General features: G+C 68.5%; 99 protein-coding genes, 3 tRNA genes and 5 pseudogenes (1 of these 107 cut by a window edge). 61 read left to right on the top strand and 46 right to left on the bottom strand.

Going from position 1 to position 113,209, the window contains the following annotated elements; translation table 11 throughout:
• Positions 1-491 carry the 5' portion of a PAS domain-containing protein gene (locus tag BLQ49_RS12835; protein WP_091716307.1) on the bottom strand. The gene continues 61 nt to the left of window position 1, outside the view, so the window shows 491 of its 552 coding nt (coding positions 1-491); it begins with the start codon at positions 489-491; its stop codon lies beyond the left edge, outside the window.
• A 462-nt stretch (positions 492-953) separates the two neighbouring features.
• Between BLQ49_RS12835 and BLQ49_RS12830 the strand changes: the two genes are divergently transcribed.
• Together BLQ49_RS12830 and BLQ49_RS12825 are read left to right on the top strand one after the other, a co-directional pair.
• Positions 954-1,247, top strand: a complete 294-nt coding sequence (locus BLQ49_RS12830; RefSeq protein WP_091716306.1) for a hypothetical protein — start codon at positions 954-956, stop codon at positions 1,245-1,247.
• 101 nt (positions 1,248-1,348) lie between these two features.
• Complete coding sequence (locus BLQ49_RS12825; RefSeq protein ID WP_091716475.1) at positions 1,349-1,804, top strand: SRPBCC domain-containing protein; 456 nt, start codon at positions 1,349-1,351, stop codon at positions 1,802-1,804.
• Positions 1,805-1,814: 10 nt separating this feature from the next.
• On the opposite strand, the gene BLQ49_RS12820 is transcribed toward BLQ49_RS12825, so the two are convergent.
• Positions 1,815-2,066: a hypothetical protein gene (locus tag BLQ49_RS12820; RefSeq protein ID WP_091716305.1), complete on the bottom strand. Its 252-nt coding sequence runs from the start codon at positions 2,064-2,066 to the stop codon at positions 1,815-1,817.
• 131 nt (positions 2,067-2,197) lie between these two features.
• Between BLQ49_RS12820 and BLQ49_RS12815 the strand changes: the two genes are divergently transcribed.
• The 7 genes from BLQ49_RS12815 to BLQ49_RS12785 all read left to right on the top strand — a co-directional run bounded on the left by BLQ49_RS12815 (position 2,198) and on the right by BLQ49_RS12785 (position 11,028).
• A complete protein-coding gene (locus tag BLQ49_RS12815) occupies positions 2,198-2,893 on the top strand; it encodes a spermidine synthase (protein ID WP_091716304.1) in 696 nt (231 codons plus the stop codon).
• Positions 2,894-3,123: 230 nt separating this feature from the next.
• On the top strand, positions 3,124-5,595 hold the full coding sequence (locus tag BLQ49_RS12810) for a bifunctional diguanylate cyclase/phosphodiesterase (RefSeq protein ID WP_091716303.1): 2,472 nt from the start codon (positions 3,124-3,126) through the stop codon (positions 5,593-5,595).
• Positions 5,596-5,767: 172 nt separating this feature from the next.
• On the top strand, positions 5,768-5,965 hold the full coding sequence (locus BLQ49_RS12805) for a hypothetical protein (protein WP_091716302.1): 198 nt from the start codon (positions 5,768-5,770) through the stop codon (positions 5,963-5,965).
• Positions 5,966-6,240: 275 nt separating this feature from the next.
• On the top strand, positions 6,241-6,801 hold the full coding sequence (gene paoA, locus BLQ49_RS12800) for an aldehyde dehydrogenase iron-sulfur subunit PaoA (protein WP_091716301.1): 561 nt from the start codon (positions 6,241-6,243) through the stop codon (positions 6,799-6,801).
• Positions 6,798-7,748, top strand: a complete 951-nt coding sequence (locus BLQ49_RS12795) for an FAD binding domain-containing protein (protein ID WP_091716300.1) — start codon at positions 6,798-6,800, stop codon at positions 7,746-7,748. Before paoA ends, BLQ49_RS12795 begins: the two co-directional genes overlap by 4 nt.
• Before the next feature lie 3 nt (positions 7,749-7,751).
• Positions 7,752-9,971 (top strand): aldehyde oxidoreductase molybdenum-binding subunit PaoC, encoded by a 2,220-nt coding sequence (gene paoC, locus BLQ49_RS12790; RefSeq protein ID WP_091716299.1) that lies wholly within the window; start codon positions 7,752-7,754, stop codon positions 9,969-9,971.
• A 673-nt stretch (positions 9,972-10,644) separates the two neighbouring features.
• A complete protein-coding gene (locus BLQ49_RS12785; RefSeq protein WP_091716298.1) occupies positions 10,645-11,028 on the top strand; it encodes a hypothetical protein in 384 nt (127 codons plus the stop codon).
• 37 nt (positions 11,029-11,065) lie between these two features.
• Here the strand turns inward: BLQ49_RS12785 and BLQ49_RS12780 are convergent, their stop codons facing one another.
• The gene (locus BLQ49_RS12780; RefSeq protein WP_091716297.1) at positions 11,066-11,779 is read right to left on the bottom strand and encodes a hypothetical protein; all 714 of its coding nucleotides are present in this window, start codon (positions 11,777-11,779) and stop codon (positions 11,066-11,068) included.
• A 253-nt stretch (positions 11,780-12,032) separates the two neighbouring features.
• Between BLQ49_RS12780 and BLQ49_RS12775 the strand changes: the two genes are divergently transcribed.
• Positions 12,033-12,431: a response regulator gene (locus BLQ49_RS12775; RefSeq protein WP_091716296.1), complete on the top strand. Its 399-nt coding sequence runs from the start codon at positions 12,033-12,035 to the stop codon at positions 12,429-12,431.
• 12 nt (positions 12,432-12,443) lie between these two features.
• On the opposite strand, the gene BLQ49_RS12770 is transcribed toward BLQ49_RS12775, so the two are convergent.
• Positions 12,444-12,656 carry a hypothetical protein gene (locus BLQ49_RS12770; protein WP_091716295.1) on the bottom strand — a complete coding sequence of 71 codons (213 nt, stop codon included), beginning with the start codon at positions 12,654-12,656 and terminating at the stop codon, positions 12,444-12,446.
• Positions 12,657-13,069: 413 nt separating this feature from the next.
• Between BLQ49_RS12770 and BLQ49_RS12765 the strand changes: the two genes are divergently transcribed.
• The gene (locus BLQ49_RS12765; RefSeq protein WP_091716294.1) at positions 13,070-13,363 is read left to right on the top strand and encodes a hypothetical protein; all 294 of its coding nucleotides are present in this window, start codon (positions 13,070-13,072) and stop codon (positions 13,361-13,363) included.
• 21 nt (positions 13,364-13,384) lie between these two features.
• Here the strand turns inward: BLQ49_RS12765 and BLQ49_RS12760 are convergent, their stop codons facing one another.
• Positions 13,385-14,062 carry a hypothetical protein gene (locus BLQ49_RS12760; RefSeq protein ID WP_091716293.1) on the bottom strand — a complete coding sequence of 226 codons (678 nt, stop codon included), beginning with the start codon at positions 14,060-14,062 and terminating at the stop codon, positions 13,385-13,387.
• A gap of 465 nt (positions 14,063-14,527) precedes the next feature.
• Here BLQ49_RS12760 and BLQ49_RS12755 point away from each other — a divergent pair, with 465 nt between their 5' ends.
• From BLQ49_RS12755 to BLQ49_RS12740, 4 genes are all read left to right on the top strand, one after another.
• A complete protein-coding gene (locus BLQ49_RS12755; protein ID WP_244507568.1) occupies positions 14,528-15,985 on the top strand; it encodes a chromosome partitioning protein ParA in 1,458 nt (485 codons plus the stop codon).
• Positions 15,986-16,015: 30 nt separating this feature from the next.
• Complete coding sequence (locus BLQ49_RS12750; protein ID WP_091716291.1) at positions 16,016-16,516, top strand: hypothetical protein; 501 nt, start codon at positions 16,016-16,018, stop codon at positions 16,514-16,516.
• Positions 16,517-16,588: 72 nt separating this feature from the next.
• Positions 16,589-16,993, top strand: coding sequence for a hypothetical protein (locus BLQ49_RS12745; protein WP_143012251.1), 405 nt, complete (start codon positions 16,589-16,591; stop codon positions 16,991-16,993).
• An 87-nt stretch (positions 16,994-17,080) separates the two neighbouring features.
• On the top strand, positions 17,081-17,491 hold the full coding sequence (locus tag BLQ49_RS12740; protein WP_091716289.1) for a response regulator: 411 nt from the start codon (positions 17,081-17,083) through the stop codon (positions 17,489-17,491).
• 158 nt (positions 17,492-17,649) lie between these two features.
• On the opposite strand, the gene BLQ49_RS12735 is transcribed toward BLQ49_RS12740, so the two are convergent.
• Positions 17,650-19,812 (bottom strand): molybdopterin-containing oxidoreductase family protein, encoded by a 2,163-nt coding sequence (locus tag BLQ49_RS12735; protein WP_091716288.1) that lies wholly within the window; start codon positions 19,810-19,812, stop codon positions 17,650-17,652.
• Between the two features lie 376 nt (positions 19,813-20,188).
• On the opposite strand from BLQ49_RS12735, the gene BLQ49_RS12730 reads away from it, so the two are divergent.
• Positions 20,189-21,523: an LLM class flavin-dependent oxidoreductase gene (locus tag BLQ49_RS12730; RefSeq protein ID WP_091716287.1), complete on the top strand. Its 1,335-nt coding sequence runs from the start codon at positions 20,189-20,191 to the stop codon at positions 21,521-21,523.
• A 216-nt stretch (positions 21,524-21,739) separates the two neighbouring features.
• Here BLQ49_RS12730 and BLQ49_RS12725 read toward each other — a convergent pair whose 3' ends face one another.
• The 6 genes from BLQ49_RS12725 to BLQ49_RS12695 form a co-directional block, all read right to left on the bottom strand.
• Positions 21,740-23,116: an NAD(P)H-dependent oxidoreductase gene (locus BLQ49_RS12725; protein ID WP_091716286.1), complete on the bottom strand. Its 1,377-nt coding sequence runs from the start codon at positions 23,114-23,116 to the stop codon at positions 21,740-21,742.
• A 490-nt stretch (positions 23,117-23,606) separates the two neighbouring features.
• Positions 23,607-24,689, bottom strand: a complete 1,083-nt coding sequence (locus tag BLQ49_RS12715; RefSeq protein WP_091716284.1) for a methyltransferase domain-containing protein — start codon at positions 24,687-24,689, stop codon at positions 23,607-23,609.
• A 697-nt stretch (positions 24,690-25,386) separates the two neighbouring features.
• Entirely contained in the window at positions 25,387-27,234 is a 1,848-nt protein-coding gene (locus BLQ49_RS12710) for an ABC transporter ATP-binding protein (protein ID WP_091716474.1), read from the bottom strand.
• Positions 27,235-27,248: 14 nt separating this feature from the next.
• A complete protein-coding gene (locus BLQ49_RS12705) occupies positions 27,249-28,181 on the bottom strand; it encodes an ABC transporter permease (protein WP_091716283.1) in 933 nt (310 codons plus the stop codon).
• A complete protein-coding gene (locus BLQ49_RS12700; RefSeq protein WP_091716282.1) occupies positions 28,147-29,106 on the bottom strand; it encodes an ABC transporter permease in 960 nt (319 codons plus the stop codon). Before BLQ49_RS12700 ends, BLQ49_RS12705 begins: the two co-directional genes overlap by 35 nt.
• Positions 29,107-29,122: 16 nt before the next feature.
• Positions 29,123-30,913 carry a peptide ABC transporter substrate-binding protein gene (locus BLQ49_RS12695; protein ID WP_091716281.1) on the bottom strand — a complete coding sequence of 597 codons (1,791 nt, stop codon included), beginning with the start codon at positions 30,911-30,913 and terminating at the stop codon, positions 29,123-29,125.
• Between the two features lie 329 nt (positions 30,914-31,242).
• Here BLQ49_RS12695 and BLQ49_RS12690 point away from each other — a divergent pair, with 329 nt between their 5' ends.
• Together BLQ49_RS12690 and BLQ49_RS12685 are read left to right on the top strand one after the other, a co-directional pair.
• The gene (locus tag BLQ49_RS12690) at positions 31,243-32,661 is read left to right on the top strand and encodes a M20 family metallopeptidase (RefSeq protein ID WP_091716280.1); all 1,419 of its coding nucleotides are present in this window, start codon (positions 31,243-31,245) and stop codon (positions 32,659-32,661) included.
• Positions 32,662-32,804: 143 nt separating this feature from the next.
• On the top strand, positions 32,805-33,578 hold the full coding sequence (locus BLQ49_RS12685) for a YfdX family protein (RefSeq protein ID WP_091716279.1): 774 nt from the start codon (positions 32,805-32,807) through the stop codon (positions 33,576-33,578).
• A 191-nt stretch (positions 33,579-33,769) separates the two neighbouring features.
• Here BLQ49_RS12685 and BLQ49_RS12680 read toward each other — a convergent pair whose 3' ends face one another.
• Positions 33,770-33,931, bottom strand: coding sequence for a YqaE/Pmp3 family membrane protein (locus tag BLQ49_RS12680; protein WP_091716278.1), 162 nt, complete (start codon positions 33,929-33,931; stop codon positions 33,770-33,772).
• A 655-nt stretch (positions 33,932-34,586) separates the two neighbouring features.
• Here BLQ49_RS12680 and BLQ49_RS12675 point away from each other — a divergent pair.
• The 7 genes from BLQ49_RS12675 to BLQ49_RS12645 all read left to right on the top strand — a co-directional run bounded on the left by BLQ49_RS12675 (position 34,587) and on the right by BLQ49_RS12645 (position 41,604).
• Positions 34,587-34,823, top strand: a complete 237-nt coding sequence (locus BLQ49_RS12675) for a hypothetical protein (RefSeq protein WP_091716277.1) — start codon at positions 34,587-34,589, stop codon at positions 34,821-34,823.
• Between the two features lie 257 nt (positions 34,824-35,080).
• Entirely contained in the window at positions 35,081-35,332 is a 252-nt protein-coding gene (locus tag BLQ49_RS12670) for a hypothetical protein (protein ID WP_091716276.1), read from the top strand.
• 74 nt (positions 35,333-35,406) lie between these two features.
• Positions 35,407-35,664, top strand: coding sequence for a hypothetical protein (locus tag BLQ49_RS12665; protein ID WP_091716275.1), 258 nt, complete (start codon positions 35,407-35,409; stop codon positions 35,662-35,664).
• Positions 35,665-36,008: 344 nt separating this feature from the next.
• The gene (locus BLQ49_RS12660) at positions 36,009-36,443 is read left to right on the top strand and encodes a hypothetical protein (RefSeq protein ID WP_091716274.1); all 435 of its coding nucleotides are present in this window, start codon (positions 36,009-36,011) and stop codon (positions 36,441-36,443) included.
• Between the two features lie 81 nt (positions 36,444-36,524).
• A complete protein-coding gene (locus BLQ49_RS12655; protein ID WP_091716273.1) occupies positions 36,525-36,935 on the top strand; it encodes a FixH family protein in 411 nt (136 codons plus the stop codon).
• On the top strand, positions 36,932-38,422 hold the full coding sequence (locus BLQ49_RS12650) for an efflux RND transporter periplasmic adaptor subunit (RefSeq protein ID WP_091716272.1): 1,491 nt from the start codon (positions 36,932-36,934) through the stop codon (positions 38,420-38,422). Before BLQ49_RS12655 ends, BLQ49_RS12650 begins: the two co-directional genes overlap by 4 nt.
• On the top strand, positions 38,419-41,604 hold the full coding sequence (locus BLQ49_RS12645; RefSeq protein WP_244507567.1) for an efflux RND transporter permease subunit: 3,186 nt from the start codon (positions 38,419-38,421) through the stop codon (positions 41,602-41,604). Before BLQ49_RS12650 ends, BLQ49_RS12645 begins: the two co-directional genes overlap by 4 nt.
• A 248-nt stretch (positions 41,605-41,852) precedes the next feature.
• Here the strand turns inward: BLQ49_RS12645 and BLQ49_RS12640 are convergent, their stop codons facing one another.
• The 3 genes from BLQ49_RS12640 to BLQ49_RS12630 are packed head-to-tail and all read right to left on the bottom strand — an operon-like array spanning position 41,853 to position 44,342.
• A complete protein-coding gene (locus BLQ49_RS12640) occupies positions 41,853-43,184 on the bottom strand; it encodes a TadE/TadG family type IV pilus assembly protein (RefSeq protein ID WP_091716271.1) in 1,332 nt (443 codons plus the stop codon).
• 43 nt (positions 43,185-43,227) lie between these two features.
• A complete protein-coding gene (locus tag BLQ49_RS12635) occupies positions 43,228-43,776 on the bottom strand; it encodes a TadE/TadG family type IV pilus assembly protein (RefSeq protein WP_091716270.1) in 549 nt (182 codons plus the stop codon).
• On the bottom strand, positions 43,773-44,342 hold the full coding sequence (locus BLQ49_RS12630) for a TadE/TadG family type IV pilus assembly protein (protein ID WP_091716269.1): 570 nt from the start codon (positions 44,340-44,342) through the stop codon (positions 43,773-43,775). Before BLQ49_RS12630 ends, BLQ49_RS12635 begins: the two co-directional genes overlap by 4 nt.
• Positions 44,343-45,596: 1,254 nt before the next feature.
• Between BLQ49_RS12630 and BLQ49_RS30265 the strand changes: the two are divergent.
• Positions 45,597-46,009, top strand: a pseudogene (locus BLQ49_RS30265) (VOC family protein).
• A 216-nt stretch (positions 46,010-46,225) separates the two neighbouring features.
• Positions 46,226-47,536, top strand: a complete 1,311-nt coding sequence (locus BLQ49_RS12620) for an MFS transporter (RefSeq protein ID WP_091716268.1) — start codon at positions 46,226-46,228, stop codon at positions 47,534-47,536.
• Between the two features lie 266 nt (positions 47,537-47,802).
• Here the strand turns inward: BLQ49_RS12620 and BLQ49_RS12615 are convergent.
• The 7 genes from BLQ49_RS12615 to BLQ49_RS12585 all read right to left on the bottom strand — a co-directional run bounded on the left by BLQ49_RS12615 (position 47,803) and on the right by BLQ49_RS12585 (position 52,481).
• A tRNA-Ser gene (locus BLQ49_RS12615) sits at positions 47,803-47,894 on the bottom strand.
• A gap of 12 nt (positions 47,895-47,906) precedes the next feature.
• Complete coding sequence (locus BLQ49_RS12610) at positions 47,907-48,734, bottom strand: glycosyltransferase family 2 protein (RefSeq protein WP_091716267.1); 828 nt, start codon at positions 48,732-48,734, stop codon at positions 47,907-47,909.
• A gap of 17 nt (positions 48,735-48,751) precedes the next feature.
• Positions 48,752-50,020, bottom strand: coding sequence for a diaminopimelate decarboxylase (gene lysA / locus BLQ49_RS12605; protein ID WP_091716266.1), 1,269 nt, complete (start codon positions 50,018-50,020; stop codon positions 48,752-48,754).
• 128 nt (positions 50,021-50,148) lie between these two features.
• Positions 50,149-50,502 carry an LPS translocon maturation chaperone LptM gene (lptM, locus tag BLQ49_RS12600; protein ID WP_091716265.1) on the bottom strand — a complete coding sequence of 118 codons (354 nt, stop codon included), beginning with the start codon at positions 50,500-50,502 and terminating at the stop codon, positions 50,149-50,151.
• Between the two features lie 117 nt (positions 50,503-50,619).
• Positions 50,620-50,922 (bottom strand): 3',5'-cyclic-nucleotide phosphodiesterase, encoded by a 303-nt coding sequence (locus BLQ49_RS12595; RefSeq protein WP_091716264.1) that lies wholly within the window; start codon positions 50,920-50,922, stop codon positions 50,620-50,622.
• Positions 50,923-51,049: 127 nt separating this feature from the next.
• Positions 51,050-51,772, bottom strand: coding sequence for a hypothetical protein (locus BLQ49_RS12590; RefSeq protein WP_167627697.1), 723 nt, complete (start codon positions 51,770-51,772; stop codon positions 51,050-51,052).
• Positions 51,773-51,869: 97 nt separating this feature from the next.
• A complete protein-coding gene (locus tag BLQ49_RS12585) occupies positions 51,870-52,481 on the bottom strand; it encodes a DUF1134 domain-containing protein (protein WP_091716263.1) in 612 nt (203 codons plus the stop codon).
• A gap of 169 nt (positions 52,482-52,650) precedes the next feature.
• Here BLQ49_RS12585 and BLQ49_RS12580 point away from each other — a divergent pair, with 169 nt between their 5' ends.
• On the top strand, positions 52,651-53,184 hold the full coding sequence (locus tag BLQ49_RS12580; protein WP_091716262.1) for a YHS domain-containing (seleno)protein: 534 nt from the start codon (positions 52,651-52,653) through the stop codon (positions 53,182-53,184).
• On the opposite strand, the gene BLQ49_RS12575 is transcribed toward BLQ49_RS12580, so the two are convergent.
• Positions 53,168-54,058, bottom strand: a complete 891-nt coding sequence (locus BLQ49_RS12575) for a 3'(2'),5'-bisphosphate nucleotidase CysQ family protein (protein ID WP_091716261.1) — start codon at positions 54,056-54,058, stop codon at positions 53,168-53,170. The genes BLQ49_RS12580 and BLQ49_RS12575 overlap by 17 nt on opposite strands.
• 155 nt (positions 54,059-54,213) lie before the next feature.
• A complete protein-coding gene (locus BLQ49_RS12570) occupies positions 54,214-57,144 on the bottom strand; it encodes a bifunctional [glutamine synthetase] adenylyltransferase/[glutamine synthetase]-adenylyl-L-tyrosine phosphorylase (RefSeq protein WP_091716260.1) in 2,931 nt (976 codons plus the stop codon).
• A gap of 348 nt (positions 57,145-57,492) precedes the next feature.
• Between BLQ49_RS12570 and chpT the strand changes: the two genes are divergently transcribed.
• From chpT to BLQ49_RS12525, 9 genes are all read left to right on the top strand, one after another.
• Positions 57,493-58,203 carry a histidine phosphotransferase ChpT gene (chpT, locus tag BLQ49_RS12565; protein ID WP_091716259.1) on the top strand — a complete coding sequence of 237 codons (711 nt, stop codon included), beginning with the start codon at positions 57,493-57,495 and terminating at the stop codon, positions 58,201-58,203.
• A gap of 103 nt (positions 58,204-58,306) precedes the next feature.
• On the top strand, positions 58,307-61,015 hold the full coding sequence (locus BLQ49_RS12560) for a hybrid sensor histidine kinase/response regulator (protein WP_091716258.1): 2,709 nt from the start codon (positions 58,307-58,309) through the stop codon (positions 61,013-61,015).
• A gap of 57 nt (positions 61,016-61,072) precedes the next feature.
• On the top strand, positions 61,073-61,570 hold the full coding sequence (locus tag BLQ49_RS12555; protein WP_091716257.1) for a chemotaxis protein CheW: 498 nt from the start codon (positions 61,073-61,075) through the stop codon (positions 61,568-61,570).
• Positions 61,571-61,581: 11 nt separating this feature from the next.
• On the top strand, positions 61,582-61,974 hold the full coding sequence (locus tag BLQ49_RS12550; RefSeq protein ID WP_091716256.1) for a response regulator: 393 nt from the start codon (positions 61,582-61,584) through the stop codon (positions 61,972-61,974).
• 52 nt (positions 61,975-62,026) lie between these two features.
• On the top strand, positions 62,027-63,229 hold the full coding sequence (locus BLQ49_RS12545) for a protein-glutamate methylesterase/protein-glutamine glutaminase (RefSeq protein ID WP_091716255.1): 1,203 nt from the start codon (positions 62,027-62,029) through the stop codon (positions 63,227-63,229).
• Entirely contained in the window at positions 63,226-64,098 is an 873-nt protein-coding gene (locus tag BLQ49_RS12540; protein WP_091716254.1) for a CheR family methyltransferase, read from the top strand. The genes BLQ49_RS12545 and BLQ49_RS12540 overlap by 4 nt, the downstream gene beginning before the upstream one ends.
• A 360-nt stretch (positions 64,099-64,458) precedes the next feature.
• Positions 64,459-64,998: a hypothetical protein gene (locus BLQ49_RS12535; RefSeq protein ID WP_244507565.1), complete on the top strand. Its 540-nt coding sequence runs from the start codon at positions 64,459-64,461 to the stop codon at positions 64,996-64,998.
• A gap of 130 nt (positions 64,999-65,128) precedes the next feature.
• Positions 65,129-66,154, top strand: a complete 1,026-nt coding sequence (locus BLQ49_RS12530; protein ID WP_244507564.1) for an asparaginase — start codon at positions 65,129-65,131, stop codon at positions 66,152-66,154.
• A 179-nt stretch (positions 66,155-66,333) separates the two neighbouring features.
• Positions 66,334-66,867, top strand: a complete 534-nt coding sequence (locus BLQ49_RS12525) for an isochorismatase family protein (RefSeq protein WP_091716252.1) — start codon at positions 66,334-66,336, stop codon at positions 66,865-66,867.
• Between the two features lie 10 nt (positions 66,868-66,877).
• Here the strand turns inward: BLQ49_RS12525 and BLQ49_RS12520 are convergent, their stop codons facing one another.
• The 7 genes from BLQ49_RS12520 to BLQ49_RS12485 form a co-directional block, all read right to left on the bottom strand.
• Positions 66,878-67,474: a sigma-70 family RNA polymerase sigma factor gene (locus tag BLQ49_RS12520; RefSeq protein ID WP_208859050.1), complete on the bottom strand. Its 597-nt coding sequence runs from the start codon at positions 67,472-67,474 to the stop codon at positions 66,878-66,880.
• On the bottom strand, positions 67,471-67,701 hold the full coding sequence (locus tag BLQ49_RS12515; protein ID WP_091716251.1) for a NepR family anti-sigma factor: 231 nt from the start codon (positions 67,699-67,701) through the stop codon (positions 67,471-67,473). Before BLQ49_RS12515 ends, BLQ49_RS12520 begins: the two co-directional genes overlap by 4 nt.
• A gap of 297 nt (positions 67,702-67,998) precedes the next feature.
• The gene (locus BLQ49_RS12510) at positions 67,999-68,940 is read right to left on the bottom strand and encodes a hydroxyacid dehydrogenase (RefSeq protein ID WP_091716250.1); all 942 of its coding nucleotides are present in this window, start codon (positions 68,938-68,940) and stop codon (positions 67,999-68,001) included.
• 225 nt (positions 68,941-69,165) lie between these two features.
• Positions 69,166-69,240, bottom strand: a tRNA-Thr gene (locus BLQ49_RS12500).
• Positions 69,241-69,530: 290 nt separating this feature from the next.
• Complete coding sequence (locus BLQ49_RS12495; RefSeq protein ID WP_007567202.1) at positions 69,531-69,896, bottom strand: response regulator; 366 nt, start codon at positions 69,894-69,896, stop codon at positions 69,531-69,533.
• 221 nt (positions 69,897-70,117) lie between these two features.
• On the bottom strand, positions 70,118-70,684 hold the full coding sequence (gene hpt, locus BLQ49_RS12490; RefSeq protein ID WP_091716248.1) for a hypoxanthine phosphoribosyltransferase: 567 nt from the start codon (positions 70,682-70,684) through the stop codon (positions 70,118-70,120).
• Between the two features lie 190 nt (positions 70,685-70,874).
• Positions 70,875-70,951, bottom strand: a tRNA-His gene (locus BLQ49_RS12485).
• Between the two features lie 287 nt (positions 70,952-71,238).
• Here BLQ49_RS12485 and BLQ49_RS12480 point away from each other — a divergent pair.
• The 5 genes from BLQ49_RS12480 to BLQ49_RS12460 all read left to right on the top strand — a co-directional run bounded on the left by BLQ49_RS12480 (position 71,239) and on the right by BLQ49_RS12460 (position 78,926).
• Positions 71,239-73,092, top strand: coding sequence for a chloride channel protein (locus BLQ49_RS12480; RefSeq protein ID WP_091716470.1), 1,854 nt, complete (start codon positions 71,239-71,241; stop codon positions 73,090-73,092).
• Between the two features lie 104 nt (positions 73,093-73,196).
• Complete coding sequence (locus BLQ49_RS12475; RefSeq protein ID WP_091716247.1) at positions 73,197-74,288, top strand: tartrate dehydrogenase; 1,092 nt, start codon at positions 73,197-73,199, stop codon at positions 74,286-74,288.
• A gap of 121 nt (positions 74,289-74,409) precedes the next feature.
• Entirely contained in the window at positions 74,410-74,670 is a 261-nt protein-coding gene (locus BLQ49_RS12470; protein ID WP_091716246.1) for a hypothetical protein, read from the top strand.
• 50 nt (positions 74,671-74,720) lie between these two features.
• Positions 74,721-75,737 (top strand): efflux RND transporter periplasmic adaptor subunit, encoded by a 1,017-nt coding sequence (locus BLQ49_RS12465; protein WP_244507563.1) that lies wholly within the window; start codon positions 74,721-74,723, stop codon positions 75,735-75,737.
• A gap of 18 nt (positions 75,738-75,755) precedes the next feature.
• Positions 75,756-78,926 carry an efflux RND transporter permease subunit gene (locus BLQ49_RS12460; protein ID WP_425283996.1) on the top strand — a complete coding sequence of 1,057 codons (3,171 nt, stop codon included), beginning with the start codon at positions 75,756-75,758 and terminating at the stop codon, positions 78,924-78,926.
• Here BLQ49_RS12460 and BLQ49_RS12455 read toward each other — a convergent pair.
• A pseudogene (locus BLQ49_RS12455) lies at positions 78,926-79,169 on the bottom strand (arsenical resistance protein ArsH); the annotation flags it as partial. The gene BLQ49_RS12460 and the pseudogene BLQ49_RS12455 overlap by 1 nt on opposite strands.
• 496 nt (positions 79,170-79,665) lie before the next feature.
• Here BLQ49_RS12455 and BLQ49_RS28960 point away from each other — a divergent pair.
• Positions 79,666-79,767: pseudogene (locus tag BLQ49_RS28960) on the top strand (IS630 family transposase); the annotation flags it as partial.
• A gap of 346 nt (positions 79,768-80,113) precedes the next feature.
• Here the strand turns inward: BLQ49_RS28960 and BLQ49_RS29675 are convergent.
• Positions 80,114-80,353 carry a hypothetical protein gene (locus tag BLQ49_RS29675; RefSeq protein WP_167627696.1) on the bottom strand — a complete coding sequence of 80 codons (240 nt, stop codon included), beginning with the start codon at positions 80,351-80,353 and terminating at the stop codon, positions 80,114-80,116.
• Positions 80,354-80,498: 145 nt separating this feature from the next.
• On the opposite strand from BLQ49_RS29675, the gene BLQ49_RS12450 reads away from it, so the two are divergent.
• The 3 genes from BLQ49_RS12450 (at position 80,499) to BLQ49_RS12440 (ending at position 83,268) form a co-directional block, all read left to right on the top strand.
• Complete coding sequence (locus tag BLQ49_RS12450) at positions 80,499-81,860, top strand: MFS transporter (protein WP_244507562.1); 1,362 nt, start codon at positions 80,499-80,501, stop codon at positions 81,858-81,860.
• A 92-nt stretch (positions 81,861-81,952) separates the two neighbouring features.
• Positions 81,953-82,210, top strand: coding sequence for a hypothetical protein (locus tag BLQ49_RS12445; protein ID WP_091716244.1), 258 nt, complete (start codon positions 81,953-81,955; stop codon positions 82,208-82,210).
• 92 nt (positions 82,211-82,302) lie between these two features.
• A complete protein-coding gene (locus tag BLQ49_RS12440) occupies positions 82,303-83,268 on the top strand; it encodes a helix-turn-helix domain-containing protein (protein WP_091716243.1) in 966 nt (321 codons plus the stop codon).
• A 79-nt stretch (positions 83,269-83,347) separates the two neighbouring features.
• Here the strand turns inward: BLQ49_RS12440 and BLQ49_RS12435 are convergent, their stop codons facing one another.
• The gene (locus BLQ49_RS12435; protein WP_143012249.1) at positions 83,348-83,656 is read right to left on the bottom strand and encodes a hypothetical protein; all 309 of its coding nucleotides are present in this window, start codon (positions 83,654-83,656) and stop codon (positions 83,348-83,350) included.
• A gap of 602 nt (positions 83,657-84,258) precedes the next feature.
• Between BLQ49_RS12435 and BLQ49_RS12430 the strand changes: the two genes are divergently transcribed.
• The 5 genes from BLQ49_RS12430 to BLQ49_RS12410 all read left to right on the top strand — a co-directional run bounded on the left by BLQ49_RS12430 (position 84,259) and on the right by BLQ49_RS12410 (position 91,704).
• Complete coding sequence (locus BLQ49_RS12430) at positions 84,259-85,074, top strand: FAD binding domain-containing protein (protein ID WP_091716241.1); 816 nt, start codon at positions 84,259-84,261, stop codon at positions 85,072-85,074.
• Positions 85,071-87,779, top strand: a complete 2,709-nt coding sequence (locus BLQ49_RS12425) for a molybdopterin-dependent oxidoreductase (protein WP_091716240.1) — start codon at positions 85,071-85,073, stop codon at positions 87,777-87,779. Before BLQ49_RS12430 ends, BLQ49_RS12425 begins: the two co-directional genes overlap by 4 nt.
• Positions 87,776-88,732, top strand: a complete 957-nt coding sequence (locus BLQ49_RS12420) for an antibiotic biosynthesis monooxygenase (RefSeq protein WP_091716239.1) — start codon at positions 87,776-87,778, stop codon at positions 88,730-88,732. The genes BLQ49_RS12425 and BLQ49_RS12420 overlap by 4 nt, the downstream gene beginning before the upstream one ends.
• A gap of 59 nt (positions 88,733-88,791) precedes the next feature.
• Positions 88,792-89,913, top strand: coding sequence for a hypothetical protein (locus BLQ49_RS12415; protein ID WP_091716238.1), 1,122 nt, complete (start codon positions 88,792-88,794; stop codon positions 89,911-89,913).
• Positions 89,914-90,120: 207 nt separating this feature from the next.
• Positions 90,121-91,704 (top strand): HdeD family acid-resistance protein, encoded by a 1,584-nt coding sequence (locus tag BLQ49_RS12410; protein ID WP_244507561.1) that lies wholly within the window; start codon positions 90,121-90,123, stop codon positions 91,702-91,704.
• Positions 91,705-92,069: 365 nt separating this feature from the next.
• Here the strand turns inward: BLQ49_RS12410 and BLQ49_RS12405 are convergent, their stop codons facing one another.
• Positions 92,070-92,369, bottom strand: coding sequence for a PilZ domain-containing protein (locus BLQ49_RS12405; RefSeq protein ID WP_091716237.1), 300 nt, complete (start codon positions 92,367-92,369; stop codon positions 92,070-92,072).
• A 128-nt stretch (positions 92,370-92,497) separates the two neighbouring features.
• A complete protein-coding gene (locus BLQ49_RS12400) occupies positions 92,498-92,875 on the bottom strand; it encodes a hypothetical protein (protein ID WP_091716236.1) in 378 nt (125 codons plus the stop codon).
• Positions 92,876-93,715: 840 nt separating this feature from the next.
• On the opposite strand from BLQ49_RS12400, the gene BLQ49_RS12395 reads away from it, so the two are divergent.
• Entirely contained in the window at positions 93,716-94,894 is a 1,179-nt protein-coding gene (locus BLQ49_RS12395; RefSeq protein WP_091716468.1) for a glutathionylspermidine synthase family protein, read from the top strand.
• A 326-nt stretch (positions 94,895-95,220) separates the two neighbouring features.
• Here BLQ49_RS12395 and BLQ49_RS12390 read toward each other — a convergent pair whose 3' ends face one another.
• The gene (locus BLQ49_RS12390) at positions 95,221-96,627 is read right to left on the bottom strand and encodes an amidase (protein WP_091716235.1); all 1,407 of its coding nucleotides are present in this window, start codon (positions 96,625-96,627) and stop codon (positions 95,221-95,223) included.
• A 111-nt stretch (positions 96,628-96,738) separates the two neighbouring features.
• On the opposite strand from BLQ49_RS12390, the gene BLQ49_RS12385 reads away from it, so the two are divergent.
• Positions 96,739-97,302: a TetR/AcrR family transcriptional regulator gene (locus tag BLQ49_RS12385; RefSeq protein WP_091716234.1), complete on the top strand. Its 564-nt coding sequence runs from the start codon at positions 96,739-96,741 to the stop codon at positions 97,300-97,302.
• A gap of 255 nt (positions 97,303-97,557) precedes the next feature.
• On the opposite strand, the gene BLQ49_RS12380 is transcribed toward BLQ49_RS12385, so the two are convergent.
• Positions 97,558-98,256 carry a glutathione S-transferase family protein gene (locus BLQ49_RS12380; protein ID WP_091716233.1) on the bottom strand — a complete coding sequence of 233 codons (699 nt, stop codon included), beginning with the start codon at positions 98,254-98,256 and terminating at the stop codon, positions 97,558-97,560.
• A gap of 111 nt (positions 98,257-98,367) precedes the next feature.
• On the opposite strand from BLQ49_RS12380, the gene BLQ49_RS12375 reads away from it, so the two are divergent.
• A complete protein-coding gene (locus tag BLQ49_RS12375) occupies positions 98,368-98,946 on the top strand; it encodes a TetR/AcrR family transcriptional regulator (protein WP_091716232.1) in 579 nt (192 codons plus the stop codon).
• 185 nt (positions 98,947-99,131) lie between these two features.
• Entirely contained in the window at positions 99,132-99,665 is a 534-nt protein-coding gene (locus tag BLQ49_RS12370; protein ID WP_244507560.1) for a helix-turn-helix transcriptional regulator, read from the top strand.
• Here the strand turns inward: BLQ49_RS12370 and BLQ49_RS12365 are convergent.
• From BLQ49_RS12365 to BLQ49_RS12355, 3 genes are all read right to left on the bottom strand, one after another.
• Positions 99,569-100,252: a type 1 glutamine amidotransferase domain-containing protein gene (locus tag BLQ49_RS12365; RefSeq protein WP_091716231.1), complete on the bottom strand. Its 684-nt coding sequence runs from the start codon at positions 100,250-100,252 to the stop codon at positions 99,569-99,571. The genes BLQ49_RS12370 and BLQ49_RS12365 overlap by 97 nt on opposite strands.
• A gap of 53 nt (positions 100,253-100,305) precedes the next feature.
• Entirely contained in the window at positions 100,306-100,554 is a 249-nt protein-coding gene (locus BLQ49_RS12360; RefSeq protein WP_091716230.1) for a hypothetical protein, read from the bottom strand.
• An 86-nt stretch (positions 100,555-100,640) separates the two neighbouring features.
• On the bottom strand, positions 100,641-101,243 hold the full coding sequence (locus BLQ49_RS12355; RefSeq protein WP_091716229.1) for a TetR/AcrR family transcriptional regulator: 603 nt from the start codon (positions 101,241-101,243) through the stop codon (positions 100,641-100,643).
• A 258-nt stretch (positions 101,244-101,501) separates the two neighbouring features.
• On the opposite strand from BLQ49_RS12355, the gene BLQ49_RS12350 reads away from it, so the two are divergent.
• The 3 genes from BLQ49_RS12350 (at position 101,502) to BLQ49_RS12340 (ending at position 103,761) form a co-directional block, all read left to right on the top strand.
• Positions 101,502-101,939: a response regulator gene (locus tag BLQ49_RS12350; RefSeq protein ID WP_091716228.1), complete on the top strand. Its 438-nt coding sequence runs from the start codon at positions 101,502-101,504 to the stop codon at positions 101,937-101,939.
• Positions 101,940-102,162: 223 nt separating this feature from the next.
• The gene (locus BLQ49_RS12345) at positions 102,163-103,395 is read left to right on the top strand and encodes a molybdopterin-dependent oxidoreductase (protein ID WP_425283994.1); all 1,233 of its coding nucleotides are present in this window, start codon (positions 102,163-102,165) and stop codon (positions 103,393-103,395) included.
• A 30-nt stretch (positions 103,396-103,425) separates the two neighbouring features.
• Entirely contained in the window at positions 103,426-103,761 is a 336-nt protein-coding gene (locus tag BLQ49_RS12340) for a sulfite:cytochrome C oxidoreductase subunit b precursor (protein ID WP_091716227.1), read from the top strand.
• On the opposite strand, the gene BLQ49_RS12335 is transcribed toward BLQ49_RS12340, so the two are convergent.
• From BLQ49_RS12335 to BLQ49_RS12325, 3 genes are all read right to left on the bottom strand, one after another.
• A complete protein-coding gene (locus BLQ49_RS12335) occupies positions 103,745-105,127 on the bottom strand; it encodes a histidine kinase dimerization/phospho-acceptor domain-containing protein (protein WP_091716226.1) in 1,383 nt (460 codons plus the stop codon). The genes BLQ49_RS12340 and BLQ49_RS12335 overlap by 17 nt on opposite strands.
• Complete coding sequence (locus BLQ49_RS12330; RefSeq protein ID WP_091716225.1) at positions 105,124-105,789, bottom strand: winged helix-turn-helix domain-containing protein; 666 nt, start codon at positions 105,787-105,789, stop codon at positions 105,124-105,126. The genes BLQ49_RS12335 and BLQ49_RS12330 overlap by 4 nt, the downstream gene beginning before the upstream one ends.
• A gap of 172 nt (positions 105,790-105,961) precedes the next feature.
• Entirely contained in the window at positions 105,962-108,622 is a 2,661-nt protein-coding gene (locus tag BLQ49_RS12325) for an MHYT domain-containing protein (protein ID WP_091716224.1), read from the bottom strand.
• An 897-nt stretch (positions 108,623-109,519) separates the two neighbouring features.
• Here BLQ49_RS12325 and BLQ49_RS12320 point away from each other — a divergent pair.
• The 3 genes and pseudogenes from BLQ49_RS12320 to BLQ49_RS30775 form a co-directional block, all read left to right on the top strand.
• Positions 109,520-110,050, top strand: a pseudogene (locus BLQ49_RS12320) (IS630 family transposase); the annotation flags it as partial.
• A gap of 1,231 nt (positions 110,051-111,281) precedes the next feature.
• Complete coding sequence (locus BLQ49_RS12310; RefSeq protein ID WP_091716222.1) at positions 111,282-112,196, top strand: manganese catalase family protein; 915 nt, start codon at positions 111,282-111,284, stop codon at positions 112,194-112,196.
• 176 nt (positions 112,197-112,372) lie between these two features.
• A complete protein-coding gene (locus BLQ49_RS30775) occupies positions 112,373-112,498 on the top strand; it encodes a hypothetical protein (RefSeq protein ID WP_342028178.1) in 126 nt (41 codons plus the stop codon).
• Positions 112,499-112,960: 462 nt separating this feature from the next.
• Here the strand turns inward: BLQ49_RS30775 and BLQ49_RS12300 are convergent.
• Positions 112,961-113,209 (bottom strand): annotated as a pseudogene (locus tag BLQ49_RS12300) (porin family protein); the annotation flags it as partial.

Genomic DNA, 113,209 nt, shown 5'->3' with positions numbered 1-113,209 from the left:
CGCAGAGCGGCGTCGCCGTGGCGCTCCAGGGCGGTGTGAAGCTGGACGCAGTGGTCGGCCGCGGCGTCCAGATGCTCCGTCGACGCCGGGCCGCTATCCCGCCGCGGGACCGACCGGCCGGACAGGTTCGTGATGTCGATATAGGCGCCCCGCCCGTGCAGGCCGCCGGTCTCGGTGGGCGCCAAGAGGCCTTGGTTGAGGATCCAACGGGTCTCCCCCGTCCTGGTCAGGATGCGGAACTCGATGGCGACCGGTCCACCCGTCTGCCGGAGATCCCGGATCGTGCCGAAGACCCAGTCGCGATCCTCCGGATGGATCTGCGCCAGCGCGACGTCGAGGGGGACGGGCTTGCCCACAAGGCCGGGATTTCCCGCAAGCACGGAGGCGGCGCCCAAGTCCAGGACGGATTGGCCGGCTGAGACATCCGTATCCCAGGTGCCGATAAAGCCCGCGGCCTGCAAGGCCGACGCTGTCGTGGAAGCCAGCAGCATCAGGGTCCCCAACCGGCTTTGGCCGGCAAGCGTTTCAGGGCCGGATGGACCATCCGATAGACAGTTTTCGTCGCCGGTATCTCGATCACGCCGACGCCCCAGATTTTACAGGATCGAATCATGTTGTCACACAATATTTTGCTGAGCAATATTCTGCTCGAATTATAGGTGTCGAGAGGACTGTATGACTTTAGACTGAGGCGTTGAGACCGGGCGTTGCTGTCGATTGCAGCGGATCTCGCCGTTGATGCGTGTCCGTTCCGGACCTGTGGGTATTTGGTCCTGACGTCCGGGTGCCACTGGCGCCGCTGCGGATCGGGGCCCACTCTCCCGCACCCGGCACGGGGCCGACATAGGGCGGAGGCTTCCGCCTTTCGGAACAGGATGGTGCCGGTCGAGGATATCGAAGATCGTGCCGGGTTCGGTGTCCGGCCTGATGCTGCAGGGAGGAACGGTTCCGCCATGTCCGACGACAACGTCATCCGCCCAGCCTTCGGAACTCCGCGCCGGCCCACGCCGGAGGCTCCCCGGGCGCCCCTGCGCGTCCTCGGCACCGGGGCCGGCCACCGGGTCGGCCTGATCCGGGATCCCGAGGCCAAAGAGGGCGACGTCTTCCGGATCGTGGTCGGACCAGAGGACGAGCCGGGCGTCGAGACCGTGGCGCTGCTGCCGGCCACCGCCGACGCGGAGGCCGAGGCCGAGCGGATCGGCTTCGCGATCCTGCGGACCCTGGAGATGGTCGAGGGTGCGTTCTGAGCCTCAGAGCATCGTCCCGGAAGGGGGCGTCCGGCTTTTGGGTGGAGACGATGCACAAGCTCCGGCGGCGGGTGTTCTCCCTGGGAGGCGCGGAGGGACGCATGAGGATCGGCAGGGTCAGCAGCACGGAGATCGCGATCCCGGCGCGGGCCGGACTGGTCTGGTCGGTGCTGACCGACCTTGAATCCTACCCGGCCTGGAACCCGTTCATCCGCCGGGCGGAGGGCCCGCGGCGTCTCGGAGCGCGCTGGCGCCTGGAGCTGACCCTGTATGGCCGCGCCTACCGGACATTGCGGGTGCAGGTCACCTGCTGGGAGCCCGGCCGGCGCCTGACGTGGCGCGGCGGAATCCCGAGGCCGCCCCTGCTCATCCGCACGCACGATGTCCGGATCACCGAGACTCGGCAAGGCGTCGACCTCGTCCAGGCGCAGACCTTCACGGGCCTGCTCGCCCCCGTCCTGTTCCCGTGGCTGCGCACCCATACGCAGGCCCGGCTCGCCGAGATGAACGCGGCCCTGCGGGACGAGATCGCCCGCCGGACGGCGGAGACGGCCTGACCGGCGCGGGTCAGTCGACCGGCTTTGGCTTGATCACCGGCGAGCGGGTCAGACTCTGGATCTCGCGGCCGGGCCGCCCCGCCTTGAGGGCGATCTCCGCTTCCTGCTCAAGGATGAGCTGGCGGGCCGGCTCGTCGCCGTCCAGGCCGCCCAGGATCTCCATCGGCACCCGCCGGTTCGAGGCCCGGGAGCCGTCGGCATAGACGACATCGAACATCACAAAGCCCCGCTCTTGCGGTCTCGACTTGATACGCTTGGCCATAGGTGCTGATACGCCGGCTGAATTGGTTGCGGCAAGCCGTTGTGGCGGGCTTGGGCTGTGCGGCGCGCATAGGCCGCGCCCGGCGCCGCCGCGGGGTCGCCGCAGCCCCGCACCGAGCGAGGACGCCACGCGTGATACCCTGGGTTCATCTCGACACCGGCTCCGTGCCCGGTGGCGGCACCGACCTGCGCCTGATGCGGCGCGGCGACGAGTTCGCGATCCTGGCCGACACGATCGAGCTGATGAACAACCGCCGCAGCGGCTCCGAGGTGGCGCTGGCGGCGCTGACCTGCGCACGGCTGGCGGACCGGCCCCGGGCCCGGATCCTGATCGGCGGCCTCGGCATGGGTTTCACCCTGCGGGCGGCGCTGGCGAATCTCGGCCCCGAGGCGCGGGTGGTGGTGGCCGAGCTGGTGCCGGCGGTGATCGCCTGGGCCAGGGGCCCGCTGGCGCATGTTTTTGCCGGTTGCCTGGACGATCCGCGCGTCGATCTGCAGGAGGCCGACGTGAACCGCCTGATCCAGGTGGCGCCGGAGCGCTATGACGCGATCCTGCTCGACGTCGACAACGGCCCGGAGGGCCTGATGCGGCGCGCGAACGACCGGCTCTACGACAATTGGGGCCTCAAGCGGGCCCACTGGGCCCTGCGGCCGGGCGGCATCCTGGGCGTCTGGTCGGGGGCTCCGGATCGGAAGTTCAAGAGCCGGATGCAGCGCTCCGGCTTCGCGGTGGACGAGCAGCGCGTCCATGCCAGTGGCCGCGGCAGCGGGCCCAAGCACGTTGTGTGGCTCGGGACGCGGGTGGATGGGCCGCGGCAGGATCGCTGAGCGGGGTCGGCGCAGTCATGGAGACAGCGCGGCGCGTCGAGGGGGATGCGCGGCTGGCCTTCGGCCCGATCCGCGGTTGGCAGGCGCGTCTGCGGCGAAGGAGCATCTGCAGGAGCGCGAAATCCTTTATTCGTTGGCAGATCTACCGCGTGTCTCGCCGCATATATGCAACTTATGATTAGTAATCCCTCGGTAATTTGCCGGACAGTCCAGCTGGCCGGGTTACCATCATGTATCGCGCCTTCGCTTGTCTGACCGAAGCGCACACCACCTGGGTGGTGGTGCTGGCAGCATGCGTGTGCTGGATCACCTGCTCGGTCGCGCTCAAGCTCGAACAGCGGGTCAGGACCGGCAGCGACCGACGCCGGCTGGTCTGGCCGCTGGCGGCCGGGTTCTCGATCGGCTCCGGCATCTGGAGCACCCACTTCATCGGCATGCTCGGCTACGATCCCGGCGTGGTACTCGGTTACGAGCCACGGACCACGCTTTTGTCGCTCGTCGTCGCCATCGCGGCGGCCTCGGTTGCGTTCCTGTTCGCCCGGTCGGCGCCATCGTCGGGCTGGACCGGCGCGGCAGCGGGCCTCATCCTCGGGCTCGGCATCGCCTGCATGCACTTCCTCGGCATCGCGGGGGTGCGGCTGCCCGGCTCTTTCACGTGGAACATCCCGCTTGCCGGCGCGGCCATCGGAGCCGGCGGCCTGCTGGCGGCCGCCGGAATGGCGCTGCACGTCCGCAGCACCGATAGCCACGGCACTGACGGGCGCAGCCGCGCGGTGGCGGCCACTGTCCTGACCCTTGCCATCGCGGTGCTCCACTTCTTGGCGATGGCGGCGGCTCAGGTGGTGCCGGATCCGACCCTGTCAGTCCCGCAACTCGGCCTCGACCGCGGCGTGCTGGCCGGGGGCATCGCGGTCGTGATGGCGGTGATCCTGGCCTTCGGCGCCCTGACGCTGATGCTGGACCGCCTGCATGGCATGAACGTCGCGCTGGCCCAGCAGGGCCGCATGCTCCGGGAGAAGACCCTGCTGCTCGACACCACCCTCGACAGCATGGACCAGGGCCTCATCAAGGTCGATGCCGGCGGCGTGGTGCGTGTGTGCAACGAGCGGGCGCTGGCGCTGCTCGACCTGCCGCGGGCGATGATGCAGGCCCAGCCGAGCTACCGGGCGGTGCTGCGCTACCAAGCTCGCCATCGCGAGCGCAACCGCACCGACCGCGCCTTCCGCGCCTGGGTCGCGCGCGGCGAAGCGGGGCGCGCCCATGTTTACGAGCGGGCGCGGCCGAACGGGCTCGTGCTCGAGGTCCGCACCGTCCCGCTGGCCGAGGGCGGCTTCGTACGGACCTTCACCGATATCACCAAGCGCAAGGCCGCCGAGGCCGAGGTGGCGCGCCTCGCCCGCCACGACGTTCTCACCGGCCTGCCGAACCGGGCGCTGTTCCACGAGACCGTGGCACGGAGCCTCGCCGATATCGCCCAGCGCGGCGGGGCCTGCGCGGTTCTGTACCTCGATCTCGACGGGTTCAAGAGCGTGAACGACAGCCTCGGCCACCAGGCCGGGGACGAGCTGCTGCGGCACGTCGCCGGCGGCCTCGTGGGCGTGGCGGGCGCCGGGGCGGTGGCCCGGCTGGGGGGCGACGAATTCGCGGTGCTGGGTCCCGGCGGGACCGCGGCGGCGGGCGCCCTGGCCGAGCGCCTCATCGCGCTGTTCGACACCCCGCTCAGCGTGGGCGAGCACCGAATCGCCGTCGGCCTTAGCGTCGGCATCGCGCTCGCCCCCGAGCACGGAACAATGGCGGAGTGCCTGTACCGGCGTGCCGATCTCGCGCTCTACCGCGCCAAGGCCGAGGGGCGCGGCACGTTCCGTATCTTCACCCCCGCCATGGACGAGGAGGCCGAGGCGCGCCGGGTGCTTGAGCGCGACCTACGCCAGGCCATGGATGACGGGGGGCTCAGCCTCCACTACCAGCCGCAGGTCGAGGGCCGGACCGGCGTCCTCGTGGGGTTCGAGGCGCTGCTGCGCTGGGTCCATCCGGTGCGCGGCACCATCGGACCCGACATCTTCGTGCCGCTGGCCGAGGAGACCGGGCTGATCGTCGCCCTCGGCGAATGGGTGCTGCGTGCGGCCTGCCGTGAGGCGGCGGGTTGGGCGCAGCCCCTGAAGGTTGCCGTCAACCTCTCGCCTCGGCAGTTCCAGAGGCCAGACCTGCCCGACCGGATCCTGGCCATCCTGGCGCAGACCGGCCTGTCGCCCGACCGCCTGGAACTCGAAGTCACCGAGAGCATCATCATCAACGACATGGCCCGGGCCGTGGGCATCCTCCGGCGCCTGCGGAGCTACGGGATCCGGATCAGCATGGACGATTTCGGGACCGGCTACGCATCGCTGGCCACCCTCCAGGCCTTTCCGTTCGACAAGCTGAAGATCGACCGCTCCTTCGTGGCGCAGCTCGGCTCGGAACCGCAGGCGGCGGTGATCGTGCGCGCGGTGCTCGGCCTCGGCCGCAGCCTCGGCATGGGCGTGGTCGCGGAGGGCGTCGAGACCCAGGCGCAGCGGGACTTCCTGGCCGAGGAGGCCTGCGGCGAGATGCAGGGCTACCTGTTCGGCAAGCCGCGCCCGATCGCCGACTACGCCGCGGCCCTCGAACACCCCGCCGACGTCGCTGCCCGCGCGGCGGGACCGCGCCTCGCATTGGCCGGTTGAGGCTGTCGTCGCCGGTCCGTTGCGGCCATCCGATTTTTCGGAACGTCCGGCCCGACGGGAACCCAAGCAGCACCCCGTCGTTGGTTCACCAGATTGGATCGTTTCTAATTCTAAACGACCTCCGCAACCCAGTTTAGGCGGCTCCAGCCGCCCGCCCCACGGGAGCCTGATCATGAACGCCAAGTGCGAGACCTGCCGGTTCTTCGACGAGCACAAGGGCAACGGTGCCATCGCCCCGAACGATGCCGGCCTGTGCCGCTTCAACCCGCCCGTCAGCCAGCCCGCGCCTGAGTCGAAGGGCCTCTGGCCCGTGGTCGCCTCGAAGGATTGGTGCGGCCACTACACCCCCGAGATGACCGCGGCCGAGTAAGCGTCCCGCGCGAAAAGAGATTGGGGCCGGCCTTCGGGTCGGCCCTTTCGTTTGGGCGGGGCCTCCCGTCATGGCCGCGACGGATGGGCTCAGCCACGCGCCGCCCCCTGATCGTGGCGCGCTTGCCGCCTACCTTGGAGCGGATCTAGCCTGTCGGTGCTTCTCTGCGGGCATCCCGCTGCGGGGGCCGATTCGTGTCGATCCGCATGCCTGTCCCCAGCGGGGAAACCGGGAAGCACCGCCCGCACAGTTTTGACTCGAACCGGAGAAGCTTGATGGTGGGAGCTATCGCACCGGCGGCTGCTGCACGAACCGACGAGCCGGTCCTCGTGAAGGTGACCTTCACGGTGAACGGCCAGCGCCGCGACCTCGAACTCGACACCCGCACCAGCCTGCTCGACGCCACGCGCGAGCACCTGCACCTGACGGGTTCCAAGAAGGGCTGCGACCACGGTCAGTGCGGCGCCTGCACGATGATCGTCGACGGCCGGCGCATCAACGCCTGCCTGACGCTCGCCATCATGCACCAGGGGGCCGAGATCACCACGATCGAGGGGTTGGGCGGCCCGGACAATCTGCACCCGATGCAGGCTGCCTTTGTGAAACACGACGGCTACCAGTGCGGCTACTGCACGCCGGGCCAGATCTGCTCGGGCGTGGCTGTCTTGGAGGAGATCAAGGCCGGCATCCCGAGCCACGTGACCGCCAACCTCGAAGCCACACCGCAGATCACCGAGGCCGAGATCCGCGAGCGCATGAGCGGCAACATCTGCCGCTGCGGCGCCTATTCCAACATCGTCGAGGCGATGACCGAGGTGGCAGGAGCGCGGGCATGAAGTCCTTCACGTACGAGCGCCCGAGCACGCCCGCCGAGGCCGCCGCCGCTGTCGGCCGCACGCCGGAGGCGAAGTTCATCGCCGGCGGCACCAACCTGCTCGACCTGATGAAATTGCAGATCGAGACCCCGCGCCACCTTGTGGACGTCAACGGCCTCGGCCTCGATACGGTGGAGCCGACGGACGACGGCGGCCTGCGCATCGGCGCCCTGGTGCGCAACACAGACCTCGCTGCCCATCCGCGGGTGCGCAAGGATTACGGAGTGCTCGCCCGGGCGCTCCTTGCCGGTGCCTCCGGCCAGCTGCGCAACAAGGCGACCACCGCCGGCAACCTGCTCCAGCGGACGCGCTGCCCGTATTTTTATGATACCGCCCAGGCCTGCAACAAGCGCCAGCCGGGCTCCGGCTGCTCGGCGCTGGACGGGGTGAGCCGCCAGCTCGCGGTGATCGGCGGCAGCGACGCCTGCATCGCCACGCATCCGGGCGACATGGCGGTGGCCATGCGGGTGCTCGATGCCACCGTGGAAACGGTCGACGGCGTGGGCGCCGCGCGAACAATCCCGATCGCCGAGTTCCACCGCCTGCCCGGCGACGATCCGGCGCGCGACACGAACCTCCAACCCGGCGAGCTGATCACCGCGGTGACGCTGCCCAAGCCCGTTGCCGGCACGCATATCTACCGGAAGGTCCGTGACCGGGCCTCCTACGCCTACGCGCTGGTCTCGGTGGCGGCGATCCTCAGCAAGGACGGCAGCGGCCACGTCGCCTTCGGGGGCGTCGCCCACAAGCCCTGGCGGGTGGAGGCGGCCGAGGCCGATTTGCCGAAGGGCGCCAAGGCGGTGACCCAACAGGTCTTCGCCGACGCCAAGCCGACCCACGAGAACGCCTACAAGCTGACGCTCGCCGAGCGGACCCTCGGCGCGGCACTCAACCAAGCGAGGGTCTGAGCCATGAAGTTCGACACCGCCGCCGGCCCGAACCCGATCGATCGTCTCAAGGTCGTGGGCAAGCCCACCGACCGGATCGATGGCAAGTTCAAAACCACCGGCACCGCGCCCTACGCCTACGAGCGCCACGACGTGGCGCCGGACGCCGCCTACGGCTACGTGCTCGGCTCGTCCATCGCCAAGGGCCGGGTGCGCAGCATCGACACGGCTCTCGCCCGGCAGGCCCCCGGGGTGATCGGCGTGGTCACCACCCTCGACACGCCCCGGATCGAGCGCGGCGTGATGAACGTCGCCTACCTGTTCGGCGGCGACGTGATCCAGCACTACCATCAGGCGATCGCCGTGGTGGTGGCCGAGACCTTCGAGCAGGCGCGCGCTGCCTCCTTCCTGGTGAAGGTCGATTACGCCCCGGAAGACGGCAAGTTCGACCTCGCCACGGAGGCGAAGACCGCCGAGCCCGTCCCGGCCGACAGCGGCGAGGGCAGCGGCGGCAACGGCGAGGAGCGGATCGGCGATTTCGAGGGCGCCTTCGCGCAGGCCCCGGTGACGCTCGACGCGACCTACCGGACCGCCGACGAGAGCCACGCCATGATGGAGCCGCACGCCACCGTGGCGGCCTGGGCGGGCGACAGGGTCACGCTCTGGACGTCCAACCAGATGATCGGCTGGGGCCATGGCAGCCTCGCCAAGATGCTGGACCTGCCGAAGGAGAAGGTCCGGCTCGACGCGCCCTATGTCGGCGGCGGCTTCGGCGGCAAGCTGTTCGTGCGCGCCGACGCGGTGCTGGCGGCGCTCGCCGCCAAGGCCACGGGGCGGCCCGTGAAGGTGGCACTGACGCGCCCATTGATCGCCAACAACACCACGCACCGGCCGGCCACGATCCAGCGGGTCCGCATCGGCGCGACCCAGGACGGCACCATCACGGCGATTGCGCACGAGAGCACGTCCGGCAACCTGCCGGACGGTGGTCCCGAGACGGCGGTGAACCAGACCAAGTACCTCTATGCGGGCCAGAACCGCCTGACCGCCATGAAGCTCGCCCGGCTCGACCTGCCGGAGGGCAACGCCATGCGCGCCCCCGGCGAGGCTCCGGGGCTGGCGGTGCTCGAAGTCGCCATGGACGAGATGGCAGAGAAGCTCGGCCTCGATCCGGTGGCGTTCCGCATCCGCAACGACACCCAGGTCGTCCCGACCGAGCCGGACCTGCGCTTCTCCCACCGCGATCTCGTCGGCTGCCTCAAGCTCGGCGCAGAAAAATTCGGCTGGGCCAAGCGCAACCCGAAGCCTGGTCAGGTCCGGGACGGGCAATGGCTCGTCGGCCTCGGCATGGCGGCGGCCTTCCGCGACAACATGGTGATGAAGTCGGGCGCCCGGGTGCGGCTCGGCGGCGACGGCACGGTCACGGTCGAGACCGACATGACCGATATCGGCACTGGCAGCTACACGATCATCGCGCAGACCGCGGCCGAGATGATGGGCGTGCCCCTCGAGAAGGTCGTGGTGCGGCTGGGCGATTCCGACTTCCCGGTTTCTTCCGGATCCGGGGGGCAGTTCGGTGCCAATTCCTCGACCGCGGGCGTCTACGCGGCCTGCGTGAAGCTGCGCGAGTCGATCGCGCAGAAGCTCGGCTTCAACGCGACCGACGCGGTGTTCGAGGATGGTGAGGTCCGGGCGGGCAACCGCGCCATCCCGCTGGCCCAGGCCGCGTCCGACGGGGAACTGGTCGCCGAGGATTCGATCGAGTTCGGCAAGTTCTCGAAGACGCAGCAGGTCTCGACCTTCGGGGCCCACTTCGTCGAGGTCGGCGTCGATGTTGACACCGCCGAGGTGCGGGTGCGGCGGATGCTGGCGGTCTGCGCGGCCGGGCGGATCCTCAACCCGAAATCGGCCCGCAGCCAGGTGATCGGCGGGATGGTGATGGGCACGGGCGCGGCCCTGATGGAGGAGCTGGCGGTCGACACGAAGCGCGGCTTCTTCGCCAACCACGATCTCGCCGGCTACGAGGTGCCGGTCCATGCCGACATCCCGCACCAGGAGGTGATCTTCCTCGACGAGACCGATCCGATGTCCTCGCCCATGAAGGCGAAGGGCGTGGGTGAGCTCGGCATCTCGGGGATCGCCGCCGCGGTGGCGAATGCGGTCTACAACGCCACCGGCATCCGGGTTCGGGAGTACCCGATCACCCTCGACAAGCTGATCGACCGCATGCCGGATGCGGCCTGATCGCGGGGGGCGCCTCTTCCTGCGGGGTACGTTGTTCACACTTCGAGCCTGAAGCCCGCGGCGCCTCCCTCTCCCCGCACGCGGGGAGAGGCCCGCACGGACCTCGTCGTCCGTGCGGGAAGCGGAGGCGCAGCCGGAGCGGCGGTGAGGGGGCGGCCCCGGAGAGGCTCCTCCTGAGCCGCCCCCTCACCCTCGGCTGCCGCCTCGCTGCGCCGACGAGGTCGTCGCGCCCTCTCTCCGCAAGCGGGGCGAGGGGGCTCCGCGGCCACTGTCTGCGCAGCGGGCGAAACGCGAGTTCGATCGTCCGCTTGGAAATGGAAACCCGCGCCCCTTCAAGCGGGCGGCCCTCCGGGACCACAAACCTGTCTCGCTCGTCGTCCTACGGGGTGGACGAGTGTGGATGCCGATATCGCTCAAATCCGCACCACCTGCGCAAGCTAAAGGCGCCAATGCGGCTCCGGAAATGAGCGACTTAATTTTATGTCACAAAAGATGATCGCCACCAGATTGTGATCGGGCGGCGGCCAATATCTCCGCTTCTGCCGGGAATGTGAAGGTGGTGAGCCCTTCGACGGCCGCTGAACTGGAACGCTTTCGGCGGGTACAGGGTTTCCGGCCGCGCGCGACTTGCGGTCCCCGTGACCGGTGCGCTGTTCCTCCAGGGAGCCCGTCAATGGACAAGACAGTCGCTGGCCTCGTCGGGGCCGTCACCCTTCTGGCCGCCGTCGATCCGGCCCAGGCCGCCATGCCGGCTCCGGTCCGGCTGCAGGCCGCGATGCAGGCCGAGAGCTATGCCGACCTCCTGAAGCCGATCCCCGATGCCGTGGCGCTCCTCAAGGAGTCCGACGCGGCGGCGTCGCAGGCCCAGCCCCTCTCGGCCGCCTCAGACGGTGATGCGACAGTCCAGCAGGCCCAGTATTACTACCACCATCATCATCACCACCACCGGTTCTACGGACCGTACTACCACCACCATCATCACCATCACCGGTACTTCCGGCGGTACCACCACCATCATCACCATCATCACGGGTACTACGTCCCGTACGGGTACTGAGCAGCCCCGGCGGGGGCGCGTCCCCCGCCGCCTTCCGTCAGCTTTGGCTTTTGGCCGCCCCCAGGATGCGCCGGTAGGTCCCGTCGAACACCGTGTTGGTCGCCGAGGTCCATTGCGAATCCGCCGCCAGCGTCTGCCGGCTCGCGTAGATGCGCCGGGACTGCAATTCGCGCTCGGCGGCCTCGTCCTCGGGCATCGGCACGAGGTCGAACTCTGCATCCACCGGCACGACGGTGACCTGCATGAACGGCTCGCCCTGGCGGAACACATGGGTCCGGCCCTCGTCGGGGGCCTTGAACACCATGAAGTACATCATCGGCCACCAGTGACGCAGGAGCGCCGGGACGGCGATCGGCACGGTCCCGCTCCGATCGGTGTAGAAGCGCGGGTGCGGCTCGGTCCGAATCGCCCAGCCCTCCTCCACCTTCAGGTCGAGGAGGATCTGATAGGTGTAGTAGGCGTCCCCGAAACTGCGGAACGGTGGCCATTGGAGGCCTGGCTCGAGCGGTGGCCCGAAATCGCCCTCGAAGACCAGTTGGCCCTCCCGCGTGCTGACGCGCAGCTCGGCCGCGTAGGGATAGAACAGCTCGATTCCCGCCTTGGCCGCCTCCGAGAAGGGAATGCAGTGCCAGGCATATTCCTGCGCGCCATCGACCCGCGGCTCCGGATTGCCGGCCCAGCCCGGGATCTCGAGCCGCGTGCGCCGCGGGCGCAGGCCCGGCTCGTTCAGCCTGTATTTCACCTGCCGCATCTGATCTCCCCGGCGATCGGGCCCTCTCGGAGCCGCTCCACGAATCCCGCGGCACCGCCGCTTGCAGGAGAGGCCTCCGTCGGCCGGGCGATTCGCGAGGTTCCCTAACTCGCGATCCCCCGTTCTGGTTCGCCGCCGTGGAGCTGCGCTCCGGGACTGCCACAGCAACGTGACTGCCGGCGAAGCGACACAATCGGCCCCGGCCGCGTTGACACGGCATGGGTCGCTTGGAGACCCCCCTTTGGAGACCCCGATGGCGGACGCGCTTGCGCCGCAGCCTGCCGTGCTGCTGGTCGAGGACAATCCCGTACAGCTCCTGGCGGCGGCCGCTTCCCTGCGCGAGGCTGGCTACGACGTGGCCGAGGCTTCGACCGTCGAGGCCGCGCAGAACCATCTGGCCGCCCGGCCCGACCTCGTCGCCATGGTGGCGGACGTGGACCTTGCCGGCGAGCCACTGACTGGCTTCACCCTCGCCAAGGCGGTGGCGGCGCGCTGGCCCGAACGCGCCATCCTGATCATGTCGGGGATGGTCTGGCCGACCGAGGGGGAGATGCCGATGGGCGCCGGCTTCCTGCGCAAGCCGTTCACGCCGGAGGCGCTCGCGACGGCTTTGCGGGCCGTGCTGACGGCGCGGGGCCTGGACGGCGCCTGAGGCCGGGCCCGATCAGTCGCCGCTCTCGTCCGAATCCGCCACGTCGTCATCGGACAGAAGCCAGTCGGGCAGCCCTGGGATGACTTCGCCGGCCACCGCGCCAGCGCTTTCCAGCGCCCGTCCCGCCTTGGCCTCCGGGTCCTCGGCGCGGACCTCCGCAAACAGCTTGCGCGCCAGTCGGTCGAGTTCCTCGTCGGAGAGCTGCTGTTCGTTCGGATCGGACATCGGATGCCTCCTCGACGCGTTCGGCCGGCCCGATCCGAATAACCGGCCTGTGCCGTCCTGCGAAGCGACGAAGCAGGCACGATGATGCGCGGTGGTTAGCCTGTCGTGTCCGAGTTTGCGGTTGCGTTGTCCCAAGACGGGATCGCGCAGGCTGCGCCGGCCTTCAAGCCTCATCGGGCATCACGTATTATTCTTACGGGATCAATGACAAGATTTCGGCAATGGCGATCAAAATCTGAAGCGATAACAAGTTCGTGATATCAATAAAGAAACGATGTGTCTGAAAGTAAGTGGCGTGTGGTGGCGCACGTTATGTATGCCATTGCATGCAAATAACGGATCCCGGCTGTGCTGCTCGTGTTGGTCGACGTACCCGGACCTTTCCGGACTGTCCGACGCATCAGGAGATTGGCATGACACGTTTGACCCTTGCCGCGGCCGTCATGGCGGCGCTGGCGACCCCCGCCCTTGCGCAGGTCGTCGAGACCCCAACCAGCACACAGGTCGTCATCCCGCCCGGAGCCCCGGGCGTCATCACACGGCAGAGCAACTCCACGGGCGATCAGGAAGCCTTCACGTACTCGCCCACCGGCCGCGCCGCCGACGGGGTCGAGACGGACTCGGCGGCCGCCGGCAACGAGGATCAGCCGTCGCGGGTCGGCTCCACGGGGAGCGGCGGCGCCGGCGGCAACGGCGGTGGCGGTTGAGGCAGCCGCGACCGCCGCGCCTCATCCGGTGCGGCGGTTGCAGCGGATGTAGGCGGATGTGCCCCAGGCGCTGGTCCAGGTCAGGCGGTCACCCTCGACGACAAGTCGGACATGGGACGACCAGCGCCGATCGCGGTCCGCGCAATCGGCCGCCATGGACCAGACGTTGCCGGCGCGGTGCGGATCGCGAAAGCTGCAGGTGGTGTCTCCGGCCCTGGCCCGCTCGAGCGTGATCGTGGCTGGCAGGTAGCCGTGACGGCGCGACGGCGTGGCGCAAGCCTCGGCGGTCGGACCCCAGGTTCCGACATAATCGGGACCGGTCGAGGCCGAACGCGGCACCGGGGTCGGCGCGGCGGACTGCGCCGGCAGAGCCGTGTAGGTCGGTGCGGAAGCCGTTTCGATTGCGGCCGAGGATGCGGGGACTGCGACACGCGCAGCGGTATCCGTCGCCTCCTCCGGCTTGTTTTCCGGCTTGGCCATCGCGAGTTCGCGGCGCGGCAGGTCCTCCGGCTGGTCGAAGGCCGGTTCTTCGACCGCCTGGGGCGCCGATGTCCGGAACGGCATATCCTCGGTCAGGTAGGCGGCGCAGTAGGCGAACAGTCCGACCCAGCCCAGGGCCAGGAGGATCTGCGGCGCGCACGAGCGCCTGCCCTCTCGAAGAGGCTCGACAGCCGGCGCAACCAGAACGATCGCCGTCACCTCAACTCTCCCCCCGTCCCATCATCAGACGGCCCGCGACCGTGGACTCCGTTCCCGCCGCCCGGTGTCTGAACTGGGCAACTGTAGCCGGGGATTCGTCAGTATCGGGCCATGGACTGATTTATTAACGTCCGGTAAATCGTTAACGACACGTTAATGGGGCGATGCGGCCTTGGCTCCGGCTCGCGCGGTGCGCCCCGCGGGGCGGCCTCGAAAAGGCGCGGCGCGAAACTGCTATCCGGGTCTCCCGCTTCGGGCGCGTTCCATTTAGGCACGCTCTAGACTTGACCTGTGGCGTACGAAGTAAAATGTAAAATATCTCTCGACAGTCTAGTTAGATTAAGATTTAGTAAATTTGCCCGGATTGTGGGCGGGGAGAGTTCGTTAATGGCGTGGACGTCTTTCCGGAACATGCTTTCCTCATCCGAGGGGACGTCCGAATCGCATCCGGCGGCCGAGCCGGCGATGCCACAGGCGATGCCGCAGGCGCGCTCGCGCCAGGCCCCCGAGGCGCCAAACCAGCGGGCCGCCCTGGCCGAGCGCAATCATTCCTCCCTCGACGCGATCGGGAAGCGCGACGAGATGCTGCGGCAGCGCATCGACGCGATGGTCGACCGCCTGGAGGATATCCGCTCGCTGCAGGACGACTTCGTGGCGATCCTCGAGCCGATCGTCAGCATCAGCGACGAGCTCCCGCGGGCCAGCATGCGCATCGCTGAGCTGGAGACCTCGCTGGCCCAGGAATTCCAGACCGGCAAGGCTGTCCGGCTGGAGGCCGCCGAGCTTTCGGCCCGCATCTCTATCCTGACGAACGAGTTCTCCGAGGCCTCGGCACGGGTGGCCCGGGCAGAGGAGCAGCTGCAGGCCCGGGAGACCGCCCTGGCCGCCCAGGCGATCGAGCTCCGGGACAGGGTTCTGGCCTTCGAGAACCTGGAGCGTCGCCTCGCCGCCGAGATCGAGCAGGGCAAGGCGCTGGTCTCCGAGGGTAAGGCGCTGCGGGCCGAGGCTCAGGCCGCCGACAGTGCGCTGACGCGGACGGAGCATGACCTGCTGGAGGCCCGCGAGACCCTGGCGGCCCTCGAACAGGACAGCCGCCGCCTCCGGATCCAGAACGAGGAGCAGACCCTGCGCCTCGATGAGTTGGAGGCCCGTTATCGGGCCGTCGAGGGCACGGTCGAGGCCGAGCGCCAGAAGGCCCGCGTGGCCGAGGGTCAGCTCGCCGCCGAGACTGCGAACCGGGTCCGCCTGGAGGCCCAGTTCGAAACGGATGCGGCCACCCTGCGCGCCGAGCGCTCGGCGCTGGCGATGAAGCTGGAGGCGGCCGTCAACCGGGCGGACACGAACGAGCAGCTGCTCGCCCAAGCCCGCGTGCAGCTGCGCGATCGGGACGAGGCCCACCGGCTCGCCGAGCGCAACTTCAAGGAGACCAACATCGCCCGCGTCACGGCGGAGCGGCGCCTGGAGACCGTCCAGGAGGACCTCGCCCGGCAGACCGAGCGCTTCGTGGAGATGCAGCGCGCCCGCAGCGACCTCGATGCGCGCTGCGACATGCTCGCCAAGGCGCTGGCCGCCAAGGACGCCGCCCTGGAGCAGGCCGGGTCCCGCAACGCCGCCCTGACCGAGCGGATCGAGCAGCTGACTCACCGGCAGGAGGCCGCGCGCATCGAGTACGAAGCCGCCAACCGGCGCCTCGCCGAGGATCTGCAGAACGAGCGCTCGGAGCGGGCCCTCGTCCAGGGTGCCCTCGACATCGCCCGCGAGACACGAACGACGCTTCAGAAGCAGTACGAGGCGCTCAAACGCTCCGGCCGCGGATGGCGCAAGCCGGGCGGAGCGGCCGAGGGCCAGGACCTGGCCCCGCAGCCCGAGCGCGAAGAGGCGAGCAACGTCCATCCATTCGCGTCTCCCGGCACGGCCGGCTGATCCGATGCTGTCCTGCGAGAGGTTCCAACGATGAGCGATAGGGCTTCGATCGACGCGGCCTATAACGGCAGCCCGAACGTGATGATGCGCGCGTGGCAGGCGAAGGCGGATGCGACCCCCGAGAAGGTGGTCAGCTTCCTGGGCCTCGAAAGCCGGAACGGGGCCGTCGCCACGATCGACGGCCCGGCTGAAGGCGTCGCCCCCGCCCCCACCCGGGAATGGGCCTCGGCCGTCGACCTCATCCGGGAGGCCAGCGAGGCCATCCGGGTCGGCGAGGAGCGGGCGTCCGAACTGGAGGCGCAGCTGGCCCAGGTCGTCGCGCAGGCCGATCTCGAGATCCGGCGCCTGGAGCAGGAGGTCGCCACAGGCGCCCAGAACCTTGCCCGGTCGGAGGAGCGCGTCCGGCTGGCGGAGGCACGGGCCGCGGAGGCCGAGGATTGGCTCGTGCGCCTTCACGACGCCGCGGTCGAGGCCTTCGGCGCCCGCGCCAAGCCCATCCCCGCGCCCAGCACCCCCGAAGAGGCCGAGTAGTTCCGGTTTCCTGCGGCGATGGCGCACCCGACGACCAGAGAGCCCGACGCGATCGCCGGGGTGATTCCGCCGATGCGGGATCCGAGCCTCGCGTTCGTCGTCGATCCGCGTCGGACGCTCGCGCTGATCCGTCAGGCCGGGGATCAGATCCAGGGGTTCCAGGCGTGGCGCGCCGTCATCCAGCAGCGGGCGAGCGGCCTTTTCAGGCGGGTCTACGAGGACCGTACCCTCAAGGACGCGGCGATCCGCGAACTCGAATCCCATCTGTCGCGGATGGATCGCCGGAACGCCAACCTGGAGCGCACGCTCTCGGAACTCGTCTCGGATTACGAGCGCGTCGTCACGCGCTGCATGGAAGCCGAGTTCCGCGCCATCCATGCCGAGCACCGGGCGTCGCGCGCCGAGATGGCTGCTGTCCGCCTGGAGGATCTGCTCACCCGGTTCGGCGACGGACCCGGGCTCGCGTACAAAGAATGAATCCACTTGGCGGGACGCCAGGCGGCCGGCCGCTGGCGATTCGACGTGCGCCGCGAACCTTTGACATGGGTTAAGACTTGATATGGGATGAGCGATCCAGTCCCATCACAGGTGCCCTACGCGCTCGTCGTCGATGACGACGGCCTCATTCGCATGGATGCGATGGACATCTTGGCGGATGCCGGGTTTCGCACGCTCGAGGCCAGCGACGGGGACCGGGCCATCGCGCTGCTCGGTCGGGAACACGCCGCGATCGCGCTGCTGTTCACCGACGTGCAGATGCCCGGCTCGCGGGACGGTTTCGCGGTGGCACGCGAGACCGCCAGCCGCTGGCCGCACATCGCCATCGTGGTGGCGTCCGGGCAGGTGCAGCCTGCACCGGGCGACATGCCGGAGGGCGCGCGCTTCATCGGCAAGCCCTTCACCGCCGACATGGTGCACGATCACCTGCGGGAGATCCTGCCGGACGGGCAGAAGCCGGAGTCGCTGCGGCAATAGGGACTTGGCCGCGCTGGGCTTCTGTCCTTCCCCTCGTGGGGCGGCGTTGGAGGTGGGGATGGTGCAGAAGGCACGGACGCGCCTCATCCTGATGCACCCCCACCCCTGGTCCCTCCCCACAAGGGGGAGGGGGACGGCCCGTCCGCCCGAGCCGAGCCTCAATTCGCCCGGGCGACCTCGACAAGATTGTCCGAGAACGAGGGCGCGTGGCCCATGTCGGTGAAGGCCGACGAGGAGATGCTGTTGACCGTGCCCTCGTTGAGCTGGCGCCAGTAGCCGAGCGTCGCCACCACGATGCCGGCCTTCACGTCGTCGGTGATCCGCGCCACGCCCTTGAAGGCGCCGCGGTCGTTGCCGACCTTCACCCGGTCGCCCTCTCGGATGCCGCGGGCATCGGCATCGGCTTGGTTGATCAGTACGAACTGCTCGCCCTGGCCCTTCTGCTTGTCCTCCATGTTGGCGTAGCAGGAGTTCAGGAAGTAGTGGCTCTTGGGCGAGACGATGTTGAGCGGGTAGCGCTTGGCCAGCTCGGGATCGTTCGTGTGCGACTCGCGCGGGCTGAGGTAGTCGGGCAGCGGATCGAGCGCCTCGCCGGGCTGAAAACCCTCGTACATTTGCCGGAACGGCGGCGCGACGAAGTTGGTGGCGCCCTCGACCTTCAGCATGCACTTGCCGGTCGGCGTCGGGAAGTTGCCGTCCTTGTGCGGCGCGCGGTCGTCCGGCGTGCCGACCTTCAGCCGGGCGAAGCCGTGCTCGCGCATGTAGGCGAGGTCGATGCCCGCGCAGGCCGGGGCGGACCAGTCGACGTAGTGCTCAAGGCACTCGCTGTCGCTCCACTTGAAGTTCTCCTCCTCGAAGCCGAGCCGGGCCGCCAGCTGTCGGAAGATCTCGTTGTTGGGGATCGCCTCGCCCGGCGCCTCGGCGCACTTGGTGTTGTAGGTCAGGTAGAGGTGCCCCCAGGACAGGATCATGTCCTCCATCTCGGCACCCATCGCGGCGGGCAGCAGGATGTCGGCGTAGGAGGCCGTGTCCGAGATGAAGTGCTCGGCCGAGACCAGGAACAGGTCTTCCCGCATCAGCCCGGCGACGATCTTGTCGGTCTCGGGCGCCTGCGTGACCGGGTTCGAGTTCCAGCACATCATGGACATGATCGGCGGGTCGAGCTGCATCTCGCCGGTCAGCGCGCGGCCGATCTGCAGGTTCGAGACGACACGGGTGCCCTCCGGGATCAGGTCGGGGCGGCACATCACATCGAACTTGTACGGGTGCTCCCAGACGCCGAACTGCGTGACGCCGCCGCCGACATGGCGCCACGCGCCGGTGAGCGCCGGGATGCAGGTCACCGCCCGGATGGTCTGGCCGCCGCCATAGTGCCGCTCCAGCGCCACGCCCATGCGGATGCCCACCGGCTGCTCGGTCGCCATCGCGTAGGCGAGCTTGCGGATGTCCTCGGCGGGCACGCCGGTGATCTCCGCGGCCCATTCCGGCGTGCGGGTGCTGGCCCGCTCCTTCAGCTCCGCGAAGCCGATCGTGTGGTTGTCGACGTAATCCTGATCGACGAGGCCCTGCGCGATGATCGAATTGATCAGCGCCATGGCGAGCGCGCCGTCGGTGCCGGGCTTCGGGGCGATGTGCCAGTCGGCTGCCTTGGCGGTGCGGGACGCGTAGGCGTCGATCACCACGACCTTGGCACCCTGCTTCTGGGCATCCTTCACGATCGCCCAATGGTGCAGGTTGGTGCTGACCGAGTTGCAGGCCCAGATCACGATGTACTTGGAGTGGATGTAGCTGTCGGGGTCGAGGCCCGCGGTCGGGCCGACCGTGAGCAGCCAGGCCGTGCACGAACCTTCGCCGCAGAAGGTCCGCTCGGTCACGGTGGCGCCCATGCGGTTGAAGAAGGCATCGCCGCCGTTCAGCCCGTGCACCAGCCCCTGGTTGCCGAGATAGCTGTAGGGCGCAATGGCCTGCGGGCCGTGCTGGTCGATGATCGCCTTCCAGCGCGACACGATGGTGTCCAGCGCCTCGTCCCAGGTGATCCGCTCGAACTGCTTCGACCCCTTCGGGCCGACCCGCTTCATCGGGTAGAGTAGCCGGTCCGGGTGGTAGTGGCGCTTCTCGTAATCCTTCAGCTTCACGCAGAGACCGCCGCGGGTCATCGGATGATCCGGGTTGCCGCGCACGCCCTGGAGCTGGCCGTCCTTGACGTCGAACAGCATGGAGCAGGTGTCGGGGCAATCGTGCGGGCAGCCCCCGAAGAAGGTCTCGGTCAGGCTCTCGGCCTCGGCCACGATCAGGGAGTCCGGCTTGACGATCTCGTTCATGGTTCCTCCGCGCACGAGCGTCCAGCCTTCTTGTCGTGCGGGGCGGCTCTCTGCAGGCCCAAGACTGCACTAAGTTGCAAACAATTCCAAATCACGCCTTGGTAGAACGTCGCGAGTATCGCTATCGCACGGGAGACTCGGCACTATTCATGTCCGGCGATCGCGTCCGGCCGCGAAGGCCGGGTGACGGGACAGACACGCGATCGCGCGGGCCTCCCGCATCGCAGCGTCGCGACCCTCTGCCCGGGCCAATCCGGAGAAGACGCCTCTCGATCGCGGACCCGGAGCCGACCCGCGGTTGCATCCCGCCCGCCGGCCTGATTCACATGGGCGAACCCGCCGGTCCCCGCCGTCTTGCCACGAGACCCATCGGTTCATGCGCCACGACACGCTGCGCCTCGGCGCCTTCTTCTACGCCACCGGACACCATGTCGCCGGCTGGCGCCACCCGTCGAGCGAGGCGGATGGCGGCCTCGTCCTCGAACGCTACGTCGGCTGGGCGCAGAAGGCCGAGGCGGCGCTGTTCGACCTCGTGTTCCTGGAGGACGGGAGCGGCATCCGCGACGGCAACCTGCGCTCCAGCGAGCGGACGGCGCGCTCGACCCATTTCGAGCCGGTGACGCTGCTCTCGGCGCTGGCGGCGGTGACCAGCCGGATCGGGCTGGTGGCCACCACCTCGACGAGCTTCAACGAGCCCTACAACGTCGCCCGCCGGTTCGCCTCCCTGGACCATCTCAGCGGCGGCCGCGCCGGCTGGAACCTCGTGACCTCGACCACGGATGCCGAGGCCGCCAATTTCGGCGCCGACCGGATCGCGCAGCATGGCGACCGCTACGAGCGCGCGGAGGAGTTCGTCGACGTCGTCCTCGGCCTGTGGAACACCTGGGACGACGGGGCGGTGATCATCGACAAGGAATCCGGCCAGTTCTCGAAACCGGACGGTTTTCACCCCCTGAACCACCGCGGCACGCATTTCGAGGTGCGGGGGCCGCTCAACATCTCGCGCACGCCGCAAGGCCAGCCGGTCCTGGTGCAGGCGGGCGCGTCGGGCCCCGGCAAGGATCTCGCGGCACGCACCGCCGAGATCGTGTTCACCGCCAACCAGACGCTCGACGAGGCGACCGAGTTCTACGGCGACCTGAAGGGCAGGATGGGCCGCTTCGGCCGGGATCGCGACGACCTGAAGGTGATGCCGGGCCTGTTCCCCGTGGTGGGCCGCAGCGAGGCGGAGGCGCGGGCGAAGTTCGAGGCGCTCCAGGACCTGATCGACCCCGTGGTCGGCCTCGCGCTCCTGGAGCGGATGGTCGGGAGCTTCGACCTGTCGGGCTACGATCCGGACGGGCCGGTGCCGGAACTGCCGGAGGCCAACGGCGCCAAATCGCGCCAGCAGTTGATGTTCGACCTCGCCCGCCGGGAGGGGCTGACCCTGCGCCAACTCTACCTGCGGATCGCGGGCGCGCGCGGCCATTCGCAGATCATCGGGACACCGGCCCAGATCGTGGACGAGATGGAGGAGCGCTTCCAAAAGCACGGCGCCGACGGCTTCAACATCATGCCGGCGACCCTGCCCGGGGGGCTCGACGACTTCATCGAACTGGTGCTGCCGGAACTGCGCCGCCGGGGCCTCGTCCGCACGGAATATGAGGGCCGGACCCTGCGCGGGCATCTCGGCACGCGCCCGCCTGCGGCTCATGCGCCGCGGCAGGGGTGAGCGGGCGCAGAGAAGCAAGCGCGTTTCCCCTCCCCCTTGCCGGGAGGGGTTAGGGGTGGGGGTGGTTCAGGATGAGGCGCAGCGTTGCCTCCTGCACCACCCCCACCTCCAACGCCTCCCCGCAAGCTCGAGCGATCCCGGGCAAGCCCGGGGAGGAGAGAGTGCCTCGGCCGGCGAGGCGTCAAGATCGTAGCGGCAGAGGAAGATGCGTCGCGCTCAGCCGACCGGCCGCGCCGCTCCACCGAGTCCCAACTCCCCACGAAAGACATCCTCCATCGCGCGCCGGATGCGGATCGCCTCCTGGCCATCATCGAAGGCGACATCGTTCCAGCGCACCGCTTGGCCGGCGGGCACGTCGGTCTTGAGCACCATGTCGTGCGCGAGCCCGATCGGCAGCGCGTCCTGGGCCAGAGAATCGGCCGCCGGAACCAGCTTGCCGTAGACCGTGAAGCCGCCCTCGCCGTCGAGCCGCTCGCCGGCCCGCAGCGCCCGCTTGGCGGTGGCCACCACGTCGCCGCGCCAGTCGCCGGTGGCCCCCGTGGCCTCGCCGCGGACCGCGATGGAGGCCACCGAGATCCCGAGTTCCAGCCCGATCAGGTGATAGGGCTTGTAGGTGGCCGCGTACCGGCCGGATTCGTCGGTCTTCAGGCCGTACTGGGCGAAGCAGTCGCGCACGTAAGGACTCGGCGCCTCGAACACCGCGTAGACGCCCCAGCGCAGGTCCCGGAAGACCGGCCGCCCGTCCCGCTCCAGCGAGGAGACCACTTCCACCGTGCCGCGCTCGGTGAGGCAGCCGCCATCCGCCGCCGGCCGCAGGACGCTCGGCAGGTCGTCGACCCCGCAGGGCGGGAAGGCGAGGCCGTCGCGCGGGGGGGTGAGCCCGCAGGCATTGGCCACAGCGGCCATCTCCAGGGCCGACTTGGTGCCGTCGAGGAAGGAATTGAACATCTGCGGGTTGAAGTCGCCCCCGGCCACCTGTTCGGCGCTGAAGCCGTAATGGCCCCAGACCGTGTCGGGCGTGGAGGCGTGGTAGGCCGGCAGGTACTTGGTGCCCTTGCCGGCGCAGATCACCTCCAGCCCGATGGTCCGCGCCCAGTCGACCAATTCGGCGATCAGCGCCGGCTGGTCGCCCGAGGCCATGGAGTAGATCACCCCGGCCTCGGCAGCCTTGCGCGCGAGCAGCGGCCCGGCGAGCACGTCGGCCTCGACGTTGACCATCACGATGTGCTTGGCGTGCGCGATGGCCTTGAGCGCGTGGCGGATCCCGGCCGCCGGGCTGCCGGTGGCGTCGATCACGATGTCCACGAAGGGACTGGCGATCATCGCGTCGGCGTCGTCGGTGACGTAGGTGGTGCCGGCCTGCGCGGCCTCCTCCAGGCCGCGCGCCGCGAAGCGGGCCTCGTCCCAGCCCACCCGCTGCAGGGACCGGCGAGCCCGGTCCGGCGAGAGGTCGGCGAGGCCGGTCAGGTGGATGCCCGGCGTGCGGGGCGCCTGCGACAGGTACATCGAGCCGAACTTGCCGGCCCCGATCAGGCCTACCCGGACGGGCCGGCTCTCCTGCGCGCGCCTCTGCAGCTTGGCGAATAGGGACATGGCGGATCCTCCCGGGCTGTCTGCGGTCGGTCGGGATCGGAGGCCCGTGCCCGCCGCGTTTGGTCTCGGTTGCGGGACCGGGATTACCATTCGCGCCCGCCCGCGCCTACGCGACGGAGCGCGGCGCCGGTCAGGCCGATGCCGGCCGGGCTCGCCGCCTCCGCGTTGAGCAGCCAGCGGTGGAAGGTCTGGATCTTCGCCAGCGCCCGATCCCGCTCGCGGTAGCAGATGAAAGGGAGGTCGCGGGTCAGGCTCGCGAACCCGACCGATGTTCGGGGGCGGCCCTGGGGCTCACGATCTCGAATGCGGTGATCGTTGGCCCGCGCGAAGGGTACGTCGTCGCGCGGGGCCTGCGACCGACCGGGACGATCCCGGTCACCGTTCCGGGCCAGCCCTGTCCAAGGCTGCGCCGGAGGTCCGCGGCCTCGTTCACACCCGGTCGGGCTTCCGTCGGTCCCGGAACCCCTGCGGGTGCGGGGTATCGCGGATCCTACTGCGCCGTCATCCAATCGGGATTCCGAACCGCCGTGAGGCGCTCACCCTCTGCGGTGGTCATCGTCACCAGCTTGGAGCGATAGGTGATGGTGGCGTTGTCGTGCAGCCGTACGGACCAAGGCAGGTCGACGGTCGGCCCAGTCGACGTCAGGGGTTTGGCACCGGGGGCGCCGCGGCTGGCCTTCGCGATCATCGCCTCCAGAGTATCCGGGCGCTCGATCCAGGCGGTGGACGGGGTGATGTGGGGAGCCCAATCGAGGGGCGTCGCGAAGGCGACGTCGCCGGCCGGCCGCAGGATCCGGCTGACCTCCGCGACGAGGCGCGCCGGGTCCGGCACGCAGTCGAGTACGTTCAGCGCCAGGATGCGCTGAAACGTGTCGTCTGCGAAGGGGAGAGACTGGGCATCGGCGATCCAGAAATCCACCGCGTCGGCCCCGGGCGGGAAGAGATAGGTCTCACGGCGTTCGTAGCGGTTGCCGAGGCGCCGGAGCGGGTAGCGCAGCAGACCCTGATCGAGGATGCCGCGGCCGACGCGCAGTAACGGCCAGTTCACGTCCACGCCGAGCACGGGCTGGTCGCAACTGGTGGCCAAGTCGAAGGTGGTCCGTCCGGCGGCGCAGCCGAGATCGAGCCCCGGTCCGCTTCCCGGTCCGAGGCGCTGGAGCGCCTGCTCCTGGCCACGCCGGACGCTGCCGGGCAGCTGTCCCGTGGCGCTCGCCTCGCGGTCGAACAGGTCACCGTAATGGTCGTGGGCGTAGCGCGATTGCTGCTGCCGGGCGAGGTTGAAGGCGGATTCCGGTCCGACCACCGCTCCGACCACCGCCTCCACCGCCGCGTTCTCGATGTCGCTCGCCAGGACGTGGTGGAGATTTGCCGACAGCCATCCGGTGAGATCCGGGACCAGCACCGGTACGCCCGCGATGATCGGAAAGCGCTGGCCGCACGCCGCGTCGCGGCAGCGCAGGACTCCGGACACGACCGCGTTGCTTGTCGTCTCCGCGCCCGGCTCCAGCGTCAGGGCCCCCCGGCGGCAGGCAGGGCAGACGGGTTTGAGGGCGTCGAAATGCAGGCGGCGCATCGCGTTACCTGCCGACGATCGCGGCAGGGTCGCCCAGCGACAGGCCCCGGTCCGCAACCGAACCTGGGCGGATGACGAGCTGGAGACATTCGTGTTCGATGTTGACGGTGCCGTGCATCCGGGTTGGCCCGACGGCGGGTGCCCTCTGAAGCGTCTTCCAGCGCATGGTGCTCAGCCGCCGAACCGGCGGACGTGAATTAACCCACACCATCCTATCGCTTCCTTCAGTCGGCTGACTGTCTCCTTATAGGATAAATCGTACACCGTGGCCAGTCAGGACTGTTGATTTGCATTAGAGTTTCATATGATGTGGCGCAATAGGCATAAGATCGACCGAATAATGCTATTACGATATTGAATTCGAGGATATCTCGGAAAGAAACGGCAAATTTATATTTCCAATCAATCCGCAAGGAAGAACTTACCTGCGGCGTTATTTATAACCTGGATCATAAACCTGAAGATGATTTCGAGCGGTGCCAGACCGGGTCGCGATACGATCCGCGACAGGCGGCGACGGGCGTTCGACCCGCCCTCCATCCCTCAGCGGCGGAGCGTGAGGGACGCTCCACGGAAGGAGGCGCGACTGGGCTGGCACGCGACGACGGATTCGGCCTTCCCGGAGCCGACTTCAATCCACCCGACGCGCCGGTCACGCGGATCCCAGCCACAAACGAAGCCGAGATCCGCCCCTGCCTCAGGCCGCCGCCCACTCCGGCGTGGCGTCCGCCCAGGCGGCATCCCAATCCTGCACGCTGTGACCGGGCGAGACCTCCCGGTACAGCCGTACCGGCGGATCGTAGTCCGGAGTTCGGATTGGACTCCGGATCTCGGCGTCCGGCAGGGCGTGCCGCGCCCGGCGCCGGGCCGGATCGGGAATCGGGACGGCGCCCAGCAGCGTCTTCGTATAGGGGTGCTGCGGGTTCCCGAACACGGCGGCCCGCGGGCCGATCTCCACGATCTCGCCGAGATACATCACGGCGACCCGGTGGCTCACCCGCTCCACCACCGCCATGTCGTGCGAGATGAACAGGTAGGCGAGGCCGAACTCCGCCTGGAGATCGAGCATCAGGTTCACGACCTGTGCCTTCACCGAGACATCGAGTGCCGAGACCGCCTCGTCGGCGACGATGAGGCGGGGGTTCAAGGCGAGCGCTCGGGCGATGCAGATGCGCTGCCGCTGGCCGCCGGAGAACTCATGCGGGAAGCGTCCGGCGGATTCGGGGGGAAGGCCGACCCGCGCCAGCAGATCCTCGGCGCGCCGCCTTGCCACCTGGGGCGTCGCGAGGCGGTTGATCAGCAGCGGCTCCGCCACCGCCGCGCCGACGCTCAGGCGCGGATCGAGGCTGGCGAACGGGTCCTGGAAGATCATCTGCATGCGCTGGCGGCGGGTGCGCAGGGTCTTCGGGTCGAGACCGGTGATGTCCTCGCCGTCGAGCAGGACCGAGCCCGACAGCGGCTCGACGAGGCGGAGGATGGAGCGGCCTGTGGTGGACTTGCCGCAGCCGGATTCGCCGACCAGCGCCAGGGTCTCGCCGGCCGCGAGGCTGAACGAGACCCGCTCCACCGCGTGGACACGACCCGACACGCGGCCGAGCAGCCCGGAGCGGATCTCGAACCGGGTGGTCAGGTCGCGCACCTCCAGCACCGGGCGCGCGGTGGCCTGGACGGTGTCGGGGGTCTCGGGCGTCGCCGCCGCCAGGCCGGTGGCCCGGTCGACCACCGGGAAGCGCATCGGGCGGGCGCGGCCCGCCATCGTCCCAAGGCGTGGAACCGCGGCCAGCAGCGCCCGCGTGTACGGCTCGGCGGGGGCGTCGAAGATCCGCGCGGTCGGGCCGGCCTCCACGGCGCGGCCCTGGTACATTACCACGGTACGGTCGGCGATCTCGGCGACCACGCCCATGTCGTGGGTGATGAACAGGACCGACATGCCCTCCTCGTCCTGCAAACCCTTGATGAGGTCGAGGATCTGGGCCTGAATCGTGACGTCGAGCGCTGTGGTCGGCTCGTCGGCGATCAGGAGCTTGGGCCGGCAGGCCAGCGCCATGGCGATCATCACCCGCTGGCGCATGCCGCCGGAGAAGCGGTGCGGGTAGTCGTGCAGGCGCGACCGGGCGGCCGGGATCCGGACCTTGTCGAGGAGGCGGAGCGCCTCCGCCTCGGCGGCGGACCGCGACAGGCCCCGGTGCCGGATCAGCGCCTCGGCGATCTGGAAGCCGGTGGTCAGGACCGGGTTCAGGGATGTCATCGGCTCCTGGAAGATCATGGCGATGGAATCGCCGCGCACCCGCCGCATCTCGGCCTCGGAGGCGGCGAGGAGGTCCCGGCCCGCGAAGCGCACGCTGCCGCCGATGCGGCTTGCATCCCGCGGCAGGAGGCGCAGGACCGACAGGGCGCTGACGCTCTTGCCGGAGCCGGATTCGCCCACGAGCGCCACGGTCTCGCGGGGGCCGACATCAAAGGAGACGCCGTGCACCACCTCCCGCCAGCGCCCGTCCGAGCGGAAGGAGACGGTGAGGTCGCAGACGGAGAGGAGCGGGTCCATCGGATCTGCCATCGCTAGAGAACCCGCCGCGGATCGAGGGCGTCGCGCAGGCCGTCGCCGATGAAGTTGATCGACAGCACGGTCAGGAAGATCGCGCCCCCCGGGAACAGCGCCCAATGTGGGGCGACGTCGAGATGGTCCTTGGCGTCGAAGAGGAGCCGCCCCCAGGTCGGGATGTCGGGCGGGAAGCCGAGACCCAGGAAGGACAGGGTCGATTCCGCGATGATCGCGGACGAGACCTCGATCGAGGCCGCCACGATCACCGGCCCCAAGGCGTTCGGCAGGATGTGGCGGCGCACGAGGTGCCCGGTCGTGGCGCCCTGCGAGCGGGCCGCCTCCACGAACTCCTTCTCGCGCAACGTCAGGAACTGCGCCCGCACCAGCCGGGCGACCGGCATCCAGCGTAAGCCCCCGATCACCGCGACGATCATCAGGAACACGCCGCCCTGGCTGCCGAACACGGCCTTCAGGCTGTCGCGGAACAGGTAGATGACGAGGAGCAGCAATGGCAGCTGTGGCAGCGACAGGAACAGGTCGGTCAGCCACATCAGCACCGGGTCGAGGAACCGGCGCGACATGCCGGCGAGCGCGCCGACCAGCACGCCGATCAGGCTCGCCACCGCCATGGCGGCGAAGCCGACCGCGAGCGAGATCCGCCCGCCGTAGATCATCCGGGCGAGCAGATCCTGGCCGAGATCGTCGGTGCCGAACGGGTGATCCCAGGACGGGCCCTGGAGCTGGGCCGCGAAGTCGATGTCGTCGATGGCGACCGGCCAGAGCAGGCCGCCGAACACCACCCCGGCCACAAGCACGGCGAGGACGCCGACGCTCGCCAGCGCCAGCCGGTGCCGCCGGAAGCGCCGCCACGTCTCTCGCCCCGGCGAGGCCGGTGCACGGGCGATCGGCACCGCCTCATCGGAGGGCGATGCGAGGGTCGAGCCAGCCATAGAGCAGGTCCGCGACGAGGTTGAACAGGATGACGAGGCCGGCGAACACGAAGGTCACGGCCATCACCACCGGCGTGTCATTGGACAGCATCGCGTCGATCAGCAGCGAGCCGATGCCGGGAATCCGGAAGATCTGCTCGGTGACGATGGCGCCGCCGAACACCGCCGGGATCTGGAGGGCGACCAGCGTCACCACCGGAATCAGTGCGTTGCGGGCGATGTGCCGGCGGGTCACCGTGCCCTCGCTCAGGCCCTTGGCCCGGGCCGTAGTGACGTAGTCGAGCCGGGCGACGTCCAGCGCCGAGGCGCGCACGTACCGGGTGTAGGAGGCGGCCTGGAAGAAGCCCAAAACCGCCACCGGCATGATCGCCTGCCGGACATTCGCCCAGACCCAGGGCAGCCCGGAGCCCGGCAGATCGGCCTGGTAGACGAAGGGCAGCCAGCCGAGCTTGATCGAGAACAGCAGGATGAACAGCAGGCCGGTGAAGAAGGTCGGCAGCGAGAAGCCCACGAAGGCCAGCGTGTTGGCGATCTGGTCGGCGAGCGAGTAGGGCCGGCGCGCCGCGTAGAGACCCACGGGCACCGCGATCAGCAGCGCCAGTACCTGGGAGGAGCCGACGACGAACAGGGTCGTCGGCAGCCGCTGCAGGATCAGCGTATCGACATTCACCCGGCTCGCGAAGGAGAAGCCCCAGTCGCCGTGCAGCATGGCGGTGAGCCAACTCAGGTAGCGGGTGAAGATCGGGTCATCGAGACCGAACTTGACGCGCAGCGCCGCCCGCACCTCCGGGGGCACGTTCGGATTCGCGGCGAGTTCGCCGAACGGATCGCCCGGCGCGAGCGCCAGGACGACGAACAGGATCAGGCTGATGCCGAGCAGGCTCGGGATCGCGATCAGGAGGCGTCGCAGGATGTAGGCGCCCATGGCGCGGCGCTCCCGCTCAGGCCTCCCGGTACCAGTCGGGCAGGAACGACAGGTCGTTGTCCCAGCCGCTGCGGGGCGCCGTGAGCGTGGCGCCCACCGCCGAGACCTCGGCCCGGTGGATCAGCGGCAGCACGTTCTCGGAGACCGCGAGATCGTTGCACTTGATGAGGAGGGCCGCCCGCTTGACCGGGTCGAGCTCACCCTGGGCGGCGTTGTAGGCCTTGTCGTAGGCATCGTTGCGCCAGCGCACGACGTTGCGGCCCTGCCACTTGTTGGCCTTCTGGGCCACTTCCCACGACGCGTACATGAGCAGCCAGATCGCCGGATCGGCCTGCGTCATGCTGTAGGCATACATCTCCATGTCGGCGTAGAAATGCGTGCAGGTGTCAGGGTTGGCCGGGTCCGAGGAGAAGAACACCGAGCCGGTCACCGATTTCAGCTCGATCTCGATGCCCGCCTTGGCGGCCGCCTGCTTGATGATCGCCTGGGTCTTCTGGCGCGGGGCGTTGATCGAGGTCTGGAAGACGAGCTTGAGCTTCTTGCCGTCCTTGGCGCGGATGCCGTCCGAGCCCTTGGTCCAGCCGGCCTCGTCGAGGAGCGCGTTGGCCTTCGCCGGGTCGAAGGCGAACTTCGTGTCCTTCGAGACGAAGCGTTCCGGCCCGTTGACCGTGTTGGCGGTGGCCTTGCCGGTGCGGCCGTAGATGTAGGTCTGGATCGACTTGCGGTCGACCAGCAGGTTCATGGCCTGGCACACCTTCGGGTCGGAGAAGGCCGGGTGCTTGGTGGTGATCGAGGATCGCTCGCCGTCGACCTCGACGTTCGGATCGGTGGCGTTGAGGAGCAGGAATTCGAGCTTGCCGCCGTACACCACGTCGACCCGGCCCTTGCCGCCGGTCTCCAGGCGCTTGAGCACCTCGTCCTCGATCAGCATGTTCCAGGCGTAGTCGTACTCGCCGGTCTGGAGCACCGCGCGGGCCGCCGAAACCGCGTCGCCGCCGCCCTTCATCTCGATCGTGTCGAAGTAGGGCCGGTTCGGTAGGTGATAAGTGGGGTTACGCTCCCCGCGGACGATGTCGCCGGGCCGGAACTCCACGAAGCGGTACGGGCCGGTGCCCACCGGGGCGAGGTTCTGGGGCGCGTCGCGCGATTTCGCGCCGCTATAGGGGCCGAACAGGTGCTTCGGCAGCACCATGCCGACGATGCCCACGAAGGCGTCGCACCAGAACGGTGTCGGCTTGTCGAACAGGACCCGGACGCTGAGATCGTCGATCTTCTCGACCTTGCAATCCTTGTAGGAGCCGATCGTCACCGCCGCGGTGGCGGGGTCGCGGGCGTAGTCCCAGGTGAAGACGAGGTCGTCGGCGGTGAGCGGCTTGCCGTCGTGCCAGGTCACGCCGGGCTTGAGCGTCCAGACCACCGAGCGGCCATCGGCGGCGAGCGCCCCGTTCTCCCGGGACGGGATGGAGGCGGCGAGCACCGGAGCCAGGTTGCCGTCCGGGTCCCAGGCGGCGAGCGGCTCGTAGAAGATCCGCGAGGCGTCCTGGTCCTTGGTGCCGACCGCGAAATGCGGGTTGATCAGCGTCGGCGCCTGCCACCAGAGCAGCTTGAGCGCGCCGCCGCCGCCGGCCTTGGTCGGCTTGTAGCCGGCCCGGATATCGGCCGCCATCGCGACGCCGTTCCCGGCGAGCATCAGCCCGGCCATCGGCGCGGTGAGGCCCAACGCCACCAAGCGCTGCACGAAGGCGCGCCGCGACAGGCGGCCGTCCTTCACGCGTCCGATGAGGCCGTGCAGATCCCGCTCGTCCATAATCATTCCTGGTTGCCGCCGTGATGGGCACAGCATCATTCTGGCTGTGGCCTTGGCAAGGGGCGGGCCAGTGACGCTTCGATCGAAACGTGTCGCGAACGCCCGTTCCGCACAGCCGCATGGCCTGGGCGGTGCATGCGGGTGCCGGATACGGCTCGTGGTTGAAACCGCGGCGCCAGCGTCTTTGCGAGGGGAGCGAAGCAATCCAGTGGCGCCACGTCGACCGAGGCCGCGCCACCCTGGGTCGCTTCGCTGCGCTCGCGATGACGGCGCAGTGCCCGCTCGGGTGCCGCAGACTGGATCAGCCCAAAATTTCCGGAGACGACACGATGGATAACCGCAACGCCGTGTGGCGCCACGTCGACACGCAGAAGGAGCGGCTGATCGCCTTGTCCGAGCGGGTCTGGGGCATGCCGGAGGTCTGCTACACGGAAGAGCGCTCCTGCGCCGAGCACGTCGCCGAATTGCGCCACCAGGGCTTCCGGATCACCGAGCGGGTCGCCGGCATCCCCACCGCCGTGATGGGCGAGGCGGGGGAGGGCGGGCCGGTCATCGCCTTCCTCGGCGAGTACGACGCCCTGCCCGGCCTGTCGCAGGAGGCGGGCGTCGCCGAGCACCGGCCGATCGAGCCGGGCGGCCACGGGCATGGCTGCGGCCACAACCTCCTCGGCTCGGCGGCCCTGCTCGCCGCCACAGCCGTCAAGGACTGGCTCGCCGAGACCGGCACGCCGGGCCGCGTGCGCTATTACGGCTGCCCGGCCGAGGAGGGCGGGGCCGCCAAGGCCTTCATGGTCCGCGCCGGCGCCTTCGCGGATGCCGACATCGCGATCTCCTGGCACCCGGCGAGCTTCTGGGAGGTCGCGCCGCCGGCCGCACTCGCCAACACGCGGGCGGACTTCACCTTCACCGGGCGCACCGCCCACGCGGCGGCGGCGCCCCATCTCGGGCGCTCGGCGCTGGACGCCGTGGAGCTGATGAGCGTCGGCGTGAACTACATGCGCGAGCACATGCCCTCGGACGCGCGGGTGCACTACGCCTATCTCGACGCCGGCGGCATCGCGCCGAACGTCGTGCAGGCGCGGGCCCGCGTGCGCTACTCGATCCGCGCCCGCGACCTCCCCGGCATGCTGGCGCTGGTGGAGCGGGTGAAGAAGGTCGCGCAGGGGGCCGCCCTGATGACCGAGACCGAGGTCGACGTGCGAATCGTCAGCGCCGTGTCGAACCTCCTGGGCAACACGCCGCTGGAGCAGGCGCTCCACGGGGTGATGGAGGAACTGGGCCCGCCCCCCTTCGACGATGCCGACCGGGATTTCGCCGAACACATCCGGGCGACGCTCAGCGACGGCGACATCGATGCCGTGTTCCGCGCCATCGGGATGCCGCGTACCGAGGCGCCGCTCGCGGATTTCCTGGTGCCCCTCGACGCGCCGCGCAACCCCGCGATCGGCTCGACCGATGTGGGCGACGTGAGCTGGGTCGTGCCGACCGTGCAGGCGCACGCGCCGACCGTGGCGATCGGCACGCCGTTCCACACCTGGCAGGTGGTGGCGCAGGGGAAGACCCCGGCGGCCCACAAGGCGATGGTGCAGGTCGCCAAGGCGATGGCCGCCACCGGTACGCTGGCGCTTACCGACGCGGGTTTGCGCGAGGCCGCCCGGCAGGAGCTGACCCGGCGGCGTGGCGCGGCCGGCTACGTCTCGCCGCTGCCCCCGGAGGTCGCACCGCCCCTGCGCATGTCGCTGGCCTGAACCGGATCGCGTGAGCAAGCATTGCCGATCTTTAATGGATCGGACATGCGACCAGGACATTCCAAGTCTATTATCTGAACGCGGAATGCATGAGGCTAATGCAACATAGAGCCTCAGGTCATCGCTCGGATGGAGACAGGACAATGACGTACCGGAAGTCTATGGCCGCGGCGCTCGTGCTGACGACGATCCTCGGAGGCAGCGCCTTCGCGGCCGAACAGGCCGCCCAGCAGCCAGGCACCAGCCAGGCGGCGGTCGACAAGGATGTGGGCAAGCTGTCCAAGGACGGCGCGCAGGCGTTCCGCGATCTCCAGCTCACGCGGCTGGCCATCTTCGAAGCCAATCCCGCCCAGGCCAAGGATACGGTCGCCAAGGCGCAGGCGGCCTTCGCGAAGGCGAAGACCGACGACGCGCTGTTCACCAAGGCCGAGGCCGACCTCAAGACGTCCGCCGACCTCGCCGGTCACAAAGGCATGACGCAGCCGATGACGGCCGAGGCCAAGCCCGCCTCCAAGGAGCAGGTCGCCTGGGTTCCGGTGGACGCACAGCTGACGCTCGGCGATGACTTCGTGGCCACACCCGAGAAGGCCTCGGCGGTGACTGAGGCGAACAAGAACCTCGCCCAGGGCGACCAGAAGGGCGCGATCGAGAAGCTCAAGCTCGCCCATGTCGATGTGAACTTCACGATGGCGGTGCTGCCGCTCGACAAGACCATCGCCGACGTCAATCAGGCGGCGACGCTGATCGGGCAGGGCAAGTATTACGAGGCGAACGCGGTCCTGAAGACCGCCCAGGACGGGATGCGGTTCGACGTGATCGACGCGGTGGCGCTCCCGCAGACCGCCAAGGCGGCCACAGCCGGCAAGACCGCGCCGCAGGCGACCGGCACGACCGCAGGTGCCAAGACCAGCAAGTGACGGGCGCCTGATCGGCTTCCGCGGCGACCGGTGCACCGGAGGGGGCGCCGGTCGCCGCCCTCCGATCCCCGCACCGCGCCAGCCGACGCCGGCGCGCGCTCCGCCGAAGGGGTCACCGGTTCGGCGCTGGAGCGCGCGTCAGAACCAGAGCCTGGAGCCGTGCGCGATTGCAGGGCGATCGGGCACGGGCGCTAAGCGGCCTCCCTGCGCGTCACCGCCAGCGCCCAGATCGTTGCCGGAATCCAGCCGATGATCGTCAGGTGAAGGAGGATGCAGAGGATGCCCTGAATCACCTTCCCGCGCAGGAACATGGCAAGCCATGGGGCCAGGAAGCAGATGATGATCATGATCATGGGTCGGGCGGCTCCTTCAACATCGATATGAGTTGGGAGCGACATAGGTGCCGCTTGCGCGTCCTGTAGCCCTCGCCGTGCAGGTTCCCGGGGACGGTCGGGCCGCCACGCCCGCGTGGAGCCCAGATGGTCTCGGGCTCATCGACGGCGGCCGATCCGGTCGTGCGCGAGCCGGGCAGCCGATGCGCCCCGCTCGCTGACTCCGGCTCGCCCGTCCGCACCGCCTCCGCGACGGAACAGGCTGTGATGCCGCAGATCGGCCGTTGCCGGGTGAGGCGGGTTGCGGGCATCGCCCCGAACGCGAAAGCCTTCGATCACCGACGAAACGGTCACCCTGGGCGCGCAGACCGCATCGGACTTCGCACCCGCGCGTGCCCGCTGGTGCGCTACTCGACGTGGAGGCCTATGGCGATGACGGTCCCGTCGATGTCATCGGCCGCCATGGCGTCGGCGTCGTGCCGGGTCTGGACGGGCTCGGTTGCCGGGCGTGAGCGCGGCCGGCGCAGCCCCGTGCCGCCGCGTTTCGGTCTCTGTGCGACGCCTGAACTGACCTGTGCCGTCTGTTCGGGAACGTGATCCGCACACAGCGTCGACAGGACGTGGCAAGGTGCGGGCGACGACCTAGGTCTAGGGACCACCCAGCGAGAGACCGAACATGGCCTTCCCCGATCCGAACGAACCCAGCGCGTCGTCGATCAACGATCTGGAACTGGTCAACACCCTGATCGAGCGCAAGGAGAGTGGCGAACCGGTCGATGCGGACATCCTGGCGCTGCTGACCGACATGGAACGGCTGGGTCTTACCGATACGGACGCCTACGCCACGCTCGACGCCTACCGCCCGGGGCCGGCAGTCGGGGCGACTGGCGGAGACGAGGAGGACGAGGCTTAGAGCCGTTTCAGGGCCGGGCTCGATCGCGCTGCCGTCGTGCCGCTCACCGGCCCGCACTCCGCTGTTCCCGCGATCAAGCCCGATCGATCGCGATGGTTCATCTGGCCAGCGCGAATGGTCATTTCAAATCGAGCGAGGCTATTCAACCCGCGGTAAGCACGATGCGCACAATCGCGTAGGCGCGTGATCAGGCGTAAGGTGGAAGAGAGAGAGGGGGTCGTATCTGACTGTCAGCAGCTATTTCAGAGGCTCTGACGATGGACGAGAAACGTTTCTCCGGCCGAACGGATTGCTTCAGTGCGGCGCATATCGTGGTCGAGGACACGGGCAGGCGGCTGCGCTGCCTCGTTTGGAATATGTCGGACACCGGCGCCCTGCTTGAAGCAGGTGAGGACGATGCCGTGCCGGAGGCCTTCACGCTCCTGACCGCGATCGACCAGACCTCGCGCCGCTGCGCGGTCGTCCGGCGCACCGGCGCCCGGTTCGGCGTCGTCTTCGTTGAAGGCTGAGCACACACGGCCTCTGCCGGCGGCTCGCCGCGTGCCGCAATCGAACCGGGCAGCGTTCCGGATCGTTGAGGACGATGCCCGTATCGACCATCCCGCTGGTTTCGGCAGCCGTGTTCGTCGGAGTGGGCTGGCTGATCCTCCACGCCGGGCGACACTATGACGACGCGATCCGGCACACGCTGACCGTCTTCGCCCTGGTGATCGGACTGCTCGTCATGATCGGGGTGACGGCGAAGCTGCGGTCGCTGCTCGGCGTTGGACGGATGTCGCACCGGATCGAGGCCCGGTCTCAGGTGGAGCGCCCCGCTCCCGCGCGACCGCGCAACAAGTGAGACCATCAGCACGGGCTCGGCGCGGCTGGGCCGGCCATTAGCTCTGCGCGGGCGCGGATAGTCCACCGTCAACCCTCGAATGACCGCTCGCCCCGCAAGCCTCTGTGGCCCGCAATGGTCGAGCCGGAGGGTCACGCGCGCCTCAGCATCGGACGCCTCACGGGGCGACACGCGAGCCGCGCCCGATCGCATTGCAACCGGGCGCCGAGCCTTCGTCGCGACGCGCTCTCTTGCGCCGAACCGGTGTCCGCTTCCGCGGAGAGCGCTCTAAACCGTCATCCGCGTCATTCGGACAGAGGCCGGTCGCCCTTCCGCTCAAACCCGGAATTTGGCATCCTGGGTTCGTGACCTTTTGGCTCGCCCTCCGGCGGCTGCTTCCGCTCCTCGCGGCTCTCAGCCTTGCCCTGACGCCGGTGACCGCTTCCGCGGCCGCCGCGGGCATGCACGCTTCCAGAACGGCGCAGGCCCACGCCTCGCACGAGACCATGCCGGCCCTGGACCATGCCGACATGGACATGGCGAGCATGGAGATGGCCGGCATAGACATGGCCGGCATGGACGGCATGCCGTGCTGCCCCCCAGGAAAGGCGGAGAAGCCGGACTGCGCCAAGGCGGGCTGTCCGTTGATGGCTCTGTGCCTCGCCAGCATCGCCTCGCTGCCGCCGAGTGCCATCTCCATCGGGGCGCGAGTCGCGACACACGCCGTGCCGACCTGGCCCGCCGCGGCGTCCCTGGCCAGCTTGCACGGGCCGCCGCTGCCTGAGCCTCCCCGAGCCTGAATCCGAGCCGCCGGCGCTGGCGCCGGCACAGTGACGCGCGCCTGCGCGCCGCCATCCCTCGCGTTCAGGAGACAGACCCCCGTGACCAAGACCCCTTTCGCGCGCGCCGTGATGGCCGCGCTGCTCGGCGGCGCCTTGTCGGCGTCCGCGTTCGCCCCGCCCGCCCTTGCGGACGTCAAGGACTACCGCTTCGAGCTCGTGCAGCAGGAGGCGAAGGTTGGTGAGGCCGTCATCGCCGTCCGCCTCGTCGACCAGCGGAGCGGCAAGCCCGTGACCGACGCCGTGGTCTTCGCCAAGCGCCTCGACATGGCTCCCGACGCCATGGAGGAGATGGCCACCAAGGTCGAGCAGGTCCCCTCGACCGAGCCCGGCATCTACCGCTTCAGGGCCAAGCTCTCGATGCAGGGCCGCTGGCGCCTCTCGCTTGCCGCCAAGGTCCAGGGCGAGATCGGCACGGTCGAGGACAAGCTGGTCCTTCAGGCCGCGAAATGACGCGCTCGGCCTGGTTCGCCGGAGCCCTCGCCGCGCTCGCGGCGGGGGGGCTCGGTTATTCGGCGGGACGGCAGGACGGCCCGGTTTCGGCCTTCGTGGAACGGGTTCGGCACGGCGTCGTCCGCTTGCTGCCCGCTGCGCAAGCGGGCGACGCCGTGCCGGGCCCCTCCAAGCCCCTCTCGGGATCGGTGGTCTACTACCGGGATCCGGACGGGAAGCCCGTCTACTCGGCGTCGCCGATGGTCACGGCGGACGGCCGGGCGTTCCGGGCTGTGCGCGCCAGCGAGGACGTGCGCTTCGACGATGGGGACGGCGAGGCCATGCCCGCGGACATGGCCGGCAACGGCATGCAACCGGGCGAGGCGGCCAAGCCCGGCGCCGACCGGCCCATCCTCTACTACCGGAACCCGATGGGCTTGGCCGACACCTCGCCGGTGCCGAGGAAGGACTCAATGGGGATGGATTACATCCCCGTCTACGCGGGCCAGGACGAGAGCGGCGTCGTGACGGTGTCGCCGGGAAAGGTCCAGCGCATGGGCGTGCGGACCGAACTCGCGGAGCGCCGGGTCCTGTCGGTGCCGGTGCGGGCGCCCGGCAGCGTCGAGGAGGACGAGCGCCGCATCTCCGTCATCGCGCTGCGCACGGACGCCTTCATCGAGACGGTCGAGCCGGTCACCACGGGCGACCACGTCCACAAGGGCCAGCCGCTGCTGCGCCTGTTCGCCCCCGAGATCAACGCGGTCGCGGCCCAGTACCTGACCTCCATCGGCTACGAGGGTGGCCGGCGGCGCCTGGAGAACCTGGCCATTCCGCCGGAGGTGATCGACGCGATCGAACGCACCCACAAAGTGCCGCCCTCAATCGTCTGGTCCGCGCCGCGCGACGGTGTCGTGGTCGAGCGCAACGTCTCGGACGGGATGAAGGCCAAGTCCGGCGACGTCCTGTTCCGCATCGTCGACCACACCCGCGTCTGGGTCCTGGCCGACGTGACGGAGCGCGATCTCGCCGGGGTGGCGGAGGGACAGAAGGCGACCGTGCGCGTGCGGGCCTTCCCCGACCGGGTCTTCACCGGGACCGTGGCGCGGATCTATCCCCATCTCAACATCGAGACGCGGACCGCTCGGCTGCGCATCGAGCTTCCGAACCCCGACGGCGTCCTGCGACCGTCGATGTACGCGGACGTCGAGATCGCGACGGGCGATGCCAAACCCGTTGTGGCGGTGCCGGACGACGCGATCATCGACACCGGCGAGCGCCAGGTCGTGCTGCTCGACCGCGGCGAGGGGCGCTTCGAGCCGAAGCCGGTGCAAGTCGGCCTCCGGGGCCGGGGCTACGCGGAGATCCGCGCGGGCGTCGCGGCCGGCGACCGGGTGGTCACCGCGGCGAACTTCCTGATCGATGCCGAGAGCAACCTGAAGGCGGCGCTGCAGTCCATGACCGCGCTCGGGGAGGACCGGCGGGCGGCGAGCCCGGGAGGCAAGCCGTGATCGCGCGCCTCATCGAATGGTCGTCCCGGAACCGCGTCCTGGTGCTGGTCGGGACCGTGTTCGCCGTGGCGACCGGCGTCTTGGCGCTCAGGTCCCTGCCGCTCGACGCCATCCCCGACCTCTCGGACGTGCAGGCCATCGTCTACACCGAGTATCCGGGCCAAGCCCCGCAGGTCGTCGAGGATCAGGTCACCTACCCGCTGACCACGGCCATGCTGACCGTGCCGAAGGCCAAGGTGGTGCGCGGCTTCTCCTTCTTCGGCGTGTCCTTTGTCTACGTCATCTTCGAGGACGGCACCGACCCATACTGGGGCCGCTCGCGCGTGCTGGAATACCTCAACGGCGCGGCGAGCCGCCTGCCGGCCGGCGTGACGCCGACGCTGGGCCCCGATGCGACCGGCGTGGGCTGGGTCTACCAGTACGTGGTGGTGGCGAAGGAGCGGACGCTCGCCGAGCTTCGGTCGCTGCAGGATTGGGTGATCCGCTTTGGCGCCTCGCGGGCCGAGGGCGTGGCCGAGGTCGCGGGCGTCGGCGGCTTCGTGAAGCAGTACAACGTCGTTGTCGATCCGAACCGGATGCGGGCCCAGGGCATCAGCCTCAACAAGCTCCGGGATGCCATTCGGTCGAGCAACGCCGACGTCGGCGGTCGCACGGTCGAGCTCTCCGAGTTCGAGTTCATGGTGCGCGGCCGCGGCTACATCCGGAGCGTCACCGACATCGAGAACATCGTGCTGAAGACCGCGGGCGGCACGCCCCTGCGGGTCCGCGACGTCGCCCGGGTCGAGCTTGGCCCGGACGAGCGCCGCGGCCTCACCGAGATGAACGGCGAGGGCGAGGTCGCCGGTGGCATCGTCCTTCAGCGCTTCGGCGCCAACGCCCTCACCGTCATCGAGGGCGTGAAGGCGAAGCTCGCCGAAATCGCCAAGAGCCTGCCGGCCGGCACCGAGATCCTGCCGGTCTACGACCGCTCGCAGCTGATCGACGCGGCCATCGACACCCTGCGGCACACGCTGGTCGAGGAGAGCGTCGTCGTCTCCCTCGTCTGCGTCGTCTTCCTCCTGCACGTGCGCAGCGCGCTCGTCGCCATCCTGATGCTGCCGGTCGGCATCCTGATGGCCTTCGCCGGCATGAAAGCACTCGGAATCGGCGCCAACATCATGAGTCTGGGCGGCATCGCCATCGCGGTCGGCGCCATGGTCGACGCCGCCATCGTGATGATCGAGAACGCCCACAAGCACCTGGAACGGGCGCCGCCGGGGAAACCGCGCGTCGAGGTCCTCATCGCGGCCGCCGCGGAGGTGGGGCCCTCCCTGTTCTTCTCGCTCCTCGTCATCACGGCCAGCTTCCTGCCGATCCTGACCCTGGAGAGCCAGGAGGGGCGGCTGTTCGGGCCGCTCGCCTACACCAAGACCTTCGCCATGGCGGCGGCGGCCCTTCTGTCGGTGACGCTCGTTCCCGCCCTGATGGTGCTGTTCGTACGGGGGCGCATCGTCCCGGAGCACCGCAACCCGCTCAACCGGCTCTTGATCTGGCTGTACCGGCCCCTCATCGCCGGCGTGCTGCGGGCCCGGGTCCTGACCATCCTGCTCGCCGTAGGGGTCCTGGCAGCGACCGCCTGGCCGGCCCGGCAACTCGGCTCCGAGTTCATGCCCGACCTCGACGAGGGCAGCCTCCTCTACATGCCGACGACCCTTCCGGGCCTCTCGGTGACGAGGGCCGGCGAACTCTTGGCCATCCAGGACCGCATCATCAAGGGCTTCCCGGAGGTCGCCTCGGTCTACGGCAAGGCCGGACGCGCCAACACGGCGACCGACCCGGCGCCGATGGAGATGTTCGAGACGGTCATCACCCTCAAGCCGAAGGCCGAATGGCGCCCTGGCGTCACCCTCGCCAGCCTCAAGGCCGAGATGGACGGGGCCCTGCAGTTCCCGGGTGTGTCGAATGCCTGGACGCAACCGATCCGCGCCCGCATCGACATGCTCTCGACGGGCATTCGCACGCCGGTCGGCATCAAGGTGCTTGGGACCGACCTGAAGCAGATGGAGGGCGTCGCCCGGCAGGTAGAGGCGTTGCTTCGGACCGTGCCCGGCACGTCGAGCGCCTACGCCGAGCGGGTCATCGGCGGCTACTTCCTCGACATCACGCCGGATCGCGAGGCGCTGGGGCGCTACGGCCTGATGGTCGGCGACGTGCAGGACGTCATCGCGACGGCGCTCGGCGGCCAGGCCGTGACGAACACCGTCGAGGGCCGCGAGCGCTACACCGTGAACGTGCGCTACCCGCGCGCCTTCCGCTCGGACCCGCGCGCCATCGCGGATGAGGTGCAGGTGCCGTTGCCGATGGGCGGCACGGTCCCGCTTCGCGAAGTCGCCAGGGTTGAACGCACGCGGGGCGCAACCGCGATCCGCACGGAGAACGGACGGCTGGCGGTCTACATCTTCGTCGATATTGCCGGCCGAGACCTCGGCGGCTACGTGGCCGAGGCACGCAAGGCGGTGGCTGAGGCGGTGACGCTTCCGCAGGGCACGACGCTTCAGTGGAGCGGGCAGTACGAATACCTGGAGCGAGCCGAGGCGCGACTGCAGATTGTGGTGCCGCTCACGCTGCTCGTCGTCTTCCTGCTCCTGTACCTGAACTTCCATCGACTCACCGAGACGCTGATCGTGATGCTGTCGCTCCCCTTCGCCCTGGTCGGCGGGGTCTGGCCGCTCTGGTGGATGGGCTTCGACATGTCGGTCGCGGTGGCGGTCGGCTTCATCGCCCTTGCCGGGGTCGCCGCCGAGACCGGCGTGATCATGCTCGTCTATCTCGACCAGGCCCTCGACGAGGCGCGGGCCGGCTGCCGGCGCGCTGGGCGCCCGCTCACGCAAGCGGACCTGCAGCGGGCGATCATGGTCGGGGCCGTCGAGCGTGTCCGGCCCAAGATGATGACGGTGGTCGCCATCATGGCCGGGCTCCTGCCCATCCTCTGGAGTACCGGCGCCGGCTCCGAGGTCATGCAGCGCATCGCGGTGCCGATGATCGGTGGGATGGTTTCCTCGACCATCCTGACGCTCATCGTGATCCCCGCGGTCTACGCCCTGGTGAAGGCGCGCGCTGCCGAGGGCGGACCCGGTCACCCGTGCGGCGGATGGGTCCGTGAGGCTGCCGCAGCTGGCCGAGCGAGCGCAAACGGGAGATGACGATTCCGGGCAGCACGAGAGCGTTCCGGCGTGACATGCGCGCGGGCTGTTGGCGGGGCTGGCGCTCCGACAGGGCGTCCTGGCGGAGGGGCTGCCCACGGTGGCACTGACGAAGGACCCCGGCTGCAGCCGGTGCGAGACGCGGATCGCGCGATCGAGCCTCTGCGTCTTCGCGTTGGACCCGTTCTCTTCGGTGTCGCGGACCGCCGCAACCACCAGCCGAAGCATCTCTTCTGAAGGTTTTCGAACTACCGCGTGAGGTGTGCCGTACCCACGGCCTTGACGAAGAGGGCCTGCATGGCCGCGTTGATATCGCCACCGGTATCGACCTGGAAAAACAGCCCTGGAGAAGCGCAATTCTGCATGGCTGTCGATATGGTCGGCTGAAAGGGTGCGACGTATTGATTGTAAAAGCCGTTCGTTGGCAATGGATTGTAGGTCGTATAGAGGACCGCTATCCGGATGCCGCGGTTTTTGAGCGGTGTGCAGTAATCATATTGGTGTCCAACGGTCGTGATCGTTCTGCCGTTGTAAGTCATATTTTGACTGCCATAACCGGGATACTGCTCGTCGATGAGCCCGTCGGTCACGATAAATAGAACTTCCTGCGGCGTGTCGCCCGACGCGTTGGTGCCCTTCCCCGGGTTGGGAATGTAGGCACTGTTGACCATCGCTTGGTCGAATTGAGTATCAGTATCATTGTTGCAATTGGTTGCAGTTAAGCAACCATTGCTGTAGACTTGGAGCATCTGGATTTTGCTCGTATCGCTTTTGGCTGACGCAAGATTTGCAGTCAGATTTGTAATCGTATTGAACGATTGATCGAATGTATAAGTCGCAACGCGATAGACGGCTTTATTGCTCACTTCTGTGTTGGCTGCGGTCTGTATGAGATTGGAGGTCGCCTGTTGGACAAGGTCGATCCGTAGCGTGACACCGAGTTGGCGTGCGAGGGCATAGTTGTCTTCCCCACCGGGGTTGCCGGCCACATCGCTTTGGGTTGGGTTCGTCTCATGGCACGCGAAGGCGCAGCCACCCTGTTGCTGCGTGTGCGCGACCATGGTGTTGATGTCGTTTTGATTGGCTGCGATGCCCATCGACGGTGAAGTGTCCAGAAGCAGATAGAAATCGATGTTGGGTGCCGTGGAACTCGAGACACTTGATGTGCCGCTGATCGGCATGGATTTCATCTTCAACAGATTCGCAAAGGCGTTCAAGGAATTGCTGGAGAATTGGACCGTCGTGACACGGTTGATGGTGCCGTTGGCCGATGTCGTATCCGAAACCGTGATGGAGGGTATCGTCCCGCTCGTCCCCCTAACGATACCGGCCTGCGCGTTGAACATGGTGACCGCTGCGGCTTGAGCAGCCGTCGATTGCAGAGCCATTCCGCTGGGCGACGTAGTCATCAGCGCTGCAGCATCGGCGATGGCCCTGAGCTGGGTCTGCCGGCGCCCGGCGAATGTGTAATCCAGGGACATGCCGAGGACGCCAATGATCGGCAGCGAGGCAAGTGCAAAAATGATCGCAACGGTGCCTCGCGCGTCGCGAATGAACCGCGCGAGCAGGGATGGCGGCATGTCGTGTCCGATGCATTCGAGAGGTTCGCGGCGGAGGCGCGGGTTAACTGCCGGTGTACGAAATCGAAGCGACGGAGCGTGGGCTCATATAAAGCGCGCTCGATATCGCGAATGGCCCCGTGATCTTGTACCCGATGGCCGGGGTAAAACTGTATGTCACGCTGGCAAGGACCACCGAAGCATTTGGCAAGCATACGCCGGCGGGGAGGATCACGGTTAGGCCAGGGCTCAGGGCGGTCGCGTTCAGGCCTTGGCTCCACGTCACGGTCGCCACTCCGGCCGGAGAGACATAAAACTCTGTGAGCACGATGCTCAGTGATGACGTATTGAATGGTGCCATGACCTGAGAAGAGGCGTTGAGCACCGTCGACATGTCGGTTTTCGTCATGGTCGAGTACTGTGTCGCCAGATCCGCAACGGTCCTGGCGGTCCGTGTGACCTTGCGATATGCGGACGCCGCCTGAGACAGTTGGTATCCGCCTAAAACGATCAGCAGCAAGAGCGGCAGAATGAGCGCGAACTCGGTTGCTGAGACGCCGCGGCGGTCGCCGACAAGGCCTTTATATGCGCTGGGTCGAAGGCGCCGTCTCATTGATAAGGCTCGTTTTTGAAGACCGCAGTCGCGAGTAGCAGATGTCGGTTCGCTTGCTGATTTGCGATGTTGAAGCCCAGGGTTCCCGCCACGGGTAAGAGATACATGACCCGGATGACAACGATGCTGTTTGCGCTGCCGAGATTAAAGGACCACTGGTTGCTGACCTGGCCGGCCGCGTTGTAGGTGATCGTCGGCGCAGATGTGTTGGAGTTGGAAAAGCTGCTGTAGACTTGAGCATCGACCATGACGTTCGAACACGATAGGATCGAAGGCAGGTTTCCACACAGAGCAGCCAGAAACTGTTGCTGCGTCATGCCCGAGACTTGGTCTGTGCCGGTGAGGACCGGGCGCGTGACTTTCTCCGTAGCAATCTCAAGGGCAGACTGACACAGATAGACAAGTCCAAGTTGCAGGGCTGCAATCAGCAGGGCGAAAAAGGGTACCGCCACGAGGGCGGTCTCGACCGCTGTCGCACCGGAACGGTCGTGCCGGAAGATCCGCCCGAGTTTCTGGATTGCGGATCGGAGACCATGGATAGCCCCGGGTGGCGAAGGGAAAAGCATGACAAGGGCAATAAAAGCTACAGACGTGCTCTCGATCAGTTAAGCAAGCAGGAAATCTATAAAGTGTTAACTTGAAATTAGATTCGTCCGTTTCCATACGGAGATTGAACAAAAATACGTGATTATCGGGCGATACAACTTATGGGCGAATGGCGCTGCAGTCCTGAATGCCTCTGAAGCCGGTGCCGACATCCGGCGTGAAATTGGTGACCAGCTGCTTCAGTCGCCGGATCTGCAGCACGCCATACCGACGAACCACGTCTTCCCGCGACGGAACCTCGGCTCGGATACACCATCACCCGATAGGGCTCGGCGACGGTGGCACTGTTCGTCGCCAATCCGAGAGCGAGGCGATCTGTTCATGCGTCAAGCATTTGCGCGGCACGGCATCGATCGCCATCAGAGCTTGGGATGCCCGAAAACCGTGCGCTCGGCGTCGAACCCGCCTAGTGGGTCGCGGTTAGGGGGTATTGCGGTAGTCGGAGCGTTCGACGCTGAGCATATCGACCGTATAAAGGATGACGAGAGCGCCCTCCGCCGTAGCGGAGACCGGTCCGGCGCAAGAGAGCGCGTCAAAACAACAGCTCTGAGGGCTACGCCAAGGCATCGACGACACCGTTGACCAAGTTGAAAGTGAGCAGGAAATCCGGCGCGAACTCCGTGCGCACCACGGGCTCCCGCTGGATCTCACGGCGCAGGGTTTCGGCCCCCGCCCGCGGGGCTGCGATCGCATCGGCGACCGATACGGCGTCGAAGACGATGTGAGACCCGCCCTGCAGCTGAGCGAGCTGCCCGGGATCGGGATGAACCGTTCGGTCGTGAGGATCTCCCGGATCGCACCCTCGCTGTCGTGCGCCGCGACGGTCAGGCGTTCGGGAAACAGACAGATCAGGGGCTCCACCGCAGACAAAGCGCGGTCGGTCTTCGGCAGGGCGAAGGGCGGCGCCACCGCGATCACCACATCGTGGCGGCCCGCCATCAGCCCCTCGTGCAACAGGGCCGAGGAGCCGGCCTTCAGGGCGTGGACCTCGGCGAGGATGCGCCACGCTGGTCGCGGTCAGTCCCTGGGCGCGCGCCGCCGCCGCGACCGACCCACGTTCGGCGGCGACGAAGGTCACCAGAAAGCGCGTCTCCAAACCAGGCCTCCGGCTGGCTCTGAAGCCATCGACACCGAACTCATCACCGGTTCCAGCTGCGGTTACAAGGTGTGGGACAAGCCCACCGCAGGCGCTTGCTGCGCCGACAGGAAAAACCATGCGCAGCGTCTTCCACTTGGCCTACAACGTCCGCGACCTCGATGAGACGCGCCGCTTCTATGGCGGGGTTCTGGGCTGCCAGAAGGGCCGGAGCGCGGACCGGGGTCGATTTCAATGTCTTCGGCCACGCGATCTCGCTTCACCTGGGCGAGCCGTTCGCCGTAGCCAGCACCGGACGCGTCGGCGGGCATCTCGGGCCGATGCCGCATCTGGGTGCCGCCCTGAAACTCGAGGGCTGGAAGGCGCTCGCCGCGCGTCAAGGCCAGGAATGTCGCCTTCGTGCTGGAGCCCATGGTCCGCTTCGAGGGTCAGCCCGGGGAGCTGGGGACGATGTTCTTCCGCGATCCGTCGGGCAACCCCATCGAAATTAAGGGTTTCCGTTCCCTCGACGGATTATTCGAAGCAAATTGATCCGGGGCACAACGGGCATTTATCGTCGTTCGATCGAACTCTGCTCGACAGGGAGTGCGCCGTCTCGATGCAGCCGGTGCGCGGAAAGGATTTTCTATTGATTTGAAAATATATTCCTTGACTGGCGGGCTTAATTGATCTCGCGTCCGGCACGAGCTTTGCTATTATCAGAACGCCGATAATTAGCGGCCGTGCAAGGCTTGGGGGGCATGCGCTATGATTACGGATACTCCGCAAAGCGCCGTGCCGATCGTCGGCGAACGCGCGTCCGATCCTTACCGCAAGGTGATGCTGCGGCTGATCCCGTTGCTGATGTTGTGCTACGTCGCCGCGTTTCTGGATCGCGTGAACGTTGGCTTTGCGAAGCTGACGATGCTTGGCGATTTGGGGTTCAGCGAAGCGGCCTACGGGTTCGGCGCGGGTCTGTTCTTCTTGGGGTATTTCATCTTCGAAACCCCGAGCAATCTGCTCATGCACCGCATCGGTGCGCGCCTGACCCTGTCCCGCATCATGATCCTGTGGGGGATCATCTCCGGCGCCTTCGCCTTCGTCCAGACCGAATGGCATTTCTACACGCTGCGCTTCCTGCTCGGCGCCGCCGAAGCGGGTTTTTATCCCGGCGTGATCTTGTACCTCACCTATTGGTTCCCGGCCGTGCGGCGCGCCCGGGTCGTCGCTTTGTTCATCTGTGCCATCCCCCTGTCGGGGCTCATCGGCGGGCCGCTGTCCGGCTACATCCTCGCGACGTTCCACACGGCGGGTGGTCTCCACGGGTGGCAATGGCTGTTCCTGATCGAAGCGGTGCCATCCCTGATCCTCGGCATCGTCATCCTGTTCTGTCTCGACGATGATCCGGCGCAGGCGGCTTGGCTGACGGCGGCGGAAAAGGGCGTCATCGAGAGCGACATCCGTGGGGATACCCCGCAACCGGGCGGGCACGGCAGCCTGTCTCAGGTTCTGTCGGGGATCGTCGCGCTGCTGTCGCTCATCGCCTTCTGCCAGGCGATCGGGCAGTACGGCTTGTCGTTCTGGTTGCCGACGCTGATTGCGCAAGCCGGTGTTCAGGGCCTGCTCGCCATCGGTCTGTTCAGCGCCATTCCGTTCGGCGTCGCGATCGTCTGCATGCTTCTGACCGCGCGCAGCTCGGATCGGCGGAACGAGCGTCGCTGGCATCTGGTCGTGCCGTTCCTGGTGGGTGCCATCGGCCTCGCCACGAGCACGCTCTTCGCGGGGAACGTCACAGCCTCCCTGGTGGCGCTCTGCGTGGCGGCCGGTGGCTGCTACACCGTGACGGCCCTGTTCTGGATCCTGCCCCCGCTCTTCCTGTCGGGCGTGGAAGCGGCCGCGGGCATCGCCGTCATCAATTCCATCGGCGCGCTCGCCGGCTTCGTCAGTCCGTTCGCCGTGGGCTGGATCCGGGAAACGACGCACAGTACCAACGGAGGCATGTGGGCCACGAGCGCCTTCATGATCCTCGGCGCCGTTCTCACGATGCTGATGCCACATTGGAAGGGCGGGCATCGCTGAGCAGCCGTTTCGCGGCGGCGGAAGAGAAAACCCGCACTGACACGGCCGCGGTATCGAGGTAACGCGCAGCCCGGCTCAAGCCGAAGCCGTAGCAACCGCCTCCTCCGGTGAATCAAAGGAGGCCCTGCAAGCCTTCCCGATGCAGAAATAGGCCGACTGAGGCGCTATCCACATCCGGTTCTGGGGAGACAGATCGGGGTCATAGCCCCGTTCGACGCAAGTCGCCGCTGAGCGGTGACAAGGACTTAGGTAGGTATAGGGGGCAATGGCGGAGACGGAGGGATTCGAACCCTCGATACCCATTTCTGGGTATGCTCATTTAGCAAACGAGTGCCTTCAGCCGCTCGGCCACGTCTCCGGCGCTCTGGATCTAGAAGGTCGGCCCCGGCGGGTCAACCCGATCCTGGCGCGCCGCGGCGAGGCGGCGGCGCTCGACGTGCTTGGCGATGCGCAGATGCCGTGAAATCGCGTAGTTCATCGCCGTCAGGAAGCCGTAGGTGCCCCGCACGAAGTGGCGGCGGCCCAGATAGGCCTTCAGGAAATTGCCCGGCAGCTCGACGAAGACGCGCCAGCTCGGAATCACCACCCCCCGGGCCTCCAGGTCGTCGGCCTGCTGGTCCGAGTAGCGGTTGAGCTTGTCCAGCTGGTCGCCCAGGGAGCGCACCGAGAAATGGTGGATCACGCCCTTCAGCCGCCCCGCCGTCACCCCCGGCTCCAGCGCCACCCGGTCGTGGACTGGAGAGGCGGCGTAGCGCCCCCGGTCCTTCCGGTAGAGCCGCACCGGCGTCAGCGTGTAGGCCAGCGGATGCGGGCGGGCCTCACCGGGAAACACCTCGGCGATGCCGATCCGCCAGGCTGGCCGGGGTGGCTCTCCGGCCGCGAACAGGGCGCGGATCTCCCGGGCGAGCGCCTCCGGTACCACCTCGTCGGCGTCGAGGTTCAGGAGCCAGACGTGGCGGCACTGCTCCTCGGCGAAGCGCTTCTGCGGCCCGTAACCCGGCCACGGATTGTGGATGACCCGCGCGCCCAGCGATTCCGCCAGCGCCAGCGTGCCGTCCGTCGAACCCGAATCGACCACCACCAAGTCGTCGGTCAGGTCGCGCACCGCCCGGATCGTCGCGCCGATCCGATCCGCCTCGTTGTGGGCAATGAGGAAGATCGACAGGGGGAGGGCCCCCGTAGCCCCCGCAGCCGGCATGCCCCGCGATGGGCCGCTCACGCCAGCCAATCCGGCACCCGGTCGAGGGCGATGAGGGCGTCGACGTCGAGGCGTGGCCGCACCACGGCCGCCCGGTCGCCCCGCACCAGGACCTCCGGCACCAGGGGCCGCGTGTTGTAGGTGCAGGACTGGACCGCCCCATAGGCACCCGCGCTCATCACGGCGATCAGGTCACCCGCCTTCACCGCGGGCATCTCGCGGTTGCGGGCGAGGTAGTCGCCGCTCTCGCAGACCGGGCCGACCACATCGGCGACGAAGCGATGCGCATCCGGCCCCGGTTCTGTCACGGGGCGCAGGCCGTGATAGGCCTCGTACAGGGTCGGGCGGATCAGGTCGTTCATCGCCGCATCGACGATCACGAAGATACGCCCCGCGCTGTGCTTCACGTACAGCACCCGGGTCAGCAGAATCCCGGCATTGCCGACGATCATCCGGCCGATCTCGAAAACCGGCCGTAGGCCGAGCGGCGCGAAATGCGGCCGCAGGGTCGCCGCCAGGGCGGCCGGGTCCGGGGGCGGGGCGTTGTCGTCCCGGTAGGGGATGCCGAGGCCGCCGCCGAAATCGATGTGGCGCAGGGGATGGCCCGCGGCCATCAGGTCCCGGGCGAGACCGGCGAGCAGCCGGGCCGCGTCCGCGAAGGGCGCCAGATCGGTGATCTGGCTGCCGATATGCATGTCGACCCCGTGCACGGCGAGGCCCGGCAGGGCCGCCGCTGCGGCGTACACCGCCGGGGCCCGGGTGATCGGGATGCCGAACTTGTTCTCGTACTTGCCCGTGGAGATCTTGGCATGGGTGCCGGCATCCACGTCCGGGTTCACCCGGATCGAGACCGGCGCCGTGAGGCCGAGGTCGGTCGCGGTCTCCGACAGGACCGCTAGCTCCGGCTCGCTCTCGACATTGAAGCAGAAGATCCCGGCCTTCAGCGCCGCCTCCATCTCGGCGCGGGTCTTGCCCACCCCGGAGAAGACGATCTTGCCGGGATCGACCCCGGCCGCCAGCGCCCGCTGGAGCTCCCCCCCCGAGACGATGTCCATCCCGGCGCCCTTCGCCGCCAGGGTCCGCAGCACGGCCTGGTTCGAGTTCGCCTTCATGGCGAAGCAGACCAGCGCGTCGTCTCCCGCGAAGGCCTCCGCGAAGACGCGGTAATGCCGCTCCAGGGTCGCGGTGCTGTAGCAGTAGAACGGCGTGCCGACCTCCGCGGCGAGACCCGTCAGATCGACGTCCTCGGCGTGCAGCCGGCCATCGCGGTACTGGAAATGGTGCATCTCGGCCGTGTCTCGTCTGGCGCCGGGGCAGGCTGTTTCCCGTGAAACATCCGTCCGCGCGGTGCGGCGTCCCGGCCCGCCCTCTGGCGCATCATCGTCAGCCGGAAGCCATCCCTCGGGACGATGCTCTACAGCAGCGGATCGAGAATGAAAGGTTCCTTCGGCACGCGGTAGCCGCGCCGGGCGCCCCGGCTCGTCTGTACCGGCGCATCGGTCCCACCCGGCGGCACGGCTGCCACGGACAGCTCGTCCCCGGCGCGCACGGAGGCTGGGTCCGGCTCCGGCGCGCCGCCGCCGAGGCCGACCGAGACCGGCAGGGTCCGGCGGCCGTTGACCGTGTCCGAACCCGCCTGGGCGGAGGGGGCTGCCGCAGGGGCGGCGGTCTGGGGCGGTTCCAGGGCGCCGCGCCGCCCGCAAGCGGAGACCGCTAGGGCGATGAGGCCGGACGCGGCGAAAAGCTTCAGGGTGGGGTTCGACAGCATCGCGCGAGGGTCCGGCGGGCTCGGCACCGGCACGCAGGGCGCCGGCGGGAGCCCAACCTTAGCCGTTACAGCACGGCGGCGCGAGCGCGCCGCCGCAACAGGGCAGAGGCGCCGGCCTCAGCCGCGGCGTTCCTTGCTGCCCTGCGAGCCCTGCCGGCCCTTGGCCGGCGCGCTCTGCTCCTGCTCCGCCTCGTAGGCGTCGATCGCGCGGCGGCAGTTCTCGCTGAGCTTCTTCCAGTTTTTCTGGAAGCAGGCATCGGTCGCCGGATCGTCGGGAGCCAGGTTGCCGCAATAGGTCAGGTAATCGCCGGTGCAGTACTTCTTGAGGGTCTCGTTACCACGCTTCGTCTGCTGCGCCGCCGCCGGCAGCGTCAGGACAGTGGCCGCCGCGAGGGCGAGGACGATTGGCTTCAGGCGCATGGGTATCCGTACCATCTGTCGGAGCATGAGAAGTGCAGAACGCGTCGGCGCTGCGATGGGGCCTTGGCGTGGTCGAAACAAGGCGGGCAATGCAGGTTTCGGCGTCGGGCCCGGCGGGAGAACCCGCTTAGACCCGCTCGGGCTGCGCGACCGGATAGGCGGCCCGGGGCATCCGGCCCTGGCTCGTCAGGGCATCGGCCACCTCGGCGATTCGGCGGCGCAGGTCCGCGTTCTCTCGCTCGATGCCGGCGTGACGCTCCGATTGCCGGTCCGCCACCGTCAGGGCCAGCGCCTCCTCGGCCGCCCTGAGGCTCGCGCGCAGGTCGTCGCGCTCGGCCGCCACAGCCGCAGCATCCGGGGTGGCCGCAGGATCAGTCGTGGAACCGGTCGCCTGCCGCAGACCCAGGAGCGTATCGAGGAGGTCGGCATGGGCCTCCTCCAGCGCCTGAAGCGTGGCGAGGCTGGCAGTGCCGTCCTCGCGGGCGAGGGCGAGTTCGGTCTCGAACTCCCGGGTCTTGGCCTGGACCTGGGCGATCTCGGCGTCCCGGGCTGCGACATCGCGGGCCAGCGCGGCGACCCGCATCGTCCCCGCGCCGAGCGCGGCCATCTCGGCTTGGCGCTTCGCCTCGGCGGTCTCCACCCGGCGCTCCAGGCGGCGCTGCTGGACGGCGAATTGCGCGCGCAGGAAGTCGCGCTCGGCGGCGACCTCGGCCGGCGACAGGGGCAGGCGCGCCTCGACCCGCCGCCGGGCGAGGCGCGCGGCGCGGGCGTTGAGCGCCGGCAGCAGCAGGAGGCCGCACAGGCTCGCCGCCAGGAAGCCCAGCGCGAAGATCATCACCGCTTCGATCACGAGGGAACAACCCGCGCATCCGGCCGGACGACCCGGCCCGTCTCCACTCTAGCCCAGGTTGATCGGAAGCGTGAAATCCGATCCTCGCGTCGATCCATCAGAACGGGTTCCAGGTCGGCTCCCGGGTGAACTTCAGATAGCCGACATTGATCCCCAGCCGGGCGCCGACGCCGCTGCGGATCGGCACCACGATGATCCGGTCGTTGACCACCGCGGTCATGCCGAAGCCGCCGACGAGATAGGCCGAGCCATCGACGCCCGCGAAGCGGCGGTACAGGTCGCGCACGTTCGGCAGATTGTAGACCAGCATCATGGTGCGCGCGCCGTCGCCGCCAACGTCGAAGCCGAGCGACGGTCCCTGCCAGTAGATGCGCCGCTGGCCGGCATTGCGGGTGTAGAGGGTGCCCTCGCCGTAGCGGACACCGGCCACTACCGCGCCGCCGCCCTCCTGGCCGAGGATGTAGCCGTTCGGCTCGCCCCAGCGCCGGCCCGCCTCCTCGACGGTCAGCGCGAGGCCGCGGGAGACCGAGCCGAAGAACCGGTGGCCCGATTCCACGATCTCCCCGGGGCGGAAGGTCTCGGGTGTGTCGGGATCCTCGCCGCGCGCCAGGGCGGTCCCCGGGAGGCCAAGGGGCGCGCCGAGCGCCAGGGCGAGGCCCGCGCGCAGCAGGTGGCGGCGGTCGGGGCCGCGATCGTCTCGTGCCGTCATCGTTGTCTCCTCGCCCGGTTCGATTAACGGTTCGTGCGATGGACCTGTGCCGCTCTCGTCCCGCCGGGCTGGCACCGGCTGCGGCCCGGGAGCCCTCATCCGTCCGGGCCTCACGCCCCGCTCCTGCGCGGGTGGATGAGTCGGACCAGCTTCCGGGGGAATTCGCAAGATGTGGTTAACGCGTCCCGATCCCGCACCCCGGGCCCTGCACCGGCCGGGCCTGGCCGGCGCACTCGCCGTCTGCGCGGCCCTGGCCCTCACCGGACCGGCGGCGGGCGATCCGGCGGGCGGTCCAGCGGGCAGTCTGGCGGGGACGACGATCGCGCTGTTGACGCTCAACGGTTTCGATCCGGTCAGCTACTTCCTGGAAGGCGGGCCGCTTGCCGGGACAGGGCGGTTCGAGCTGACCTGGGGCGGCTATGTCTGGCGCTTCGCCAACGGCGCGAACCGCGAGGCCTTCCGGGATCATCCGGTCGCCTACGCCCCACGGCTCGGGGGTTACGACGCCGCCGGGGTCCTGGAGGGCCGGCTGGTGGATGCGGATCCGCTGATCTTCGCAGTGATCGGCGAACGGCTCTACCTGTTCCGGGATGCGGGCCGCCGCGCCCGGTTCCTGACCGAGCCCGGCCTCGCCGGGCGGGCGGAGGCGGCCTGGCCGGGCCTGCAGGGCCTGTTGGACCGGCCGCCTACGACGCCGCGGTGATGGCCGCCGGCGTCCGGCTGCGGGTCCCGCAGGCGCCGGGCAGGGTGAGGCACGGGGCCAGGGAGGGGTCGCCCAGGGCGGCGAAGGGCCCGTTGCGGTGCTCCAGCCCGTGCTGACCGTAGCGGATCGGGCCGCCCCCCGGCACCACCACGCAGCCCCCGGCGGCGGCCACGATATGATCGCCGGCCGCCGTATCCCATTCCATGGTCGGGCCGCAGCGCACGTAGATGTCCGCCTCGCCGGCCGCGATCAGCCCGAATTTGAGGGCCGAGCCGACCTGACGCGTCTCCAGCACCGGCAGGGACGAGAGGCAGATCGCCGTCTCGGCGTCGCCGTGCCGGCGGCTGCCGAGCGCCAGGAGGCCGGCCTCCGGCACCGCGCGGGCATGCACCAGCCGTCCTGCGCCGGGCCGTCCCGCGGTCACCGGCGCCTCGACGGCCGCGGAACCCGCCCACCAGACCCGGCCAAGACCGGGCGCCGCGAGTGCCGCCGCCACCGGGCGCTCGCCCGCCACGAGGGCGATGTTGACCGAGTAGTCCGGCGTTCCGGCCAGGAAGTCGCGGGTGCCGTCGAGGGGATCGACGAGAAAGAAGGTCTCGGCCGGCCGCAACGTGCCGCCCTGCGCGTGTGCCTCGGCCACGCGCTCCTCGGCGACGACCACGATACCCGGGAATCGCTCGGCCAGGGCGGCGACGATGAGATCCTCGGATTCGACGTCGGCGGCGCTCGACGGGGTGCCATCCGGCTTCAGGGCGTGGGGGCAGGGGGCCCGGTGATAGCGGCGCAGGATCTCGCCGGCCGCGCAGGCGATCTCGGCGAGCGCCGCAGCGATCCGCTCGCGCTCCGGTCCCGAGATCGTGGCCGCACCCGTCATGGTTCCTCCCAAGACCGCTCTGAATGCCCGACCCTGCGCGCGATGTCGACCGTTTGCGCCACGAAGCGGAGGCGGATCCGCTTCGGAGCCCGGTATCCACGCCGGAAAGGTATCGATCCCGATGCGGCGACGGGCGAGGTCGGTACGGAGACGGCTCACGGACGGCCCGCCAGCCTCACGGATTGCCGGATCCGCGCGAGCAGGGCCTGGCTCCGGCGCCGGTGGCGGCGCAGGTCCGCGGCGAGGCTGCGCGCATCCGGCAGGCCCACCGCCTTGGCGATCTGCCGGGCGGCGGTCTCGGACGGCTCAGCGGAGGGGGCCGCCATCACCAGCCGCTGCCATTGATAGACCGCGTCGAGGAACCCGTAGGTCTCGGCGAGGGCGTCGGCCGTCTCGGGGGGTAGCAGGCCGCGCGCCGCCGCTCCGTGGAAGACGGCCTCCGCGCCGAGCCCGATGCAGTCCGGCCAGTCGTGCGCGTGGCTCAGCACGACAGCCTGGGCCAGGAAATCGAGGTCGAACAGGGCGCCGGGGGCGAGCTTCAGGTCGTAGGGGCCGGCATGGCCGCGCTCCTGTGCGACGAGCGCCCGCATCGCCCCCGCCTCGGCGCAGACTTGGGCCGGCGCGCGCGGTTGGGATAGAATCGCGGCGATCTCGGCCATGACGGTCGTCCCCAGGCCGGAATCGCCCGCCACGATCCGGGCGCGGGCCAGCGCCATGTGCTCCCACGGCTCCGCCGCCTCGCGGTGATAGGTCGCAAAGCCGCTGAGCTGCACGGCCGGGGGACTGTGGCTGCCATAGGGCCGCAGCCGCAGGTCGACCGCGTAGAGCCGGCCGCGCCGCGTCGCCGTGGTGAGCGCCGCGGTGAGGCGCTGGGCCAGCCGGTTGTAGGCCACGACTGCGTCGAGGGGGCGCGGGCCGTCGCTGGTGCGGTCCTCGGGATCGAAATCGTACAGGAACACGAGATCGAGGTCGGATTCGGCGCTGAGCTGGCGTGATCCGAGGCGGCCGAGCGCCAGGACGCAGCACCGCCCCTGCGGCACCGCGCCGTGATCCTGGGCGAAACGCCGTTCCTCCGTCTCTAGGCTCAGCGCCACCGTCGCGTCGGCGACGGACGCGTAGGCCTCCCCGGCCTGGCGGGGCGTCAGGATGCCCGAGAGCAGGCGCGCGCCAGTCACGAAGTTCATCTGCCGGGTGGCGTCCCGGCAGCGGTCCAGGAATTCCTCGTGGCTCGCCGGCTGGCCGACCAGGGCCCGGTACTGCGCGCGCACCACCTCCGGATCGGGGCTCGGCGTGACGAAATCCGGGTCCAGCACGGTATCGAGGACGTGCGGGCTCAGGCCCACGATGTCGGCGAGGCGCGGCGCCGTGCCCAGGATGTCGGCGAAGAGCAGACGCAGCCGCTCGTGCGCGCGCAGGATCGCCAGCAGCTCCGCCACGGCCGGCATCCGCGCGAAGGCCCGGTCGAGGGCGAGCAAGGCCGCGTCCGGATCGGCGGTGCCGCCGAGCGCCCGCAGCAGCGCCGGCAGCATCTCGGCGAGGATCTCCCGGGCTCGGGCCGTGCGCAGGGCCGGGCGGCGGCCGCGGTGCCAGCCCTGCACGGTCTCCCAGGCGCGCTCCGGCTCGCGGAATCCGAAGGCGGCGAGCCGCGCCAGGCTTTCGGGCTCCGGCGCCTCGCCCTCGCCGAAGATCAGCCCGGCTTCGGCGGCGGGATCCTCGGCCTCGAACAGCAGGGCGTAATGGGCCTGGACCCGCCCGGCCTGATGCAGGAACGCCGTCTCGAAGGATGCCAAATCCGGGAATCCCGCGAACAGGGCGAGCCCGGTCAGCGCCTCGGTGCCGGTCGGCAGGCGCTGGGTCTGCTCGTCGCGGACCATCTGGATGCGGTGCTCCAGGGTGCGCAGGAAGCCGTAGGCCTCGGTCAGCTCGTCCCGCGCCTGTGCGTCGATCCACCCTGCGGCGGCGAGGCCGTCGAGCATCGCCACGGTGGAGCGGCCCCGCAAGTCCGGCTTGCGGCCGCCGAAGACCAATTGCTGCGTCTGGACGAAGAACTCGATCTCTCGGATGCCGCCGCGGCCGATCTTGATGTCGTGGCCGGCCACCGCGATGGTCTCGTGGCCGCGGACCATGTGGATCTGCCGCTTGAGGGCGTGGATCTCGGCGATCGCCGGGAAATCGAAGTGCCGCCGCCAGATGAACGGCGCGAGTTCGGCCAGGAACGCCTCCCCGGCCGGGATGTCGCCGGCGATCGGCCGGGCCTTGATGAAGGCGGCGCGTTCCCAGTTCTGGCCCAGCGTCTGGTAGTAGTCGAAGGCGAAGCCCGTGGAGAGGGCCACCGCGGTGGAGCCCGGGTCCGGCCGCAACCGGTAGTCGATGCGGTGGACGTAGCCCTCGGCGCTCCGGTCGGACAGGAGCTTCACCAGCCCCTGCGCCAGCTTGACGAAGAACGGTTTCGGATCGCCGCTGGTCGCGGCCGCGGCGGCAGCGTTCTCGTAGAAGATCACGAGATCGATATCGCTCGAATAGTTCAGCTCGCCGCCGCCGAGCTTGCCGAGCCCCAGGACGATCAGCCCCGATCCGGCCTGCGGTGCCTCCGGATCCGGCGGCCGGAAGCGCCCGGCCGCCATGCCCTGCCGCAGCAGCGTCTCGGTCGCGGCGCTCACCGAGGCGTCGGCGAAGTCGGACAGCGCCCGGGTGACGGCCGCGACGTCCCAGCCGCCGCCGAGATCGGCCAGCGCCACGAGGAGCGCGTGCGCCTCCCGGTTGGCGCGCAGCCGCCGCCCGACCTCCGCGAGGTCGGGATTGGCCCCGCAATCGGCCCCGACCGCGCGCTGGCGGGCGATGATGTCCCGGCTCGCCACCTCCGGCGGCTGCTCCAGCAGGGCGACCAGGCGCTCCGGCGACCGCCGGCAGGCCTGCCAGAGGAAGGGGGAGTGGTCGGCGAGACCCAGGAGCAGGTCGCGGCAGGCGGGCGTCAGGAAGCCCGGCGGGAGAGCGGGGGCGATCTCGGCGAGCCGGGCCTCCGCGGTGTCCGGATCCGCGACGCGAAGGCGAGGGTGGAGCGTATCGCGCAGGGTGGCGGTCGGCATGGGGCGGGTTCAGGGCATGCGGGATCCGTCGCGGCCGGACCCGCGGACCATGGGGCTAACCCGGAAGCCGACGTCGCGTTTCATGCCGCGTGTCATGCCGCATCCTCCCTGGCGCGGCCGCGAATCGCGTTGTCGAGTCGAGGCCTTGATCACCGATCCGTCAATCCCGGTAACGCTTTTCAAAGGCCGGCGTGGCGTTTATCCGAGCGGACCGGCCGTCGCCCCCGATCCGTCCCGCCGCGCGGACTCCCCTGGGCGACGTGTACGCCGGATGCGGCGGTCGACGAACGGCCGCCAGTCGGGGCCCCGGCCCGCAGACGCCCGAACCAGATCCGCCCGGAGCGCACCATGTCGTCCCCGAACTCGCCGACCCTGACCCTCGACGGCCTCGACCTCGCCGCCCTTCTCTGCTCCCGTGTCTGCCACGACGTGATCAGCCCCGTCGGCGCGATCGTGAACGGGCTCGAAGTCCTGGAGGACGACCAGGACGAATCGATGCGCACCTTCGCGCTGGAGCTGATCGGCAAGAGCGCCCGGCAGGCCTCGGCCCGGCTGAAATTCGCCCGCATCGCCTTCGGGGCCGCGGGATCGGCCGGCGCCTCGATCGATCTGGCCGACGCCGAGAGCGTCGCCAAGGGGATGTTCTCCGACGACAAGACCAAGCTGACCTGGAGCGCCCCGCAGGCGCTGTTTCCCAAGAACAAGGTCAAGCTGCTGCTCAATCTCGTGATGATCGCCACGACGGCGATTCCGCGGGGCGGCGCAATCGATGTCGTCGTCTCGGGTGACGGCGAGGCGCCCACCTTCGTGTTCAAGTCCAAGGGCTCCCATGCGCGCATCCCGCCGCACGTGGAGGAGCTGATGGCCGGCAGCCCCGAGAGCGGCACGGTCGATGCCCACGGCATCCTGCCGTTCTATGCCGGACTCGTGGCGCGGGCCGCAGCCATGAGTGTTCGATTCGCGATTCAGGATGACGAGGTGACAATCACGGCCGCGCCGACAGTGATCGAAGGATCGGACGAACCCTCCGGAGAGGCTTCGGACACGGCACTCGCGTAAAATTCTGAAAAACTCCGGCGCGGGGATGGAATGGAAACGCTTCCCTAACCGCGCCCGAGTAAGTACGGTGCGCGAGACTTTCTCCCGGTTACGAGTAGCGCCTATGGACGACCTGCTTCGCGAGTTCCTGACAGAGAGCGGCGAGCATCTCGACACGGTCGATGCAGAGCTCGTCCGGTTCGAGCAGGACCCGAACAACGAGACGATTCTTCGGAATATCTTCCGACTCGTCCATACGATTAAGGGAACCTGCGGCTTTCTCGGGCTTCCCCGGCTCGAAGCCTTGGCGCATGCGGCCGAGACCTTGATGGGGCGGTTCCGCGACGGGCTGCCTGCCACCTCCGCCTCGGTCACGCTGATTCTCCTGACGCTGGACCGGCTGAAGGAGATCCTGGCCGACCTGGAAGCGACCGGTACCGAGCCCGCGGGGTCGGACGACGACCTCATCTCGGCCCTGGAGCGCATGGCTGAGGGGACGGTCGAGGCGGAGCCGGCAGCCGCGCCGGAGCCGGTGCTGCCCGAGCCGGTGGCCCGCGAGCTGAAGCCCGGTGAAGTCTCCCTGGACGAGCTGGAGGCCGCCTTCCTGGCGGCGCCCGGACCGGACGAGGCGGACCAGGCCGCACCCCCGGTCGCAGCCGCCCCCGTCGCCCCGGCTGCCGCCCCCGTCGTGAGCGAGGTCGCCCGGGTCGAGGCTGCCGAGCCCGCCCGCGCCGAGAAGGCCGACGGGATCGAGGGCGAGGCGGCGGCCACGGGTGAGGCGTCCGCGGCCTCCAAGAACCAGACGATCCGGGTGAGCGTCGAGACGCTCGAGCACCTGATGACCATGGTCTCAGAGCTGGTGCTGACCCGCAACCAGCTCCTGGAGATCGCCCGCCGGCACGAGGATTCGAGCTACAAGGTCCCGCTGCAGCGCCTGTCGCATGTCACCGCCGAGCTTCAGGACGGCGTGATGAAGACCCGTATGCAGCCGATCGGCAATGCGTGGCAGAAGCTGCCGCGGGTCGTGCGCGACCTCTCGGCGGAACTCGGCAAGCAGATCGACCTCGTGATGGTCGGCGCCGAGACCGAGCTCGACCGGCAGGTCCTTGAGGTCATCAAGGACCCGCTGACCCACATGGTCCGCAACTCGGCCGATCACGGCCTCGAATCGACCGCCGAGCGCATCGCGGCGGGCAAGCCCGCCCGCGGCACGATCCGGCTCGCCGCCTACCACGAGGGCGGCACGATCACGATCGAGATCGCGGACGACGGCAAGGGCCTGAACCTCGCGGCGATCCGCCAGAAGGCGGTGCAGCGCGGGCTCGCCTCCCAGGCCGATGTCGACCGGATGACTGACGCGCAGGTCGCCAAGTTCATCTTCGATGCGGGCTTCTCCACGGCGGCGGCGGTGACCTCGGTCTCGGGCCGCGGCGTCGGCATGGACGTGGTCAAGACCAACATCGAGACCATCGGCGGCCTGATCGACATCGCCACCACGGCGGGCCGGGGCACCACCTTCACCATCAAGATCCCGCTGACGCTGGCCATCGTGGCGGCGCTGATCGTGCGGGCTGGCGAGCACCGGTTCGCCCTGCCGCAGGTGGCGGTGCTGGAGCTGGTGCGGGTCGATGCGGGCGCGCAGCGGGTCGAGCGGATCAACGGCGCGCCGGTGCTGCGCCTGCGCGAGCGGCTGCTGCCGATCGTCTCGCTCACCGGGCTGCTCGGGCAGTCGGAGGCGGGCGCCGAGACCGAGCAGGCCGGCTTCGTGGTGGTCGCCCAGGTCGGACGGGAGCGCTTCGGCATCCTCGTCGACGAGGTCTTCCACACGGAGGAGATCGTCGTGAAGCCGATGTCGGTGAAGCTGCGGCATATCCCGATGTTTGCCGGCAACACGATCCTCGGCGACGGTGCCGTGGTGCTCATCGTCGATCCGAACGGCGTCGCCCGTCAGGTGGCGCAGGGGGTCCAGGGCAGCGGCGGCCACGTGGAGGCCGACGACGACGCGGCGAACGAGGTGGCCGACTCCAAGACCACGCTCCTGGTGTTCAAGGGGGGGCAGGGCAGCTTCAAGGCGGTGCCGCTGTCGCTGGTCACCCGCCTCGAGGAGATCGAGTGCGCCAAGGTCGAGTGGCTGGGCGGCCGCGCGCTGATCCAGTACCGCGGGCGGTTGATGCCGCTCGTCCCGGCCGATCCGGCGATCGCGATCAAGTCGGAGGGGACCCAGGCCCTGGTGGTGTTCTCCGACGGCGAGCGCGCCATGGGCCTCGTGGTCGACGAGATCGTCGATATCGTCGAGGAGCGCCTCGACATCGAGATCGCAGCCGACCGCTCGGACCTGATCGGCTCGGCGGTGCTGCGGGGCCGGGCGACCGACATCATCAACATCGCCCACTTCCTGCCGCTGGCCTACGACGACTGGGCGCGCGGCCTGAAGCGGCCCGAGCGTCTCTCCACGATCCTGCTGGTCGACGATTCGGACTTCTTCCGCGACATGCTCAGCCCGGTGCTGAAGGCGGCGGGCTACCAGGTGGTCACGGCCTCGAGCGCCGACACCGCCCTGGCGGCCCTCCACGCCGATCCGCAGATCGAGGTGGTCGTCACCGACCTGGAGATGCCGGGCCGCAGCGGCTTCGACCTCGTGGCCGCGATGCGCCGGGCCGAGCCGCGGATCGCCGGCCTTCCGGTGATCGGCCTCACCGGTGCGATCGGAGCCGACGCGGTGGAGCGGGCTCGGTCCCTGGCGATCGCCGATCTCGTGGCGAAGTTCGATCGGGCCGGCCTGATCGCGGCGCTGACCGAGATCGGTGCCGGCACGGTCTCGAAGGCTGCCTGATCCCCGCGCGGCCCGTCCCGATCGAGCCGCCCCAAGACGATCATCCGGAGAGTTCTGATGCAGGTTGCCAACGCCAACAGCAACGAGACCGGCACAACCGACGATTTCGTGACCGTGTTCGTCGGCGAAACCCTGTTCGGGCTGGCGATCGAGCGGGTCCACGACGTGTTCGTACCCTCGGGGGTGACGCCGGTGCCCCTGGCTCCGGCCGAGATCGTCGGCCTCCTGAACCTGCGCGGCCGCGTGGTCACCGCCATGAGCCTGCGCCGGCGCCTGGGCCTGCCCGACGCCGAGGACGAGGCCGACGGAAGCAAGGCCAATCCCAAGATGGCGATCGGCCTGGAGCAGGCGGGCGAGACCTTCGCCCTTGTGGTCGACGGGGTCGGCGAGGTGCTCAAGCTCGGCGCCGACAGCCGGGAGGCCGTGCCGATCAATCTCGATCCGCGCTTCCGCAACCTCGCCACCTGCGTGCACCGGCTCGACGGCCGGCTCCTGGTGATCCTCGACGTGGACGCGCTCCTCGGCTTCACGCCCGCCGGCGCCAAGGCGGCTTGAGGGAGAGGGCCATGAAGGCGCCGCACGAGACCAACTGCCTGGTGGTGGACGATTCCGCGGTGATCCGGAAGGTCGCCCGACGGATCATCGAGGACCTCGGCATGAATGTCAGCGAGGCCGAGGACGGCAACGCCGCCCTCGAAGCCTGCGCGGCCCACATGCCGGACGCGATCCTGCTCGACTGGAACATGCCGAACATGGACGGCTACGCCTTCCTCCAGGCCCTGCGTCGGAGCGAGGGCGGCGAGGTGCCCAAGGTCCTGTTCTGCACCACCGAGAACGATGTCGGTGCCATTGCCCGGGCGCTCCGGGCGGGGGCGGACGAATACATCATGAAGCCCTTCGACCGCGACATCCTCGCGGCCAAGCTCGAGCAGGTCGGGCTCGTCGCTGACGCGGCCTGACTGACCGCGCGCCCCAACCCGCATCCGCGACCCCGTACCCGAGACACGCATCATGGCCCTGAGCCCCGCGGTCGCACCGCCACGCAGCCCGCCCACCCAGAGCACGTCTGGGTCTGCCGCCGCGATCCGGGTTCTGGTCGCCGATGATTCCGCCGTGGTCCGCGGCCTCGTGGCCCGCTGGATCGGTGAGGCTGGGTTCACGCTCGTCGGCACGGCGTCCAACGGGCGCATCGCCATCGAGATGATCGCCAAGCACGACCCGGACGTGGTCCTGCTCGATATCGAGATGCCGGAACTCGATGGCACCACGGCGCTGCCGCGCATGCTCGCCATGAGCCCAAGCGTGCAGGTCGTCATGATGTCGACGCTGACCACGCGCAACGCCGACATCTCGCTGAAATGCCTGGCCCTCGGGGCGGTGGACTACATCGCCAAGCCCGAGAGCAGCCGGGGCGTGACCACGTCGGACGTGTTCCGGGCGGAGCTGATCGAGCGCGTGCGCGTCTTCGGCGCGGCCCGCACCCGGAGCCGGCGCCCGGCCTCCGCGCCGACGGTCCACCCGGCGGCATCCGCCGCCCCCGTCGCCGCGCCGGCGGCGCATCCGGCGCCGGCCGCGCCGCGTCCCGCGACCCCTTTCACCCTGCGGCCGAAGGTCCGCAACCGCACCTCGCCCCGCGCCCTGCTGATCGGCTCGTCCACGGGCGGGCCGCGGGCGGTGGGCGAGATGCTGGAGGGCATCGGCGCGGCGGCGCTCCGCCGCCTGCCGGTGCTGATCGTGCAGCACATGCCGCCGATCTTCACCGCGGTGTTCGCCGAGCACCTCACCACCCGCACCGGGATCAAGGCCGCCGAGGGCAAGTCCGACGAGCGGATCGAGCCCGGCCGCATCTACGTGGCTCCGGGCGGGCGCCACATGGGGCTCGTCGCGGGCCCGAACGGCCCAACCATCAAGCTCACCGACGGGCCGCCGGTGAATTTCTGCCGGCCCGCGGTGGACGTGCTGTTCAAGGACGCGGCGGTCGTGTTCGGGGCGGCCACCGCGACCGTGATCCTCACCGGCATGGGTTCGGACGGCACCAACGGCGCCCGGGCGCTCACCGAGGCCGGCGGTCCGGTGCTCGCCCAGGACGAGGCCACCAGCACGGTCTGGGGCATGCCGGGCAGCGTCGCCCGGGCCGGCCTCGCCGAGGCGGTCCTTCCGCTGTCCGAACTCGCGACGGCCTTGCGCGCCATGATCACGGGTCAGCCGGCATGACCGAGCTTGAATTCGAATACCTGCGCAGCTTCCTCAAGCAGCGCTCCGGCCTCGCGCTGACCGCCGAGAAACGCTACCTCGTGGAGAGTCGGCTGACCCCGATCTGCCGCCGCTTCGGGCTCGGTAGCCTCGCCGAGCTGATCGGCGCGCTCAAGGTCGGCCGGGACGGCGCGCTGGAGCGGGACGTGGTCGAGGCGATGACCACGAACGAGACCTTCTTCTTCCGCGACCGGATCCCGTTCGACCTGTTCCGCGACACGCTGCTGCCAGAGGCGCTGATGCGCAACGCCAGCCGGCGCCGGCTGCGGATCTGGTGCGCGGCCTCCTCCACGGGCCAGGAGCCGTACTCGCTGGCGATGCTGCTGCAGGAGGCGGCGCCCCGGATGCCCGGCTGGCAGGTGGAGATCGTGGCCACCGACATCTCCACCGAGGTGATCGAGAAGGCCAAGGCCGGGCTCTACAGCCATTTCGAGGTCCAGCGCGGCCTGCCGGTGCAGTGGCTGATCAAGTACTTCACGCAGGTGGGCGAGCAGTGGCAGATCGCCCAGAGCCTGCGCAGCATGGTGGATTACCGCCAGCTCAATCTGCTGCACAGCTTCACGGCACTCGGCCAGTTCGACATCATCTATTGTCGCAACGTGCTGATCTATTTCGACGCGCCGACGAAGTCGGACGTGCTGGCGCGGCTCGCCGCCCAGCTCGCGCCGGACGGGGCACTGTTGCTCGGTGCGGCCGAGACGGTGATCGGCCTGACCGACCGGCTCGCGCCCCATCCGAAGCATCGCGGCCTCTACACGCATGCCGCACCGGCGGCGCGTCTCGGCGAGACGGCGGCGGTGTTGCCGCTGCGGGTGGCGGCCAGCGTCTGACCGGCTTCCCGGGTGACGCCATCGACCGGAGGTGCCCTTGCGCCGCCTCCGGTCTCGGCACGCGCGCCGCCTCGGCGTCCCCCCGCGAGGAAACGCGCGGATCCCGGCTGTATCCCCCTATCCGAAACCGGAGCTCGCCCGTTGGCGAACGCGGAACCGGATTCTCATCGAACACCATAGATTGAAAGCGCGCGAGAAACGTGGGCTTAAGGAATGCGTGGGTAATTTGCACACGGACCCGCCGCCGGGCGTTTCCGGCAGACCCGTGCCCCGAGCGTTTCCATGAGTAGCATCGGTTCGACCACAACATCGCAGCTCTATGCCCAGCGATGGTCGACCCAGGCCAGCCCGCAGACACGGATGGCCGACACGATCAGCAGCGAGCTGTCGACCGGCAGCCTCAGCAGCACCGACGCCACCGCCCTGACCAGTGCCCTGTCGTCGATCGGCTCGAGCCTGTCGGCGGACGCCAGCTCCGCCATTAGCAGCAGCACCCAGGCGAAGCTCGACCCATCCTCCATGAAGGACCGGATCGACGGCCTGATCGCCGATCAGGTGAGCAGCGGCAGCCTGACCAGCGATCAGGCCACGGAGTTAAAGAACCTGTTCGCCAGCCACGGCCAGAGCACGCAGACCGCCGACGCGACCGCGCAGGACGGCGTCTCCGGCGCCGGCGGCCCGCCGCCGGGACCCCCGCCCGGTCCGCCGCCGGGCGATGCCGCCTCCGGCAGCAGCGCGTCCAGTTCGTCGAGCGGCTCGGGGACGTCCTCGACCGGCGATCTGCTCGCCAGCTTCCTGCAGCAGCTCCAGAGCAGCCAGTCGTCCAGCACCGGCTACGGGGCGAGCGGCACCAACAGCAACACCAACATCTCGGCCCTGCTGTTCGATTTCCAGAGCTGACGCCGTCGCGCTCCGGCGATGCGCCCGTCGTCCGGCGCATCGCCCGCCTGCGCCCGGCGGGGTCGACCCCGGTCCTGCGCCGCGGCATCGTTCCCGCATCGGCGGGGCCGGAGACGGCCGGGAGGCAGGAATGGCGGAAGGCATGGCGGGACACGGGTCTGGTTTGCCCAAGGTGGCGTTCATCGGGACGGGCGGGACGATCTCGTCCCTCGGGCGCGACGCCCTCGACATCCTCGACTACACCGCCACCGACCGGCGCCTCGAGGCCGGCGGAATCCTGGAGGCGGTCCCGGAGCTGGCGGAGGTGGCCACGATGCTGCCGGTCCCGTTCCGGGCGGTGCCGAGCCCGGCGATCGGCTTTTCCGAATGGCGCGACCTCGTCGGCCTGTGCGCGCACCTCGCGGCCGAGCACCCGGACCTCGCCGGCATCGTCATCGGCCACGGCACCGCCACCCTGGAGGAGACCGCCTACGCGTTGAGCCTCACCCTGACGGTGGACCTGCCGGTGGTGCTGGTCGGCTCGCAGCGCCCGATGAGCGCGCTCTCCACCGACGCCAAGCTGAATCTCGTGGCGGCGGTGCGCACGGCGGCGGCGCCCGAATCCCGCGGGCGCGGCGTCCTCGTGGTGCTCAACGACGAGATCCAGGCCGCCCGCGAGGTGACCAAGACCTCGGTGGCCCGGCTCCAGACCTTCCGGACGCCGGATTTCGGCGTGCTGGGCCATGTCGATGGCGCGCATGTCCGGTACTACCGCCGCTCCGAGCGCGCGCACGCGCCCGGCACGCCCTTCGACATCCGGACCCTGACCGCGCTGCCGCGAGTCGACATCGCCTACGGCTACGCCGATGCCGACGGCACCGCCGTGCGGGCGTTCCGGGCCGCGGGGGCCCGGGGCCTCGTCGCGGCCGGGCTCGCCCCGGGCATGGTGCCCCCCGGCGAGGCCGAGGCCCTGGAGGCGGCGGTCGCCGCCGGGCTCGTGGTGGTGATGTCGACCCGGGCCGGGAGCGGCGTGGTGCCGCTCACGACCCGCCTGCGCGATCGCGGCATCCTCAGCGCCGACAACCTGACCCCACAGAAGGCCCGGATCCTCCTCGCCCTGGCGCTCACCGTCACGGCGGAGCCGGAGGCGGTGGCGCGCCTGTTCGCCACGTATTGAGCGCCGAGTCGGTCTGGGTCTCCAAAGGGCTCTGCCCTTTGGCGGGTTCTCAGGCAAAGTCTTGAGAAATCTGGCCCGGAGGTCTTGACCAGGGCTCCGCCCTGGACCCGCGAAAGGGCTGGCCCTTTCGAAACCATGACTTTCCTTCTTAATCAGGCTCCGAGAGTTCGCCGCGACCGATGCCGCTGATCGACCCCACCCGCTCACTGCTCCTCGTCATCGACGTTCAGGTCCGGCTGATGCCGGTCATCGCCGAGGGCGCGGCCGTGATCGCCAATACGGGCCGCCTCACCACGGCCGCGCGGCTCCTCGACGTGCCGGTGCTGGTCACCGAGCAGAATGCCGGGGGCCTCGGGCCGACCGTGCCGGAGCTCGCCCCCGAGCCTGGGACGGCCTTCCCGAAGATGAGCTTTGGCGCCGCGCGGGCGCCGGGCTTCTTCGACCGCCTGCCGGACGACCGGGATTGCGTGGTGACCGGCTGCGAGGCGCATATCTGCGTGCTGCAGACCGTCCTCGGCCTGCTGGAGGCCGGGCGCCGCGTCACTGTGGTCGCCGACGCGGTGGGCTCCCGAAAGATCGAGAACCGGGACGCGGGGCTCGCCCGGATGGCGGCCAACGGCGCCGAGATCGTCACCACCGAGATGGTGGTGTTCGAATGGCTCGGCACCGCCCGGCATCCGCGCTTCCGCGAGGTCGTGCGGCTGATCAAGTGAGGGCCGGCGCTCAGCCCCCGTCGAGCGCCGCCCGGGTCTGCGCGTCGGGGCCGATATCGTCGGTCCCCTCCATGCCCAGCACCTCGATCAGCCGGACCCGGGCGCGGCTGACCCGGCTCTTGATCGTGCCGACCGCGACACCGCAGATCGCCGCGGCTTCCTCGTAGGTGAAGCTTTGAGCCCCGACCAGCACCAGCGCCTCGCGCTGGGCGGCCGGGAGCTGGTTCAGGGCGCTCTGGAACTGTGCCATCTCCATCCGGACCTCCTGCTCGGGCAGGCTGGTCAGCCGGCCGGCATGGACCCCGTCGGCGTCCTCCACCTCGCGCTTGCGCTTGCGCTGCTCCGAGTAGAACAAATTGCGCAGGATCGTGAACAGCCACGCGGTCAGGTTGGTCCCCCGGCGGAAGCTGGCGGCGTTGATCCAGGCCCGGACCAGGGTGTCCTGAACGAGGTCGTCCGAGCGGTCGAGATCGTAGGTCAGCGAGAACGCGAAGGCCCGCAGGGCCGGGATTGCGCCCAGCAGGAGGTCGCGCATCTCGGTGTCGGCGCCCACCGGGGCCGGGCCGGATCCGCTCCCCGCGGGGGCGGCTTGGAGCATCAGGGTCATGGCTGGGCCTCCGTGGCGGCGAGGGCGTCGAGGAGCGTCAGGAGCCGGTCCGGAACCGGCAGGGCCAGGACATCCGCGTAGTGCAGGCGCAGACCGCGGCCGATCCGTGCCTGGGCTGCCGCGTCGATCGGGCGACGCGGCGGGCGCGCCTGGGGCGCGACGACCGATCCGGCCGTCTCCGCCCGCGCGGCGTCCGGGAGCGCCCGCTCGTCCTCTGTCGCTGTCATGGTTGCGCCCCGAGCTGTGGGCGATGCGCCCCCGCGGGGTCCTATGGTCCACCGCCCCGATCCCGTGACGGGCCGCGGCGGAGACGCATCTCATCGCCTTCCAGCGGTGCTGATAGGCGGCAGGGATTTAATCGGTTCTGAATTATACATTCAGCTAATTTTAATCTTACAATAGCCCAGCTTGCCTTGGTTATTGCAAATCATATTGGAGTTACAATCCAGAAATACTTGTTTTTAGCTTGGCTGTGGCGAATATCGGCCCGCCGACATGAACGGATGCTGAGCGGCGGTGACGGGTCAGCATCCTGCGAGGTGGTGGCGCACGGCCCGCGCCGTGACGGCCGAGACGCGCACGTTCGATTCCCGGGTCACGCCGGCGATGTGCGGCGTCAGGATCAGGTTCGGCACGTCCGCGAAGACGGCGCCGGCCTCCGCATCGAGGGGCTCGCGCTCGAACACGTCGAGCGCCGCGCCGCCGAGATGGCCGGCGCGCAGGGACGCCGCCAGTGCGGCCTCGTCCACGATGCCGCCGCGGGCGGCGTTGATCAGCACGGCGCCCTTCGGCATCCGGGCGAGGGCGCCCGTATCGATCAGGCCGCGGGTTCGGTCGGTCAGCGGCACATGCAGGGAGAGCACGTCGCTCCGGGCGACCAGCGCGTCGAGCTCAAGGGTCTGCACCGGACCGCACGGCGAGGTCCAGGCCGGATCGTCGGGGGCAACGAACGGGTCGTGGGCCGCGACCGTCATGCCCAGGGCGGCGGCCCGCCGGGCGGTCTCCCGGGCGATGGACCCGAAGCCCACGAGGCCGAGGCGTTTGCCGCCGATCTCGCGCCCCATCAGGGCGTTGCGCGGCCACGCGCCGGCCGCGACCCGGGCGGTCGCCCCATAGGCACCGCGCAGCAGCAGCATCGCGGTGGCCACGACATATTCGGCCACCGCCCCGTCATTGGCGCCGGTGGCCGGGTAGACCGCGATGCCGCGCGCCCGGCAGGCCACCATGTCGATGTTGTCGAGCCCGACCCCGAGGCGGCCCACCACCTTGAGATTCCGGGCGGCGGCCAGCAGGGCGCCGCGGACCTGGGTCCGGTTGCGCACGATCAGGGCCTCGGCCCCGGCCAGCGCCGCCTCCAGCGCCTCGGGGCGGTCGACCAGACCGGGATCGTACAGGGTGTCGAAGTCCGCAAGTTCGGTGGCGATGGCCGCCTCGTCCATGAATTCGCTGATCACGACCTTGGGCATGGGGGCCTCGTTCGATTGTCCGTCAGGCGCTGCAGTAGCGCGTCGGCGTCTCGAGGTCGCGGTGGACGCGCAACTCGACTGTCGGAAGCCGACTGTCGGCGGTGTGGAGATTGCCGCGGCGCTCGATCGCCGGGCCGGCTGCGTCGCCCGCTGTCGGGGACGTATCCAGGGCCTCGAGCTCTGGATCCTCCCGGACTGTGGCGGGCGCCAAGGTCTTGGATCGACTGGTGCCGGTGGAGAGGATCGAACTCCCGACCTTCGGTTTACAAAACCGCTGCACTACCGCTGTGCTACACCGGCCCAGGACTCGCTTGCTACCAGCCGCCGCGCCGTCGCTCAACCCGATGGACGCGGGGATTTCGGTGCCGCCGTCCGACCGCATCGTCCGGACAGGCGGCGTCGGCAGGCCTGGATGGGCGGCCACGCCAGCACGTCGCTCACGACGAGGAGCACCACCAGACCATCGACGAGCCAGCCCATTCCAGCCGGGCCGAAGGCTGTTACCCGGGCCGGGGCCACGCCTTCATGAAGCTCGGCCTCAGGGGATGTTCAGGGGCGCCTGGAGCGGATCGCCCACGGGACCGACGGTGTCAGGCGGCGAGCGCGCGCCGCACCGTGGCCCTCAGATCCGCCAGGGAGAAGGGCTTCGTCAGCACGTCGGTGACGATGGCATCAAGCCCGCGGGCGCGCTCGCGCTGGTCCGCGAAGCCGGTCATCAGCAGGATGGTGAGGTCGGGGAAGTCGCGCTTGGCCGCCAGCGCCAGGGCGATGCCGTCCATGAGCGGCATGCGGATATCGGTGAGCATCAGGTCGAAGCCGCCATCAGCCTCGTTGAGGCGGTCGAGCCCATCGCTTCCGTCGTTGGCCGTAACGACCGCGTGGCCGTCGATCTCGAGACCTCGCTTGAGGAAGCCCCGGACGGTCTCTTCGTCATCCACCAGGAGGATGCGCGCCATGTGGTCCCGTAAACGTCCTCGATCCTGAGCTGCCCGCCGTGATAACGCCGGGCGCTCCAGCGCACGACAGACGCAGACCGATCCGCAGCCTGTCAAGATGGCAGGCGCGGAAAACGGCGCCCGCGTCGAAGAGCGCGGCCAAAATGCCGCGCTGCCGCATGCAATAGGGGTGCGCCGCCAGGGGAAGAGGAGCGCGGGCCGCCCCGGCGCCGGGTTCAGCGCTACGGATCGAACAGATCCGGATCCCCGCTGCCGTAATCGACCACACCCACGAAGGGCAATTGCCGGAAGGCGTGGGCGGCATCCATGCCGTAGCCGACGACGAACACGTCGGGACAGGTGAAGCCGACGAAATCCGCGTCGATCGTCACCGCACGCTTGCCGGGCTTCTCCAGCAGAACGGCGGTGAGCACCCGCCGGGCACCGCGGGCCATCAGGAGATCCTTGGCGAACACGACGGTCCGCCCGGATTCCAGGATGTCGTCGACGAGCAGCACGTCCCGCCCGCGCACCTCGCTCTGGACGTCCCGCAGGATCTCGACCTGCCCGCTGGAGACCGTCGCGGTGCGGTAGCTCGACAGGTGGACGAACTCGACCTGCGGCGCGAGCCCGACCCGGTGGAGCGCCCGCAGCAGGTCGGCGGCGAACATGAAGCTGCCCTTGAGCACGGCCACGACCAGCAGGTTCTCCGGCCGCGCGGCCAGGATTTCCTGGGCGAGTTCGTCGTTGCGTTTGGCGATGGCCGCCTCGTCGAAGAGGGTTCGCACGCGCCGTTCGGGGATGCTCATCTCACGTGTCCCGGAATCCCGGTTGCGGGACGGGATCCGCCGCCGCGTTCGGCAACGGTCTTAGCGTCCTTGGGGGGCGGGGGGAACCGCGGATGCACCCGCGGGGCGCCGCCGCGTCATCAGGCGACGCCCCTCACACGCAAAAGGGGCCGGCGATCCGCCAACCCCTTGCGCTGTCCGGCTGAATGGATGGTACCACCGCCCCGGCTCGAACGGGGGACCCCCAGATCCACAATCTGGTGCTCTAACCAACTGAGCTACGGCGGCACTGGCGGGGGGTGTATCGTGGGCCGCGGCAGTTTTCAAGCGAGACGCGCGGTCTTTGCAGCATCGGTGCAGACGCGGCTAGATCGGCGTCCACTTCGGGCCGAAGCGCCCTATAGTGAGCCCGTCGGGCCGGATCAGCGGTGGACGGCCTATGCCGGCCGGGGTGAGCGGACGACGGGGTGAGCGGACGGACCGTGAGCGCGCGACAGCCAGCGGCGGCCCAGGGTGGCAACAAGGGCGGCAACCGCACCGCAGCCGACCGGCCGACCGACGCATCGGCTCGGGCGATGGCCGGTCCGCAGGGCGCGCGCGCCCGCCGCCGCTGGACAGGCCTCAGGCTCGTCCAGGCGCCGGGGCAGCTGCGCAGCCTCGTGCGCCGCAGCGAGGGCGGCCTCGTCGCGCTCGCGACCCTGGTGGGCTGCGTCGCCGGGGTCGCCGTCTCCGCCATGAACTGGGCCACGCAGACCCTGCGGGAAGGGCTGTTCCTCCTGCCGTCCGGGATGCGGCTCAGCGCGGCCGACACCGTCTCACCGGTGCTCCTGCTCGCCGGGCCGTGTCTCGGCGGCGTTCTGCTCGGGCTGGTGATCGTCGCGGCGGGCGTCATCCGCGGCCCGCGCAAGCGCCCTGCCATCGATCCGATCGAGGCCAACGCCCTGCATGGCGGGCGGATGTCGCTCCGCGACAGCCTCTACCTCGCCCTCCAGAACGTGGTCTCGAACGGGAGCGGCGCCTCGGTGGGGCTGGAAGCCGGCTACACGCAGCTCGCCTCCGGTCTCGCCTCGCGGCTCGGCATCGCCTTCGAGGTCCGCCGGAGCGACCTGCGGACACTCGTCGGCTGCGGCGCCGCCGGGGCGATCGCGGCCGGATTCGGCGCGCCGCTCGCGGGCGCCTTCTACGCCTTCGAGCTGATCATCGGCACCTACTCGATCGCCACGCTGACGCCGGTGGTGGTCGCCGCGCTCTGCGGCAACCTGGTCGCGCAGCAGCTGATCGCGACGCAGCCGCTCGTCGATTTCGGCGACGTGCAGGCGATCACCACCTCGCATGTCACCAGCATGGAGATCCTGCCGAGCCTCGCCCTGGGGCTTTTCTGTGCGGGCCTCGGCATCCTGATCATGCGCGGGGTCACTCTGGTGGAGCGGCTGGTCCAGGCCTCGGGGGTGCCGCGGGTGGCCGCGCCGGCCTTCGGGGGGCTATGCGTCGGGGCACTGGCGCTCGTCGCGACGCCGCAGGTGCTGTCCGGCGGCCACGGCGCCCTGCACATGCACTTCGCCGCCGAGGGGCAGGGGCATGGGATCGCGGTCCTGGCCGGGCTGTTCGCCGCCAAAGCCACGGCCTCGGCGATCTCGATCGGCTCCGGGTTCCGGGGCGGCCTGTTCTTCGCCTCGCTGTTCCTCGGCGCCATCGCGGGCAAGCTGTTCGCCGCCGCGGCGCCGCTGCTGGTGCCGGCGCTCGCGGGCTTCGGTCTCACGCCGCTCGCCTATGCGGTGATCGGCATGAGCGCGCTCGCCGTGGCGGTGATCGGCGGGCCGCTGACCATGACCTTCCTGACGCTTGAGATCACCGGCAGCCTGCCGATTACCGGGCTGGTGCTCGCCGCGGTGATCGCGTCCTCGCTCACCGTGCGCAAGACCTTCGGCTACTCCTTCGCGACGTGGCGCTTCCACCTGCGCGGGGAGAGCATCCGCAGCCCGCACGATATCGGCTGGATCCGCTCGCTCACCGTGGGCCGGCTGATGCGCCGGGACACGAGCGTCGTGGCGGTCGATACGCCGCTGGCCACATTCCTGCGCGCCCATCCCCTCGGCTCGCCCTCCCGGGTGATCGCCGTCGATGGGGCGGGGCGCTATGCGGGCATCGTGAACGTCCCCGAGGCGCACGCCGCCGCGCGGGATGCCGGGGCCACAGCGCAGCCCGTTTTGGCCGACCTGCTGCTCCACGGGGATGATTTCCTCACGCCCGGCATGAACGCCAAGGACGCCGCCGCCGCCTTCGACCGCACCGAAAGCGAGGCGCTCGCGGTGGTCGACGGGCCCGAGACCCGCAAGGTCCTGGGCCTGCTCACCGAGAGCCACACGCTCAAGCGCTACAGCGAGGAGCTCGACCGCCAGCACCGGTCCATGGCGGGGGAAATCGACTGATTGTCAGCCCGGGGTGTTGACCCGATACCGGCGCGGACCAATCACCTGACGCCGACGACCCGGGCTCCCCGAGGGCCCGCTCTCCCAGAACGCGTGGAGGATTCATGCCCGGTCCAGAGACCAGCCAGCAGCGCCGCTACCGCATCGCGGTGATCCCGGGCGACGGCATCGGCAAGGAGGTGGTGCCCGAGGGCGTGCGCGTGCTGGAGCAGGCGGCCAAGCGCCACGGCTTCTCGCTCCAGCTCGACTGGTTCGATTTCGCGAGCTGCGACTACTACGAGCAGCACGGCCGGATGATGCCGGAGGACTGGAAGGCGCAGATAGAGACCCACGACGCGATCTATTTCGGCGCCGTCGGCATGCCGGAGCGCGTGCCGGACCACATCTCCCTCTGGGGCTCGCTGATCCTGTTTCGCCGCGAGTTCGATCAGTACGCCAACCTGCGCCCGGTGCGGCTGATGCCGGGGGTGAAGTGCCCGCTCGCCGACCGCAAGCCCGGCGACATCGACTTCTGGGTGGTCCGCGAGAACACCGAGGGCGAGTACTCGAATGCGGGCGGCCGGATGTTCGCCGGCACCGATCGGGAATTCGCCCTGCAGGAGACGATCATGACCCGGCACGGGACGGACCGGATCCTGAAATTCGCCTTCGAGCTCGCCCAGAAGCGCCCGAAGAAGCACCTGACCTCGGCCACGAAGTCGAACGGCATCTCGATCACCATGCCGTACTGGGACGAGCGGGTGAAGGCGGTGGCCGAGTCCTATCCGGACGTGCGCTGGGATCAGTACCACATCGACATCCTGACCGCGCATTTCGTCCTGAACCCGGACCGGTTCGACGTGGTGGTGGCCTCTAACCTGTTCGGCGACATCCTGTCGGATCTCGGGCCCGCCTGCACGGGCACGATCGGCATCGCGCCGTCCGGCAACATCAACCCGGAGCGTGTGCATCCCTCGGTGTTCGAACCGGTCCACGGCTCGGCGCCGGACATTGCGGGCCAAGGGATCGCCAACCCGATCGGCCAGATCTGGTCGGGGGCGATGATGCTGGAGCATCTCGGCGAGCACGCGGCGGCGGCCGAGATCGTCAGCGGGATCGAGCGGGTGCTGTCCGAGCGGACGCTGCGCACCCGCGATCTCGGTGGGAATGCCGACACGCAGGCTTGCGGCAAGGCCGTGGAACAGGCGCTGGGATAGGGATTCCGGCGCGGCTCGCTCGTCGCGCCGCCTTTCGTATCACGCCGAAGACGGGGCGGCGGCGCGCGCGATCATCCCCGGGCGCGGCACGACGGCAGCAGGGCACGCGAGTGGTCCGCTCATGCAGGCGGCCGACGCCGAGAACAGGATCGGTGTCGAGGTCCGTAACCCGGCCGGCGGGCGTATCGCGACGATCGATGATCTGCCGATCCGGGACGGCCACGATGACGGCGGGCCCTTTGCATGGCTGGCGCCCTTCGCTTGGCTCTGTTCCGATCAGCACACAACCTCTGAACTCGAAGTCTCCGGGGTGGAATATCCCCAAGTCACCTGGCGAGAACTCCCGCTGCGCCGACCACTTTCGAGCTTGACGCTTGAGTAGACCGCGATTGGAAATCCAGGCAAAAGCGGCAATCCGTTACGGTGCCGTGCATGCAAGGGGGCTCCATGATGCAGCGGGCCATGCTGTCCGCGGCGCTGGTGTTATGCGCCGTCGGGAGCGTATGCGGGCCGGTGCTGGCCCAGGGGCGCATCTCGCGGGAGGGCGGACGCGTCGCCGTCCGGCTGACCGGCGAAGAGCGCGCCCGCATCGGCGTCGTGACGGTCCGTCTGGCGCCGGCTCCCCATCGGATCGAAATACTCGCCTACGGGAGTATCCTCGATCTCGCCCGCATCACGGACCTGACCAACAGCTACGCGGGTGCGGTGGCTGCCCTACGGACCGCCAGGGCCAAGGCTGAGGTGTCCGCCAGCGCCCTGCGGCGAGCCAGGAACCTCGGACCGGCGGCCATCGCCGGCGCTCAGCTCGAGACTGCGGAGGGGAGCGCATACACCGACGAGGCGACGGTCGCCGCTGCCGAGTCGCAGGTCCGGACGCTGGCCGCGACCGCGCAGCAGGAGTGGGGCCCGGTGCTGGGACGGGCGATCGTGGAGCGCTCCCCCCTCGTGACCCGCTTGATCGAGCGGGCCGACCTTCTGGTGCAGGTCACGTTGCCGTCCGGTGAAACGCTGAAGGCTCCCCCGGCCACGGCTTTTGCCGAGGTGCCCCCGGAGAGCGAGCGGGTGACCATGCGCTTCGTTTCGCCCGCGACCCGGACCGATCAGCGCATTCAGGGGGTCGGCTATTACTATCTCGTCGCCGGGGACAGCGGTCTCCTGCCCGGCATGAGCGTGCAGGCCTTCCTCACCGCACCACAGGAGAAGGTGGGGATCGCCGTCCCGGAGAGTGCCGTGGTCCACTGGCAGGGGGGCGCCTGGATCTACCGGAGCGTCGGCGCCGATACCTTCGCCCGGCATCCCCTCAAGCCGGACGCAGCCATCTCCGCGGACCGCTTCGTGATCGACGACCTCGACGGGGCGACGGACATCGTCGTAACCGGACCGCAGGCGGTGCTCTCCGAGGAACTGAAGGGCCAGATCCAGGCCTCCGGCGATGCCGATGACGACTGAGCGTCCCGTGTGAGCACGATCGATCGGCCGGCGGTCGATGGAGCCGTTCCGAAGCCGGGGCCCGCGACGGACCGTCCATCCGGCCTACAGGCCACCCTGGTGAGCCTTGCCGTGCGCCGACCGGGGATCTTCGTCGCCCTCGCCCTGGCGCTCGTCGTCTACGGTCTCCTCGCCCTGAACTCGGCGAAGTACGACGTCTTCCCCGAATTCGCGCCCCCTGCCGTGACGGTTCAGACCGAGGCCCCCGGCCTGAGCCCGGAGCAGGTCGAAGTGCTCGTCACGCAGGCCGTCGAGGGGGCGATCAGCGGTCTGCCCGGCCTCGCCACGCTGCGGTCGAACTCGATCCAGGGGGTTTCGGTGATCACCGCGACCTTCGGCGCGGGCAGCGACATCTATCGGGTGCGCCAACTCGTCAGCGAACGGCTGGCCGGGGTCGCGGGCCGCCTGCCCCAGGGCGTCGCCACGCCGACGATGACCGCCCTGACCTCCTCGACGAGCTCGGTCCTGCTCATCGGGCTGACCTCCGAGGCCGGTTCTCTGATGGATCTGCGCACGGTCGCGGATTGGCGGGTGCGCCTGCGCCTCCTCGCGGCCCCGGGGGTCGGCGAAGTCCTGGTCTATGGCGGCGATGTCCGCTCGATCCGCATCCAGGTGCGGCCCCAGGATCTCGTCCGCTTCGGGATCGGCCTGAACGACGTGCTCGCCGCCGGCCGCAGGGCGACCGGCGTGCGGGGGAGCGGGTTCATCGACACGGTCAATCAACGCATCGCCCTCCAGACCGAAGGGCAGGCGGTGACACCCGAGGCGGTGGCCCGGACGGTGCTCGTCAACGAGGGCGGCGCGAGCGTCGTGCTCGGCGACGTCGCCGACGTGGTGGCTGGCCCGGAACCCGCGATCAGCGCCGCCCTGATCGACGGGAAGCCGGGCGTTCTGATGATGGTCGGGGCGCAGTATGGCGCCAACACCGTCGACGTCACCGCAGGGGTCGAGGCGGCACTCGCCGAGCTGCGGCCTGGGCTCGCCCGGAACGGGATCACCCTGCGCACCGACCTGTTCCGCCCGGCCGGCTTCGTCGCACAGGCGACGGGCAATGTCCTGCAAGCCCTGGCGCTAGGTGGCCTCCTCGTCGTGGTGGTGCTGCTGGTCTTCCTGTTCGACTGGCGCACGGCGCTCATCAGCGCCGCCGCAATCCCGCTCTCGCTGATCGGCGCGGTCCTCGTGCTGGGGGCCCTGGGCCTCAGCCTCAACACCATGACCCTCGGCGGCCTCGCGATCGCCATCGGCGAGGTGGTGGACGATGCGGTGATCGGGGTCGAGAACGCGATGCGACGCCTGCGAGAGAACCGGCGCCTCCCGTCTCCCCTGCCGGAGGGCCGCGTCGTCCTGGCCGCCATCCTCGAGGTTCGGGTCTCGGTCGCCTACGCAACCGTCGCGGTGCTGCTGGTCTTCCTGCCGGTGCTGGCCCTTCCCGGTGTGCCCGGTCGCCTCTTCGGTCCCCTCGCGCTGGCCTACATCCTGGCCGTGCTGACCTCCCTCCTGGTCGCTCTGACGGTGACACCCGCCCTGGCGCGCCTGCTGCTCGCCGGGCGCAGGCGTCTTCCGGTCCGGGAGCCACCGGTCACCCGGGTCCTCCGCGGCATCTATGCCGGCCTCCTGAAGGGGCTGATCCGCCATCCGGTCGCTGTCGGCCTTGTCGGCCTGATCGCCGTCCTCGCCGGTGCCGTCCCGGTACCCTACTTCGGCGGTGCCTTCCTGCCCGATCTCAAGGAGGGGCATTTCATCCTGCACATGACCACGGCCCCGGGAACCTCTCTGCAGGAGACGCTGCGGCTCGGCGGCCATGTGACCGCAGGGTTGAAGAGCGTGCCCGGGGTGCGGGCCGTCGCCCAGCAGGTGGGCCGGGCCGAGGCGGGCTACGATCTCGGCGGCACCCACGAAAGCGAAATTCATATCGACCTCGTCGCCGATCTCGACGGCAGGGCGCAGCAGCAGGCCGAGGCCGGGATTCGCGCGCTGATGGCGGCCACGCCGGGCGCGACCTTCTCCCTGAAGACCTTCCTCACGGAGCGCATCGAGGAGGTCGTGTCGGGTTTCACCGCTCCGGTGGTCATCAGCGTCTACGGGGCGGATCTCGACCGGATCGAGGCCGCCGCCCGGGACGTGGCCCGAGAGGTCGCGGAGGTCCGGGGTGCCGTGGACATCCAGCTCAAGTCGCCGGCGGGGCTCCCGCAGGTCAACATCTCCCTGCGGCCCAACGATCTGCGCCACTGGGGCCTCGATGCGATCGAGGTGCTGGAGCTTTCCCGTACGGCCTTTCAGGGCGATACGGTCGGTCAGTCCTACGAGGGGAACGCCGTCTTCAATGTCGTGGTCGTCCTCGATCCGGCTGCCCGCGCACGGCCGTCGAGCCTCGGCGACCTGCCCCTGCGGACCCCCGGCGGCAGCTTCATCCGGCTCGCGCAGGTGGCCGACATCTACGAGACGGCAGGACGCTACGCGGTCGGGCATTACGGCGCGCAGCGGGTGCGGGTGGTGACGGCGAATGTCGAGGGCCGCGACCTCGCCTCGTTCACCGAGGCGGTGAAGCGCAAGGTCGCCCGGGCGGTGAAGCTGCCCCCCGGCGTCGATGTCGGCTTCGGGGGGGCGGCCGAAGCGCAGGCCAAGGCCCGCCGCGACCTGGCGCTTTACGCCGGGCTGGCGGGGCTCGGGGTCGTGCTCCTGCTGGCGGTCGTCACCGGCTCTTTCGCCAATCTCCTGCTCGTCCTCGTCAACCTGCCCTTCGCCTTCGTCGGCGGGGTGCTGGCTGTGGCCGCAACCGGCGGCATCGTCTCGCTCGGGGCCATCGTCGGCTTCGTGACGCTGCTCGGAATCTCGCTGCGCAATACGATCATGATGATCGCCCACTACGAGCACTTGGTTCTCGTGGACGGGCATCCGTGGACCGCTGTGACGGCGATCGAGGGGGCCGCCGACCGGCTGGTGCCGATCCTCATGACGTCCCTCGTCACGGGCCTGGGGCTGCTGCCCCTCGCGCTCGGCGCCGGGGAGCCCGGTCGGGAGATCGAGGGGCCGATGGCGATCGTGATCCTCGGCGGCCTCGCCAGCTCGACGCTTCTGAACCTCGTCGTCCTTCCGGTCTTGGCGACGTCCTTCGCGCGCTTTCGCGAACCGGAATCACAGTCGGTCTGATTCTTCGCGACGGCTATGTCGGCCGCTGCGCCCTTTTGACCGCTTCGGCGCGCGCGCTTTCCGCGCGCTGTAGCGGTCCACGAGGTCATCGGCCCGCTCGCGGATCAGGAGCGTGAACGTCATCAGCGCCTCGCACACGGCCACGACGCGCTCGTAAAGCGGTCCCGGCCTCATCCGGCCGACGTCGTCGAATTTCCCGCAGGCCATCGGCACGCTGGACTGGTTCGGGATCGTGATCATCCGCGCCTGCACCGTCGGGTGATCGGCGGTGATGTCGTCGGGCAGTCCTGGCCCTGTCTGGAAGAAGCGGTCGATCGAGGATTTTGCCGTCGTTCAGAGCGGGGGCCGGTGCCGCGCTTATCCGCCCGCCGCGATCACGTCGAAGGGACGAATCCCACGCGAGCTCGGTCCAACGGTGAAATCAGGGAGCAACGTCGAGAAGCAGATCCCGACGCGGGGACGAATCGGCGCCGACGATGGGAAACCTCGGGGAGAAGGCCCGGGGCGCTATCTCCTAAGTCCTTGACACCACTCTCTTTCCGCCTGCGGGAGATAAGTGGTGGAGCTGAGGGGATGCTTACCTGGAGTGGCACTGGAGCGTTTTTGGACTGAGCTGGATCGGCGAGTTGGGGGTCACGTCGGGCTGTTGGGCTGAGTCATTGGGCGCTCCCGATGAGGAGCAGAGCATGGGCCGACCCTACAGCCAGGATCTGCGTGAGCGGGTGGTCGACGCGGCAGGCGCGATCGCCCGGATGTGAAGGCCGCCCGCGAGGCGTAGTTTAAGGGCCAGCCCGACCTCGATCTCGCGCGCCTCGTGTTCCTCGACGAGACGTGGACGGCCAGGAGATCGAGCGACCGCGCCATCGCCGCCTCGATCCGTTCCCGGCGGATGCACCCGAGGCGCTGCCACAGCCAAGCCGCCGTCGAGCCCGGGCCGCTGCCCCGGATGGCAGCGAGGTAGATCCAGCTTTTGTCGCACTCCATGAAGGTCTCCTGCTCGCGCTCGTCGTAGCCGATGGCCCCTGGGTGCATTGGGAGGTGCACGCGGGTGGCGTCCGCCGTGGCCTCATAAGCAGGATGAACGACGCCCTCGGCCGTCAGCACGGTCACGGCAAGGGCCGCGCATCCTCCGAACAGATGCCCTGTTCCCTCCGCCACCACGCTGCGCGACAGTCCGGCGCGCGCTATCAGCGGTAGGACGAGCCCATGGTGGGAATCCTCGGCGGGCAGCCGCGGGTTTTCAGATGGCACGCCCTCGTGAAGCTGACTTGGGAGCGGATGCCGTCGACGGAGTTCGATTCGGCGACGGTGCCGAGCCCGGCACTGACCGTGCCGGTCATGGTCAAGGACGAAAGCCTTACGCCACGACCGAGCGCTGAAGCTTCGGCAGTTTCATCTACGGCAAATCGGTGGACGAGGCGCAGCATCGGACCTGCTTGGCCTGATTTTGATTCCGGAACGCGCAACGTGCGGTTATCACGCCCCGTTACCGGCCACGATCAACCGCCGGGCCAGAACGGAACAGCCCTGGTGACGGAAACATCCGGACGCCCTGTCGCCCCCGGTGCTGTTGTGCAAGATCACTCCGGCGATGCGCCGACGACGATCGCTGCGCGCCTCGACCGTCTACCGGTCACGCGGCTCCACTTGGCGATCCTGGCGGTCTGCACCCTCGGTCTGTTCACCGACGTGGCCGAGGTCACGCTCAGCAACGCCCTGGCGGCGATCTTCCTGGCGCCGCCCCACAACATGCCGCGGGGCAGCCTGTCCCTGCTGCTGGCCTCGGTCTTTGCCGGGGGCGCGGTCGGCGCGCCGATCTTCGGCCTGCTCGGCGACCGGTTCGGAAGGCGGACGGCGCTTCAGGCCACCCTTGTGCTGATGGCCATCGGATCGGCCGCCGCCGCCATGAGCGCGGGCCTCACAGAACTCACCCTCGCCCGGGCAGTGTCGGGCTTCGCGATCGGCGGCTTCCCGCCCCTGGCCGCGACCTACCTCGCCGACGTGATGCCCCCACGGCGACGCGGCGCGATGCTGCTGGTCTGCGCCGGGATCGGTTTTCTGGGCGGGACGGCGGTGATCCTGTTGGTCCAGGCCCTGGCGCCGGCGCCCCCGCTCGAGATCGCGGCCTGGCGCTGGGCCCTGGCACTCGGTGCGGTCCTGGCGGTTCTCGGGGCGGTCCTGTTCGCCCTGCTGCCGGACTCGCCGCGGTGGCTGGCCGCAACCGGTCGCGCCGCCCAGGCCGAACGCGCCTGCCGGCGCTTCCAGGCCGCGGCCGGCATCGCCCCGTCGGAGGTGCCCGCGGAGGCGGACCTGGATCCGCGCCATCCGGTGCAGGCAGGGTTCCGAGCGATGCTCGCCGAGCCGCGGCAGCGGCGCCGGACCGCCTTGTTCGTCGCCCTCTACGCGCTCAGTCCCTGGGCGACGGTGGGCTTTCCCCTGTTGAGCGCAGTCGTGATGCTGGGGAAAGGCTTCCGGGTCGACCAGTCCTTGGCCTTCGCAAGCTTGTCGATGCTCGGGCCGCCGCTCGGGACCCTGCTCACCGCCGCGGTGATCGACCGCCTGGAGCGGCGCGCCTGCCTGGTCGCTTTGGTGGCTGCGATGGTGGTCCTCGGCACGATCTTCGCGGTCGGTGAGACCTTCGCGACCCTGGTCCTGATCGGCTTGGCGTTCAACTCGGCCGCAGCGATCTATGGCGGTCTTCTCGCGGTCTACGCGTCGGAACTCATGTCGACCGCGTCGCGGGCCTCGGCCCTCACCTGTGCCTGGGCCGGCGGGCGAGTCGCCGCCGCCCTGACGCCGATCGTCCTGCTACCGGTGCTCGATGGCTATGGGGTCCATGCACTCTTCGGCCTGCTCACCGCCACCCTGGTTGCCAGCGGCGCCCTCGTGCTCGGCGGTCCGCCTGGCCGCTCCGGCAAGCCGGTGATGCACTAGCGCGTCCGCCGGGCGGGGCTAACCGTGCGGCGCCCGGGGCCCTATCTCGGCACGGCGGCGATATGGACTGCGCCGCCGAAAGGATTCCCGTCATGCCCTTCCTACGGATCCTGGCCGCCGCCCTGTCGATCGGCCTCGCAGGTGGGGCGCAGGCCCAGACCGTGCTGGTCCCATCCGGCGACTCGGCGATCACCCAGCCCGGCGGCACCGAGGGGCGCGGCGCGCGCCGCAACATCCGCGAGGCGGTCCGGAACGGCGACGTGGTCGGCGTCCCGGCCGGGACGCACAGCTCCGAGATCGAGGCGCGGCTGCTCCATCACCACCGCGCCCGGCCGCACCGCGCCGAATAGTCGTCCGGTGTGGGCGGACGGCCCTTGATTTTGCCGGGAGGGCCGGCAATCGCAGGTTAGTTGCGGGATCGGTCCGCGCCGGAGCTCGCCTCGTGTCTCTTCCGGCGCTCGTTCCCAGCATCATCGAGACGACCCGGCACGTCGAGCCGAAGCGTGCCTTCGAGTTTTGGCGCGCCACCGCGCTGGCGCCCTTCGGCGATGTCGGGTGCGTACATCCCCGCGACGCGTTCCGGGCCAAGCGCATCGTCGTGTCGGGGGCGGGCTGGGGCCTGACCCATACGGTGAGCAGCCCGGTCGGCCTGACCATCGGCCCCCGCCAGCTCGACCGGAACGGTCCCGAGACGGTGGTGATCGGCCTGGGTCTCGACGGGATCGGCTATCAGCAGCAGGGCGAGCGCGGCGGCCGCCTCGGGGCGGGCGACATCAGCTTCCTGTCGCGCCACCGGCCCCTGGTGGCCGGCACTCAGAGCGACTACGCCGAGATCCGGCTGGCGCTTCCGCGCACCACCTTCGAGGCCTGGATCGGCCCGGTCGACGCCTTTGCAGGCCGCTGCATCGTCGGCGATCCGGCGCTCGCCGAGTTCAAGGCCGCCCTGCGGAGGTTCGCCGTCACCGCCGCCTGGATGTCGCAGGACGAGGCGCAGGCGGCGTTTGAGGGCTTGCTGCACCTGCTGGGCAACCGCGTCCGGGATCCGGAAGCGCGGCCGGGCTCCCTCCTATCCTGCGAGGCGGTGGCGTCCGTAGCCTGGGCCCATATCATGCGCCGGCTGCACGATCCTCGCCTCGGGCCGGCAGAGATCCAGGCGGCGCTCGGCATCTCCCGTGCCCAGCTGTACCGGGTTTTCGCGGGCACTGGCGGCGTCGCGGCCGCGATCCGCGACGCCCGCCTCGATCTGGCCCATCGCCGTCTGGCGACGCCGCGCACCGACGGGATGCAGATTGCCACGATCGTGTATGCCTGCGGTTTCACCGACGTCCCAAGCTTCAACCGCGCGTTCCGCCAGCGCTTTGGCTTGTCGCCGCGCGAGCTGCGCGCTGGCCTGGGCATTTCTACTTGAGGTGTTAGGCAGCGCCTGCGATCTGCGCCTTCTCCTTGGTTTCGTGCGTCTTCCACGGAACGCCGCAGAACGTATTTTGTCAGTACTGGAGCCCCGCGAAGACCTGCACGCCGTTGAGGGCGTTGGCGATCAGCTTCCAGACATTGAGCACTAGGTTGGCCTGCGAGACGAGCTTCAACTTTGTGTCGTTCTCGGCGCGGAAGCCGTGGCGCCGCTTGAGCAGGATGACGGTGTTGAAGCTGGCTAGGGACAGCGGCAGCCCGGCCTTGAGCGGCTTCGGCCGGCCGGGTCTTGTACGATGACCTGCCCCATCCGTGTTGAGGTTGCGCGATACGCCGGCGATGCCGCCAGCTAGGTCAATATGGATCCGCGACCTCTGTCCCCACACCAAGCTGGGCCCGTGAAAGGGTACCGCATCAACTGCGCAGATGGGCAGCCGCCGACAAGTGCCCGGCGCAACGATTTTTCTTGTCGCTCCGTCTCACAGCCGTCGGCCGCCATCCGCCACAGCAGGGCATTGATGTCGATATAGCACTTGAACAGCAGATAACCTGCTCGTTTTACTGGCATTCCGCTGAACTAATCAATTTCAAAACCTTTCTTATCAGCAGTTACATATAATCTATTCGACTTTCGATGTGCTGTATTGACACGTGTAGACCTCGTATGTTTACTCCGCGACGAGTTCGAATAGATGATGAAAATTCAGCGAGATTCCACGAGGCGAGGATCTTGCGAACGCCATGATTGGCGCCTCCGCCGCGGTGTGACCGAGCGGATGGCTCGATCAATCGTGCGATGGCCAGCAAAGTGCCGGTGCATTCTGCGTCAAAATCATTGATCAGGATTGGCTATCCGTCTTTGAGCATTGATATCTATCCGAATAAATGTTGATTTTAATGCTATATATGGAAATTGTTTACTTTTGATCGGTAACGCTTCTCTCATGACATGCGTAGATCTCTTGACTAAGAGCCTTGAGGGCTGCCGATGAACATCTCAACGATTGTCGACGTCAAGCGGCCGACCTCACTCGCCGAAGTCCAGGGCTGGCACGACGGGTGTTCGTGGCTCGCCGGCGGCACCTGGCTGTTCTCCGAGCCGCAGGTGGCGGTCAACACATTGATCGATCTCGAGCGGCTGGGCTGGGCACCGCTGACGGTGACCGAGGCCGGGCTCGAGATCGCCGCGACCTGCCGGATCGTGGAGGTGCACGACTTCGTCGGGCCGCCGGACTGGCGGGCGGTGCCGTTGTTCCGGCACTGCATCGACGCGTTCCTGATGTCGTTCAAGATCTGGAACGCCGCCACGATTGGCGGCAATATCTGCATGTCGCTGCCGGCGGGCGCGATGATCTCGCTGACCGCGGCCCTGGAGGGCGTCTGCACGCTGTGGCCGCGGGACGGTGCGCCGCGCACGGTCCCGGTGGCCGAATTCGTCACCGGCAACCACGCGAACGTGCTGCAGCCGGGTGAATTGCTGCGCAGCATCCACCTGCCCGCCGCCGCTTTGGCGAAGCGGACGGCCATGCGGCAGGTCTCGCTGACGAAGTTCGGGCGCTCGGCGGCGCTGATTATCGGCACGCTCGGCCAGGACGGCACCGACTTCCTGCTCACGGTGACGGCGGCGACGCCCCGGCCGGTGCAACTGCGCTTCCCCGCCTGCCCGTCCGCCGACGACCTGCGCGCTGCCCTCGACGCGCGCCTGCCGCCGGAGGCCTATTTCGCCGACGTCCACGGCTCGGCCCCGTACAAGCGTCACGTCACGCAATACCTCGCTGAACAGATCCGGACGGAGCTCGCGTGACCCAGTATTCCATCAACGGCCGCGACTACGCCGCCGAACCCGCCCCCGGCCAGTGCCTCCGGACCTTCCTGCGTGACCTCGACGTGTTCGGCGTCAAGAAGGGCTGCGACGCCGGCGATTGCGGCGCCTGCACCGTCCATATCGACGGAAAGCCGTTCCATTCTTGCCTGGTCCCGGCGTTTCGGGCCGAGGGCCGCGCGGTCACCACCCTCGAGGGCCTGTCCGGCTGCGGCAACGATCTGCATCCTATGCAGCAGGCCTTCCGGGACGCGCAGGCGTTCCAATGCGGCTTCTGCACCGCCGGCATGATCATGACTGCGGTGACGCTGACCGATGCGCAGAAGGCCGACTTGCCGCACGCCCTGAAGGGCAACCTGTGCCGCTGCACCGGCTACCGCTCGATCAACGACGCGCTGCATGGCCGCTGCAACATCGAAGCGGACCTGCCCGGCCGGGCGCTCGGCGCAAGCCTGCCCAACCCCTTCACGGATTCCATCCTCACCGGCAGCGCCCGCTACACCATGGATGTCGCCGTCGAGGGCCTGCTGCACCTGAAGGTGCTGCGCTCGCCCCACGCACACGCGCGCATCGTGGCGATCGACGATGCCGCCGCGCGGGCTTTGCCCGGGGTGGTCGCCGTCTATACCTGGCAGGACGTGCCGAAGCGCCGGTTCAGTTCGGCCCTGCACGAGGACCATCTGGTCGATCCCGACGACATCCTGCTGCTCGACAACGTCGCACGCTTCGCCGGCCAGCGGGTCGTGGCCGTGGTCGCCGAGACCGAAGCGGCCGCCGAGGCGGGATGCCGGGCCGTGCGGGTCGAGTACGAGGTCCTGCCGGCGGTGTTCGATCCGGTTGCCGCCATGCAGCCCGGCGCGCCGCTGCTGCACCACAAGGAGCAGGTCACCGGGGACAGCAACATCTTCTGCACGCTCCAGGGCGAGATCGGCGACGTGGCCGCCGGCTTCGCCGAGGCCGACGTGATCCACGAGCAGACCTATTCGACCACCCGGGTCCAGCATACGCACCTGGAGACGCACGGCTCGATCGCCTGGCAGGGCGAGGACCAGCGCTGGCACGTCCGCACCAGTTCGCAGGCGCCGTTCGCGGTCCGGCAAAAGCTCGCCTACCTGATGGGTATCTCGCACCAGGACATCCACGTGTTCACCGAGCGGGTCGGCGGCGGCTTCGGCGGCAAGCAGGAGATGGTCTCAGAAGACCTCGTCCTGTTCGCCACGATGAAGCTCGGCCGCCCGGTGAAGTGGGAATGGACCCGGGAGGAGGAGTTCATCGGCGCCACCACGCGCCACCCGATGACCACCCGTGTGAAGATCGGCGCCCGTCGCGACGGCACGCTGACAGCGCTCGACGTGGAAGTGGTGTCCAACACCGGGGCCTATGGCGGCCATGGCGGCGAGACCCTGGGGGCCGCGATGGCCAGCCCGATCGCGGCATATCGCTGCCTCAACAAGAAGGGCATCGGCCACGCCGTCTACACCAACATGGTGCCGGGCGGAGGCTTCCGCGGCTACGGCGCCTCGCAGACCACCTTCGCGATCGAATGCGCGATCGACGCCCTGGCCCGCCAGCTCGGCATCGATCCGTTCGCGATGCGGCGTTTGAACGTCGTGCAGCCCGGCGACAACATCGAGTCGATCTGGAAGGAGCCGAGCGACGCCAGCTTCGGCAGCTACGGCATCGGCGAGTGCCTCGACATCGTCGAGCGCGAACTCGAGAAGGGCAACGGCGTCGTCAAGCCCGAGGGCGCGGACTGGGCCGAGGGTACCGGCGTGGCGCTCGCCATGCTGGAATGCGGACCGCCGACCGAGCATCGCTCGGGCGCCGCGATGCACCTGCGCCCGGACGGGACCTACCATCTCGCCTGCGGCTCGACCGAGATGGGCAACGGCATCACCACGGCGCACAAGCAGATCGCGGCCGCGGTCCTGGGCACGCGCGCCGACGATGTCGCGATCATCAACGCCGATACCGACCGCACCCCCTACGACACCGGCACGTTCGCCAGCACCGGCACCGTGGTCGGCGGCAAGGCGGTCCACCTAGCCGCAGAGGCCATGGCGAAGGACATCCTCGACTTCGCTAGCCAGCTCACCGGGGTGCCGGTGGAGCAATGCCGGCTCGACACCGATGGCGGCGTGGTCTGCGGCAACCGGCGCCTGACCCTCGCCGAGCTCCACGCCGAGGGCACCAAGGTCGACCACCGGTTCATGGTCAGCCGGAAATCCTATCTATCGCCGCGCACCATCGCGTTCAACGTGCAGGGTGTCCGCTTGGCAGTGCACCGGGTGACCGGCGAGATCCGGATCCTGCACAGTGTCCACGCCGCCGATATCGGCAAGGCGATCAACCCGATGCAGTGCCGGGGCCAGCTCGATGGCGCCGTCGGCATGGGCTACGGCTGGGCGCTGGTCGAGACCATGGTGCACGATGGCGACGGCCGCATGGTCAACCCGCAGTTGCGCAATTGCCGGATCCCAACCTTCGCGGACACGCCCCACACCGATATCTTCTTCGCCGATACCGTCGACCGGATCGGCCCGCTCGGGGCCAAATCGCAGGGCGAGTGCGGCATCAACCCGGTGGCCCCGGCCGTCTCGAACGCGCTGGCCGACGCCACCGGGGTGCGGTTCGCCCATCTGCCGTTCACCCCCGACCGCCTGTTCGAAAAGCTCGCCGGCGCATGAGCACGTCAGCGGCGAGCGTCAGCATCGTCACCCAGACGACCGTCCGGCCGGAAAGCGCCGACGCCTTCGCCCGGTGGCAGGGCGACACCAGCGCGGTGGTGGCGACGTTTCCGGGCTTCATCGAGCAGCGGCTGATGCCGCCGCACCCGCCGCTGCAGGTCGATTGGGTGATCCTGCAGCGCTTCGACAGCCTGGACCATGCCCGGCACTGGCTGGGCTCGCCGGAGCGGCAATCCCGCATCGAGGGCGCCGCCCCGATGCTGGTCGGCCGCGACGACGTTCACATCGTCACCGACGATGCCAGCGCGGCCCGTACCGCCCCGGTCTCGGCGGTGATCAGCACCCGGGTGAAGCCCGGGATGGAGGCCGAATATCTTCGCTGGGAGCGGAAGGTCGCGGCCGCCCAGTCGCACGCGCGCGGCCTGCAGGGCTATCGGCTCGAGCCGGCCGTGCCGGGGGTCCAGGAGGACTTCGTTGCGATCCTGCGGTTCGACAGCGACGCCAACCTGCAAGCCTGGCTGAACTCTCCGGAGCGCCAGGCCCTGGTCGAAGAAGCGGCGCCGCTGACCGCCGAATTCCACACCCGGATGGTCCAGAGCGGTTTCGAGCAATGGTTCCGGAATGCCACGCCGGAGGGCGCCCCGTCGCTGCCGGCGTGGAAGATGAACATGATCGTCCTCCTGACGCTGTACCCGACGGTGTTCCTCTGGGGATTGCTGATCGGCACGCCGTTCCTGGCTGGGACTCTCAAGCTGGATTTCCCCCTGGCGCTGTTCATCGGCAACGTCGTCAGCGTGCTGATCACCGCGCGCCTCGTGCCGTTCGCCGCCCAGCGGCTCGGCTGGTGGCTGGCGCCCGCCGGGGACAAGCAGGCTTTCGTCGACATGAAGGGCGCCGGCCTGCTGGCCGCGGCCTATGCGGTGATGATCCTGGTCTTCTGGAAAGTGCTGTGACGAACCCGGTCGCACCGATCGCTCAGGCTCGACCTGCCGGCCCGGCGGGGAGAGGCTCGATGCGCATGGGCCTGCCCGCAACGGGCTTCCTGATCGCAGCGTCCGTGCTGCTTGGCATCGGCGCTGCCCGGTCCGAGACCGAGGCGGGCACGCCCGCGCAGACGCCGCTCGCCCAAGCCCTCGCCCAAGCCCTCGACCAAACGCTTAACACGACGCAATGGGCCTCGACCGGGCCGAACCGACAGGAGGCCGGGGTTCCTGTCGCCGCCGCGACCGTGATGGCCGCCCCGCCACCGTCGTTCTTCTCATTCTCCGACACGGTGGTCAGCTACCGTTTCCAAGGGCCGTCCGCGGAGCCCGGTATCTACGTGCCACGCGTCGGCAGCCGCGGGGAGCCTGTTGAGGTGCCCAAGAACGTGGTCAACCTGTTCCACGCCGATTCCTGGGCCTACGGCACCAACCTGATTTCCCTCGACATCCTCCGGTCCGGACCCCAGGACCCGGCGGGCGACAAGGTGAATTTTAAGAAGGATTTCGGCGCGACCGAGGTCTACCTGATCTACCGAGGCGTCCTGAGCCCGAACAAGATCTTCGACACCGATGTCTTCGCCATTCCGGGCTTAGTGAAGGATATCGGGCTGTCGTTTGGGGCCGACATCAACACCAAGGACACGACCTTCGATTCCGAGAAGCGTGCTGGCACCTTCGGGGTCAGCTTTGCGTTTGACGTGCCGGACGGGTTCGTGAACCTGAAGGTCCAAGGTTACAAGGAGTTCTCCCGCAACGGTCTGGCCGGAAGCCCCATCCAACCAAATCTGACTCCGGGATTCGATTACTCACATTTCCGCAGCGTCGAGTACAAGATGACGCCGGAATTCGAGCTGACCTACACTATCCCGCTGGCATTCACTGGCCTGCCCCTGGCACTGGCCGGCTTCAACACCCTGATCCTGCCCAAGGGACGCTACGGCTTCATCAATGACAACCAGACGCAGGTTGAATTCGTCTCGCAAACCAACCTGGTCCTGGATGTCGGGCAGCTGCTCGAGAACACGCCCAACCGGGTCGAGGTGTTCGTCGGCTTCCAGTATTGGCACAACAAATTTGGCGGAGATCCGCGGAAGACACTCAACACCGAGGAGAAGGCGCTGATCGCCGGCGTCGCCTACCACCTCAAATAAGAACGCCCGCAGGATTGCTGGAGCTCACGATGGCACTCCGGCGCTACCAAGCGTCATGCGATGGGGCGCACGGCAATCTATCTTAAGATGGCCAGCATCGCATTGTGGAAAAGTTGTTTCGAGCCAAATTCTTACCAAAACAAAACTGGCTGAAGCAGGATCAAGGCGCCCGGCTTTCGTTCTCTTCTGGTTCCTCGGCTGGCGGCAATGACGCGTCAGGGCTTTCTTCGCATGACCCTTTCTTCAACGCCGAATCACCAGATCGATGTGTTGACGGGTGAGGTGTCGCCCGACCTGCCCGGCGATGGCGCGTCTGCCCCAGCGCCGCTCAGCCCGAAGGTGCAGGGCATCCTCCGCCTAGCCGAAGCCAAGCGCGGGAGCGATCCTGACGAAGCAATGCTGCTCGCAAAAACCAGCACTTCGATGAACCCGCGGCCTCTGCCTTTGTGGCTGCTGCTGGTGGGACGCGAAGCGGTCCACCGCCGTTGGGGGGGCGTCGCCGGCGTGGGCTTGGTCTGGACGGGACTCGGCGGCGCCTTGGTGATCGATGCCCTCGATGGTGCGACGCATATCCCGGATCGCTGGTTCGGCCTCCTCCTTGTGTTCGAGGCTGCGAGCTCGGGCGTACGCGGCCTAGTCGCCACCGGGGCCGCGCGACGGCTGCGCTTGCTCAAAACCGCGATCCTCCTCGTTGTGGCCGTCCTGACGATGCTCGCTTCGGCCTCGAGCACGTTCCTCCTCGCGATGCTGTTCGGTACTGCTTTCCTGTTCGATGGCCTGTCGCGGATCGTCCTTTCGCACGTCCTGCGCTTCCCCGGCTGGCACTGGGCGGTGGTGCATGGGGGGCTCGGCGTCCTCCTTGGAATCCTCACCCTGCAGCCTTACCCGACATGGTATGCCGGCACGGTCGGTTTCAGCATCGGCGCCTTCTTGATGCTGTCCGGTACCAAGGTCATGATCCTCGGCCTGCGCCTACGGCGCCTGCCGGAATCCCCCAGCGCATTCAGGCAGGCGGGCGGCTCGGACACCGTCAGGGTCTATGTTTGGACACCCACCGGGACGGCAAAAATTCCGGCTCGGCGCCGGCTCGTCCACCGCTACGTCGTTTCGGTGAATGGGGTGGGGCATATCTCCACCGGCCACGCGGCCATGGAGCTGGCGGCCTCTTATGGAGGGAACGGCTCCCGCGGGGACCTTCTCAGCGAAGGCCCCCTATATCTGAGCCATTACCCCGCCGTGGAGATCGAGCGGTCGCCCGACAACCTGCGCGGGATCCTGCGCGCCGGTCCCGAGAACAACGTGCCGGGCCGCTTCCTGCCGAGTTACCGCGAAGAGGCGGCCGATTGGTGCGAGGCGACCGTGGTGGTCACCCTTCAAGGCATCGACGGCGGTCGCCTACGCGCGTTCTGGAGCAACTATCGCCGGGACGCGACCTACAATCTCGTCGGCCGAAACTGTTCAACGGTCGTGGCCAACGCCCTCGACGCTGCTGTCGAGGGCAGCTTTTGCAGCGATGGCACGCCGTGGCGCAGGTTGGCGCGCGCGGTGCTGAGCCCGGAATTTTGGGCGGCTGCGCTCATGCGCAACGGCGCCAGTGCGATGACGTGGACCCCCGGTCTGGTCCTGGATTACTCGCGAGCCCTGAGCGCCCTGATCGATCCCGTCTCGCCGGTGCCGGCCATGAGCTGGCGGGGCGTCAGGCGGCGGTTGATGCGCAACTGGCGAGCGGAAGCCGTCGCCCGCAAGCGTGGGCTGAACAGCGCGGGTGCTGAGGCGGCGAAGGCTGCCTGAGAGGATGGGTTCCGTCCGGCGTTCATCGGCCTCATGGCCGCCCAACAACGGACCCTAGCGCTCCTGCGTACTCACGGCCCCCAACTCGAGAGGTTGCTGGGCGATCGACGAAAATCCGCTTCTGCACGGCGGATGCATCGAAGCAGACTTGGTCGCGGGGTGCTCCGCGGTAGACCCTTCACCTGCGCTGACGTCTAGCGTTGGCTGAAGACGGCGTTCGGAGCGAAGTCGGGCGGCTCGATACGATCTGCTCAGGCCTGTGACCTCATCCGTGGCGGTTGACCATCCTAGAGGTGATCAGCTGAGGACAGCTTGGCGCCACCGCGCGGCTGACCCGGCTGCGGGCGTTGAAGTGGCGTGGTGGATCAGTGCCAGGCTACCTGCGGCCCACGTGACGATTGCACCAGCCAAGCGGTAACCAGCACATCGGCGATGCAGCCGATCTGGTCAGCCTTTCGCCAAGCTGCGCGACAGACGAGCGCCTCACCGGTGTCGTCGAAGGTGAGGATGAAGACGTCCGGCAGGGTTTCGGTGTTCGGCAGCGTAACCCGAATGCCGGTCGCTGAGCGGTCGGCGATGATGCAGGGCACCGTCCTATGCTCGTCGATCAAGATCATGCCGGGGATATTGAGGCGGGTCCGATTTTCCGCCCGACGCTCGATCATTCAAGGTGTCCTCAGCTATCGCGTCATAGCATGCACGGGACCGGTGGAGGGCCAATCACGACAAATACTCGAATTGTCTGGATCTCCATCGGATACGGCATACCGGCCCGCAACTGCGCTGGGCCCAATCACGCGGCGACCGGGCGAACGAATACATCCTGGGGATAGACGAGGGTTGCCATCACGCCAGACTGTATCCGGGCGAAAACCGCATCGAGATTACCATCGCTCTGCAGCAACACGGCGCACGAGAGGGCGACGATCTGCGGGATGCAATCGGTCCCTTCGGCAAGGAACTCACGGATCGCATCGACGAAGGATGCTCTGACGTTGCCTTCCTTCGATGCTCTCAGCACCTGCTCGCAGTCCTCTCGCAGCGGGGCGATCTCGCCATCAACTACCGAAACCCACTGCCGGATATCGTCATAGATCAGCCAGCGCACCGACCCCCGAGCGACCGGGGCCAATCCTGTGAGATAGCGCCGAGCGGCCGCATCATCGAACATGGCACGCGTTTTAACTCCCGCCGCCCTAAGCTCCAACGCCGAGCGATATGATAACGGCGATCAACCGGCTTACTGGCTTCCGTCGCCACAGCGGCGCCCGGGCCCAGCGCTGCGCCCCAGCGTGTATATTTTCGCGATGCCTCCCCAAGTGGGACGCTTGGGCTGCGAACCTCTCGGGCATCGGATCGATGACGCTTGCGCCGATCGCCAAGACGCTCAACCGTTCCGGGAGTTAGATTTCCCCACGGCGTTGCTGCCAGTTGCTCACGCTGCGCGGGTGCAGAATTACCCGTTGGACCGCCGACCTAAGTTTTTGACGCGGGGATCGCATTCAAAACAAGAAAGTAACCGACCCTCGGGTAAAGTCTGGATCGAAAAGAGAGGATCCCCGATGCTGCGGCGCGGTGCTCAACCGATCTTTGGCCGTCGCGCTGCTCCAACGCTGCGTTCGACCCCAGCGGGCGAGCGCAGCAGGCCGGCTATGAAGCGGTCGCATCAAGTCACTCTGGTGCTGCTCGGCTCGACTGCGCTCGCCGGCTGGCAATACAACCGGAGCGCCTCGCCGAGCCCCCAACCGCAGCAGGTGGTGGAAAACCCGGCTCGATCCGGCTGCGACCGCGACGGACGCACCACCTCGCCGGGGTGCAATGACGGTCGCTCACTCGCACAGGATCCCCCAGGCCGGAGTACTGGGGCCTCGCCGTCCGGTGGGCATGGTGGGTCCTTCCAAGCTGGCACCTCAACCGGCGCGTCTGAAGCGCGTGCTAACACTGGCACCACGACGTTCGGAGGTTTTGGCGGATCGGGCCGTGCGGTGGCTGCCCACGGGGCAGGTGGGTGATGCGCCGCCACATTCTCAACCCACGTGGAGACTGGCGCGAGATCGCCATTGAGGTCGGCTACGATTTTCACACCAGCGAAGATCGGCACACTGTCTGGTGCGAGAACGCAGGCTACAGCTTCACCCTCCCGCAGATCGAGGAGGACCTCGAGGTGCCTACCGCAGAGCTGCACCGGCTGTGCCTCGACCTCGCTGCCGAGATCGTAGAGAGCCCGGCGTTGATGCGGCGGCTCGGCATCCCGGACTGGGCGCACGCACTGGTAACGCACAGCCATCGCGCCTGCGACCCGCATCTCTACGGCCGCTTCGATCTGGCCTACGACGGCACCGGCCCGGCAAAGCTCCTGGAGTACAACGCGGACACGCCGACCGCCCTATTCGAGACGGCGGTGTTCCAGTGGCGCTGGCTGGAGGATATGCGCTCGAGCGGCGCGCTGCCGGCGGGCGCCGACCAATTCAACGCCGTCCACGAGCGCCTGCTCGCCCGCCTCGTCGAGATCCGGGCCAAAGTTGGCGACAGGCTGCACCTGACCTGCATGACGGAGTTCCCCGAAGATAGTGGCACGGTTGGATACCTCGCGGACTGCGCCGCACAGGCCGGTTTGAAGGTGCGCCTTGTTGACGTGTCAAACATAGGCCTACGCCATGAGGGCGGTCGCCAGACGTTCGTCGATCGCGGCGGCGAGCCAGTCCGCCTGCTGTTCAAGCTCTACCCGTGGGAATGGCTCCTGCGGGACAGCTTCGGCCCGGCGATCGCCGCCAGCGGCACGACATTCATCGAGCCGGCCTGGAAGATGGTTCTGAGCAACAAGGGCATCCTACCCCTTCTCTGGGAGCGCCACCCCGGCCATCCGAACCTGCTGCCGGCCTATTTCGAGAACGACCCGCGCAAGGTCGCGCTGGGCAAGAGCTTTGCCCGCAAGCCCCTGCCAGGGCGTGAGGGCGCGAACGTGATGATTGTCACCGACGGCCAGGTCTCTGCCGCTGAGGACGGCCCCTACGCCGAGGGCGGTTACGTCCGCCAAGCCCTGGCGCCGATCCCGGAGTTCGACGGGCGGCGCGTCGTCATCGGATCGTGGGTGGTGGGCGACGAGCCGGCTGGGATGATCCTGCGCGAAAGTGCGGGGCCGATCTCGAACGACACATCGCAGTTCGTGCCGCACTTCATTGTGCCATGATCGAGGGCGGGACTGCGTTAGAAACAGTCGACAGCAAATATCCGCACAGGGTGGATTTCCGCCAATCTGGTCTCGGGTGGCGAACCTGAAAAGCGGACGGTCGATCCGAGCGAACGCCTGACAGCGTTGCGCCATCAGCGGACCTGCAGTTGCAACCACGCGAATGCCCGCTTGGAGCCCGAGAGCTGCCATGGAGATGGAGTGGTCGCTCGGGCGGCCACAACATCCTTCGCTCGTTGCCGCCTGTCCTGTCATCGACAACCCCGCGAGGTTTCGCCGTCCCGGCGGTCCGGGGCCGGACGGATCTCCGGCCCCGGTCTCACGTGTCACAGGCTCGGGTGCAGGCCCCGGACCGGGCTCACGGCCTCCAGCACCGAGGCCGCGTGCAGGATCGTCGTCTCCGCCTGCCAGCTTCCCACCAACTGCATGTTGATCGGCAAGCCCGCGCGGCTCGTCCCGAACCGCATCGACAGCCCGGGCAGGCCGGTGACGTTCAGCGGTACGGTCGCGCCCTGCAGGTAGGTCAGGTCGACCGTCTCGCCGTTGACGACGAGCTCGCCGATGCCGTGCTCGTGCGCCGGCACCGGCAGCACGGGGGTCAGGAGCACGTCGAAGTCCCGGAAATAGGCGGCGAAGCCGTCCCGGAGCCGCTCCGCCGCCTGCTCGGCCGCGACGTAGTCGTCCACCGTGGTGTCGGGCAGCGACAGCATCGTCTTGGCCATCCTGTACATCTGATCCTCATGCCCGGCCGTCGCCTCGCGGAAGGCCGGCTTCATCTCCATGACGTGCAGCTTGTTGAACACGTCGAGGGCGAAGTCTCGCTCCAGCGCCGGGATGCGTACCTCCTCGACGTGGTGACCCTCGCCCTTCAGTGCCTCGGCGGCCGCCTTCACCGTTGCCGCGACCTGGGTGTCGATGGGACCGAAGCCCGGCCCGACCATCCAACCCACGCGGAGCTTGCGGTCCGGTGCGGCGCCGAGGCCGGCGTCGAACGGGACGGTGCTGGTCGCGAAGGCGTCCTGCCCGTCGGGGCCAGCCAGTTGCGAGAAGGCGAGCGCGAGGTCGCGGATCGAGCGCGCCATCGGGCCGACGTGCCAGAAGCGGCGGGGCGCCCGCGGCCAGATGCCGGTCATGGGCACGCGCCCGTGGGTGGCCTTGAGGGACACAATGCCGGTCTGGGCGGCCGGGCCGCGCACCGAGATGGCGAGGTCGGTGCCGAGCCCGAACGGCGACATGCCCGCCGCGATGGCCGCTGACTCGCCGCCGCTGGAGCCGCCGGGCGTGCGGCTCAGGTTCCAGGGATTGTTGGAGCGGCCGGAGAGCAGGTTGTCGCTCTCGATCCAGTAGGAGAACTCGGGAAGGTTGGTCTTGGCGAGCAGGATGCCGCCGGCCTTCTTCATGCGGGCGACGCTGGTCGCGTCGGTATCGGGGGTGCGGCCCTTGAAGATCGGCGAGCCGCGCTGGGTCATCACCCCGGCGGTGTCGATGGAGTCCTTCGCGGTGAAGGGCACGCCGTGGAGCGGGCCGATGTCCTTACCCGCCATGACCGCCGCCTCGGCCTCCTTCGCGGCGGCGAGCGCGCCCTCCGCGACGGTGACGATGGCGTTGACCTTGGGGTCGACGACCTCAATGCGGTCGAGGTGCGCTCGCACGACCTCGACGGGCGAGAGCTTTTTGCTTCGGATCAGTTCGGCGAGCCGGGTCGCGTCGGAGAAGATGATGTCCTGGGTCATGATCGTTTTGCCTGCCTAACGTTCGGTAGGCTGGAAGTTAGGTCTGGATTTCCGGGCCGTCAACCCCTAACTAACGACTGGTAGGTTTCTGATTCCGGGACGGAGGCAGGGGTGAGCACGAACGCGAAGGAGACGATCCTGGCCGCCGCACGGAAAACCGCGCAGGCGCACGGCTACGGCGGGTTGAGCTACCGCGACCTTGCCGCGGACGTCGGCATCAAAGCGGCGAGCATCTACCACCACTTCGCCAGCAAGGCGGATCTCGGCGCGGCCGTGGCACGGCGCTACTGGGAGGACATCGCGGTCGAGCTCGACACCATGCTGGAGACGACCGGCGACCCGATGGAATGCCTGCGGCGCTACCCGGGCACCTTCCGCCGGTCGCTTGAGGACGGGAACAGGCTCTGCCTGTGCAGCTTCATGTCGGCCGAGTACGCCAACCTGCCCGAGGCCGTGCAGCGGGAGACGCAGGGCTTCGCCGACGTCAACATCGCCTGGCTCGCCAAGGTGCTGGAGATGGCCGGGGCGGTGAAGCCGAAGGAGAGCGAGGCGCGGGCGCGGGCGATCTTCGCCGCGGTGTCCGGCGCCCAACTCTACGCGCGGAGCCGATCGGACGTCGCAGAGTTCGACAGGTTGATCGAGAGCTACCGCGCCTCGGGGCTCCTGCCGGCCTAAGGCCCAGGGTCGCGGCCCGCAGGACAAGCGTTCGTCTCACCCTCAACCGGGTGGGGCCTCGCATTCCTTGAGTGCAGTCGGCTCGGCCGGGGACGGACCGTGGCCTGCGAGATGAAGGGGGACATTCCGGATCCGACCCAAACCGGCGGTTGGGTCTTTCGGTACCGCATCCCCAAAGCGGCCATCGCAGAATGCCGCTCGAAGTTGGTTCAAGCGGCATCGCGGTCGGGCGGTTGCCAGCCCGACCGCGGAACCTCACGTGCGATTGTCGATCTCTGGCACACCGCTGCTACGGTCGGCATACGCGGCGATGAAGGTCGGCCGAGCCTGCCAGCGCCGCCAGAAGGCATCAAGATATTCGAACCGCTCATCGAGCGGGGTGGCGTTGACAGGGAACTTGGAGAACGCAATCGCCGTCGCCAACGTGATGTCGGAGAACGTCGGCTGATCGCCACCCAGCAGCCAGTCGCGGCCATCCGCGAGATGCCGGTCCACGAGACCGGCATGCGCCAGCGCCACCTTCCGTGAATGCTCGCCCCAAGCCGGGTTGCTGGTCAGTTCGAGCTTCGGGCCCAATCCCTGGTGCAGGACGTGGAAGGCGGTGACGATGGGGTAGAGGATGTGCACCCACACCCTGTTGTCCCACATCTGATCGAGGCCACGCTCGTGCGCCGTCCCGCCCATGATCTTGCGGCCCTCGAACGTGTCGTCGAGGTAGCGGGCGATGGCGGAGGTCTCGCTTAGGTAAGAACCATCGGCGAGCGCGAGCGTCGGTGTCTCGCCCCAAGCGTTCATCTTCAGGTGCCTCCAACCCCGCTGCTCGCCCACCGGCGACATGTCGTAGATTGTCTCGTCGAAGCGGTCGGCGATGCCCTTCTCGTGCATGAAAATCCGCAGGCGCTGCGGGTTGGGGAAGGCCGAAGGGGAGGTGAAGAGCTTGAGCTTGTCGGACATCGTCGTCTCGCTTTCCCTGAGCTGCCTGTCTGTCAGATGACAGGCTGCAAGCTAGGTCTACCGTCTTGTATCGTCAACCCCTGTCTGCCATATGACAGGCGGAGGTCGGATATGGCAGCGACGTCAAAGGGGAATGTGAGGGAGGCCATCCTCGTGGCCGCCAAGGAGGCGGCGATGGCCTATGGCTACGGCGGCCTCAACTTCCGCGACCTCGCGGAGACGGTCGGCATCAAGGCTGCCAGCATCAACTACCACTTCGCTACGAAGGCCCTCCTCGGCGAGGCGGTTGCGCGGCGCTACTGGGAAGACATCGCCCGCGATCTCGAAGCTATCTCGACAGATGCCCGAAGCCCAACTGAAGCGTTGCAGCGATACCCGAGCATCTTCCGGCTATCCCTGGAGCGCGATAATCGCATGTGCCTGAGCAGCTTCATGGCGACGGAACGTGACGAGTTGCCCGAGCCAGTGCTGAAGGAGGTGCAAACTTTCGCCGACGTGAACACCGCTTGGCTCTGCGAACATTTGGTCGCTGCCAAACTCGCCTCGCCAGCCGAGGGTGCGTTGAGGGCTCGCGCCATTTATGCTGCTGTCGCCGGGGCGCAGATCATCGCCCGCAGCCGTTCGGACGTGAAATTATTCGACGAGTTGATCGAAAGCTACCGACGGATGGGTTTGCTCCCAAGCCAGTGAAGTTTTTCATCTGGAAATTACGAGTCTGGGCGCCTCAACCGCATCCGATTCACGCTGGACGACCGGTTCAGCGCATATCCCATTCAGAAGCACACCGACTGTTTCCCGCCCTGGTCGGGCGTCGACGACGCTGACCGGCAAGTGCTGGTCCGGTCATTCACCTAGGCCGTCGCGGCCCGCGTCGATTGGCGGACGCCGCCTGCCACCGTCTCCTGCACGGCGTCCTGCGCCGGCACATCGACAAGAAGCCGAGCGAGGTTCGCGCCGGTTTGTCCTCGTCGGTGCGACGCCGGGTCATGGAGATGGCCGCGGCGCACCTGGACGAGGCGCTGACGCTCGACCAGCTCGCGGCCGAGGCGCGGCTCAGCACCTTCCCCTTCGCGAAGATGTTCCGGATCAGCTTCGGCCTGCCGCCGCACCGCTACCTCGCGGCGCGGCGCATTGAGCGGGCCAAGTGGCTGCTCCGGACCGGGCAGCCCCTCGGCGAGGTGGCCCTAGCCTGCGGTTACGGTTCGCAGAGCCACTTCAACCGGACCTTCAAGGCGGCCACCGACCGGACGCCTTGGGGAATGGCGGCGCTGGTCGTAGGCGGGACAGCGCCGATTCCGGTCGGTGCAGCCGGTCAGCCCTGGCGGAGATGCGCCAGCAGGCGCTCGGCCGCCGGTCCGGACGAGGCTGGGTTCTGCCCGGTGATCAGCAGGCCGTCGGCCACGACATAGGACTCCCAGTCGCCGGCCTTCGAGAACCTGCCGCCGTTCCGCTTGAGTTCGTCCTCGACGAGGAACGGGACGACCTCGGTCAAGCCGACCGCCTCCTCCTCGGTGTTGGTGAAGCCGGTGACGTCCTTGCCCTCGACCAGCGGCTTGCCGTCGGGCGACTTGGCATGACGCAGCACGCCGGGGGCGTGGCACACGAGAGTGACGGGCTTGCCGGCGCGGAGCGTGGTCTCGATCAGCTTGATTGAGGCGGCATCTTCCGCGAGGTCCCAGAGCGGACCGTGCCCGCCGGGGTAAAACACCGCGTCGAAGCCCTCGTGGCTGACGCCTGCGAGCCGGGCGGTGTCTGCCAGGACCGCGTTGGCTTCGGCGTCGGCCTCGAAGCGGCGGGTCAGGTCGGTCTGGAAGCCAGGCTCGTTGCTCTTCGGGTCGAGGGGCGGCTGACCGCCCTTGGGCGAGGCCAGGACCACCTCTGCGCCGGCGTCCTTGAACACATAGTAGGGCGCGGCGAGCTCCTCCAGCCAGAAGCCGGTCTTGCGGCCGGTGTCGCCGAGCTGGTCGTGCGAGGTGAGCACCATCAGGATTTTCATCGTCGTTCTCCGGTGTCGGTTGGGGGGTGGTCGTTCGGAGGATCGCGGGCGGGTCAGTCGTGACGGACCGCCATCCTCTCGGTGGAACGCTCGGCGCTGGCCTCGCGCGCCTGGGTGTCCTCGGCCCTGACAGGCGTCGCGTCCGCTGGGCGGACCATCGCCGGACCCGTCATGCGGACGGCGCCGATGATCTCCAGGGTGATGCGCTCCTCGGCGGATGCTGCGGTGCCGCCGAACAGGGCAGCGCCGAGCTCAGCCAGCAGCAGGTAGGAGACGACGGGATAGGCGGTTCGGGGGGGCATGGTCTTCTCCTTCGGTCAAGTTTGAGTAGACTGGTCGTCTATTGTCTGCGCACGATCATGCCGGGCTTCGCCATTGGCTCGCTTGGTCACGTTCGTTGCGGGTTCAGGATGCGCCGTGTCGTCCTCATCGCGGCGTCGAACGGCGCGTCGGTGCGCTCGATCTTCGCCATCAGGCTGGCACCGAGCCACAGGTGGTAGAGGGTCTCGGCCGTGGCGTGCGGCCCGTCGTCGACCGTCAGCGACCCCTCGGCGACGCCCGCCTCGATGGCGCTCGCCACACGGTCCATGATCCTGGCGGTGCCGGTCTTGAGGGCCAGCCGCATCGGCTCGGACAGGTCCGAGACCTCGGCCGCCAGCTTCACCGCAAGGCACTTGCGCTGGTAGTCGATGCTCCCCTGCGTCGCCTGCCACTTTCGCCAGTAGTTCATCAGTCGCTCGGCGTGGCTGAGGCCGGGCTCGGCGAGGGTGGCGTCGATATCAGCGAGGTATTCCTCAAAATAGTCAGCCAGGAGGGCCTCGCCGAAGGCCTCTTTCGATCCGAAGTAGTGGTAGAACGAGCCCTTCGGGACCCCTGCCGCGGCCAGGATCTCGTTGAGGCCGACGCCGGAGAACCCCTTCGCGCCCACGATGCGGTGGGCGGTGTCGAGGATGCCTTGCCGGGTGTCGGTGTTGCCGCTGACGTGTGCCATCACCCACACATAGGCTTGATTAGACCGGTCGTCTAGTGACGTGTCGTACATCATCAGGAAGGCTCGTCCAGGAATGCGCTTCGTGAGAGGCATGCAGCCGATCTACCGGTTCCCATGTCGAGGGGGTGTGTTCCGGCGGAAGGTGGTGACGTCGCCGGTGCCAGGCTGCTGGAGTGCTGTGCTTCGAGCGAACGCGCTCGCGCCGCCAGCGCATTCAGCCTTCGGGCGCCTTTCGACGCGGCTCGGACTTGATTGCGGATGAGCGAGCCGTCCGATCCCGCGGAGCCCTACGCCCTCGTCGTCGACGACGGCCTCATCCGCATGGATGCGATGTTCATTCTAGAGGATGCGAGCTTCCGGACCTTCGAGGCGAACGACGGCGACAAGGCCATGGAACGCCTCGCCCGGAAACACGCCGTCATCGTGCTGCTCTTCACCGACGTGCAGATGCCTGGCTCACGCAACGGCTTCGCGGTGGCCCGAGAGACCGCCGCCCGATGGCCGCACATCGCCATCGTGATGGCATCGGGGCACCTGCGGCCACGGCCCGGCGACATGCCGGAGGGGGCTTGCTTCATCGGCAAGCCGTTCACCGCCGACATGATCCAAGACCACCTGCAGGACATCCTGCCCGACGGGCGTAAGCCAGCCCTGTTGCGCCGTCGCGCCCATGCACGATCCCCCTCGCACGCTTGAGGCATGCGCTCTGCGATTGAGCCACGAAGTCGACCGAGGCTGACCTCTGCAAATATCAATCGAAGACGCGGCTCGCCTCTTGGTGCGTCTAGCCTCACCCGCTCCATTTCACCCATACGCGTTCCACGACGAGCCTCGGCGCACTTAAGGTGCCCTTAAGCTGAGGAGCGCGGAGACCGTGCGCCGGCCTCTTGGGCTCCGGCTCAGCGGACCTTTCAATTCGATGCCTCAACGCACCACGTTATCGTCTCCGAGCCGCCGCGGCCTTCTGTCGGCCGCCGCCCTCGGCGGGATGGGCCTGCTCGCCGGCCGAGCTCGCGCCGACACCTTCGATTTCCATGTCCCGGGCGGCCCGAGCACCCGGCCCATGACCACGACCTATCCCGAGAAGGGGCGCATGATCGTCCAGCGCACCCGGCCGCCTTGGCTGGAGACGCCGTTCGACGTCTTCGACACCGGCGTGTTCACCCCGAACGATCAGCACTTCGTCAGCTGGCACTGGGCCACCTTCCCGACCCGCGTCGACACCGACAGCTTCGCCCTGAAAGTCCACGGCCTCGTCGAGCGGCCGCAGGCGCTGTCGCTGCGTGAGCTGATCCACGATCTGCCGCGCTTCGAGATCGCGGCGGTCAGCCAGTGCGCCGGCAATTCGCGTCTTTACGCGCAGCCCCGGGTCGCCGGCGCCCAATGGGCGAACGGCTCCATGAGCAACGCTCTCTATGCCGGTGTGCGCCTGAAGGATGTCCTTGATCGGGCCGGCGTGAAGGGCGGGGCCACCCACGTGCAGTTCGGCGGCCTCGATGAGCCGCTGCTGCCCGACGCTCCGAAATTCGTGAAGGCCCTGGACATCGATCACGCCCGCGACGGCGAGGTCATGCTGGCCTTCGCGATGAACGGCCACCAACTGCCGATGCTGAACGGCTTCCCGCTCAAGCTCATCGTCCCCGGCTGGTCGGCCGTCTACTGGATCAAGATGCTCAACGACATCGAGGTGACAGACCACCCCGATCCCAGCGTCTGGACCACGCGAAGCTACCGCGTGCCGGACACGCCCAATCACACGGTCGAGCCCGGACAGAAGGGTTTCGGCATGGTCCCGATCACCCGGAACCTGCCCCGCTCGTTCGTGACCAACCTCAAGCCGGGCGACAGCGTCCCGGTCGGGGCGCCGCAACCGGTGCGCGGCATCGCCTTCGGGGGCGACCGCGGGGTCGCCGCGGTGGACCTGTCGCTCGATGGCGGCCGGACCTGGCAGCCCACGACCCTGGGCAAGGATGAGGGCACCTACGGCTTTCGGCAATGGCAAACCACGATCAGCCTCCCGGCTCGCGGGGCGCACACCGTGATGGTCCGCTGCACCAACGCCGACCGGGTGGCGCAGCCGATGCGGCGCGTCTGGAACCCGGGAGGCTACATGTCCAACCAGGTCGAGACCCTCGACCTCGTGGCGGCCTGAGGGGTGAGCGCGACCATGTCTCGATCCCTCATGTCCCGATCCCTCCGCACCGCCCTGCTGGCCAGCTTTCTTGCCGGCTCGGTGCCGGCCCTCGCCGCCGCGCCGCTGGAGCTTCGCCCGACGCCCGAGATCGACTTGCCCTTCGGCGACGATATCGGTTTCCCCGCCGGGCCGGGCTCCGACGTCATCGCGTCGAACTGCACGGCTTGCCACTCCGCCGACCACACCCTGAACCAGCCCGCCCTCTCCCGGGAGGAGTGGCATGCGGTCGTCGACAAGATGATCACCGCCTACAAGGCTCCGATCACGCCGGAGGATGCGCGGGTGATCGTCGACTACCTCGCGCGGGTCAAAGGCGAGCCGTAGCGGGCGGGGCACGCCTGGCGAGCCCGGGGCCGAAGATCGCGCTCGCCTTGAGGCCGGGGCCGCCGTCCCGTCCGTCGAGGTGCAGGCGGGCGCCGGATTGCTCCAGCGCCATGGTGACTATCGAGAGGCCGAGGCCGCTGCCGAGCTTCGCCCGCCGGCTGCCGCGCACGAAGCGCCGGATCACCAGGGCGCGCTCCGCCTCGGCAATGCCGGGTCCCTCGTCGGTGATCGACAGGGTGGCGCTTCCATCCGCGCCGAGCGCGGCATCCCAGGTGATCGCCCCCTCCGGTGGGGTCATCAACAGGGCGTTCTCCGTCAGGTTGCGCATGGCGAGGTCGAACAGATCCTCGTCCATCTGGATCTCGAGCGCGGTGAGGGCGGGCGCGAAGGCGACGCGCTCCGGCTTCGGCACGCTGCCCATCCCGGCGAGCAGATCGCGCAGGCGCTCCTCCACGGGAATCCAGGCGATGGCGGCCGGGCGCCCGCCGCTGTCGAGGCGCGAGACCGTCAGGAGTTGCTCGACGAGGCGTGCCGACTGATCGACCGCGCGCAGGGTCTGGGCGAGGGCGGCGTCCCGCATGGCGGCCCCGGGCGCCTGCATGGCCACCTGCACCTGCGTCTTCAGGCCCGCCAGCGGCGTCCGCAACTCGTGCGCCGCATAGGCCAGGAAGGTGCGCTCGTGTTCGCGCGCAGCCGCGACCTTGCCGAACAGCCGGTTCAGCGCATCGACCAGCGGTCGGATCTCCGACGGCATTCGGCCGGTCTCGACCCGCTCCAGGTTGTCGGCATCCCGGGCGGCGAGGTCGCGGGTCGCGCGGTTCAGCGGCCGCAGGCCCCGGCCGACGCTGAGCCAGATGAGCGGCGCCAGGATCGGCAGGACGCAACCGGCGGTGAGCAGCAGGCTTTCGACGAGGCCGTGCTCCAGTTGCCGCCGCTGCCCGAGATTGTCGCCCACGAGGATGCGGAAGCCCTTGGCCGGGTCGGACAGGGCGTAGACACGCCAAGCTTGACCCTCGACCACGCGGTTCGAAAATCCTTCGTGCTGGTCCGACAAGACCGGATCCGGTGACCCGTCCGAGGCGCCGATCAGGCGCCCGTCGAGGGACCAGATCTGGCAGCTGAGGTGACGGTCGTAGGTCACCACCCGCGCCAGGGCGTCGCCCTCTCCGACCGCCTGCCGTGCGGCCCCCGCCCGGGCCGGCGTGAACAAGCTGTCGACCATGCGGGCCGCCTCCATGAGGCGGCGGTCGAGGATGCTCTCGAACTGGGCGCGGCTGTCGACATAGGTCCAGGCGATGGCGGCGAGCCAGACCAGCCCGGTTGCCGTGACAAGGGTGACGAACAGGCGCATGCGCAGGGAGTTCACGCACGGTCCTCCCGGATGCGGTAGCCGAGGCCGCGCACGGTCTCGACCGCGTCCCGTCCGATCTTGGCGCGCAGATTGTGGACATGGACTTCGAGCGCGTTGCTGCCGATCTCCTCGTTCCAGCCGTAGAGGCGGGCTTCCAGCTGGCTTCGGGACAACACACGGCCGGGCCGCTCGATCAGCGCTTCCAGCAACGCGAACTCGCGGCGCGAAAGGTTGAGCGCGACGCCCGCCCGCGCGACCAACCGGCTGCCCAGGTCGATCGTGAGGTCGCGCCACGTGAAGGTTGCAGAGGCGCGTCCGGCCGCCCGCCGGATCATGACACGAAGCCGGGCTGCGAGCTCGCCCAGGTCGAACGGCTTGCCCATGTAGTCGTCCGCTCCGCGGTCGAGCCCGGCGATCCGGTCGGCAACGGCGTCGATCGCGGTGAGGACCATGACCGGTGTGGCGTCGTCCCGCGCGCGGATGTGGCTCAGCACGTCCAGTCCCGAACCGTCGGGCAGCATCAAATCCAAGATCGCCGCGCTGTAATGCGTCGCATCGAAGATCGACATCGCGTCGCCGCATGTGGCCACGCAGTCCGCGGTCATACCATGCAACGACAACCCTGAGACCAGGCCGTCCGAAAGCACGGGGTCATCTTCGAGAACGAGGATGCGCACAGAACGTTCGCTTCAGGGTTGCGCATGTGCCGCGATCGCGCCGAAGTACCACGCTCGCGGCGGCTTGGGGCAAGTTTGTGGGTTCAGTCCGCGGTGCGCGGCTGTAGGCTAGGACCGACGTTTAGCCGGACGGGGAACGAGACGGATCGGTAGCTGACGCGCCACGTCGGCGTTAAGGCGCCGCCGTCGTTCGTGCGTCCACGGACTGGCCAAGTCGACCGACTTCCGCCGCGATCTCGCGTAGGCTGACATCGCCCTTCTTCAACACCCGGTCGGCCGCAGCCAATTCGCGGCGTTCGCCGGCCGAGACGTCCCGGGCGCTGAGCACCACCACGGGCACCTCTGCGCAGTCCGGCATGGCGCGCATCGCGCGCAGGAATGCGAAGCCGTCCATCACGGGCATGGTCAGATCGAGTAGGATCAGGCGCGGGACGGCGATGCGCACCCGGTCCAGGGCCTCGGCGCCGTCGCCCGCCTCCCGCACGGCCCACCCATGGCGTTCGAGCACCGTGCGCAGGCGGTCGCGCATGTCGGCGTCATCATCCACGACGAGCACGTCGCCCGCCCGCTCGATCGCGCCGATCCGGTCCAGGATGCCCTTCAGCCGGGCCCAATCTACAGGCTTGGGCACCGACCCCACCGCGCCGAGGGATGCGCTGAGGGCCGCATCGGTGACGAAGCTCACCATGACGACCGGGATGTCCCGGGTGTCGAGGTCGTCCTTCAGACGCGCCAACACCGCCCACCCGTCGATCTCGGGCATCATCACGTCGAGTAGAACCGCCGCCGGCCGCAACCGCCGGGCGAGGTCCAGACCGCTGCGCCCGTCGATCGCTGTGCGGACGGCGAAGCCTTGGCGGGTCAGGAAGCGTGTCATCAGATCACGCTGGCTGGCCTCGTCATCGACGACCAGGATGAGGCTTCGGCCCATCGCGTCCTGTGCCGCATCGGTTGCGTCCATGCCAACGGTGCCGACATCCGTCAGCTCACGGGGCAATGAGGCGGGAATGGACAGCGTGAACGTAGTCCCCGACCCCTCGACGCTCTCGACGGTCACGTCACCGCCGAGAAGTTGGGCAAAGGCCTTCGTCAGGGCCAAGCCCAGGCCGGTGCCGCCGAAGCGGCGGGTGGTGGTTTCGTCCGCCTGCTTGAACCGTTGGAACAGCCCGGCGACTTGCTCCGGTGTCATGCCGATGCCCGTATCCGCCACGGCGAAAACGAGCCGGTCCCCCCCTGCATCCGCCACGCGATGCCCCCTCAGCGTCACAGTGCCCGTCTCGGTGAACTTGGCGGCGTTGCCGATGAGGTTGAACAGGCACTGACGCAGCTTCACCGCGTCGGTATGGGCCCCGCCGAGATCAGGGGCCAAGTCGAGGATGAGGGTATTACCCTTCTTGGCCACCAACGCCTCGATGGTGCCGGCCGCGTCCCGCGCGAATGCCTCAACATCGAAGGATTCCGCGGCGACGTCCATCTTCTCGGCCTCGACCTTCGACAGGTCCAGCACGTCGTTGATCAGGCCGAGCAGGTGCTGGGCATTCGATTTGATCTTGCCCAGATCTCCCAGAAGGGCGTCCTCGCCCGCATCCTCAGCTTCCTCCTGCAGCATCTCCGCGTAACCGATCACCGCCGAGAGCGGCGTGCGCAACTCATGGCTCATGTTGGCGAGGAAAGCGCTCTTGGCCCGGTTGGCCCCCTCTGCCGCATCGCGGGCCTCACGCAGCGCGGTCTCGTACTGGTGACGGGCGGTAACGTCCGCGTGTACGCCGACCCATTCCCGGATCGCGTCGTCGGCATCCCGCACCGGCACGGCGCGCACCGTATAGTGACGCCAGAAGCCATCCCGATCGCGAAGCCTCTGTTCGACGGCGTAGTGACCGCCGGTCCGGACGGCCTCGGTCCAGGCGCTCACCGTAGCGGGGACGTCGTCGGGGTGAAGAGCCGTGGCCCAGCCGCCACGGCGATATTGCTCGAAGGTCTGACCGGTGATCTGCTCCCAACCAGGCTGTTCCTCGATGAACTCACCGGCCGCGTCGGCGGTCCACATCACGCCGTCGACAGCGAGGACCGCGGATCGGAACCGCGCTTCGCTGACATGCAGGCGCCTCTGCACACGGCGTTGATCGAGGGAGCCCGCCATCATCGCCAGGAACAGGATGACGAAAGTGACGCCCGCCACGGAAAGAGCGAGGTTCTGCTGACTGGCCCCCAAGGCGGTCGTATGCGCGACATGGGAGCCGGCCTCCTCCGCAGTGAAGGTCGCAGCCGCCATGCCGGTGTAGTGCATGCCCGCCACCGCAAGGCCCATGACGCAGGCTGCGACGAGCTTTTGCCAGGGGCGATTGCGCCGAAAGGTCAGCCATAGGGCGGCGGTCGCTGCGATCACAGCGATAGCCACGGAATCTGCGACGATCAGGGGATCGAAGGCGAGGTTTCCAGGCACGCGCATCGCCGCCATACCGGTGTAATGCATGGCGGCCACGCCCACGCCCATGAGCGGTCCCGCGACGAAGAGCGCACGCACGCCAGTTCCGCGCAGGGCCACCCAGGCAAAGGCCGCGGCAGTGACACCGATGGCAATCAGCAAGGACAGCAGCGTCAGGCCGACATCGTAGGCGGCGGGCATACCCATCTCGAAGGCGATCATGCCGACGAAGTGCATCGCCCAGATGCCGCCGCCCATGGCCACCGCCGCGCCGGCTCCCCAGGCCCAGCGCGGGCCAACATCGGTCTTGTGCATGCGTGCGCCCAGGTCGAGCGCCGCGTAGGCGGCGAACACCGCGATGATCACGGACAGCACGACGAGCGCCGGGTTGTAGCCGGTATGAACCATGGTGAATCGGGTCCGGGAAGACGACGTGCCGTGGAGGGCTCCGGGCGCGGACCGATGATGTAGGTGCGCGCGGACGCCTTTCGACAGCGCGCCGGCGCAGGGATTGATATCCGCCTGGTTCGGCATGGCGGCGGGCCCCCCTCCTGCCGGAACCAGAAACCGGACATCGGCGCCAGTTCGGTGTGGCAACCCAGGACAGGCGAATGGCCGCTTTCGGAGAGTGCTAAGGGCGATCCAAACGTCTCCCGTGAGGCGCAAGCCTAATGACCGCTCGGGGTGGATTTCTGCCGGTCCGCTTTCGGGCGCAAATCCGGAAAAGCGGACAGCTTCCTACCAGTTCAAACCGGTCGTACAAGCAGCCACGAGGGCTGTCCGAAAGCTGAGATAGGCTGAGGTGAAGTTCGACGACGCAGATTCACCTGTTGCAGACCTTCCGCCCCGCTTAGTCGAATGTCCGCTCGAGAGGTAAGGCGGCCCCAAAAGCGGCGGCCATGGCGTCAGCATGTCGGGGCCGACTAAGCGGAAGCGGCCGAAATGCGAGGGCAGCCTTCGAAAGACTCGTCCGGGCCCGAAACCGACCGATTGGCTTTGCCGGCGGCCCCGGCCTTTCCCAAATGCCCTCTCCCGCCAAGCCGAAAGCGTTGATCCTATGATAGCCGCGACGCCCCACCTTTCCCGCTGATAACGGAGCGCCGCAGCCAAGGCTGGCCTCCGTCGATTTCGGAGGCTTCATGCCTAACACGTTCTTCACTGGAGCGTTTTTGGACTGAGCTGGATCGGCGAGTTGGGGGTCACGTCGGGCTGTTGGGCTGAGTCATTGGGCGCTCCCGATGAGGAGCAGAGCATGGGCCGACCCTACAGCCAGGATCTGCGTGAGCGGGTGGTCGACGCGGCAGGCGCGATCGCCCGGATGTGAAGGCCGCCCGCGAGGCGTGGTTTGAGGGCCAGCCCGACCTCGATCCCAGCCGCCTCGTGTTCCTCGACGAGACGTGGACGGCCACCAACATGGCCCGCATCCGGGGACGCTCATCGCGCGGCGAGCGTCTGCGTTCGCCGATCCCGCACGGTCATTGGAAGACCACGACCCTGGTGGCGGGTCTGCGCCTGTCCCAGATCGCCGCGCCGTTCGTGCTGGACGGACCGATGAACCGCGATGTGTTCCAGGCCTACGTCGAGCGCGTGCTCGGACCCGAACTTACACCCAACGACATCGTCGTGATGGACAACCTTGGCAGCCACAAAGGCCCGGCCGTGCGCGCTGCCATCGAGGCAGCGGGCGCGCGGCTGCTCTTCCTCCCGCCCGACTCGCCGGACCTCAACCCGATCGAGATGGCTTTCTCCAAGCTCAAGGCGCTGCTGCGCAAGGCCGCCGAGCGCACCGTCGTAGGGCTATGGTCGACCATCCATCGCGCCACCCCCTCGGATTGATGAGTTGGATCAGTGTAGCGCGCAGCGTCTGAACTTCCCGTGGGTGCGGCAAGTCGGTATCGCCAGGCAGAGATAGAGCGTCTGGAATCATCGCGACTGCGTCGGCGAGGCCGCATCACGGTGAGGTGTATCAGGCCCCGGTGCTGCCCTTCCGGCGCGCGGCCGGAGCCGATCGCCGGACAGTTGCTGGTGCAGATAGGGGAATGAAATCTGCTTCCGAAACGCGTTCGGGATCGGAACGGCCTTGTTCAGTGATCGACAACATCGCGGCGAGTGGCTGCCCGATGAGCTTGGCGGCGGTGCAACCGAGGTACGTGGCCCTCAGGGGTGAGCGAGGCGGGATACGGTTCGACGGCCTGCTGGGTCGGCCCGCTCAGGAGCGCACCAAACAGGCCTCCAGGTCTGTACCCTTGCGCGGCTACGATCCTATTTGCCTCTTCGACACTCATATCACAGGCGCTCGTCATGCCTTGAAGGGCGCCAAGAGCGCGCTCGTATTCGGGGAGATTGGTGCAGCCTGGTGAAGTCCAGGCCCAAGCCGGAACGGGACCCACTAACCCGCCGACAAGAGCAGCAAACGCTAAGCTTGTTTTGAACCCCACAGCCAACGCTCCACCGTTTCCTATGTCTGATAACAGTGGCCATAGATCTCACGATCCCAACTGCGTCATGTGGCCAAAAGGATCAGCGCGACGGATCTTGCAACTTACCTCGACCCGCGCAGAGAGGCCGTTCGCAAGGAATGTCGGTAGCGCTGCGGGTAGCCTAGAACGACAGCGGCGCAGCAACCCGTGAGGTCACTGCGCCGCTGGATCGGGCCGCCTGAGGGGGCGATGACGGCCGCAAGGAAGTGGGTACGCTCAGCTTGGCTTTCGCGAAGTGCGCATCGGCACATCCACCCGCATGTGGCTCGGCGGTGACACGCATCGACGACCACCTGTGGACGGCGCCGGGTGCCCCTGATTGGTCAAGATTCAAGGGCGAACGTGGGTCGTTCACTCGATGCGGCCTCACCATGTTCGCTAGCCCTCACGCCTTCGTCCACTACCATCGCGAGCGCTTCGCAGTGCTCCTCTCCTCGGCCTTGTTCCTGGCGGGTGCACTGCCCTTGTTCTGGGCCATCGCCTAGACCTGCGAGCGCCCTGGCGGTGGCCCTCGTAAAGCGTCGCGGAACGATTGGGCCCCACGGACACATGCCCTACTGCGCACCCTGCGCCGTGGAGCCGCTCGCATGTTCATGAAGATCGACCGTCTTTTGACGGAGCTGCCCGAGCCGAAGAAGCCCGAGCCGAATGCCGCCGCGGCCCTGCAGGAGTTGCTCGGCGGTAAGTACGGCGAAATGTCGACCCTCGGCAACTACATGTTCCAAAGTTTCAATTTTCGCAACAAGGAGAAGCTGCGGCCGTTCTACAGTCTCGTATCGAGCATTTTCGCCGAAGAAATTGGACACGTCGAGCTAGTCTCGAATGGCATTGCCATGCTGAACAATGGGCCTGGCAATCCCAAGAAGAATGTCGACATCTCGAAGGCACCCTTCGAGGACATGCAGGATATCCGGCTCGCCGGCAGTTTCTTGTCGAATGGCGGCGGCGCCATGCCAATGAACGCGAATGCGGCGTCCTGGAATATGGACATGGTCACGACGACCGGGAACCTGATCATCGATCTCCTGCACAACTTCCACTTGGAGTGCGGCGCACGCATTCACAAGTTGCGCGTCTATGAGACGATGACGGAACCGACCGGGCGTGAGGTATGTGGCTATCTGCTAGTCCGCGGCTCTCTGCACGCCCACGCTTACGCCCTGGCCCTCAAGAAGCTCACTGGCGTCGAGATCGAGAAGATGCTGCCGACGCCGAACATCGACCTGTCGCGCGTGCCGGAGTGTCAGAAGTACCTCGATGAGGGCAAGCACCGCCGGCTCTACACGTTCAGCCCGGACGACTACGCCGAGGCTGCGGGCGTCTGGTCGAACGACGAAGTGGCGCTGCCGGGCGACCCGCCGGGCAATCTGGAAGTCGTCGATGGGGCGCCGGAGGGCGGTAAGATCCCAGAGCTGGATGGTAATTACGGCGCCTTCGCACCGGATTATGCCCCGGAGGAGATCTTCGAGATCGCAAGCAAGCTCTACAAGAAGGGGCGCTAAGCAGATCGAGCGCAGCGTTGAGGGCAGGGGCGTCCCGCGGGTATGGATCCGCGGGGCACCTGTCAGATCATTTGCCGCTCGGGGTCGCGCCGCTGCCGGTGGCACCGTTGCCCGTACCACTGCCTGCAGGCCCTCCAGGCGTGCTGACGGGTGGGCCGCCGCTCGTGCCAGGTCTCGTGGCCGTGCTCATCGTGCCGGTGCTCATTGAGCTGCTCCCGCCCTCCATGGTTTTCTCGGAGCTGCTCTTTACCGAGCCCGGGTTGTTCATGTTGCTTTGGGCGCTGCCGCCGGTTGTCGTCTGAGCGACGGCGGCGCTGGAGACCGCAGTTGCGAGCGCGGTCGCTAGGATCAGTATCTTCATCGACATGGATGTTCCTCCAGTACTGATCAGCTCGATCGGTCAGAGGTTGAACGTCATTGCGATCGCCATCGAACAGCCCTGATGAAGCGATCGCGTTCGCTCAGCTGCATTGCTGCTCGACCCCAGGGATGACGCTGAGCGTGGCTGTACTCCTTGATGGGACAGGCGCACCGATCTGGTCCCATCGAACCCTCAGTCCCGAGGACCGCGACGAATAAGAAAACACCCCAGAAGCGGGAGCTCCCAGGGTGCCGCCTATCGAGCGGCCAGTTTGATCAGGCTGGAGATGCGAAGGTCAGCCGGACGGCTGCTCTTCGGCGGCGGCGGGCGACGAGGAGGACCAACTACCCCTCGCCCGCCGCGCATCTCCCGGCATCGCTACCGGGAGCAGCGCGACCGGATCTCAGTACGAGCCGAACTTGTAGTTCAGGCCGGCGCGGACGACGGCGAACTCGTCGGCGCGGCGACCGACGCCGCTGTAGACGACCGGGAAGTTGTTGGCGGCGTTGACCACCAGGGCGCCCTGGTTGCGGTTGTTGCGGTCGAGGTTGACGTACAGGCCTTCGACCTTGAGCGTCACGGCCGAGGAGCGGAAGAAGTTCAGGAACGAGTCGGTGGGCAGCGCGTACTCGATGCCGCCGCCGACCGCGTA

Source organism: Methylobacterium phyllostachyos, from assembly GCF_900103445.1.
Taxonomy (GTDB): domain Bacteria; phylum Pseudomonadota; class Alphaproteobacteria; order Rhizobiales; family Beijerinckiaceae; genus Methylobacterium; species Methylobacterium phyllostachyos.
This window is presented reverse-complemented; position numbering and strand designations above follow the sequence as displayed.

Coding starts and splice junctions, on each gene's coding strand:
- BLQ49_RS12830 (WP_091716306.1), top strand. CDS start 954: ATGTCCGACGACAACGTCATCCGCCCAGCCTTCGGAACTCCGCGCCGG.
- BLQ49_RS12825 (WP_091716475.1), top strand. CDS start 1,349: ATGAGGATCGGCAGGGTCAGCAGCACGGAGATCGCGATCCCGGCGCGG.
- BLQ49_RS12820 (WP_091716305.1), bottom strand. CDS start 2,066: ATGGCCAAGCGTATCAAGTCGAGACCGCAAGAGCGGGGCTTTGTGATG.
- BLQ49_RS12810 (WP_091716303.1), top strand. CDS start 3,124: ATGTATCGCGCCTTCGCTTGTCTGACCGAAGCGCACACCACCTGGGTG.
- BLQ49_RS12805 (WP_091716302.1), top strand. CDS start 5,768: ATGAACGCCAAGTGCGAGACCTGCCGGTTCTTCGACGAGCACAAGGGC.
- paoA (WP_091716301.1), top strand. CDS start 6,241: ATGGTGGGAGCTATCGCACCGGCGGCTGCTGCACGAACCGACGAGCCG.
- BLQ49_RS12795 (WP_091716300.1), top strand. CDS start 6,798: ATGAAGTCCTTCACGTACGAGCGCCCGAGCACGCCCGCCGAGGCCGCC.
- paoC (WP_091716299.1), top strand. CDS start 7,752: ATGAAGTTCGACACCGCCGCCGGCCCGAACCCGATCGATCGTCTCAAG.
- BLQ49_RS12785 (WP_091716298.1), top strand. CDS start 10,645: ATGGACAAGACAGTCGCTGGCCTCGTCGGGGCCGTCACCCTTCTGGCC.
- BLQ49_RS12780 (WP_091716297.1), bottom strand. CDS start 11,779: ATGCGGCAGGTGAAATACAGGCTGAACGAGCCGGGCCTGCGCCCGCGG.
- BLQ49_RS12775 (WP_091716296.1), top strand. CDS start 12,033: ATGGCGGACGCGCTTGCGCCGCAGCCTGCCGTGCTGCTGGTCGAGGAC.
- BLQ49_RS12770 (WP_091716295.1), bottom strand. CDS start 12,656: ATGTCCGATCCGAACGAACAGCAGCTCTCCGACGAGGAACTCGACCGA.
- BLQ49_RS12765 (WP_091716294.1), top strand. CDS start 13,070: ATGACACGTTTGACCCTTGCCGCGGCCGTCATGGCGGCGCTGGCGACC.
- BLQ49_RS12755 (WP_244507568.1), top strand. CDS start 14,528: ATGCCACAGGCGATGCCGCAGGCGCGCTCGCGCCAGGCCCCCGAGGCG.
- BLQ49_RS12750 (WP_091716291.1), top strand. CDS start 16,016: ATGAGCGATAGGGCTTCGATCGACGCGGCCTATAACGGCAGCCCGAAC.
- BLQ49_RS12745 (WP_143012251.1), top strand. CDS start 16,589: ATGCGGGATCCGAGCCTCGCGTTCGTCGTCGATCCGCGTCGGACGCTC.
- BLQ49_RS12740 (WP_091716289.1), top strand. CDS start 17,081: ATGAGCGATCCAGTCCCATCACAGGTGCCCTACGCGCTCGTCGTCGAT.
- BLQ49_RS12735 (WP_091716288.1), bottom strand. CDS start 19,812: ATGAACGAGATCGTCAAGCCGGACTCCCTGATCGTGGCCGAGGCCGAG.
- BLQ49_RS12730 (WP_091716287.1), top strand. CDS start 20,189: ATGCGCCACGACACGCTGCGCCTCGGCGCCTTCTTCTACGCCACCGGA.
- BLQ49_RS12725 (WP_091716286.1), bottom strand. CDS start 23,116: ATGTCCCTATTCGCCAAGCTGCAGAGGCGCGCGCAGGAGAGCCGGCCC.
- BLQ49_RS12715 (WP_091716284.1), bottom strand. CDS start 24,689: ATGCGCCGCCTGCATTTCGACGCCCTCAAACCCGTCTGCCCTGCCTGC.
- BLQ49_RS12710 (WP_091716474.1), bottom strand. CDS start 27,234: ATGGACCCGCTCCTCTCCGTCTGCGACCTCACCGTCTCCTTCCGCTCG.
- BLQ49_RS12705 (WP_091716283.1), bottom strand. CDS start 28,181: ATGGCTGGCTCGACCCTCGCATCGCCCTCCGATGAGGCGGTGCCGATC.
- BLQ49_RS12700 (WP_091716282.1), bottom strand. CDS start 29,106: ATGGGCGCCTACATCCTGCGACGCCTCCTGATCGCGATCCCGAGCCTG.
- BLQ49_RS12695 (WP_091716281.1), bottom strand. CDS start 30,913: ATGGACGAGCGGGATCTGCACGGCCTCATCGGACGCGTGAAGGACGGC.
- BLQ49_RS12690 (WP_091716280.1), top strand. CDS start 31,243: ATGGATAACCGCAACGCCGTGTGGCGCCACGTCGACACGCAGAAGGAG.
- BLQ49_RS12685 (WP_091716279.1), top strand. CDS start 32,805: ATGACGTACCGGAAGTCTATGGCCGCGGCGCTCGTGCTGACGACGATC.
- BLQ49_RS12680 (WP_091716278.1), bottom strand. CDS start 33,931: ATGATCATGATCATCATCTGCTTCCTGGCCCCATGGCTTGCCATGTTC.
- BLQ49_RS12675 (WP_091716277.1), top strand. CDS start 34,587: ATGGCCTTCCCCGATCCGAACGAACCCAGCGCGTCGTCGATCAACGAT.
- BLQ49_RS12670 (WP_091716276.1), top strand. CDS start 35,081: ATGGACGAGAAACGTTTCTCCGGCCGAACGGATTGCTTCAGTGCGGCG.
- BLQ49_RS12665 (WP_091716275.1), top strand. CDS start 35,407: ATGCCCGTATCGACCATCCCGCTGGTTTCGGCAGCCGTGTTCGTCGGA.
- BLQ49_RS12650 (WP_091716272.1), top strand. CDS start 36,932: ATGACGCGCTCGGCCTGGTTCGCCGGAGCCCTCGCCGCGCTCGCGGCG.
- BLQ49_RS12640 (WP_091716271.1), bottom strand. CDS start 43,184: ATGCCGCCATCCCTGCTCGCGCGGTTCATTCGCGACGCGCGAGGCACC.
- BLQ49_RS12635 (WP_091716270.1), bottom strand. CDS start 43,776: ATGAGACGGCGCCTTCGACCCAGCGCATATAAAGGCCTTGTCGGCGAC.
- BLQ49_RS12630 (WP_091716269.1), bottom strand. CDS start 44,342: ATGCTTTTCCCTTCGCCACCCGGGGCTATCCATGGTCTCCGATCCGCA.
- BLQ49_RS12620 (WP_091716268.1), top strand. CDS start 46,226: ATGATTACGGATACTCCGCAAAGCGCCGTGCCGATCGTCGGCGAACGC.
- BLQ49_RS12610 (WP_091716267.1), bottom strand. CDS start 48,734: ATGCCGGCTGCGGGGGCTACGGGGGCCCTCCCCCTGTCGATCTTCCTC.
- lysA (WP_091716266.1), bottom strand. CDS start 50,020: ATGCACCATTTCCAGTACCGCGATGGCCGGCTGCACGCCGAGGACGTC.
- lptM (WP_091716265.1), bottom strand. CDS start 50,502: ATGCTGTCGAACCCCACCCTGAAGCTTTTCGCCGCGTCCGGCCTCATC.
- BLQ49_RS12595 (WP_091716264.1), bottom strand. CDS start 50,922: ATGCGCCTGAAGCCAATCGTCCTCGCCCTCGCGGCGGCCACTGTCCTG.
- BLQ49_RS12585 (WP_091716263.1), bottom strand. CDS start 52,481: ATGACGGCACGAGACGATCGCGGCCCCGACCGCCGCCACCTGCTGCGC.
- BLQ49_RS12580 (WP_091716262.1), top strand. CDS start 52,651: ATGTGGTTAACGCGTCCCGATCCCGCACCCCGGGCCCTGCACCGGCCG.
- BLQ49_RS12575 (WP_091716261.1), bottom strand. CDS start 54,058: ATGACGGGTGCGGCCACGATCTCGGGACCGGAGCGCGAGCGGATCGCT.
- BLQ49_RS12570 (WP_091716260.1), bottom strand. CDS start 57,144: ATGCCGACCGCCACCCTGCGCGATACGCTCCACCCTCGCCTTCGCGTC.
- chpT (WP_091716259.1), top strand. CDS start 57,493: ATGTCGTCCCCGAACTCGCCGACCCTGACCCTCGACGGCCTCGACCTC.
- BLQ49_RS12560 (WP_091716258.1), top strand. CDS start 58,307: ATGGACGACCTGCTTCGCGAGTTCCTGACAGAGAGCGGCGAGCATCTC.
- BLQ49_RS12555 (WP_091716257.1), top strand. CDS start 61,073: ATGCAGGTTGCCAACGCCAACAGCAACGAGACCGGCACAACCGACGAT.
- BLQ49_RS12550 (WP_091716256.1), top strand. CDS start 61,582: ATGAAGGCGCCGCACGAGACCAACTGCCTGGTGGTGGACGATTCCGCG.
- BLQ49_RS12545 (WP_091716255.1), top strand. CDS start 62,027: ATGGCCCTGAGCCCCGCGGTCGCACCGCCACGCAGCCCGCCCACCCAG.
- BLQ49_RS12540 (WP_091716254.1), top strand. CDS start 63,226: ATGACCGAGCTTGAATTCGAATACCTGCGCAGCTTCCTCAAGCAGCGC.
- BLQ49_RS12535 (WP_244507565.1), top strand. CDS start 64,459: ATGGCCGACACGATCAGCAGCGAGCTGTCGACCGGCAGCCTCAGCAGC.
- BLQ49_RS12530 (WP_244507564.1), top strand. CDS start 65,129: ATGGCGGAAGGCATGGCGGGACACGGGTCTGGTTTGCCCAAGGTGGCG.
- BLQ49_RS12525 (WP_091716252.1), top strand. CDS start 66,334: ATGCCGCTGATCGACCCCACCCGCTCACTGCTCCTCGTCATCGACGTT.
- BLQ49_RS12520 (WP_208859050.1), bottom strand. CDS start 67,474: ATGACCCTGATGCTCCAAGCCGCCCCCGCGGGGAGCGGATCCGGCCCG.
- BLQ49_RS12515 (WP_091716251.1), bottom strand. CDS start 67,701: ATGACAGCGACAGAGGACGAGCGGGCGCTCCCGGACGCCGCGCGGGCG.
- BLQ49_RS12510 (WP_091716250.1), bottom strand. CDS start 68,940: ATGCCCAAGGTCGTGATCAGCGAATTCATGGACGAGGCGGCCATCGCC.
- BLQ49_RS12495 (WP_007567202.1), bottom strand. CDS start 69,896: ATGGCGCGCATCCTCCTGGTGGATGACGAAGAGACCGTCCGGGGCTTC.
- hpt (WP_091716248.1), bottom strand. CDS start 70,684: ATGAGCATCCCCGAACGGCGCGTGCGAACCCTCTTCGACGAGGCGGCC.
- BLQ49_RS12480 (WP_091716470.1), top strand. CDS start 71,239: ATGGCCGGTCCGCAGGGCGCGCGCGCCCGCCGCCGCTGGACAGGCCTC.
- BLQ49_RS12475 (WP_091716247.1), top strand. CDS start 73,197: ATGCCCGGTCCAGAGACCAGCCAGCAGCGCCGCTACCGCATCGCGGTG.
- BLQ49_RS12470 (WP_091716246.1), top strand. CDS start 74,410: ATGCAGGCGGCCGACGCCGAGAACAGGATCGGTGTCGAGGTCCGTAAC.
- BLQ49_RS12465 (WP_244507563.1), top strand. CDS start 74,721: ATGCAAGGGGGCTCCATGATGCAGCGGGCCATGCTGTCCGCGGCGCTG.
- BLQ49_RS29675 (WP_167627696.1), bottom strand. CDS start 80,353: ATGCTGCGCCTCGTCCACCGATTTGCCGTAGATGAAACTGCCGAAGCT.
- BLQ49_RS12445 (WP_091716244.1), top strand. CDS start 81,953: ATGCCCTTCCTACGGATCCTGGCCGCCGCCCTGTCGATCGGCCTCGCA.
- BLQ49_RS12430 (WP_091716241.1), top strand. CDS start 84,259: ATGAACATCTCAACGATTGTCGACGTCAAGCGGCCGACCTCACTCGCC.
- BLQ49_RS12420 (WP_091716239.1), top strand. CDS start 87,776: ATGAGCACGTCAGCGGCGAGCGTCAGCATCGTCACCCAGACGACCGTC.
- BLQ49_RS12415 (WP_091716238.1), top strand. CDS start 88,792: ATGCGCATGGGCCTGCCCGCAACGGGCTTCCTGATCGCAGCGTCCGTG.
- BLQ49_RS12410 (WP_244507561.1), top strand. CDS start 90,121: ATGACGCGTCAGGGCTTTCTTCGCATGACCCTTTCTTCAACGCCGAAT.
- BLQ49_RS12405 (WP_091716237.1), bottom strand. CDS start 92,369: ATGATCGAGCGTCGGGCGGAAAATCGGACCCGCCTCAATATCCCCGGC.
- BLQ49_RS12400 (WP_091716236.1), bottom strand. CDS start 92,875: ATGTTCGATGATGCGGCCGCTCGGCGCTATCTCACAGGATTGGCCCCG.
- BLQ49_RS12395 (WP_091716468.1), top strand. CDS start 93,716: ATGCGCCGCCACATTCTCAACCCACGTGGAGACTGGCGCGAGATCGCC.
- BLQ49_RS12390 (WP_091716235.1), bottom strand. CDS start 96,627: ATGACCCAGGACATCATCTTCTCCGACGCGACCCGGCTCGCCGAACTG.
- BLQ49_RS12380 (WP_091716233.1), bottom strand. CDS start 98,256: ATGTCCGACAAGCTCAAGCTCTTCACCTCCCCTTCGGCCTTCCCCAAC.
- BLQ49_RS12375 (WP_091716232.1), top strand. CDS start 98,368: ATGGCAGCGACGTCAAAGGGGAATGTGAGGGAGGCCATCCTCGTGGCC.
- BLQ49_RS12365 (WP_091716231.1), bottom strand. CDS start 100,252: ATGAAAATCCTGATGGTGCTCACCTCGCACGACCAGCTCGGCGACACC.
- BLQ49_RS12360 (WP_091716230.1), bottom strand. CDS start 100,554: ATGCCCCCCCGAACCGCCTATCCCGTCGTCTCCTACCTGCTGCTGGCT.
- BLQ49_RS12355 (WP_091716229.1), bottom strand. CDS start 101,243: ATGGCACACGTCAGCGGCAACACCGACACCCGGCAAGGCATCCTCGAC.
- BLQ49_RS12350 (WP_091716228.1), top strand. CDS start 101,502: ATGAGCGAGCCGTCCGATCCCGCGGAGCCCTACGCCCTCGTCGTCGAC.
- BLQ49_RS12345 (WP_425283994.1), top strand. CDS start 102,163: ATGCCTCAACGCACCACGTTATCGTCTCCGAGCCGCCGCGGCCTTCTG.
- BLQ49_RS12340 (WP_091716227.1), top strand. CDS start 103,426: ATGTCCCGATCCCTCCGCACCGCCCTGCTGGCCAGCTTTCTTGCCGGC.
- BLQ49_RS12325 (WP_091716224.1), bottom strand. CDS start 108,622: ATGGTTCATACCGGCTACAACCCGGCGCTCGTCGTGCTGTCCGTGATC.
- BLQ49_RS12310 (WP_091716222.1), top strand. CDS start 111,282: ATGTTCATGAAGATCGACCGTCTTTTGACGGAGCTGCCCGAGCCGAAG.